General features: G+C 64.4%; 92 protein-coding genes, 1 tRNA gene and 1 riboswitch. Of the genes, 38 read left to right on the forward strand and 55 right to left on the reverse strand.

What is annotated here, in order from left to right; translation table 11 throughout:
• Positions 1 to 173: 173 nt before the first annotated feature.
• Positions 174 to 1,169, forward strand: a complete 996-nt coding sequence (locus tag BLV07_RS31095; RefSeq protein ID WP_091892429.1) for an IS110 family RNA-guided transposase — start codon at positions 174 to 176, stop codon at positions 1,167 to 1,169.
• Positions 1,170 to 1,344: 175 nt separating this feature from the next.
• Here the strand turns inward: BLV07_RS31095 and BLV07_RS31100 are convergent, their stop codons facing one another.
• The gene (locus tag BLV07_RS31100; protein ID WP_091893582.1) at positions 1,345 to 2,199 is read right to left on the reverse strand and encodes a DUF1499 domain-containing protein; all 855 of its coding nucleotides are present in this window, start codon (positions 2,197 to 2,199) and stop codon (positions 1,345 to 1,347) included.
• Between the two features lie 262 nt (positions 2,200 to 2,461).
• Positions 2,462 to 4,090 (reverse strand): fatty-acid--CoA ligase, encoded by a 1,629-nt coding sequence (locus BLV07_RS31105; RefSeq protein WP_091893584.1) that lies wholly within the window; start codon positions 4,088 to 4,090, stop codon positions 2,462 to 2,464.
• A gap of 65 nt (positions 4,091 to 4,155) precedes the next feature.
• Between BLV07_RS31105 and BLV07_RS31110 the strand changes: the two genes are divergently transcribed.
• Complete coding sequence (locus BLV07_RS31110; protein ID WP_091893586.1) at positions 4,156 to 5,241, forward strand: extensin family protein; 1,086 nt, start codon at positions 4,156 to 4,158, stop codon at positions 5,239 to 5,241.
• Positions 5,242 to 5,277: 36 nt separating this feature from the next.
• Here the strand turns inward: BLV07_RS31110 and BLV07_RS31115 are convergent, their stop codons facing one another.
• On the reverse strand, positions 5,278 to 5,964 hold the full coding sequence (locus BLV07_RS31115; RefSeq protein ID WP_091893588.1) for a L,D-transpeptidase: 687 nt from the start codon (positions 5,962 to 5,964) through the stop codon (positions 5,278 to 5,280).
• Positions 5,965 to 6,300: 336 nt separating this feature from the next.
• Here BLV07_RS31115 and BLV07_RS31120 point away from each other — a divergent pair, with 336 nt between their 5' ends.
• Positions 6,301 to 7,278 (forward strand): magnesium transporter CorA family protein, encoded by a 978-nt coding sequence (locus tag BLV07_RS31120; RefSeq protein WP_091893590.1) that lies wholly within the window; start codon positions 6,301 to 6,303, stop codon positions 7,276 to 7,278.
• Between the two features lie 206 nt (positions 7,279 to 7,484).
• The gene (locus BLV07_RS31125; RefSeq protein WP_091893592.1) at positions 7,485 to 7,703 is read left to right on the forward strand and encodes a hypothetical protein; all 219 of its coding nucleotides are present in this window, start codon (positions 7,485 to 7,487) and stop codon (positions 7,701 to 7,703) included.
• 342 nt (positions 7,704 to 8,045) lie between these two features.
• On the opposite strand, the gene BLV07_RS31130 is transcribed toward BLV07_RS31125, so the two are convergent.
• From BLV07_RS31130 to pdxH, 3 genes are all read right to left on the reverse strand, one after another.
• Positions 8,046 to 8,429 (reverse strand): hypothetical protein, encoded by a 384-nt coding sequence (locus tag BLV07_RS31130; RefSeq protein WP_143035535.1) that lies wholly within the window; start codon positions 8,427 to 8,429, stop codon positions 8,046 to 8,048.
• A gap of 1,193 nt (positions 8,430 to 9,622) precedes the next feature.
• Entirely contained in the window at positions 9,623 to 10,375 is a 753-nt protein-coding gene (locus BLV07_RS31140; RefSeq protein WP_091893736.1) for an SDR family NAD(P)-dependent oxidoreductase, read from the reverse strand.
• A 38-nt stretch (positions 10,376 to 10,413) separates the two neighbouring features.
• Positions 10,414 to 11,055 (reverse strand): pyridoxamine 5'-phosphate oxidase, encoded by a 642-nt coding sequence (pdxH, locus tag BLV07_RS31145; protein WP_091893596.1) that lies wholly within the window; start codon positions 11,053 to 11,055, stop codon positions 10,414 to 10,416.
• A gap of 113 nt (positions 11,056 to 11,168) precedes the next feature.
• Between pdxH and BLV07_RS31150 the strand changes: the two genes are divergently transcribed.
• The gene (locus BLV07_RS31150; protein WP_164934631.1) at positions 11,169 to 11,576 is read left to right on the forward strand and encodes an RT0821/Lpp0805 family surface protein; all 408 of its coding nucleotides are present in this window, start codon (positions 11,169 to 11,171) and stop codon (positions 11,574 to 11,576) included.
• 108 nt (positions 11,577 to 11,684) lie between these two features.
• Positions 11,685 to 12,650, forward strand: coding sequence for a DnaJ C-terminal domain-containing protein (locus BLV07_RS31155; protein WP_091893598.1), 966 nt, complete (start codon positions 11,685 to 11,687; stop codon positions 12,648 to 12,650).
• A gap of 322 nt (positions 12,651 to 12,972) precedes the next feature.
• Here BLV07_RS31155 and BLV07_RS31160 read toward each other — a convergent pair whose 3' ends face one another.
• Together BLV07_RS31160 and BLV07_RS31165 are read right to left on the reverse strand one after the other, a co-directional pair.
• On the reverse strand, positions 12,973 to 13,743 hold the full coding sequence (locus tag BLV07_RS31160; RefSeq protein WP_091893601.1) for an anti-sigma factor family protein: 771 nt from the start codon (positions 13,741 to 13,743) through the stop codon (positions 12,973 to 12,975).
• A gap of 103 nt (positions 13,744 to 13,846) precedes the next feature.
• Complete coding sequence (locus BLV07_RS31165; RefSeq protein WP_091893603.1) at positions 13,847 to 14,335, reverse strand: sigma-70 family RNA polymerase sigma factor; 489 nt, start codon at positions 14,333 to 14,335, stop codon at positions 13,847 to 13,849.
• Positions 14,336 to 14,506: 171 nt separating this feature from the next.
• Between BLV07_RS31165 and fabI the strand changes: the two genes are divergently transcribed.
• The 4 genes from fabI (at position 14,507) to BLV07_RS31185 (ending at position 18,500) form a co-directional block, all read left to right on the forward strand.
• Positions 14,507 to 15,316 (forward strand): enoyl-ACP reductase FabI, encoded by an 810-nt coding sequence (gene fabI, locus BLV07_RS31170; protein ID WP_091893605.1) that lies wholly within the window; start codon positions 14,507 to 14,509, stop codon positions 15,314 to 15,316.
• 75 nt (positions 15,317 to 15,391) lie between these two features.
• Positions 15,392 to 15,991, forward strand: a complete 600-nt coding sequence (locus BLV07_RS31175) for a histidine phosphatase family protein (RefSeq protein ID WP_091893609.1) — start codon at positions 15,392 to 15,394, stop codon at positions 15,989 to 15,991.
• A gap of 115 nt (positions 15,992 to 16,106) precedes the next feature.
• Positions 16,107 to 17,195, forward strand: a complete 1,089-nt coding sequence (gene aroC, locus BLV07_RS31180) for a chorismate synthase (RefSeq protein ID WP_091893610.1) — start codon at positions 16,107 to 16,109, stop codon at positions 17,193 to 17,195.
• A 114-nt stretch (positions 17,196 to 17,309) separates the two neighbouring features.
• The gene (locus BLV07_RS31185) at positions 17,310 to 18,500 is read left to right on the forward strand and encodes an adenylate/guanylate cyclase domain-containing protein (protein ID WP_091893612.1); all 1,191 of its coding nucleotides are present in this window, start codon (positions 17,310 to 17,312) and stop codon (positions 18,498 to 18,500) included.
• A 3-nt stretch (positions 18,501 to 18,503) separates the two neighbouring features.
• Here BLV07_RS31185 and clpS read toward each other — a convergent pair whose 3' ends face one another.
• The 5 genes from clpS to BLV07_RS31210 are packed head-to-tail and all read right to left on the reverse strand — an operon-like array spanning position 18,504 to position 21,248.
• Positions 18,504 to 18,809, reverse strand: coding sequence for an ATP-dependent Clp protease adapter ClpS (gene clpS, locus BLV07_RS31190; protein ID WP_091893614.1), 306 nt, complete (start codon positions 18,807 to 18,809; stop codon positions 18,504 to 18,506).
• Between the two features lie 42 nt (positions 18,810 to 18,851).
• A complete protein-coding gene (locus BLV07_RS31195; protein ID WP_091893616.1) occupies positions 18,852 to 19,193 on the reverse strand; it encodes a DUF190 domain-containing protein in 342 nt (113 codons plus the stop codon).
• A gap of 2 nt (positions 19,194 to 19,195) precedes the next feature.
• On the reverse strand, positions 19,196 to 19,624 hold the full coding sequence (crcB, locus tag BLV07_RS31200) for a fluoride efflux transporter CrcB (protein ID WP_091893618.1): 429 nt from the start codon (positions 19,622 to 19,624) through the stop codon (positions 19,196 to 19,198).
• A gap of 6 nt (positions 19,625 to 19,630) precedes the next feature.
• Entirely contained in the window at positions 19,631 to 20,020 is a 390-nt protein-coding gene (gene crcB, locus BLV07_RS31205) for a fluoride efflux transporter CrcB (RefSeq protein ID WP_091893740.1), read from the reverse strand.
• A gap of 19 nt (positions 20,021 to 20,039) precedes the next feature.
• Complete coding sequence (locus BLV07_RS31210) at positions 20,040 to 21,248, reverse strand: MFS transporter (RefSeq protein WP_091893620.1); 1,209 nt, start codon at positions 21,246 to 21,248, stop codon at positions 20,040 to 20,042.
• Positions 21,249 to 21,376: 128 nt separating this feature from the next.
• A riboswitch (Fluoride riboswitch) is annotated at positions 21,377 to 21,454 on the reverse strand.
• Between the two features lie 248 nt (positions 21,455 to 21,702).
• On the opposite strand from BLV07_RS31210, the gene BLV07_RS31215 reads away from it, so the two are divergent.
• Positions 21,703 to 22,566 (forward strand): DUF1194 domain-containing protein, encoded by an 864-nt coding sequence (locus BLV07_RS31215; protein WP_091893622.1) that lies wholly within the window; start codon positions 21,703 to 21,705, stop codon positions 22,564 to 22,566.
• 177 nt (positions 22,567 to 22,743) lie between these two features.
• Positions 22,744 to 23,379 carry a hypothetical protein gene (locus BLV07_RS31220; protein ID WP_091893624.1) on the forward strand — a complete coding sequence of 212 codons (636 nt, stop codon included), beginning with the start codon at positions 22,744 to 22,746 and terminating at the stop codon, positions 23,377 to 23,379.
• Positions 23,380 to 23,391: 12 nt separating this feature from the next.
• On the opposite strand, the gene BLV07_RS31225 is transcribed toward BLV07_RS31220, so the two are convergent.
• Together BLV07_RS31225 and BLV07_RS31230 are read right to left on the reverse strand one after the other, a co-directional pair.
• Positions 23,392 to 24,165: an enoyl-CoA hydratase/isomerase family protein gene (locus BLV07_RS31225; protein WP_091893742.1), complete on the reverse strand. Its 774-nt coding sequence runs from the start codon at positions 24,163 to 24,165 to the stop codon at positions 23,392 to 23,394.
• Positions 24,166 to 24,181: 16 nt separating this feature from the next.
• Positions 24,182 to 24,442 carry a nucleotidyltransferase domain-containing protein gene (locus tag BLV07_RS31230; RefSeq protein ID WP_143035536.1) on the reverse strand — a complete coding sequence of 87 codons (261 nt, stop codon included), beginning with the start codon at positions 24,440 to 24,442 and terminating at the stop codon, positions 24,182 to 24,184.
• A gap of 109 nt (positions 24,443 to 24,551) precedes the next feature.
• On the opposite strand from BLV07_RS31230, the gene BLV07_RS31235 reads away from it, so the two are divergent.
• Complete coding sequence (locus BLV07_RS31235) at positions 24,552 to 25,151, forward strand: hypothetical protein (protein ID WP_091893628.1); 600 nt, start codon at positions 24,552 to 24,554, stop codon at positions 25,149 to 25,151.
• Here BLV07_RS31235 and BLV07_RS31240 read toward each other — a convergent pair.
• Together BLV07_RS31240 and BLV07_RS31245 are read right to left on the reverse strand one after the other, a co-directional pair.
• The gene (locus tag BLV07_RS31240; protein WP_244551253.1) at positions 25,148 to 26,143 is read right to left on the reverse strand and encodes an Acg family FMN-binding oxidoreductase; all 996 of its coding nucleotides are present in this window, start codon (positions 26,141 to 26,143) and stop codon (positions 25,148 to 25,150) included. The two genes, BLV07_RS31235 and BLV07_RS31240, sit on opposite strands and share 4 nt — an antisense overlap.
• Before the next feature lie 185 nt (positions 26,144 to 26,328).
• Positions 26,329 to 27,237 carry a GntR family transcriptional regulator gene (locus tag BLV07_RS31245; protein WP_244551254.1) on the reverse strand — a complete coding sequence of 303 codons (909 nt, stop codon included), beginning with the start codon at positions 27,235 to 27,237 and terminating at the stop codon, positions 26,329 to 26,331.
• An 88-nt stretch (positions 27,238 to 27,325) separates the two neighbouring features.
• On the opposite strand from BLV07_RS31245, the gene BLV07_RS31250 reads away from it, so the two are divergent.
• From BLV07_RS31250 to BLV07_RS31270, 5 genes are read left to right on the forward strand one after another with little or no spacing between them, the layout of a single operon-like run.
• Positions 27,326 to 28,261, forward strand: a complete 936-nt coding sequence (locus tag BLV07_RS31250; RefSeq protein ID WP_176945877.1) for a hydroxymethylglutaryl-CoA lyase — start codon at positions 27,326 to 27,328, stop codon at positions 28,259 to 28,261.
• Positions 28,258 to 29,472: a CaiB/BaiF CoA transferase family protein gene (locus tag BLV07_RS31255; protein WP_091893636.1), complete on the forward strand. Its 1,215-nt coding sequence runs from the start codon at positions 28,258 to 28,260 to the stop codon at positions 29,470 to 29,472. Before BLV07_RS31250 ends, BLV07_RS31255 begins: the two co-directional genes overlap by 4 nt.
• A 44-nt stretch (positions 29,473 to 29,516) precedes the next feature.
• A complete protein-coding gene (locus tag BLV07_RS31260) occupies positions 29,517 to 30,563 on the forward strand; it encodes an ABC transporter substrate-binding protein (RefSeq protein WP_091893637.1) in 1,047 nt (348 codons plus the stop codon).
• Complete coding sequence (locus tag BLV07_RS31265; protein WP_091893639.1) at positions 30,560 to 31,408, forward strand: ABC transporter ATP-binding protein; 849 nt, start codon at positions 30,560 to 30,562, stop codon at positions 31,406 to 31,408. The genes BLV07_RS31260 and BLV07_RS31265 overlap by 4 nt, the downstream gene beginning before the upstream one ends.
• Positions 31,409 to 31,410: 2 nt before the next feature.
• Positions 31,411 to 32,262 carry an ABC transporter permease gene (locus BLV07_RS31270; RefSeq protein WP_091893641.1) on the forward strand — a complete coding sequence of 284 codons (852 nt, stop codon included), beginning with the start codon at positions 31,411 to 31,413 and terminating at the stop codon, positions 32,260 to 32,262.
• A gap of 10 nt (positions 32,263 to 32,272) precedes the next feature.
• Here the strand turns inward: BLV07_RS31270 and BLV07_RS31275 are convergent, their stop codons facing one another.
• The 8 genes from BLV07_RS31275 to BLV07_RS31310 all read right to left on the reverse strand — a co-directional run bounded on the left by BLV07_RS31275 (position 32,273) and on the right by BLV07_RS31310 (position 41,618).
• Complete coding sequence (locus tag BLV07_RS31275) at positions 32,273 to 33,520, reverse strand: class I SAM-dependent RNA methyltransferase (RefSeq protein ID WP_091893643.1); 1,248 nt, start codon at positions 33,518 to 33,520, stop codon at positions 32,273 to 32,275.
• Positions 33,513 to 34,247, reverse strand: coding sequence for a TlyA family RNA methyltransferase (locus BLV07_RS31280; RefSeq protein ID WP_176945878.1), 735 nt, complete (start codon positions 34,245 to 34,247; stop codon positions 33,513 to 33,515). Before BLV07_RS31280 ends, BLV07_RS31275 begins: the two co-directional genes overlap by 8 nt.
• A 28-nt stretch (positions 34,248 to 34,275) precedes the next feature.
• Positions 34,276 to 34,830: a nucleoside 2-deoxyribosyltransferase gene (locus BLV07_RS31285; RefSeq protein ID WP_091893647.1), complete on the reverse strand. Its 555-nt coding sequence runs from the start codon at positions 34,828 to 34,830 to the stop codon at positions 34,276 to 34,278.
• 183 nt (positions 34,831 to 35,013) lie between these two features.
• Positions 35,014 to 36,942, reverse strand: a complete 1,929-nt coding sequence (gene dxs / locus BLV07_RS31290; RefSeq protein WP_176945879.1) for a 1-deoxy-D-xylulose-5-phosphate synthase — start codon at positions 36,940 to 36,942, stop codon at positions 35,014 to 35,016.
• Between the two features lie 602 nt (positions 36,943 to 37,544).
• Positions 37,545 to 37,796 (reverse strand): exodeoxyribonuclease VII small subunit, encoded by a 252-nt coding sequence (locus tag BLV07_RS31295; protein WP_008551229.1) that lies wholly within the window; start codon positions 37,794 to 37,796, stop codon positions 37,545 to 37,547.
• 73 nt (positions 37,797 to 37,869) lie between these two features.
• Positions 37,870 to 38,799, reverse strand: a complete 930-nt coding sequence (locus BLV07_RS31300) for a histone deacetylase family protein (protein WP_091893744.1) — start codon at positions 38,797 to 38,799, stop codon at positions 37,870 to 37,872.
• A 133-nt stretch (positions 38,800 to 38,932) separates the two neighbouring features.
• Positions 38,933 to 40,594: a bifunctional metallophosphatase/5'-nucleotidase gene (locus tag BLV07_RS31305; protein ID WP_091893651.1), complete on the reverse strand. Its 1,662-nt coding sequence runs from the start codon at positions 40,592 to 40,594 to the stop codon at positions 38,933 to 38,935.
• Positions 40,595 to 40,859: 265 nt separating this feature from the next.
• Positions 40,860 to 41,618 (reverse strand): enoyl-CoA hydratase-related protein, encoded by a 759-nt coding sequence (locus BLV07_RS31310; RefSeq protein WP_091893653.1) that lies wholly within the window; start codon positions 41,616 to 41,618, stop codon positions 40,860 to 40,862.
• 82 nt (positions 41,619 to 41,700) lie between these two features.
• Here BLV07_RS31310 and BLV07_RS47860 point away from each other — a divergent pair, with 82 nt between their 5' ends.
• Both BLV07_RS47860 and BLV07_RS31315 read left to right on the forward strand, forming a co-directional pair.
• Positions 41,701 to 41,865, forward strand: coding sequence for a hypothetical protein (locus BLV07_RS47860; protein ID WP_164934634.1), 165 nt, complete (start codon positions 41,701 to 41,703; stop codon positions 41,863 to 41,865).
• Positions 41,866 to 41,880: 15 nt separating this feature from the next.
• Positions 41,881 to 43,119, forward strand: a complete 1,239-nt coding sequence (locus BLV07_RS31315) for an MFS transporter (protein WP_091893655.1) — start codon at positions 41,881 to 41,883, stop codon at positions 43,117 to 43,119.
• Positions 43,120 to 43,332: 213 nt separating this feature from the next.
• Here the strand turns inward: BLV07_RS31315 and BLV07_RS31320 are convergent, their stop codons facing one another.
• Positions 43,333 to 45,111, reverse strand: a complete 1,779-nt coding sequence (locus BLV07_RS31320; protein ID WP_091893657.1) for an acyl-CoA dehydrogenase family protein — start codon at positions 45,109 to 45,111, stop codon at positions 43,333 to 43,335.
• A gap of 288 nt (positions 45,112 to 45,399) precedes the next feature.
• Here BLV07_RS31320 and BLV07_RS31325 point away from each other — a divergent pair.
• Positions 45,400 to 45,474 (forward strand) — tRNA-Gln (locus BLV07_RS31325).
• 93 nt (positions 45,475 to 45,567) lie between these two features.
• Here the strand turns inward: BLV07_RS31325 and BLV07_RS31330 are convergent.
• The 10 genes from BLV07_RS31330 to BLV07_RS31375 all read right to left on the reverse strand — a co-directional run bounded on the left by BLV07_RS31330 (position 45,568) and on the right by BLV07_RS31375 (position 53,064).
• Positions 45,568 to 46,116 carry a peroxiredoxin-like family protein gene (locus BLV07_RS31330; protein WP_091893746.1) on the reverse strand — a complete coding sequence of 183 codons (549 nt, stop codon included), beginning with the start codon at positions 46,114 to 46,116 and terminating at the stop codon, positions 45,568 to 45,570.
• A 132-nt stretch (positions 46,117 to 46,248) separates the two neighbouring features.
• Complete coding sequence (locus BLV07_RS31335; RefSeq protein WP_091893659.1) at positions 46,249 to 46,920, reverse strand: NrsF family protein; 672 nt, start codon at positions 46,918 to 46,920, stop codon at positions 46,249 to 46,251.
• Positions 46,917 to 47,549 (reverse strand): sigma-70 family RNA polymerase sigma factor, encoded by a 633-nt coding sequence (locus BLV07_RS31340; protein ID WP_091893661.1) that lies wholly within the window; start codon positions 47,547 to 47,549, stop codon positions 46,917 to 46,919. Before BLV07_RS31340 ends, BLV07_RS31335 begins: the two co-directional genes overlap by 4 nt.
• Complete coding sequence (locus tag BLV07_RS31345; protein WP_091893664.1) at positions 47,546 to 48,076, reverse strand: DoxX family protein; 531 nt, start codon at positions 48,074 to 48,076, stop codon at positions 47,546 to 47,548. Before BLV07_RS31345 ends, BLV07_RS31340 begins: the two co-directional genes overlap by 4 nt.
• Entirely contained in the window at positions 48,073 to 48,861 is a 789-nt protein-coding gene (locus BLV07_RS31350) for an HvfC/BufC N-terminal domain-containing protein (protein WP_091893666.1), read from the reverse strand. The genes BLV07_RS31345 and BLV07_RS31350 overlap by 4 nt, the downstream gene beginning before the upstream one ends.
• Positions 48,845 to 49,732: an MNIO family bufferin maturase gene (gene bufB / locus BLV07_RS31355; protein ID WP_091893748.1), complete on the reverse strand. Its 888-nt coding sequence runs from the start codon at positions 49,730 to 49,732 to the stop codon at positions 48,845 to 48,847. The genes BLV07_RS31350 and bufB overlap by 17 nt, the downstream gene beginning before the upstream one ends.
• Before the next feature lie 58 nt (positions 49,733 to 49,790).
• Positions 49,791 to 50,159: a BufA1 family periplasmic bufferin-type metallophore gene (locus BLV07_RS31360; protein ID WP_091893668.1), complete on the reverse strand. Its 369-nt coding sequence runs from the start codon at positions 50,157 to 50,159 to the stop codon at positions 49,791 to 49,793.
• A 713-nt stretch (positions 50,160 to 50,872) separates the two neighbouring features.
• On the reverse strand, positions 50,873 to 52,333 hold the full coding sequence (gene merA / locus BLV07_RS31365; RefSeq protein WP_479714200.1) for a mercury(II) reductase: 1,461 nt from the start codon (positions 52,331 to 52,333) through the stop codon (positions 50,873 to 50,875).
• Position 52,334: 1 nt separating this feature from the next.
• A complete protein-coding gene (locus BLV07_RS31370; protein ID WP_091893671.1) occupies positions 52,335 to 52,628 on the reverse strand; it encodes a cation transporter in 294 nt (97 codons plus the stop codon).
• A 22-nt stretch (positions 52,629 to 52,650) separates the two neighbouring features.
• A complete protein-coding gene (locus BLV07_RS31375; RefSeq protein WP_502690262.1) occupies positions 52,651 to 53,064 on the reverse strand; it encodes a mercuric transporter MerT family protein in 414 nt (137 codons plus the stop codon).
• 90 nt (positions 53,065 to 53,154) lie between these two features.
• On the opposite strand from BLV07_RS31375, the gene BLV07_RS31380 reads away from it, so the two are divergent.
• Both BLV07_RS31380 and BLV07_RS31385 read left to right on the forward strand, forming a co-directional pair.
• Positions 53,155 to 53,583 (forward strand): MerR family transcriptional regulator, encoded by a 429-nt coding sequence (locus BLV07_RS31380; protein WP_091893673.1) that lies wholly within the window; start codon positions 53,155 to 53,157, stop codon positions 53,581 to 53,583.
• A 338-nt stretch (positions 53,584 to 53,921) separates the two neighbouring features.
• Positions 53,922 to 54,299 (forward strand): PRC-barrel domain-containing protein, encoded by a 378-nt coding sequence (locus BLV07_RS31385; RefSeq protein WP_091893675.1) that lies wholly within the window; start codon positions 53,922 to 53,924, stop codon positions 54,297 to 54,299.
• A 188-nt stretch (positions 54,300 to 54,487) separates the two neighbouring features.
• Here the strand turns inward: BLV07_RS31385 and BLV07_RS31390 are convergent, their stop codons facing one another.
• Positions 54,488 to 55,375 carry a VOC family protein gene (locus tag BLV07_RS31390; protein ID WP_091893677.1) on the reverse strand — a complete coding sequence of 296 codons (888 nt, stop codon included), beginning with the start codon at positions 55,373 to 55,375 and terminating at the stop codon, positions 54,488 to 54,490.
• A gap of 167 nt (positions 55,376 to 55,542) precedes the next feature.
• Between BLV07_RS31390 and BLV07_RS31395 the strand changes: the two genes are divergently transcribed.
• Complete coding sequence (locus BLV07_RS31395) at positions 55,543 to 56,730, forward strand: CaiB/BaiF CoA transferase family protein (protein ID WP_091893679.1); 1,188 nt, start codon at positions 55,543 to 55,545, stop codon at positions 56,728 to 56,730.
• A gap of 34 nt (positions 56,731 to 56,764) precedes the next feature.
• Here BLV07_RS31395 and BLV07_RS31400 read toward each other — a convergent pair whose 3' ends face one another.
• The 4 genes from BLV07_RS31400 to BLV07_RS31415 all read right to left on the reverse strand — a co-directional run bounded on the left by BLV07_RS31400 (position 56,765) and on the right by BLV07_RS31415 (position 61,037).
• Positions 56,765 to 57,445 (reverse strand): SDR family NAD(P)-dependent oxidoreductase, encoded by a 681-nt coding sequence (locus BLV07_RS31400; RefSeq protein WP_091893681.1) that lies wholly within the window; start codon positions 57,443 to 57,445, stop codon positions 56,765 to 56,767.
• 4 nt (positions 57,446 to 57,449) lie between these two features.
• Positions 57,450 to 58,643, reverse strand: coding sequence for a sialidase family protein (locus tag BLV07_RS31405; RefSeq protein WP_091893683.1), 1,194 nt, complete (start codon positions 58,641 to 58,643; stop codon positions 57,450 to 57,452).
• Positions 58,640 to 60,076 (reverse strand): sodium:solute symporter family protein, encoded by a 1,437-nt coding sequence (locus tag BLV07_RS31410; protein ID WP_091893685.1) that lies wholly within the window; start codon positions 60,074 to 60,076, stop codon positions 58,640 to 58,642. The genes BLV07_RS31405 and BLV07_RS31410 overlap by 4 nt, the downstream gene beginning before the upstream one ends.
• Before the next feature lie 238 nt (positions 60,077 to 60,314).
• Positions 60,315 to 61,037, reverse strand: coding sequence for a DUF72 domain-containing protein (locus BLV07_RS31415; protein ID WP_091893751.1), 723 nt, complete (start codon positions 61,035 to 61,037; stop codon positions 60,315 to 60,317).
• A gap of 115 nt (positions 61,038 to 61,152) precedes the next feature.
• On the opposite strand from BLV07_RS31415, the gene BLV07_RS31420 reads away from it, so the two are divergent.
• Positions 61,153 to 61,368 (forward strand): hypothetical protein, encoded by a 216-nt coding sequence (locus BLV07_RS31420; protein ID WP_091893687.1) that lies wholly within the window; start codon positions 61,153 to 61,155, stop codon positions 61,366 to 61,368.
• A gap of 6 nt (positions 61,369 to 61,374) precedes the next feature.
• Here the strand turns inward: BLV07_RS31420 and BLV07_RS31425 are convergent, their stop codons facing one another.
• From BLV07_RS31425 to BLV07_RS31445, 4 genes are all read right to left on the reverse strand, one after another.
• Positions 61,375 to 62,523 carry an amidohydrolase gene (locus BLV07_RS31425; protein ID WP_091893689.1) on the reverse strand — a complete coding sequence of 383 codons (1,149 nt, stop codon included), beginning with the start codon at positions 62,521 to 62,523 and terminating at the stop codon, positions 61,375 to 61,377.
• A 292-nt stretch (positions 62,524 to 62,815) separates the two neighbouring features.
• Positions 62,816 to 63,904, reverse strand: coding sequence for a mandelate racemase/muconate lactonizing enzyme family protein (locus BLV07_RS31435; protein ID WP_091893691.1), 1,089 nt, complete (start codon positions 63,902 to 63,904; stop codon positions 62,816 to 62,818).
• A gap of 143 nt (positions 63,905 to 64,047) precedes the next feature.
• Positions 64,048 to 65,241, reverse strand: a complete 1,194-nt coding sequence (locus tag BLV07_RS31440; RefSeq protein ID WP_091893693.1) for a M20/M25/M40 family metallo-hydrolase — start codon at positions 65,239 to 65,241, stop codon at positions 64,048 to 64,050.
• Between the two features lie 135 nt (positions 65,242 to 65,376).
• The gene (locus BLV07_RS31445; protein ID WP_091893695.1) at positions 65,377 to 66,624 is read right to left on the reverse strand and encodes an MFS transporter; all 1,248 of its coding nucleotides are present in this window, start codon (positions 66,622 to 66,624) and stop codon (positions 65,377 to 65,379) included.
• 301 nt (positions 66,625 to 66,925) lie between these two features.
• On the opposite strand from BLV07_RS31445, the gene BLV07_RS31450 reads away from it, so the two are divergent.
• The 4 genes from BLV07_RS31450 (at position 66,926) to BLV07_RS31465 (ending at position 71,326) form a co-directional block, all read left to right on the forward strand.
• The gene (locus tag BLV07_RS31450) at positions 66,926 to 68,356 is read left to right on the forward strand and encodes a TAXI family TRAP transporter solute-binding subunit (protein WP_091893697.1); all 1,431 of its coding nucleotides are present in this window, start codon (positions 66,926 to 66,928) and stop codon (positions 68,354 to 68,356) included.
• 156 nt (positions 68,357 to 68,512) lie between these two features.
• Complete coding sequence (locus tag BLV07_RS31455) at positions 68,513 to 68,737, forward strand: hypothetical protein (RefSeq protein ID WP_091893699.1); 225 nt, start codon at positions 68,513 to 68,515, stop codon at positions 68,735 to 68,737.
• Positions 68,738 to 68,914: 177 nt separating this feature from the next.
• Complete coding sequence (locus BLV07_RS31460; RefSeq protein ID WP_091893701.1) at positions 68,915 to 69,094, forward strand: hypothetical protein; 180 nt, start codon at positions 68,915 to 68,917, stop codon at positions 69,092 to 69,094.
• 324 nt (positions 69,095 to 69,418) lie between these two features.
• The gene (locus BLV07_RS31465) at positions 69,419 to 71,326 is read left to right on the forward strand and encodes an outer membrane protein assembly factor BamB family protein (RefSeq protein ID WP_091893703.1); all 1,908 of its coding nucleotides are present in this window, start codon (positions 69,419 to 69,421) and stop codon (positions 71,324 to 71,326) included.
• 80 nt (positions 71,327 to 71,406) lie between these two features.
• Here BLV07_RS31465 and BLV07_RS31470 read toward each other — a convergent pair whose 3' ends face one another.
• The 4 genes from BLV07_RS31470 to BLV07_RS31485 all read right to left on the reverse strand — a co-directional run bounded on the left by BLV07_RS31470 (position 71,407) and on the right by BLV07_RS31485 (position 74,305).
• Complete coding sequence (locus BLV07_RS31470; protein ID WP_244551255.1) at positions 71,407 to 71,796, reverse strand: avidin/streptavidin family protein; 390 nt, start codon at positions 71,794 to 71,796, stop codon at positions 71,407 to 71,409.
• 10 nt (positions 71,797 to 71,806) lie between these two features.
• Positions 71,807 to 73,327 (reverse strand): CYTH and CHAD domain-containing protein, encoded by a 1,521-nt coding sequence (locus BLV07_RS31475; RefSeq protein ID WP_091893753.1) that lies wholly within the window; start codon positions 73,325 to 73,327, stop codon positions 71,807 to 71,809.
• A gap of 79 nt (positions 73,328 to 73,406) precedes the next feature.
• Positions 73,407 to 73,682 (reverse strand): HGGxSTG domain-containing protein, encoded by a 276-nt coding sequence (locus BLV07_RS31480; RefSeq protein ID WP_091893707.1) that lies wholly within the window; start codon positions 73,680 to 73,682, stop codon positions 73,407 to 73,409.
• Positions 73,679 to 74,305 carry a hypothetical protein gene (locus BLV07_RS31485; protein ID WP_091893709.1) on the reverse strand — a complete coding sequence of 209 codons (627 nt, stop codon included), beginning with the start codon at positions 74,303 to 74,305 and terminating at the stop codon, positions 73,679 to 73,681. Before BLV07_RS31485 ends, BLV07_RS31480 begins: the two co-directional genes overlap by 4 nt.
• A gap of 447 nt (positions 74,306 to 74,752) precedes the next feature.
• Here BLV07_RS31485 and BLV07_RS31490 point away from each other — a divergent pair, with 447 nt between their 5' ends.
• Positions 74,753 to 75,727 carry a Bug family tripartite tricarboxylate transporter substrate binding protein gene (locus BLV07_RS31490; protein WP_091893711.1) on the forward strand — a complete coding sequence of 325 codons (975 nt, stop codon included), beginning with the start codon at positions 74,753 to 74,755 and terminating at the stop codon, positions 75,725 to 75,727.
• A 41-nt stretch (positions 75,728 to 75,768) separates the two neighbouring features.
• Here BLV07_RS31490 and BLV07_RS31495 read toward each other — a convergent pair whose 3' ends face one another.
• Together BLV07_RS31495 and BLV07_RS31500 are read right to left on the reverse strand one after the other, a co-directional pair.
• Complete coding sequence (locus BLV07_RS31495; protein WP_091893713.1) at positions 75,769 to 76,236, reverse strand: NUDIX hydrolase; 468 nt, start codon at positions 76,234 to 76,236, stop codon at positions 75,769 to 75,771.
• Between the two features lie 83 nt (positions 76,237 to 76,319).
• Positions 76,320 to 77,282, reverse strand: a complete 963-nt coding sequence (locus BLV07_RS31500) for a lytic transglycosylase domain-containing protein (RefSeq protein ID WP_091893715.1) — start codon at positions 77,280 to 77,282, stop codon at positions 76,320 to 76,322.
• Positions 77,283 to 77,464: 182 nt separating this feature from the next.
• Between BLV07_RS31500 and BLV07_RS31505 the strand changes: the two genes are divergently transcribed.
• On the forward strand, positions 77,465 to 78,499 hold the full coding sequence (locus tag BLV07_RS31505) for a L,D-transpeptidase family protein (protein ID WP_091893717.1): 1,035 nt from the start codon (positions 77,465 to 77,467) through the stop codon (positions 78,497 to 78,499).
• Positions 78,500 to 78,561: 62 nt separating this feature from the next.
• Here the strand turns inward: BLV07_RS31505 and BLV07_RS31510 are convergent, their stop codons facing one another.
• Together BLV07_RS31510 and BLV07_RS31515 are read right to left on the reverse strand one after the other, a co-directional pair.
• A complete protein-coding gene (locus tag BLV07_RS31510; RefSeq protein WP_091893719.1) occupies positions 78,562 to 79,419 on the reverse strand; it encodes a VOC family protein in 858 nt (285 codons plus the stop codon).
• Between the two features lie 147 nt (positions 79,420 to 79,566).
• Complete coding sequence (locus BLV07_RS31515; RefSeq protein ID WP_091893721.1) at positions 79,567 to 80,769, reverse strand: urate hydroxylase PuuD; 1,203 nt, start codon at positions 80,767 to 80,769, stop codon at positions 79,567 to 79,569.
• Between the two features lie 228 nt (positions 80,770 to 80,997).
• Between BLV07_RS31515 and BLV07_RS31520 the strand changes: the two genes are divergently transcribed.
• Positions 80,998 to 82,335: a PQQ-dependent sugar dehydrogenase gene (locus tag BLV07_RS31520; RefSeq protein WP_091893723.1), complete on the forward strand. Its 1,338-nt coding sequence runs from the start codon at positions 80,998 to 81,000 to the stop codon at positions 82,333 to 82,335.
• 188 nt (positions 82,336 to 82,523) lie between these two features.
• Here the strand turns inward: BLV07_RS31520 and BLV07_RS31525 are convergent, their stop codons facing one another.
• A complete protein-coding gene (locus tag BLV07_RS31525; RefSeq protein ID WP_091893725.1) occupies positions 82,524 to 83,324 on the reverse strand; it encodes an SDR family NAD(P)-dependent oxidoreductase in 801 nt (266 codons plus the stop codon).
• Positions 83,325 to 83,576: 252 nt separating this feature from the next.
• Between BLV07_RS31525 and BLV07_RS31530 the strand changes: the two genes are divergently transcribed.
• The 4 genes from BLV07_RS31530 to cyoD are packed head-to-tail and all read left to right on the forward strand — an operon-like array spanning position 83,577 to position 87,427.
• Positions 83,577 to 84,410, forward strand: a complete 834-nt coding sequence (locus BLV07_RS31530; protein ID WP_091893727.1) for a cytochrome ubiquinol oxidase subunit II family protein — start codon at positions 83,577 to 83,579, stop codon at positions 84,408 to 84,410.
• Positions 84,400 to 86,400, forward strand: coding sequence for a cytochrome o ubiquinol oxidase subunit I (gene cyoB / locus BLV07_RS31535; protein ID WP_091893755.1), 2,001 nt, complete (start codon positions 84,400 to 84,402; stop codon positions 86,398 to 86,400). The genes BLV07_RS31530 and cyoB overlap by 11 nt, the downstream gene beginning before the upstream one ends.
• A complete protein-coding gene (locus tag BLV07_RS31540; protein ID WP_091893729.1) occupies positions 86,400 to 87,041 on the forward strand; it encodes a cytochrome (ubi)quinol oxidase subunit III in 642 nt (213 codons plus the stop codon). The genes cyoB and BLV07_RS31540 overlap by 1 nt, the downstream gene beginning before the upstream one ends.
• Positions 87,038 to 87,427: a cytochrome o ubiquinol oxidase subunit IV gene (gene cyoD / locus BLV07_RS31545; protein WP_091893731.1), complete on the forward strand. Its 390-nt coding sequence runs from the start codon at positions 87,038 to 87,040 to the stop codon at positions 87,425 to 87,427. Before BLV07_RS31540 ends, cyoD begins: the two co-directional genes overlap by 4 nt.
• A gap of 440 nt (positions 87,428 to 87,867) precedes the next feature.
• On the opposite strand, the gene BLV07_RS31550 is transcribed toward cyoD, so the two are convergent.
• A complete protein-coding gene (locus BLV07_RS31550; protein WP_091893733.1) occupies positions 87,868 to 88,656 on the reverse strand; it encodes a thermonuclease family protein in 789 nt (262 codons plus the stop codon).
• Positions 88,657 to 88,854: 198 nt separating this feature from the next.
• Between BLV07_RS31550 and BLV07_RS31555 the strand changes: the two genes are divergently transcribed.
• Together BLV07_RS31555 and BLV07_RS50145 are read left to right on the forward strand one after the other, a co-directional pair.
• Positions 88,855 to 90,453 carry a GMC family oxidoreductase gene (locus BLV07_RS31555; RefSeq protein WP_091893757.1) on the forward strand — a complete coding sequence of 533 codons (1,599 nt, stop codon included), beginning with the start codon at positions 88,855 to 88,857 and terminating at the stop codon, positions 90,451 to 90,453.
• Between the two features lie 111 nt (positions 90,454 to 90,564).
• Positions 90,565 to 90,820: transposase (locus BLV07_RS50145; protein ID WP_143035537.1), on the forward strand; the 256-nt coding region annotated here is incomplete at its 3' end.

Here is a 90,820-nt window from a genome sequence, read left to right on the forward strand (position 1 = left end):
TGCCAGGATGTGCGAACGGGCGGTTCTGACCAACCGCCCGTCGCTGGATCTGAGCCCGTCCGACCTCAAAGGCCTCGAGCCTGTCGGGGAGCGAGGGACAGATCCGGTGTCTTCCTCAACCCGAACAGTTGCAAGGGCTTGGAGCCCGAACCGAGCAAGGAAGGGAGTGGACGATGGCACAGAATGAGCTGATTGTCGTCGGTCTCGATGTGGCCAAGGACAAGGTGGATGCGTGCATTCGCTCGTTGTCGCTACGGCAGACGTTCCCAAGCACGCCAGAGGGACGGCGATCACTGATCCGCTGGCTTCGCAAGCACAAAGTCGGCAAGGCAGCCATGGAGGCTTCCGGCGGCTATGAGCGGGAGTGGGCCAAGGCGCTGCGCGAGGCTGGTATCGAAGCCCTGGTCGTGGACCCAAAGCGGGTGCGGAACTTCGCCAAATCGGCTGGACGACTCGCCAAGAACGATCCGATCGATGCGGCGATGATCGCCTGGTTCACCGAGACCTTCATCGAGGCAAGAGGCCAAACCTACGATGCGGCACGTGAGAAGCTGGCGCAGATCGTGACTGCGCGCCAGGCTCTGATCGACGCGCAGACCAGCTTGCAAAACAGGAGGGAGCATTCCACACCTGACGTCGTGCGGAAGATGCAGGATCGCCTGCGAAAGCAGATCGCCGCCGAAATTGCCAAGCTCGAAGCCGCGATCGCAGCATTGATCAAGGCCACGCCGCGATTTGCCGAGCTCGCCGAGATCATCGAGAGCGTGCCGGGTCTTGCCGGGAGCACGTCCGCCGGGCTCATCGGGTCGATGCCGGAACTCGGCCAGATGAGCAACAAAGTTGCTGCGGCGTTGCTGGGGGCTGCGCCCTACGATCACGACAGCGGCAAGCGTCGAGGCATCCGCCATATCCAGGGCGGGCGCCGCAAAGTCCGCAATCTCTTCTACATGGCGTGTATGGGAGCTGCGACACGGCACAACCCCGTGCTCAAGGCCTTCTACGATCGCCTGATCACCAAAGGCAAAGAGCCGAAGGTTGCGCTTACTGCCTGTATGCGCAAGCTGATCGTGATCCTCAACGTTATGATCGCGCGCGGTGAGAAATGGGACGCCAGTCGGTACGAAGTGAGCGACTCCGCTCGGCTTCCGCCGAGCGCATGCACGGCCTGAAGACCGGTGAGCGGACGGGGTCAAGGCCGTCAGCCGCCGGAGGCGGTGGCGCGCAAGCGCCAGCCTTGAGGCCGGCCGATCGCCGGGCTACTTCAACACAGTTGCTCCCCGCTGGGGAGAGGTGATCCGGAGCAAGCTGGCCGAGCTTAATCTCATCGTGCGCTAGACTAGCGCGTCACTTCTTCACCGTCTTTGCCGGCGCCTTTGGCGGCGCGACCGGCGTCTTCTTCACCGGCTTGAGCGCATCGGCATCGGCGGCGGTGTTGAGATCATCAATGAATTTCTTGACGCGGGCAGCGTTGCTGCCGAGGTCGCTCTCGAAATAGCGCGAGGCGGAGCGGATATCGACGCGGGAATCATCGCCATCAGGCACGACCCGGATCGAGATGTCCTCGCGGAACCCCATGATCGGCGTGCGCGCGACCGCCTCGATGCGGCCGATACGGCGCGGCGGCTGCGGCGCACGCTCGTCGATGACGAGCCATTTGCGCTTGTTGACGAGCTGGCGCGTGATCGCATAGGCGCGGTCAGCCGGGATCTCCAGCTCGATCGGCTCGATGTCGGGATAAAACTGGCGCTGCTGCTCGGCCGAATAGAGGCCGGCATAGACCGCGGTGTTGGTGCCATCGCCGGTGCGTATGGGCGCCAACGCGTCGAAGCGCGGCGGGTCGATCGGGTTGGTGGTGATGTCGTGGATCGCCGGCAGCTTGCGATATTGCAGGCCGAGATAGGCGGGATAGGCGAGGATCAGCGCATCGATCAGGAAAGCGAGCAGGATGCGCGCCATGCCGCGCGAGCCGTTCTGCCAGATCGCGGCAAAGCCGGCGAGCCCGAACAGGATCGACAGACCGGCGATCGCGAGCCCGCCGAAGAAGGCCATCAGCGCCGGTTTCATCTCCAGGAAGTCGAAGCGGACGATGATGATCGAGACCACCACCGCCACCACCGCGAACACGGCCAGATTACGCGCCCAGCTCGCGAGGCTGGACACGGGCTCCGACTGATAGGGAGCGGAAAACCTGCGGGCCATCGGGTGAGCTCTGCCGGGTGTTGCGGGCGGCGCCGGCCGATCTGGCGCGGCTATGAGGCGTTGAGACCACGGCCGGAGGGCAAATTCAAGGGTCGTTCACCCTCCCCGCGGGGAGGGTCGATCGCGCGAAGCGCGAGCGGGGTGGGGTGACGGCCTCTCAACTGAGGCGGTGCCCGTGTGGAGAAATCACCCCACCCCGTCTCACATTGCTCTTCGCTCCATGTGAGCCGACCCTCCCCCTCCAGGGGAGGGTGGCACCGCCTTACGCCGCCGCGTTTGGGAAGCGGTAATCCTTGAACTGGTCGCGCAACTCCGTCTTCAGGATCTTGCCCGTCGCGGTGTGCGGAATGCCCTCGACGAAGACGACGTCGTCGGGCATCCACCACTTGGCGATCTTGCCGTCCATGAACTTCAGGATGTCCTCGCGCGTGGCCTGCTGGCCCTGCTTGAGGTGCACGATCAGGAGCGGCCGCTCATCCCATTTCGGGTGGAACACGCCGATCACGGCGGCTTCGGCCACGGCCGGATGGCCGACCGCGAGGTTTTCGAGATCGATCGAGGAGATCCACTCGCCGCCGGACTTGATCACGTCCTTGGAGCGGTCGGTGATCCGCATGTAGCCGTCCTCGTCGATGGTCGAGACGTCGCCCGTGTCGAAGAAACCTTCCTCGTCGAGGATGTTGGCGTCGAGCCGGTAATAGGCCTTGGCGACGGCTGGGCCGGCGACCTTGAGGCGGCCGAAGGTCTTGCCGTCCCAGGGCAGCTCCTTGCCGGCATCGTCGGTGATCTTCATCTGCACCGCGAACGGCGCATAGCCCTGCATCTGGAGCACGTCGAGCCTGGCATCGCCGGTCGCGTTCTGGAACGGCGGCTTCAGCGCCGCGACGGTGCCGATCGGGCTCATCTCGGTCATCCCCCAGGCGTGGCGGACGTTCGAGCCCATGTCGAGGAAGGCCTTGATCATCGAGCGCGGCATCGCCGAGCCGCCGCAGATCACCATCTTCAGGTCGGGCAGCTTCAGATTGTTGGCGGCCATGTGCTGGAGCAGCATCAGCCACACCGTCGGCACGCCCGCAGTGTGCGTCACCTTCTCGGTCGAGAGCAGCTCGTAGACCGAGACGCCGTCGAGCTTGGCGCCGGGCATCACCAGCTTGGTGCCCTGCGAGGGCGCGGAGAAGGCGATGCCCCAGCTGTTGGCGTGGAACAGCGGCACCACCGGCAGCATGGTCTCGGAGGCGCTGGTGCCGAGCGCGTCGACATTGTTGGCCATCAGCGCGTGCAGCACGTTGGAGCGATGCGAATACAGCACACCCTTCGGGTCGCCCGTCGTGCCCGACGTGTAGCACATCGCGGCTGCCGTGTTCTCGTCAAAGTCCTTCCATTTGAATTTGCCGTCGGCCTGCGCAATCCAGTCCTCGTAGGCGACCACATTCTTCAGCGTGGTTTCCGGCAAATGCGCCTTGTCGGTGAGCACGACATAGCGCTCCACGCTCGGAAGTTTGTCGGCGATCTTCTCCAGGATCGGAACGAAGGTGATGTCGGTCATCACGATGCGGTCCTGCGCATGGTTGATGATCCAGGCGATCTGCTCGGGGAAAAGGCGGGGATTGACGGTATGGCAGATGGCGCCGATCCCCATGATGCCGTACCACACCTCGAGATGGCGCCAGGTGTTCCAGGCGATCGTTGCGACACGGTCGCCGAGCTTGATGCCGTCGCGCTCCAGCATCTGCGAGACCTTGAGCGCGCGCTGGTGGATCTCGGCGTAGTTGGTGCGATGGATCGGCCCCTCGACAGAGCGCGTGACCACCTCCTGCTTGCCATGAATCCTGGCGGCGTGTTCGATGATCCGGTGGCAGAGCAGGGGCCAATCTTGCATCAAACCGAGCATTCTGACGTTCCTTCGAGAAGTCGCTGGGCGCGTTATCGCTCTCAGCCTTGGACCAAACAATTGTGATGAGTTTTAGCCTGCCGGACTTTCGCCGCAAATGGTCTTGTCGCGGCTATATGTCCACCGGCGCGGCAATGGTTACCGCCGCGCTCGCGCTGTCGCTTGTGCTCGCCGAGAGGGCTGAGGCGCGGAAATATCCTGCGGCATGGGATATCTTCGGCCTTGGTACACCACGACCGCGCGCAGCCGTTCGTCACGCCAAGATTCCACTGCCAAAACCGCGCCCCGAAGAGGCCCCGAAGGCCTCGGACGAGGCCGCGCCGGAAGCTGAAGGCAAGCCATCCGAGGACAAGCCAAGTGCCGACAAGCCCGCCGAGGCCGCGCCGCCGCCCGAGAAGCAGGCCTCGGCCTGCCGGCTGGCGCTGACCGAGGAGATCGCGATCGCGCCGTCGATTCCGGATATCCGCGGCCCCGGCGCCTGCGGCGGTGAGGATCTGGTGCGGCTAGAGGCCATCGTGCTGCCGGACAAGCGCAAGGTGGCGGTCAAGCCGGCGGCGATCCTCCGCTGCACCATGGCGTCCGCGGTCGCCGATTGGGTGCGCAAGGACATGGTGCCGCTGGCTGCGAGCCTCGGCTCGACCATCAGCGACCTCGACAATTTCGACAGTTTCGAGTGCCGTGGCCGCAACCGCGTCGTCGGCGCGATGCTGTCCGAGCACGGCAAGGCCAACGCCCTCGACGTCCGCGCCATCAAGCTCGCCAACGGGCAGTCGATCGGCCTCACCGACCGCGCCATGTCGCGCGACGTGCGCGAGCGCGTGCTGCATTCGGTGTGCGCGCGCTTTTCCACCGTGCTCGGTCCGGGCTCGGACTGGTACCACGAGGACCACATCCACCTCGATTTGGCGCAGCGGCGCAATGACTACCGGATCTGCCAGTGGAACGTGTGGGATCCGCTGCCGCAGGTCGCCCCGCTGCTGCCGGCGGAGCGCCCCGAGGAGGCGCCGCCGCGCGAGATCGCGGCCAAGCCCGACGGCAAGGAGGACGCCGACGAAGGGGCGGCGGAGAACCCTCCTGCACCTGCGGACAAGCCGTCTGCTGATGGCAACAAAGCCCGGTCGCACAAGCCGGCAACAAAAAAGCGCCGGTAAGACCGGCGCTTTTGGATGTCAGAGATCGGAATGCGATCAGTAGCTGCCGGCTTGGCCGGTTTGGCTGCTGCCGAGCGCCAGCCGCGAATTATACGGCGAGTCGCCATGCTTCGGCTCGAGCACCACGACGATGGTGCCGACCTTGACGCGGTTGTAGAGGTCGATCGCGTCCTCGTTGGTCAGGCGGATGCAGCCCGACGAGATCGAGGCGCCGATATATTCCGGCTGGTTGGTGCCGTGGATGCGGAACAGCGTGTCCTTGCCGCCCGAGTAGAGGTACATGGCGCGGGAACCCATCGGATTGTCCGGACCCGGCGCGACATAGGTCGGCACGCCCAGGCGCGAAATCTCGCCCGGCGTCGGATGCCAGGCCGGCCACTCGGTCATGCTGCCAACCTTGGCAATGCCGGACCAGGCCATGGCCTCTTCGCCAACGGTGATGCCGTAGCGGATCGCCTTGCCGCCCTCCAGCACGTAATAGAGGTAGTGGTTGTCGGAATCGACCACGATCGAGCCCGGCGATTCCTTGCGGTGATACTCGACGATGGCGCGGCGGAACGGCTCTGCGACCGGGGTATTTTCATACCGGACCTTAGCGAGGAGTTCCTTATCCTTCGGCTTGAAGGCTTTGGTGTCGGTCGCCTCGAAATGCGTGGCCTGCATGCAGCCCGACAGCATCAGGCCAGCGGCCAAGATCCCCAATTTAACTTTCAGCGACGACATGGTTTGGTTCCAATCAAAACAATACCGTGCGGAAGGCCTGAGCTTAGCGCCCAAGTTCCTCGACTCCGTTAATCCCATTATCGTTGAAATCTGCCACAATTCCAGCACTGAAGCCCTTATCCCGCGCTGCAAGACCCCAGCTGTGGCTTTTCTGCAGCAAGTTTTGCGGCGCTGTGCGGATTTTGCGGCAGGGGGACTCCGAACTGTCGATTTCGCGCCACAGTTGAGCCGCGCCCCCGCCGCAAATACCAACGCTTCGTTAATCCGGTTGTCATCGTGAACTTGTCAGAATCGCGCTAAGGGCTGTCATTCTGTCGCAGGTGCTCTGGAGTCGTCATGTTTTCGGTGTTTGTTCCCTCCGAGGCCTCTCTCAAGAAGGCTGTCATCGAAGATCTCACCGCGCTGCCGGAGAGCGCGGTCTGGATCGACCTCGTCAACCCGAGCGCGGCCGAGGACAAGGCGGTGGAGCGGCTGGCGGGCATCGCCATCCCGACCCGGGAAGACATGCAGGAGATCGAGATCTCCAGCCGGCTCTATATCGAGAGCGGCGCGCGCTACATGACCGCGACGCTGATGTGCCACTCCGATACCGACATGCCCCGGACCACGGCAGTGACCTTCATCCTCGGCGACCACCGCCTGGTGACGGTGCGCTACGATTTGCCGAAGCCATTCGCCCTGGTCGAGGCCAAGCTCGGTCGCTCCTGCACGCCTTCCATCACCGGCGAGATGGTGCTGATGGAACTCCTGGACGCCGTGATCGACCGCTGCGCCGACATTCTGGAGCGCTGCGGCGCCGAGATCGATCAGGTCTCGCACGACATCTTCGAACCCGAGAGTGAGCGCCACGGCCACGCCAAGCAATATTCCCAGATCCTGATCTCGATCGGCCGCAAGGGCGATCTGACCTCGAAGGTTCGGGAGAGCCTGGTGTCGATCGGCCGCGTCGTGACCTTCTTGTCCGCAGTGGTGGAAGGCGTGAAATGGTCGAAGGACATGCGCGAGCAGCTCAAGACCATGCAGCGCGACGTGGGCTCGCTGACCGATCACGCATCCTACCTCTCCAACAAGATCACCTTCGTGCTCGACGCCATGCTCGGCGTCGTCAATCTCGAGCAGAACAACATCATCAAGCTGTTCTCGGTCATGGCTGTTGTCCTGATGCCGCCGACGCTGATCGCCTCGATCTACGGCATGAATTTCAAGGTGATGCCGGAACTCGAATGGATCCACGGCTATCCGATGGCGCTGGTGATGATGCTGGTGGCCGCAATCGTCCCGTACTGGATCTTCAAGTGGAAGAAGTGGCTCTGATCTCCCGCGCTCTCGGAAGATAGCTACCGAGACCTTACGCGGTTCGCAAAGACACGGTCGATCGTGTCGCAGAATAGAGCGGGATTGAGGCGCTGCCGTGATGTGTGCGCTGTGCCCCAATTCCTCCGGTAAAATTTGAGCGGTGGGCTGAACGTTTGCGCGAAACTTGTCTGCGATAAGCAGCGTGTTAGCCGCGAGGAACAGCCATGGTTGAAAAACACATAACGACGCCCCGCAACGTCATCGATCTGGCGAACTATCGTCAGGTCGTGACGAGCGGCAAGGCGCCGTCGTTGTCGGCACGCCTGTGCCGACACTGTGGTGCTCCGCTGCTCGACGGCGAAAACGACGACGACTGCTCGACTGCATTGAACGCCGCCGCCCCGCGGCTGCGCGAACGGTCGCGTCGGATTCGACTCGATTGAGGAACGGAAGGAAGGCGGGCGATCCAGGTCTTGCGGCGGCGTTGTCTGGATCGCCTTGCTTCCGTCTTTCGGCAAATCAGCTAGCGCTTCACGATCTGCGCCGTCGAGACAATGGTCTCGGCGATGGCGCCGTCGCGGTCGGACGAAGCGAAATGCTCTCCGACGTCGCGCAGCACACTCAAATTGGCAGGCGCCGATTGAGGGCGCTCTCACCGCAATTCGTGGACTGTCGCCGCAATTGCACCGCCTATTCTTCGCTTGGCAAAGCTTGATAAGCTGAAACCGAAACTGGGTGCCGAACTCTGCAAGCATTGCAATCGGCTTGCCATCGAATGCGTTCTGTCAAGGTTGGTCATCGCTCAGGACAATTTCTCCCTGATAGGCGGAGACCGACACCGAGATCCCGTATCTGCCCAATTCCGCAACAAGCGCGCGATCGAGACTTATCGACTTTGACAGCGGTCCGTCCATCACGATGCCGATATCCAGGTTCATCATTTCGACGTCTTCAGGATGCTGAAGCGCATATGCGAGCGCCGCTTTATTCTGGTCGATGAACTGCCGAATATGCAGCGATAGCTCTGATCTATTCGACGCGTCGGCGACGTCGTAGAACAGCAGGTCACGCCCGTCCCTCGAGACATCCTTGCGATAGAACGACGCGGCGAAATGCTGGGATATGGCATTCTCCAGATTGTGTCCTTCGACTTGCAAAACACAAAGCATTGGATGCTCCTACATGAGTGGCACGGGGAAAGGCATGATCCGTCCTCCACCGCCTCCCGGTATACTCGGCCGCGGGCCCATGGGCAGGGGAATTATGGGAGGTGGCGAGAATTTGAATCCACGATCACGTCCTCGAAGCATTTGCTTCGTTAGAGACGACTGGTCTCATCAGAACTAAGTTCGATTATGGAGGTTGTAAACAAGAAAACATGCAACGCTGAAATTTTGCGCTGAATTGAGCGTGTCTAGAAATGGTCACGTTTGTCCGTCCTGCAAAACACCGCGACGAGAACAACCGCTGTCAAGAGTCAAGAGGCTGGCGCAAATATATTCCACTTTACCGAAATTCGGATTTGTCGTATGTGTCGCCCATCCCGGCTCATCCTTGAGGGGCGATCGTGTGGTCGTCATGTTTCGCGAGCTGGGCTTGCGGTGGACGCAGCAGCGTCGGGCGCGAACAGCCAGGGCAGGGCGGATTGCTCTCCGTGAGCCCAGGGCTTCGTGCGGACGGACGGCGCTGTCAGGTTTGTCTCGCCTGTAAGTTTCCGGCTCCGTCGACAGGGCTGGGAAAACTGCGGCGAAATGGCGGGCCGTGCGTACGGCAAAACCGTGTGGTCCTGGCCGTCGTTGCTACGGTCAAGCTCTTGCGGATGCGGCATCTGCGTCAACCGGCGCGGTGCCGGCGACTTTCGCAAGCGTGAGGGAGGCCAGAAGGAACTCGGCTCCCGGGAGAGCTCGGCATACGCCGTCCGACCATCGCGCAGGGAAGGCCGAGTGATTGGCTACACCTGTATGCTGCTGTGCGGTTCTTCCTGCGTGTGCTTTTCGCGCAGCGGACCGCGGGTGCCAGGTCAGCACCCGGCCTTCCCTGCGCCCTCTTGGCTTCGAGGGTGGAGAGATCAAGCAAAGCTCGGGCGAAAGACGCCGCGAGAATGCGAAGCCGTGTCTGCAGCCACAAACTCGCTGTCATCGCGCGGCTTGACCGGGCGATCCAGTACGCCGAAGCGGCAGTGACTGAATCGAGAGGCCGCGGCGTACTGGATTCCCCGCTTTCGCGGGGAATGACAGCGTCAAGAACCAAGCTGTCACTCCATACTCCGTCATTGCGAGGAGCCCTTGCGACGAAGCAATCCAGAATCACTCCACGGAAAGACTCTGGATTGCTTCGCTGCGCTCGCAATGACGAGAAGGGACTACACGTGCTGGCCGCCGTTGATGTGGATCTCGGCGCCGTTGACGTAGGAACTGGTGTCCGTGCACAGCACATAGATGATCTTGGCAACCTCGTCGGGCGTGCCGAGGCGATGCATCGGGATCTGCTGCTCGACGATCTTCTCGGTGCCGGGCGACAGGATCGAGGTGTCGATCTCGCCCGGCGCGATCGCGTTGACGCGCACGCCGATGCGGCCGAAGTCGGAAGCCATCTCGCGCGTCAGAGACGCGAGCGCGGCCTTGGACGTCGCGTAGGCGGCGCCCGCGAAGGGATGCACGCGCGAGCCCGCGATCGAGGTGACGTTCACGACCGATCCCCTGGCCGCCTTCAGCTCTTCGATCAGTCCGCGCGCCATCATGATCGGCGCGAAGAAGTTGACGTTGAAGACGTGCGTCCAGGTGTCAAGGTCGGTGTCGACCGAGCCGAGCCGCGCGCCGCCCACGCCCTTCGGCGAGATCGCGGCGTTGTTGACCAGCGCATGCAGCGTGCCGCCCTCGAGCCGGCGGCGGATCTCGGTGATCGCGCGCGCCGTATCCTCGGGATCGCCGAGGTCGACCTGGATATGGTCCTCGGGGCCGGCGTCCCACGGGCAGTCCTCCGGGAAAGGATGCCGTGAGCAGGTGATGACGCGCCAGCCGGCCGAGGAGAAACGGATCACGGTGGCATGGCCGATGCCGCGGCTGGCCCCGGTCAGGAGCAGCGTACGACGCGGCACATTGGACGAATGCGGCATGGACATCTTTCAGGTCGGCCCAAAGCTAAAGACAAGGCTCAAGGATACATCCGCGTCTTGGACCATTTCTGGCCGGCCGCGTCACGGCGAAATTCGATGCGGTCGTGCAGGCGGAATGGGCGGTCGTGCCAGAACTCGATGCGCACCGGCGCGATGCGCCAGCCGCTCCAGCCCGGCGGCCGTGGCACCTCGCCGATGACGTATTTGGCCGCGACTTTCGCGATGGCCTGCTCGAAGGCGAAGCGGCTCTCCAGCGCCTCGGATTGCTTGCTCGCCCAGGCGCCGATCTGGGCCTGCTTGGGGCGGGTGGCGAAATAGGCATCGGCCTCGGCGTCGGTCACCGGCGTCACGTTGCCGCGGATGCGGACCTGCCGGCGCAGCGACTTCCAGTGAAAAAGTAATGCTGCCTTAGGATTTGCGGCGAGTTCGCGGCCCTTCTGGCTGGCGATGTGGCTGTAGAAGACGAAACCCTCGGTATCGAAGCCCTTCATCAGCACCATGCGCACGTCGGGAAGCCCGTCGGGGTCGACGGTCGCGAGCGCCATTGCGTTCGGATCGTTCGGCTCGCTCTTGATCGCCTCGTTGAGCCAGGACTCGAACAACGCAAATGGCTCGTCGGCGGCGGTGAAATCACCGGATGTTAAGGGTGTCTGGTGTTTCATCGAGGTCGTGTCGGTCATGTCTGGAGTCCGAGTTGCGTCCCGCGGCCCAAAACGCGCTATTGTCCGCTACCGCCCTATATAGGGCATGGGGACGCGTTGGCCTATCGGTGATCCGTCCGTCCGGCTTCGTCATGACGATGATTCTAATCGGGCTTGGTGCCGGCGGTTGCAGCTTTTCGCGCAACGACAGCAGTGCCTATGCCAAGGCCGACGACAGCGACCTGACCGGATCGATCGCGCGGCCGGCGAAGGACGCCCCGCCGACCGAGACCGATCTCGCCTTCGCCCGCAACGCCGCCTCCGACGTCCTCAGCAAGGGCGACAAGGATTCCAGCCAGCACTGGGAGAATCCGGAGACCGGGGCGCGCGGCTCGGTCACCCCGATCGCACAGTCCTATGCCGCGGAAGACGGCCGCAAGTGCCGCGACTTCCTGGCGAGCTACGTCAACGGCAATACCGAAAGCTGGCTCCAGGGCGCCGGCTGCCAAAGCAGCCGTGGCCGTTGGGAGATTCATACGCTAAAGCCGTGGCGGAGCTAGGATCCGGCGCGGGCCCTAGTTGCAAAAATGCCACTCTCTCCCCACATGATCCGCAGGTGGGGCGGGGAGCCCTTTGAACAATTCGATTCCGTGAAGGAGACGTGACGGATGCGCGACCCCTATGAGGTCTTGGGGGTGCCGCGGAGCGCCAACGCTGCCGCCATCAAGAGCGCCTATCGCAAGCTTGCCAAGAAGCATCATCCCGACAGCAACAAGGGTGACCCGAAGGCTGCCGAGCGCTTCGCCGAGATCAACTCGGCCAACGAGATTCTCGGCGACGAGGACAAGCGCAAGCAGTTCGACCGCGGCGAGATCGACGCCGAGGGCAAGCCGCGCTTCCAGGGCTTTCCGGGGGGCGGCGGGCCGCGCGGGCGCGCGGGCCCCGGCGGGTTCGAGAGCTATACGTTCCGGAGCGGCGGCGCGGGTGGCAGCCCGGGCGGCGGCGCGTTCGAGGATATCCTCAACAGCATGTTCGGCGGTGGGATGCGGGGTGCGCGGCCCGGGGCCGGGGGCGGCGCCCAGTTCGACTTCGACACCGGCGGGATCGGGCTCGATCTCGACGTGAACGTTGCCATGTCCGTCTCTCTGGAAGAGGCGGTCAAGGGCGGCGAGAAGCGCGTCCGGCTGCCCACGGGCAAGGAGCTGAACGTCAAGATTCCGGCCGGCGTCACCGAGGGCCAGCAGATCCGGCTGAGGGGCCAGGGCGAGAGCGCGCAGGGCCATCCGCCCGGCGATCTCCTGATCACCATCAACATCGCGCCCCACCCCCACTTCAAGGTCGAGGGCACGGACTTGCGGATCGACCTGCCGGTCACGCTCTATGAGGCGGTGCTCGGCGGCAAGGTCCGCGTCCCCACCCTCGGCAATGCCGTGGAGCTCTCGGTCCCGAAAAACACCTCCAGCGGCCGGACCTTCCGCCTCAAGGGCAAGGGACTGCCAAAGGCCGGTGGAACCGGAGACCTCTTCGTCGTCATCAGGATTATGCTACCGGACGGGAACGATGCCGAGCTTGAGACATTGATGGAAAAGTGGCGGGACCAACATCCCTACAATCCGCGTAGCGGGCTCGGCTAGGGCGCTATCCGAGGCCGCCTCGACGATCGGAGCATTCTCTTCCTGAAAGGATGATGCTCAACATACGCCTGAAGCGCGGTCGCGCTTCAACGCTGACGTTTGAGGCGTGTCGGCTGTCCGGCGGGGCCGCCGATAAAAAGGTGCGGCCTCGAGAGGGGGACCAGCGCGGTACCAAAAACCCCAATCGAGGCCGCCTGCGTCGATCGGCGGATCGAACGCTGCTCATTTTCGCGTGATCATCCGGTGCGATTCTGAGACGCGCCGATGTCCTGATTCCAAATTTTCGATGTCGGAATCGAGGCATCGCGATAGCGCGGGTTGTCTAGCTACCGTGCTTCTCTGCCTGGTCGTAAACGGCCTGCGCCACCTTGGTCAGCCGGTCGCGGTCGGCGCCGCCACTGACGACGTAGCCGACACCGCGCTCGGCCCAGAACAGCGCCCCGTCCTTATCCGTTTTGGCGTAGCGCATCTGCGTCGCCCCGTTCTCGGTCTTGGCGGTGTAGATCGTGTACCGCTCGCCCGAGGCGCCCTCATACATCAGGAACGACGCCGGACCTTTCGGCCCCGGCAAGAGCCGGCCGCCGACGAGCTTCAGCCCGCTCGCCTCCAGGTTCGGCGCGAACACGGTCCAGCCGCAGCGCCGGGTCAGCCAGGCCTGGAGATGGTCACGCTCGTTGCCGCCGACCTCGACGGGGTGGCGGACCTCGACGACGTAGAGGCGGTGGGCGTCGAGCGCGTCCGCCGTAAAACTCTGGAAGGTCGAGGGCGCGTTGGCGGCGCCATGCGCGATCCAACCGGCCGTGCCGCCCGCGACGAAAGCAACCAGCACAGCCGCGGCGGCGCCATAGAGCCATTGCCGGGGTCGGCGCTCCAGCCGCTCGAGCTCCAGCCGTGCCGGCACCGGCTCCTGGGCGACGGAGTCGTAGCGGGCGTGCAGCATGTCGGCCATGGCGCGCCAGGACTGCACACGCTCGGCCTCGTCAGGATGGGCGGCAAGCCAGGCCTCGACGTCGGCGCGACGTTCGGCCGGCAGCTCGCCGTCGACATAGGCGTGCAGCTCGTCTTCGGTGATCGGAATGTTGCGGTCGTTCATATCGGTCGTCTCTGGCTCTGCGGCCCAAAATGTCCTTCGTGGCTCAACGTCGTTCGCTCAATCTGCGTGTGGGCGGACAACACGCGATGCATCAGCCCTGCCATCATTTCACCCGCCTGAGCGCCGGTCGCGCGCCCTCGAGCGAGGCTTTGACGTGGGCGCGGGCGCGCGCCAGGCGCGACATCACGGTGCCGATCGGCACGCCCTGAATGTCGGCGACCTCGCGATAGCTCATGCCCTCCAGCATCACCAGCAGCAGCACCGAACGTTGCTCCTCGACCAGCGTCGCCAGCGCCTTCTCGATGTCGCGCCCTTCGGCCTCGGTCCCGCTGGCATCCGGGTTGTTCTCCGTCAGCGGCATGAATTGCGGCCGCCTGGCCAGTGAGCGCCGCCGGTTCTTGTTGAGGTTGGTCAGGATCGTGTAGAGCCAGCTCCTGACGTCGCCCCCGAGGAACAGACGCTCCGAACGCAGCGCGCGTACCAACGTATCCTGTACCAGATCGTCGGCCGCATCCGCATCGCGCGTGAGCGCGCGGGCATAGCGGCGCAACGCCGGGATCATGGTTTCCACACTCTGGCGAAACGCATTCATTGCGGTTTTCACGTCCCGGTGTTCGGCGCGAGCGCCACAACGATCATAACACCCGAATGAAACGGCTATTCCGGCGCTCGAAACAGCGTTAACGCCGCGTATTAGGACTGTACCGCGAAGGAGGGCTGGTGTACCTCCAGACCTTAACCCGCTCGATGGGACGTTGAAAAAATGGCGCAGAATTCAGGTCTGATGCAGGGCAAACGGGGCGTGATCCTCGGCGTTGCCAACAACCGATCGATCGCCTGGGGCATCGCCAAGGCATGCCGCGCGGCCGGTGCCGAGCTCGCCTTCACCTATCAGGGCGATGCGCTGAAGAAGCGCGTCGAGCCGCTTGCCGCGGAGGTCGGCGGGCTCGTGCTCGGCCATTGCGACGTCACGGACGCTGCCACCATCGACGCCGCCTTCGCGGTGCTGAGGGAGAAGTGGGGCAAGATCGACTTCCTGGTGCACGCGATCGCCTATGGCGAGCAGCTCGACGGCCGCTACGTCGACACCACGCAGGAGAATTTTTCGAAGTCGATGCTGATCTCCTGCTACTCGTTCACCGCGGTGGCGCAGCGCGCCGAGAAGCTGATGACGGACGGCGGCTCACTCATCACGCTCAGCTATTACGGCGCCGAGAAGTGGATGCCGCACTACAACGTCATGGGCGTGGCGAAAGCCGCGCTGGAAGCCAGCGTGCGCTATCTCGCCGCCGATCTCGGCGAGAAGAACATCCGCGTCAACGCGATCTCGGCAGGTCCGATCAAGACGCTCGCCGCCTCGGGCATCGGCGATTTCCGCTATATCCTGAAGTGGAACGAATACAACGCGCCGATGCGGCGCAACGTGTCGGCAGAGGATGTCGGCGGCAGCGCGCTGTATTTCCTCTCCGACTTGTCGCGCGGCGTGACCGGCGAGGTGCACCACGTCGATTCCGGCTATCACGTGCTCGGCATGAAGCGCCCGGACGCGCCGGATATCTCACTCGGCGGGTAGAGCATGATCCGGAAAAGTGGGAACCGGTTTTCCGATAAGATCATGCTCAAACAAGAGTACTAGCCTTCGAACCGCATGCCCGTGCCCACGATTTACTTCCTGCGCCACGGCGAGACCGAGTGGAACGCGCTCGGGCGGCTCCAGGGAGCCCTGGACATTCCGCTGAATGCACGCGGCCGCGGGCAGGCCGTGCATGCGGCCGGCGTTCTGGCCGATCTTTTCAGGCGCGACGGCAAGGACAAGGCGGCGCTGCCCTATGTATCGAGCCCGCTCGGGCGTGCGCGCCAGACCATGGAACTGGTGCGCCGCAAGCTTGAACTGCCGCTTGTCGATTATTCGCTCGACGACCGCCTGCGGGAGATCGGCTACGGCACCTGGGAGGGGCTGACACTGGCCGAAAGCGAGGCCTCCGATCCCGAGGTCTATGCAAGGCGCCTCGCCGACAAATGGACGGTCGCGCCAATCGGCGGCGAGACCTATGCGGCCGTGCAGCTGCGCATGCTCGATTGGTACGAGTCGCTTCTGGTCGATACCGTCGCGGTCGCCCATGGCGGCACCTGCCGGGCCCTGATGGTGGCTTTGGGCATTGAGACCCCCGCCGGTGCCGCCGAGCTCTATATCGAGCAAGGCGCCGTCTACGTGTTCCGCGGTGGCCGGCTGGAGAAGTTTAGTTAGCCTGGAACGCGGTCATTCCGGGTTCGATGCTTCGCATCGCCCGGAATGACCGAGTGTTTGACCCGGGTGTTCCCCCGCGTTACCACCACAAGTCAGAACTGACGAGTAGAGACGGATGTCCTTCAACACCTTCGGCCACATGTTCCGCGTCACCACCTTCGGCGAGAGCCACGGCGTGGCGATCGGCTGCGTGGTCGACGGCTGTCCGCCCATGATCCCGCTCACCGAGGCCGACATTCAGGGTGATCTCGACCGCCGCCGGCCCGGCCAGTCGCGCTTCACCACCCAGCGCCAGGAGCCGGACCAGGTGAAAATCCTGTCCGGCGTGATGGCGCATCCGGAGACCGGCGTGCAGGTGACGACGGGCACCCCGATCGGGCTCCTGATCGAGAACACCGACCAGCGCTCCAAGGACTATTCCGAGATCAAGGACAAGTTTCGCCCCGGTCATGCCGACTTCACCTATGAGGCGAAGTACGGCCTGCGCGACTATCGCGGCGGCGGGCGCTCCTCGGCGCGCGAGACCGCCACGCGCGTTGCCGCCGGCGCGATCGCGCGAAAAGTGCTGCCCGACGTCAAGGTGCGGGGCGCACTGGTGCAGATCGGCCCGCACAAGATCGACCGCTCCAAATGGGACTGGGACGAGATCGGGAAAAATCCATTCTTCTGTCCCGACAAGGACAAAGCTGCGTTCTTCGAGAGCTATCTCGACGGCATCCGCAAGAGCGGCTCCTCGATCGGTGCGGTGATCGAAATCGTCGCCGAGGGCGTGCCGGCGGGCCTTGGTGCGCCGATCTACGCCAAGCTCGACTCCGATCTGGCGGCCGCGATGATGACCATCAATGCCGTGAAGGGCGTCGAGATCGGCGCCGGGTTTGGCGCGGCCGAATTGACCGGCGAAGAGAACGCCGACGAGATGCGCACCGGCAATGACGGCACGCGCTTTCTCTCCAATCATGCCGGTGGCGTTCTGGGCGGCATCTCCACCGGACAGCCGGTGGTGGTGCGTTTCGCGGTGAAGCCGACTTCATCGATCCTCCAGCCGCGCCGCACTGTCGATCGCAAGGGCACTGATACCGAGATCGTCACGAAGGGCCGCCATGACCCCTGCGTCGGCATCCGTGCCGTCCCCGTCGGTGAGGCCATGATGGCCTGCGTGCTGGCCGATCACTTCCTGCGCGATCGCGGGCAGGTGGGACGCTAGTTTTTTCACCTCTCCCGTGGGGAGAGGTGAGCACACCGCGGATAACGCGCCCTGTCGCGGTACTAGCCCACCGCGCAGCTTGACGGGCCCACAACTTCGTCCGCAAATGTGGACATGAACAGCTCCGAGCTTCAGCGCATCTGCAACTGGCTGATCGGCGGTGCCTGGTCGTCGCTAGAGCCGGCCGAGATGATCGCCGATTTCTGCGAACGTCTGGTCGCGGCCGGCCTGCCGCTGTGGCGGTTCGGCATCTTCATCCGCACTCTGCATCCGGAAATCTTCGGCCGCAACTTCATCTGGCGGCAGGGTGGGGAGGTCGAAATCGGCAGCGTCGATTTCGAGATCCTGGAGACGCCCGAATTCGCCCGCAGCCCGCTCCGCATCGTGTTCGAGCAGGGGGTGGAGGTCAGGGGACGCACGAGCGATCCCGACAGCAAGCGATTTCCGTTCCTCGAGGACATGCGCGCCGAAGGCGCGACCGACTATATTGCGATGCCGGTGCCGTTTCTCGATGGCTCCATCCACGCGACGAGCTGGATCACGCAGCATCCCGGCGGCTTCAGCGACGACGACATCGCGGCGATCCGAAGCATCATAGCGCCGCTCGCGCGCGTCAGCGAGATCATCAGCCTGCGCCGCACCGCCGAGATGCTGCTCGACACCTATGTCGGCAACCGCGCCGGCGCACGCATTCTCGGCGGCCAGATCCGCCGTGGCCACACCGACACCATGCAGGCGGTGATCTGGCTCTCGGACCTCCGCGGCTTCACTGCGCTGTCGGACCGGCTGCCGGCCGAGACGGTGGTCGCAATCCTCAACCATTATTTCGACTGCCAGGTCACCGCGATCCGGGGCCATGGCGGCGAGGTGCTGAAATTCATGGGCGACGGCCTGCTCGCAGTGTTTCCGATCGACGAATATGTCGGCGATGCCGCCCATGTCTGCGCGCGCGTGCTGGAGGCGGCGCGTGAATCGCGCGCCAGCGTGGAGCAGCTCGCGTTTCCGGTCGGCGATGTCGTCGAGCGCTTCCGCTTTGGCGTCGCGCTGCACATCGGCAACATCCTCTACGGCAATATCGGTGGCGGCAACCGGCTGGACTTCACCTGCATCGGCCCCGCCGTCAATCTCGCGGCCCGGCTGGAGAAGATCACGGGGCGGCTGGGGCGGACCGTTGTGGCCTCGGAAGGTTTTGCCAATGTCTGCCACCACGATTGGCACGAGCTCGGCGAATTTCCGATCGCAGGATTTTCCAAGGCACAGCGCGTGTACGGGCTGGCCGAAGAAACGCACGCGCTGGTGGGCTGAGCTTTATTCCTCCGGCTCCGTCGTGAACAGCAGCGGGTAGCCCTTGGCGCGGCCGGCATCGGTGGCACGCGTCGCCTTGGTCTCGGCGACGTCCTTGGTGAACACGGCGACGACGCAGGTGCCCAGCTTGTGCGCGGTGATCATCACCTTGTAGGCCTGATCCTCCGTCATGCGGAATTCGGCCTTGAGCACCATGGTGACGAATTCGCGCGGCGTGTAATCATCGTTGATCAGGATGACCTTGTGCAGCCGCGGCCGCTCGACCTTGGTCTTCGTCCTGGTTTTCGGTGTGGTAACAGTATCGTTCATTCCGCCTCCCGGACACGGCGGCTCGGGTTCCTGCTGGCGCGATCAGCTCGCGGCCTTCGCACCATATTGTAGGACCTGCACCTTCTCCAAGGTGATCAGGCCGCTCGACATCATGCCATCCAGGATGGGCAGGAATGCGTTGATGTTGTCCTCGCTGTCGACGATCTCGATCAGCAGCGGCAGGTCTTCCGAAAGTCGCAGGATCTTCGAAGTGTGCAGCCGGCTCGATTTGCCGAAGCCCATCGGACCGCGCAGCACGGTGGCGCCGGCGAGGTGCCGCTCGCGCGCGGTCATCACGATCGCTTCATAGAGCGGCTTGCCGTCGAAATGGTCGCTCTCGCCGATGAAGATCCGGAGCAAAACGGCCTGAGCGGGGATTTGCATGGTCAGCTCCTTGTCAAGCGGTTGTAGCGGCTCGCCATCATATGTCCGAGCCACGCCGACACCAGCCAGCAGATGACGGACGCTGCGACATAGGCAAGTGCCGTGTACTTCATGCCGCCGTGGAGTAGGCGGAAGGTCTCCAGGCTGAAGGTCGAGAACGTGGTGTAGCCGCCGCAGAATCCGGTCATGACGAACTGCCGGTGCTCCGGACGCGCCAGCATGCGGCCGTCGGGGCCGGTCAGCGCTGCGTAGAAGCCGATGATCAGCGATCCCGTGGCGTTGATGAACAGCGTGGCGAAGGGAAAGCCCGGTCCGGTGTCGAGCGCGAGACCGACCAGATAACGGGTCAGTCCGCCGACGATGCTGCCGGCGGCAACCCAGGCGTAGAGTATCGCGCTACGCCAGCGCTCGGCGGAGGAGGGGACGGCCATGCGCTTCTATCCTCCAAGCCTGTCCGCGAGGAGGAAGCCGCAACTGACGGCTGCAAGGCACAGCCCGACCGAGAGCACGACATTGCCGAGCGCGGAGAACGGCTCGCCGCTCCGCGCCAGCGTCAGGGTTTGCAGGCTGAACGAGGACACCGTGGTGTAGCAGCCGAGAAAGCCGGTCACCGCGAACAGCCAGGGGGTGGGCGCGGCGAAGGCCGAGCCGGGATGGGTCGCGAGCGCGCCCAAAATGCCGATCAGGAAGGCGCCGGTGACATTGATGGTCATGGTGCCCCACGGAAACGTCTCGCCCAACCGCCGCGCGATCGCGCCGGACACGAAATAGCGCGCACAGCCGCCGAGCATGCTACCCATCATGATCGCAAGCACCCCACTCAGCACGACGAAAGCCTCCCCGTCATCATTCTTGCTCCGCTGCCAGACCGTTGCCGACGGCAAGCAGCCCCATGAGCGAGATCAGCGCAAAGCCGAGCCCCGCCAGGAACGTGCCTGCCGGACCATAGGCATCCCACAACGCGCCGGCGATCACGCTCGCAGCCAGCAGGGCCAGGCCTGTGAACAGGTTGAAATAGCCGAATGCGGTGCCGCGCAGGCTCGGCGGCGCGGCATCGGCGACGAGGGCCGAGAGCAGGCCTTGCGTCAGTCCCATATGCAGCCCCCACAACACCACGCCGAGCGCGAGGCCTGCAAGGCTCGGGAGCAGTGCCAGCGCGAGATCGGCGCCGGCGAGGAAGATCAGGCCGAGCGCGAGCAGGCCGGTGCGGTTGATCCGGTCCGACAGCACGCCGGCGGGATAGGCCGACAGCGCATAAGTGACGTTCATCAGCACCAGCACCGCCGGCACCCACATCGGGTTGAGCCCGATGTTCTGCGCGCGCAGGATCAGGAAGGCCTCGCTGAAGCGCGCCAGCGTGAACACGACACCGACCGCGACGACGCGCCAGTAGACCGCCCCGAGCTGCTGCATCGCGGCAAGATTGAGCGGGTTCGTTGCAGGTTTTCGGTTCGGATCCGGCTCCGGCTCGTGCACGGCGAAGGCGATCAGGCCGAAGGACAGAAAGGCCGGCAGCACTGCCACCCAGAACACGATCGTAAAATTGTCAGCCGTCCACCACATCATGCCGATGGCCGCGAGCGGCCCGACGAAGGCGCCGATGGTGTCGAGCGATTGCCGCAGGCCAAAGCTCGCGCCGCGCAGGCCGATGGGAGCGATGTCGGCGATCAGCGCATCGCGCGGCGCGCCGCGAATGCCCTTGCCGACGCGGTCGATGAAGCGTGCCGCCACCAGCCATCCGACGCTCGGGGCGAGCGGAAACAGCGGCTTGGTGAAGGCGGCCAGCCCGTAGCCGAGCGCGGCGAGCAGCTTGCGGCGACCGAGCCAGTCCGACAACGCGCCGGAGAAGATCTTTGTGATCGAGGCGGTCGCCTCGGCAATGCCCTCGATGAATCCGACCGTGAGCGTGGAGGCGCCGAGCGCGGTGACGAGATAGACCGGCAGCAGCGCATGGATCATCTCGGAGGAGATGTCCATCAGCATCGAGACGAAGCCGAGCACCCAGATTCCCCTGGGCAGCGAGGCGCGCGCAGCATTCGGTGTCGTCGTGGTCACGTCTTCACTTTCTCCTGGCCTTGGCCTGCTGGCCCAGTTTCCTGCCTTCGCCACCAGGCAACAAAAAACCCGCCATCGGCGGGTTGGTCCATGCTCCCACCAAAGGCAGAGGCTCAAAGATTGCCCCACCTCAAGCAGGAGTCATCAGCCCAGTACGATCATCGACCGCCGGGCGGTTGTCGGGGGACTCCATCCCCATCTGTGCATCCAGCCTAGCATGGAAATTGCGGCGGACAAGTGGGCCGGCCGCGCTGTCCCTAGGCGTCATTCTGCGCGCGTCGCGAGCTCTGGAACGACGGTGCCGGTCTCGCTGTGTGTTCCAGTCGCGCGAAGCGAGGCAACACGGCGGCGAGCACGTCGTTCCTAACTCGAATGTGAAGCGCAAGCGATCTTCGCACTTTGCGGCAAGGCGATTGCATGTCACCATCGCGTCATACGACGGGAGACCGCTGCGATGCGCTTGCTGTTCTCGATCGGGGCTGTGCTGGTGGCCGGCGTGCTTGCCGGAGGGGACGTCGCGGGCATCGCGGCGCAAGGACCTAAATTCGAGCCGCTTGAGAATCAGCCGCAGCGGCTGGCTGCCGACAAGGATGCACAGACGGTCGACGTCGAACTGATCCTCGCGGTCGACGTCTCCTACTCCATGGACATGGACGAACTCGCGGTCCAGCGCGAAGGCTACGCGCTGGCGATCCAGTCCAAAGAATTCCTCCAGGCGCTGAAGCTCGGTCCGAACGGCCGGATCGCGGTAACCTATTTCGAGTGGGCCGCCTCCAGCGACCAGAAGATCATCATCCCCTGGCGCCTGATCGACGGCCCCGAGACCGCGGATGCGGTTGCCGCCGAGATCATGAAGACGCCGATCCGGCGCGCCTCGCGCACCTCGATCTCCGGCGCGATCACGTTTGCGATGCCGCTGTTCGACGAGGATCCATATCGGGGCTTGCGTCGCGTGATCGACATTTCCGGTGACGGCCCCAACAACAATGGCATCCCGGTCACGGTGGCGCGCGATGCCGCGCTCGAGAAGGGCATCGTCATCAACGGTCTGCCGATCATGGTCAAGGAGCCGTCCTATTCGACCATGGATATCGACAATCTCGACTTCTACTACGAGGACTGCGTCATCGGCGGTCCCGGCTCTTTCGTCATCACGATCAAGGACCGCGACAAGTTCAAGGAAGCGATCCGCACCAAGCTGCTGATGGAGGTCGCTGGCCGCATGCCGGAGCGCCCCGTGATGCGGGTTGCGGACAAGGAGCCGCGCGTCAGTTGCATGATCGGCGAGAAGATCTGGTCGGACCGCTGGGGCCGTTAATAGCGTACCCCGTTGGGACCTTTCGCCTCATCTCGCCCGACGGTTGAATTTAACCGCTCGTTAACCGGCACACGGCCCTAATCCGGTTGTTTCAGTTCGTTTCCGATCGCAGTTTTGACGTTGCTGTCGGGCGCGCGAACGAGAGCGGGTTCGTCGAACCCGTCCACCGAGCAGACCATGGCCATCGTCACGTCGAGCACCAGCCAGATTTCTCCCGCCAACGAGCGGCTGTATCACCAGAGCGCGCTACTTGGTGACTGGAAGGGCAATTGGGTGGGCAACAACCAGCCCGTCGGCTTCAAGGTCGTGAACATCCGCGGTGCCCGGGCGCAGGTCGAGTACACCCATAACGGCCACACCGAGCGCGGCTTTGCCGAGGTCAAGGGCACGCTCATCACCTTTGGCGGGGTCACGGTCGGCACCAAGGACGGCAAGAACATGGTGCTGCTGTTCTCCTTCGGGGGCGCTGGCAAGCAGACCGCGAACCTCGAGAAGCAGGACCCGCCGGCTTCCGACAGCCGCCTCATGGGAAGCTGGGGCGGCTATTCCAGCGAGAACGGCAAGAGCGCGAGCTTCAAGGTGCTTTCCGTCAATGGCAAGGAAGCCCAGGTCAGCGTCACCACCGACGGCGTCACCCGCCAGGGCACCGGCACCGTCTACAAGAACGTCATCATGTTCGGCCAGGCGCAGATCGCAACAGATGACGGGCAGAACGGCAAGATCATCTATCAGGTCGGCACGAAATCCTTCATGGTGCCGGTGACGAAATATCCGCCGGCCGACTCCTCGTCTTCGGTCGACAAGACCGCCTGAAAGCTGCCGTCCTCACCATTTCGGCGGCCGCTTCTCCACGAACGCTCTCAAGCCCTCCTGCGCCTCATCCGACGTCGCGACATTGCAGAAATCGTCGACGGCGCTTGCAATGCTGCGCCGATAGTCGAGATCGATCTGGCGCATGAAGGCGGCGCGGCCCATCCGCAGCACTGCGGCCGATTTGCCGGCGAACTGCGCCGTGAGCCTTGCGACCTCTGCCTCGAGCTCCGCATCGGCGACGACGCGGTTGACCACGCCGAGCTCGCGCGCCTCCGCGGCGCTGAAGACACGGCCGGTGAACAGCAGCTCGAAGGCGCGGTGACGTCCGACGATCCGCGGCAGATGGGCATAGTGGATCGCCGGGATGACGCCGACGTCGATCTCGGGATAGCCGAACGTCGCGCTCTCGGCCGCCAGCACCACATCGCAGGACACTGCCATGGTCATGCCGCCGCCCCGCGCCGCCCCGCCGACGGCGGCGATCGACGGTTTGCCGAGCCGATACTGCGCGTCGTAGAGGTCGATATAGAGCGCCTGGAGGAATTCGCGGATCTCGGCGCCGGGCTTGCCGAGCAGGATATCGAGATCGAGGCCGGCCGAGAAGCGCTTAGGGATAGCGCTCGCCAGCACGACGACGCGCGCCTCCGGATCGTCCGCGGCGCGGCGGAGCGCCGCGACCACCGCGCGGATGACCTCGAGGCTCAGCGCGTTGACGGGCGCACGGCGCAGCGTGATGCGGGCGATGTTGCCTGCGCGTTCGTAAGTGACGGGGCTATCCGATGTCACCGGGTTCTCCATGCTTTCAAGATGTCAGCAGCTTCAACTGCCGGTCGATCCTGCGCAAGGCCTCGCAAGCGGGCGCAAAGGCACCGTCGCCGATCAGCCGCCAGACCTCGTTTGCCTGCTCCTCCAGTTGCGGGATCGTCAGCGGCAGTCCAGCCGCCTCCTGGAGCGCGCCCTTTTCGTTGCCCCGTGCACGCGAGCCGCCGAGAACGACAGCCTCGACGCCCGGTACTCCGGCAAAGGCGGATGTCAGGCGCGTGAGCAGCGGATCGTGGGGCATCAGGTGGAGCTCTCCGGGAGGCTCGGGGCCGTGACGTCGGCGCGGTCGCACCGCTGGCATTGGTGATGTCCGAGGAGTATAATTTGCAAAACTCTCGACGGTAACCTGGATGTTCAACTTCGCACGTTCACGCGCTCTTGCAACTCTCGCCTTGCTCTGCCTCACCGGCGCACCGGCTCATGCGCAAGTTGCGCCGCTGAGATATTGGATTCCCGGCGGGCCTTTCGGCCTCAGTGGTGGTGCCGAGCAGAGTTCCGATACTTACGGCGGCTTCTCGAGCTTCAATGCCGGCGATGCGGGTTGGCGTACCAGCTATGCGAACGGTTTCTTCGTCGGCAGCGAGCGCGGCAATTTTGGTCTGAGCGGTTTCAATCAGGCCGGCTCGGCCGGCAATTTCAGCGCGCTGTCCTATGACAGCACGCAGTTTGGCTACACCACCAAGACGGCGGGCGGCCTGCCCGTCACGTTCTTCGCCGGCTTCGACACGCTGAAATTCGGCAACGGCATCGGCAGCTCGCTGGCGCCGCTGACCTCCAGTGCCACGCCCGGTTATGGCGCGTTCGCGGGTGTCGAGTTCAAGCCGACCTCCAATCTCAGCCTGTCGTTCGGCGCCGGATTCGTCCAGCAGCAATCGGGACGCATCGACAGCGACATCAACTCCTCGATGCTGCCCGGCGAGTCGCCGGCGTTGGGCGGCTTGCGGCGTTAGAATTGCATCACCAGCTCCGGCGGACGCCGCAGCGATTTCGGCAGGTTCGGGCCGGTCCCGAAGCGCATCACGATATCGGGGCACCGTTCGCCCAGCCCGAGCCGGGTCGCAAATTGCGGCCTCAGCGCTGCCACCTCGACCGGCTGGTTGACGAAGGAATATTTCAGTCCCAGCGCGGTCGCCTGCAAGCCGAAACGCTGACAGGCGCGGCCGACCGCGATCCAATGCCACTTGTCGCTGCGATCGGCAGCGAGCACGATGACGCCCGCAGAGCTCTCGAGCTCTTCGCGGTATTTCTTGTTTTCCCCGCGCTCGGTGAAGAAGAGCTTTAGAAGCGGTCGCGCCGCCCATGAAGGCAGCGAGGGGTTTCCCGACGCGGGCGAGAACAACCCGTCCATGGTCGCGAGCGCCTCCGTCTCGTTGAAGCGGATCCAGCTGACGAGCTCGCGCATGAAGGCCTTGTCGCGCATTTGCGCCGAGTTGCCATCGAGCACATAGTCGGTGACCTCAGCGATCGCGGCGCGTTCGGTTATCAGGACCGCCGCGACGTTCGGTTCGCGACAGGCGTTCTCGAGCCGGCGCAATATTTCCGGTGTGGCCGGCCTGCCGTCGAAGGTCGCACGGGTGCATTGCCTGACGGGAATCGCGGCGGCTAGCTCCGATGCTGCCGGCGGGGCCTCTTCGAGCGTGATCACGATCCGGTCGCCATCGACGAACGGAGTGGCGTGCCAACCCAGTGTGGAAGCTGCGAGGATGAGGTTTTCCGCAGCGCAGCCGAGACTGACGAAGAGATGATGGTCATCCGGATCGACGGCCGGACAGCGGCGCGCGAAGTCGGGGGCAATTACGATTTCGTTGCCGAGCGCGGAGAAGATCCACGGCTGGGTGTTGTGGCTGTTGGCCGCCAGGGTCGCAAATCGGACGAGCTCGCGATCCCTCGGCCTGGCTTGAAGTGGGGCCCGTGATGCATCCACCGCCTCGTCGTAGGTCATCGTTGCTCCTGCGGCAGGAGAGCCGCTGACCGCAGCCGCGGACAACCCGAGCGCGGTTATGATGAACTGCCGTCGGTTGAACACGAACGTCCGCTCCCTGCCGTTGCGCAGGACGCGTTAGCACCAACGGGCGCGAGAGCGATTGACCGGAATCAAGCTGGGATGGCAGCAATTTGGTTCGCGCATCACGACAAGCCCGCCACCAGCGGGCGTTGCAGGTGCCGGGCCATCAGGTCGGCCGCCTCAGTGTAGCGCCGCGTCTCCAGGACGTCGAGCAGGCGCAGATGCTCGCGCACGTGCCGCCGCATGCCGTCGCGGTCGGCGAAGCTGCGATAGGCAAACAGGCGTCTGATCGAGTTCACGCGCTTGAGCGCTTCGAGAAAGAAAGGATTGCCGGCGCCGCGGATGATCTCTTCGTGGAATTCGCAGCCGGAGTGAAAGACCTCGCCGATCGTCATCTTTTCGAGCTCGCCTTCGAAGACGCGTTGTTGGCGCTCGCGCAAGCGTACGATCACCTCCTGCGGCAGCGCAAAGCCGGGCTGCGCGATCGCTGCCGGCTCGATCACCGCGCGAAACGCCATGGCCTTGGCTTGGGCTTCGGGATTCGAAACCGTCTCGGCGAAGCGCCAGCCGTAGCCGGGCAGGCGTGCGATCCAGCCCTCGGCGGCGATCCGGTCCAGCAGCCGCTGCAGCTCGGCCCGGCTGAGGCCATAGCGGCGCATCAGCTCTGCCTCGGTGACGTCGGCCGGCAGCCGTGTTGCGAGCACGTCGCCTGCGATGGTCGCATAAACCTGCTCGTTGCGCCTGACCGCCGCGAGCGCCGGTTGGGCCGCGCCGCTGGTGGGATTCTTTGCCAGCACAAAGCCGCGATGCGGCTCGCCGCGCGCCAGCCCCGCTGCTTCCAGAGCCTTCAGGCCGAGCCGGATCGGCGCGCGTGAAAGGTCCAGCGCATCCGCAAGCCTTTGTTCGATCAGGCGGTCTCCGGCCTTCATGCCTTCGCGCCGGGCCAGCGCCATGATCAGCCCGGCGAGGTGCTCGGCGCGCTCGGAACCGTTTTTGACGCTGCGCTGTCGGGAACTATCGGATGCGATCATTGCAGTGCACGCAAGTTTGGGGCTTGACAGACTGTCCCATGGATTGTTCTTTTATGCAACAATATACAATCAACCAGGGAGAGCCCCGATGGCGCGCGCGCCCGATGTCCACATTTGCGAGGTTGCTCCCCGCGATGGTCTCCAGAACCTGGACGTCTTCGTTCCGACCGAAGCCAAATGCGCGCTGATCAACATGATTGCGGCCGCCGGCGTGCGCGAGATCGATGCCGGATCCTTCGTCCCGCCAAAGGTCGTGCCGCAATTCGCCGACGTCGACGCAGTGATGGCGCATGCGCTCACGCACAAGTCCGCAACCATCGGCGCGCTGGTGCCGAACCCGAAGGGCGCCGAGCGCGCCATTGCCGCAGGCGTCAACGCCGTCTATTTCGTCATCTCGGCAAGCGAGACGCACAACCGCGCCAATGTGCGCCGCACGATAGAAGAGCAGCTCGACGGCTTTCGCGCGGTCCGCGCCGCGATCGACGCCCGGCCGGTGGACCAGCGGCCGCAACTGATGGGCGCGATCTCCACCTCCTTCGGTTGCTCGTTGGAGGGCGCGGTGAGCGAGGCGGCCGTGTGCCGTGTGGCACGCGCTTTTGCCGAAGCCCGCGCCGACGAGATCGGGCTTGCCGACACCGTCGGCTATGCGACGCCCAAATCGATCGGGCAGATCGTCGTGGCCGTGCGTCGCGAGGTCGGGCCGCAAATGACGCTGCGACTGCATCTGCACGACACGCTCGGTGCGGGCCTTGCCAATGCCGTCGCCGGCCTCGAAGCGGGCATCCGCCGTTTCGACGCCGCGGTGTCCGGCCTCGGTGGCTGTCCCTTTGCTCCCGGTGCGCGCGGCAACATCGTCACCGAGGATCTCGTGTTCATGCTGGAGCGCATGGGATTCTCCACCGGCATCGACCTCGACCGCCTGATGCAGACGCGCGAGATTCTCGCCCGCCATATCCCGGCAAAACATTTGACGGGGCATCTGCACGAGGCCGGCATCCCCAAGGTCCTGCGGAGTGCGGCATGACCACGGCTGTTCGTGAGGCGGCATCGGAGCTTCGTCCGCTGGCAGGCGTTCGGGTCATCGAGTTCAGCCAGATGGTGATGGGGCCGAGCTGCGGCTTGATCCTGGCCGATCTCGGCGCCGACGTGATCAAGGTCGAGCCGCCCAAGGGCGACCGCACTCGGTACTTCAAGGGGCCCGCCGCCGGCTTCTTCGCGACCTACAGCCGCAACAAGCGCAGCATCGCGCTGGATACGTCGACCGCGGAAGGCCAGAACATCGCACGCAGGCTGATCGAAAACAGCGACGTCCTGATCGAGAATTTCCGGCCGGGCCTGTTGAAGCGGATCGGCCTCGACTACGAGAGCGTCGCGGCCTTTGCACCACGCCTGATCTATTGCTCGCTCAAAGGCTATTTGCCCGGGCCTTACGAGAATCGCCTCGCGCTCGACGAGGTCGTGCAGATGATGGGCGGCCTCGCCTACATGACCGGCTTGCCCGATCGGCCCATGCGCGCGGGCGCCTCGGTCAACGATGTCATGGGCGGAATGTTCGGCGTGATCGCAATTCAGGCTGCGCTGGCCGAGCGGCAGCGGACCGGCCGGGGTCGCTACATCCAGAGTGCGCTGTACGAGAACAACGTGTTCCTGATGGCGCAGGCCATGATGTGCGAGGTGGTCAGCGGCCAGCCCTCGATCCCGTATTCGATCAAGGACAGCCCATGGCCGGTTTATGATCTCTTCGACACCCGGGACGGCTCGAAACTGTTCGTCACCATCGTCGGTGAAGAGCAATGGGCGGCGTTCTGCCGCGCCTTCGATCGCGAAGCCTGGCTCGCTGACCCGCGCTTTGCCACGAGCAACGACCGCGTCGATCATCGCGGCTGGCTGATCCCGGAGATCGCGAAGATCTTCAAGCAATGGGACAAGGCCGATCTCGCCGCGCGTCTCGAGCAGCTCGATCTGCCCTATGCGCCGGTGAACAAGCCCGGCGATCTCTTCGATGATCCGCATCTCAACCAGTCCGGCGGCCTGACCGATATTCGGCTGCCTGATGGCGGCGAGGCCAAGACGCCGCTCTTGCCGATTTCCATGGACGGAAGGCGCCTGCCCAACCGCTACGATCCACCTGAGATCGGCGAGCACAGCGGCGAGATCCTGAGCGAGATCGGCATGTCGCCGAATGAGATCGAAACGCTGCGACAGGCAGGGACGATCAAGGTCGCGCCGTCCTGACCGATCGGCGCAATCGAACAAAGAAACCAAGGGAGGAGGAGCACATGAGCATTACCAGGCGCCAGGCGCTGATCGCAGGCTCCGCATGGGCCGGCGCATCGCTGCTGGCGGGGCAGCTGCGCGCCGAGGCCAAGCAGGTCTCGCTCGCCTTCGGACCGGTGTCGCCGGTCTATGCCATCGGCATGATCGCGGAGCTGAAGGGGTACTTTAGGGACGAAGGACTCGATTCCAAGCTCGTCACCGGCAATGCCGGCACATTCGGTCGCCAGACCCTGGCGGCGGGGCAGGCGCTGTTCGCCCATGGCGACGCCAGCCACCCGCTCCAACTCAGTGCTCGCGGCAAGCCCTGCAAGATCCTGCTCGCGACCGAGATGGTGTGCTCCTACGCCAGCATCATGGTCCGGCAGGACCTCTACGACAGCGGCATCAATTCGGTCGAGAAGCTCGCGGATTACAAGCGCCCCGATGGCGCCAAGCCGATCGTCGCCGCGACCGCCATCGGGTCGGGCACCTGGGTGTTCGGCACTTATGTGTTCGAAGCGCGCGGGCTCGGCGGCAAGGTGAACTGGGTCGCGGGCGGCGGGACCAACACCATGTTCCCCTCGCTCCAGACCAAGCAGTTCGACGCCATCATGGCGCCGCCGAGCTGGATCGTCGAAGTCGAGAAGAAGGGCTTTGGCCGGACGATTTACGACACCTCAAAACCCGGCGTGTTTGAGAAGGATTTCGGAGGGACGCTGCCCGTACTCGTGATCTACACGCTCCAGGACACGATCGAGCAGGACAAGGCGATGGTGCAGGCCTATGTCAATGCGATCCATCGCGCGATGGCTTTCGTGAAGGCGACGCCGCTCGCCGAGGTGCAGGCGCTGGTCACGCCGAAATATTTCTCGGGCATCGATCCCGACGCGGTCAGCGCCGAGCTCGGCTTCGACAAGTCGACCTGGGCCTATGACGGTGTCATCGACAAGCCAGCGTTCGAACGTGGCGCCAAGCCCTGGTACCGCAAGGGAACTGATATTCCCGAGACCAGATACGAGGATGTCGTCGACATGAGCTTCCTCCAGGCAGCCAGGGCGAAATACAAATGATCGCCGCGCCAGGTCAGGGCCTCGCGCTCGCGCGAGACGAGGATCAAATAGCGGCGGCGCGCACCCGCATTGCCGTGCAGGGGCTCGCCAAGCGCTTCAACGCGTCCGGCCGCGAGTTCGTGGCGGTCGATGACGTCTCCTTCGAGGTCAAGCAAGGCGAGTTCGTCGCGTTGCTCGGTCCCTCCGGCTGCGGCAAGAGCACCATCCTCAACATGGTCGCGGGGCTGTTGCCGCGCTCTGGCGGACGCATCCTGATCGATGCGGACACGGTCGAGACCGGCAAGGTCAACCCCAGGGTCGGCTATGTCTTCCAGCGCGATACGCTGTTTCCCTGGCGAACCGTGGAGCAGAACATCGGCTATGGGCTGGAGATCGCGGGACTGCCGAAGACCGAGCGCGCAGGGCGCGTCGCTTCGGCGGTCGAGAAGGCCGGGCTCTCGGGCTTTGCGCAGAGCTTTCCGCGCATGCTGTCCGGCGGCATGCGCCAGCGCGTCGCCTTGATGCGCACGCTGATCCTGGAGCCCGAGATCCTGCTGATGGACGAGCCGTTCGGGGCGCTCGACACCCACACCAAGCTGGAGATGCACAAGACGCTGCTGGAGATCTGGGAGCGCGAGCGGCAGACCGTGCTGTTCGTGACGCACGATCTCGGCGAAGCCTTGACGCTGGCGAGCCGCATCATCCTGCTCTCGGCGCGGCCCGGCCGTCTCAAGGAAGACTTCGACGTCGCCATCCCGCGTCCACGTGACCCCGTGGCCGTGCGCGAGACCGCCGAATTCGGCCGCCTTTATTCCCACATCTGGCATTCGCTCGGCGAAGAATTCCGCCGCACCAGGGCCGACTGACCATGTCCAACAGCCGCACTGTCATCCTGTTCTGGCAACTGGCCATTCTCGCAGCCGTTCTCGTCATCTGGCAGTGGGGTTTTGAATGGAGCAAGGCGCTGCTGCCGAAGGCCTACGTACCGAAGATCCTCGATCCCTATTTCGTCGCCAAGCCGTCGCTGATCTGGCAGAGCTTCCTGCGGCTTGGCTGCTTTGCCGATACGAGCGGCTTTGCCGCCTGCATCAAGGGCAACGACAACAATCTGTGGCTTGCGACGCTCGTCACGCTGAAGAACACCTGGTGGGGATTCCTGTTCGGATCTGCGAGCGGCATCGCGGCTGGCCTGATCCTCGGCCGTTCGGATTTCCTTGCCCGCGTATTCGGGCCCTACATCGTGGCGCTCAATTCGATCCCGCGCATCGCACTGGTGCCGCTCGTCATCCTGATCTTCGGCCTCGGCGATCTCTCCAAGATCGCGACCGCCTGGCTCGTCGTGTTCTTCGTGGTGTTCTTCAACACTTTCGAGGGAACGCGTGCGGTCGACCGCGACCAGATCGCCGCCGCTCGTCTGCTCGGCGCCAGCGAGTTCACCGTGCTGCGGACGGTCGTGATCCCGTCCGCGCTCGCCTGGGTGTTCGCTTCGCTGCTGCCGGCCGTGTCTTTTGCGCTGATCGGCGTCATCGTCGGCGAATTCATCGGTGCCGAGCGCGGGCTCGGCAAGCTCATCATCGAAGCCGAGGCGCGGGCCAATGCCAGCGAGATGATGGTCGCCATCTTCGTCATGATGTTCGTCGGCATCCTGCTGGCGATCGCGGTGCGCTCGCTCCAGTCCTACCTGCTGCGATGGCAACCGCAATTCGAGCCGTCGGCATAGCGGTCCGACGTCACCGGCTGAACCGCGCCACCAGCTCCACATGCGGCGTGTGCCGGAACTGGTCGACCGGCACCACCGCCTCCAGCCGATAGCCGCCGTCGATGAGCAGTCGCGCATCGCGGGCGAAGGTCGCGGCGTTGCAGGACACGGCGACCACGACGGGCACCTTGCTTGCGGCAAGCTTCAGCGCCTGAGCTTGGGCGCCCTGGCGCGGCGGGTCGAACACCACCGCGTCGAAGTCGCGCAGCTCCTGCGGCATCAGGGGACGGCGGAACAGGTCGCGCGGCTGGGCTTTGATCGGCTTCAGGCCGGGCGTGCGCGCCGCTTTCGCCAGCGCTGCGATCGCGCCGGCGTCGCTGTCATAGGCGGTCACGCGGGCCTTCTCCGCCAGCCTCAGCGCGAACGGGCCGACGCCGCAGAAGAGGTCGACAATTTCCTTGGCCTTGCCGACGCGCTCGGCGACGAGCGCGGCCAGCGTCTCTTCGCCTGCGACGGTCGCCTGCAAGAACGAGCCCGCCGGCAGCGTCACCTCAGCACGGCCCATCCTGACCGTCGGCGGCAGCCGTTGGAGCACCAGTTCGCCATGCCGGGTCAGTCGCGCCAGGCGGTGCTGCTCGGCGACGCGGGACAGCGCCGTCACCAGTGGCGTCGGCAGCGGGCCGGAGCCGCGCACGTCGACATCGAGGCCGTTGGTGGTGGCGGTGATCTGGATGTCGAGCGGCTTCGTCACCGGCATCTTGGTCGTCAGCGGTTCGGCCAGCGCCCAGGCGGCGTCTATCGCGCCGGCGAGCGCGGGATCGAGGATGGGACAGCGATGGATTGGAATGACGTCGTGCGAACTCGTCGCGGAGAAGCCGACCTTGAGAACGTCATGCGTGCCGAAGCGGCCGTGCAGCGTGATGCGCCTGCGCCCGGCGCCGTGCGCATCGACCAGCGGCGCCACGTCGCAATCGACGCCGGCCTGCGCCAGCGTTTCGACCACGATGCCGCGCTTCCAGGCGTGATAGGGTTCAGCCGCCCAATGCTGGATGGCGCAGCCGCCGCAGACGCCGAAATGCGGGCAGAACGGTTCGATGCGCTCGGGGCTTGCGACGTCGACCGCGAGCAGCTTGCGGCGGTCGGGATGGTGGCCCGCGACGTGATCGACCTCGACGGTCTCGCCGCCAAGCGTATAGGGCACATAGATCGCTGCGCCGGCGTCCAGGCAGACGCCGTCGCCGCGATGGCCGACATGATCAATCGTTAGGCGCTCAACCACGGCGCGCGCCCAGGAAAAATTCGATGTTGCCGTCGCCGCCCGTGATCGGTGAGGGGAATATCTCGATGTCGGTGCAGCCGAGCGAAGCGGCAAAGGCCGCGATGTCGTCACAGATCTCCCGGTGCACGGCGGCGTCGCGGATGATGCCCTTCTTGTTGTGCTTTCGCTCCGCCTCGAATTGCGGCTTGATCAGCGCCAGCAGTCTCATGGGGGCCGCCGCCAGCGACAACGCCACCGGCAGCACAGCCTTGAGCGAGATGAAGCTGACGTCGATGACGACGATATCGGGCCGCGCCGGCAGACGTTTGCCTTCGTAGGACCTTATATCGGTCTCCTCCATCGACACGATCTTGGGATGATCGCGCAGCGAGGGATGCAATTGGCTGGTGCCGACGTCGATGGCGAACACCAGGCTTGCCCCGTTCGCCAGCAGCACCTCGGTGAAGCCGCCGGTGGAGGCGCCGACATCGAGGCAGACATGGTCCTCGATTTCAATCGGGTAATGCTCGAGCGCGCCGGCGAGCTTGACGCCGCCGCGGGAGACATAGGGATGCGCCGGCTCGGCCTGGATCACCGCATCCTCGGCGATCGTCTCTGACGGTTTTGAAACCAGCTTGTCGTCGGCCGTGACGAGGCCGGCCTCGATCGCCGCGCGCGCCCGCGCCCGGCTTTCGAACAGGCCGCGCTCGACCAGCAATACATCCGCGCGCTTGCGGGCAGGGGGCATCACGCTCTCATGGGCACGACTGATATGCTTATGTAGCGATCAATCGCGCGGCCGCCATCCGGACGCAAGTCTCGAATGCGGCGAGATCGTGCCAGACATCGACCGGCATCTGCGCCGGCGTCACCAGCGGGCAGCCGTGCAGTTCCAGCGCATGGATCATCATGAGGTTGTCGACGAGACCGAAATCCTCGACCGTCAGTCCCTGCGCATCGACCAGCCGTCCGTCCTCGGAGGCGACGTCCATGAAACGGCCGACGCGGTCGGCATAGACGGCGCCGTCATTGGAATAGGCGAGGCAGAACTTACGTCGCCCGGCCATGTAGCCGAGCTCGTAGACGGTACCGGGATCGGCGCCGGCGCCCCGGAACGGGGTGAGGTTCGCAATGATGGCGTCGGCCTTGTCCATCATCGCCTCGTTGCCGCAAAAGATCTGCCGCGAGGCATCGGGCGCGGTGAGGTCGATCGCTTTGTCGAGGGGATAAAGGCCGGTAAGGCCATGAGCCGTGCAGATATCGACCTTGCGGCGGCCGATCTCTACCGCGTCCGGCAGGAACACGTCGGGGCCTGCCAGATAGATCTTCATGGAGTCAGAACCGGATAATTTGGGTCGAGGTACGAGCCACAGCGTGCGGTCTGCTCCCTCCCCCGCCTGCGGGGGAGGGTTGGGGAGAGGGTATCTCGGCAATCGAGAACCCCCAAGAGGAAGCCCTCACCCGGATCGCTTTCGCGATCCGATCTCTCCCGCGAGCGGGAGAGGTGAAACCCATCAAGCCAGCTTGACCGTCTCGGCCTTGACGTCCTTGCCGAGCGCTTCGAACACCTTGGCGACGATGCCCTTGGCGTCGAGACCGGCGCGGGCGTACATCGCGGCGGGCGTGTCGTGGTCCTGGAACACGTCGGGCAGCACCATCGTGCGGAACTTGACCATGCCGCTGTCCAGCACGCCCTGATCGGTCAGGAACTGCGCGACATGCGAGCCGAACCCGCCGACCGAGCCTTCCTCGATCGTGATCAGGATCTCGTGGTCGCGGGCGAGCTTGAGCACCAGCTCGGTGTCGAGCGGCTTCATGAAGCGCGCGTCCGCAATCGAGGTCGACAGGCCGTGGGCTGCGAGCTCGTCGGCCGCCTTCTCGCATTCGGCGAGGCGCGTGCCGAAGGAGAGCAGGGCGATCTTGCTGCCCTGGCGGATCATGCGGCCCTTGCCAATTTCGAGCGGAATGCCAACCTCGGGCATGTCGATGCCGCGGCCTTCGCCGCGCGGATAGCGCAGCGAACTCGGACGGTCGTCGATCGCGACCTGGGTCGCCACCATGTGCACGAGCTCGGCTTCATCCGCCGCCGCCATGATCACCATGTTCGGCAGGCAGCCGAGATAGGCGTTGTCGAACGAGCCGGCATGGGTCGCGCCGTCGGCGCCGACCAGGCCGGCGCGGTCGATGGCGAAGCGGACGGGCAGGTTCTGGATCGCGACGTCATGCACGATCTGGTCATAGCCGCGCTGCAGGAAGGTCGAGTAGATCGCGCAGAACGGCTTGTAGCCTTCGGTCGCAAGACCGGCGGCGAACGTCACCGCGTGCTGCTCGGCGATGCCGACGTCAAAGGTGCGGTCGGGGAACGCCTTGTTGAAGATGTCGACGCCGGTGCCCGACGGCATGGCCGCGGTGATGGCGACGATCTTGTCGTCCTTCTGCGCTTCCTTGACGAGGCTCTGGCCGAACACGTTCTGGTAGGCCGGCGCGTTCGGTTTTGCTTTCGCCTGGGTGCCGGTCGCGACGTCGAACTTGACGACGGCGTGGTACTTGTCGGCGGACGCTTCCGCCGGGCCGTAGCCCTTGCCCTTCTGGGTCACGACGTGAACCAGGATCGGGCCTTCCTCCATGTCGCGCACGTTCTTCAGCACGGGCAGGAGGTGGTCGAGATTGTGGCCGTCGATCGGGCCGACATAATAGAAGCCGAGCTCCTCAAACAGCGTGCCGCCATCCATCATGAAGCCGCGGGAGTATTCCTCGACGCGGTTGGCGCGGTTGGCGAGGATCTTGGGCAGGCGCTTGTTGATCTGCTTGGCCGCATCGCGCAGCGTGCGATAGGTCTTGCCGGAGTAGAGCCGCGACAGATAGGCGCTCATGGCGCCGACCGGCGGCGCGATCGACATGTCGTTGTCGTTGAGGATGACGATCAGGCGCGAGTTCATCGCTCCCGCATTGTTCATGGCCTCGTAGGCCATGCCCGCCGACATCGCGCCGTCACCGATCACGGCGATAACGTTGTTCTTGCCGCCGGAGAGGTCGCGCGCCACGGCCATGCCGAGGCCGGCCGAGATCGAGGTCGAGGAATGCGCCGCGCCGAACGGATCGTAGTCACTCTCGCTGCGCTTGGTGAAGCCGGACAGGCCGCCGCCGGTGCGCAGGGTGCGGATGCGGTCGCGCCGGCCGGTGAGGATCTTGTGCGGATAGGCCTGATGGCCGACGTCCCAGATCAGCCGATCGCGCGGCGTGTCGAAGACATAATGGATCGCGGTGGTGAGCTCGACCACGCCGAGACCCGCGCCGAAGTGACCGCCGGTCACCGAGACAGCATCGATGGTCTCCTGCCGCAGCTCGTCGGCGACTTGGCGAACCTGCTCGATCTTGAGCTTGCGCAGGTCTTCCGGCGTCCGGATGGTGTCGAGAAGCGGCGTTTTACTGTATGCGTTCACGGCCATTTCCAATTTGTCAGCGCCGGAAGGTTCCGGTGCGCGATGGGTTTGCTCAATATCGGCGCAGCGCGAGTCCTCAAACCGTCGGAGCCACCTGCATGGGGCCAGGCCCCGTCTTCAAGCTTAGGTAAGCTTAAGTGCGCTCCGGTTCAGTCTCTGTGATCCCTGTCACTTAGATCGGCTTCGCCCGTCCCAGCCAATTTCATCAGCAGTTTGAAGCGCTTGTCGTCGGTAATCGTTGCCCACGCAAGGCTTACAAAAAGCCACACTCCGCGCAGCTTTACACCAAAGCTTGGGCCAAAGCCAACCCGCCGGGCCGATTGGGGGTATGCAGGTGCAACCCGTGGGCCGGCTTGGTTAACTGCCGCCCGTGACGAGGGGTTCCGGGCTCGTCCGGTTTCTTGGCGTACTTTTTTGCCGGAATCAGATCTTTTTCGTCCCACGGAAGGCTCCGATCCAGAACAGGCTGGACAGGCTCCCACCGATGGAACCATCACGCTTCATGGGACGGCGCCGTGCGATCATGAAAAATGCAGCCGGCAGCGCTCCCCGTGCCCTGTTAAAGGGCCAAGCGCGGTCACAAACCGAAGGGGGAACTTGGCTTACTGGACGTCGAGCGGCGCGGTGCCGGTGGCCTGGCCGCTGGCATCGGTGGTGATCTTGTCGACGCGGGCCTCGGCCTGGCGCAGCAGGTCCTCGCAGCGGCGCTTCAGGGCCTCGCCGCGCTCATAGATCGTCACGGATTCCTCGAGCGGCACCTTGCCGTCTTCGAGCCGCTTCACGATCGTTTCGAGTTCCTCGATCGCGCGCTCGAAGGTGAGCCTGGAGACGTCGATTTGGGTATTTTCGGCCATATCCGTTTCCGATTGCCCGATTCGCTTCACATGAGCAAAAGCAGAATTTTGCGGGCTTAATGTGGCGGGTTCGTCACGCGCCCATCAGGGCGCCGACATGCGCCGTAACAGATTCTTTCAGTCCTTGCAGGTCATAGCCGCCCTCGAGCACCGAAACAATGCGGCCCCCTGCGCTCTTGTCGGCGAGGTCCATCAGCTTGCGCGTCACCCAGGCGTAGTCCTCGGCGCGCAGATTCAGCGAGGCCAGCGGGTCGCGATAATGCGCGTCGAAACCGGCGGAGATGATGAGCAGCTCAGGGCTGAATTTTTCCAGCCGCGGCAGAATCAGATTCTCGAACGCGTTGCGGAATTCCGGCCCGCCGTCCTCGGAGGCGAGCGGCGCATTGACGATGGTGTCGTGGTCGCCGCGCTCGCTCTTGGCGCCGGTGCCCGGAAACAGCGGCATCTGGTGCGTCGAGCAGTACATCACGGTCGGGTCCGACCAGAAGATGTCCTGCGTGCCGTTGCCGTGATGCACGTCGAAATCGACGATGGCCGCGCGCTTGATGCCGTATTTGCGCTGCGCATGGCGCGCCGCGATTGCGACATTGTCGAAGAAGCAGAAGCCCATCGGCTTGCCGATCTCGGCGTGATGTCCGGGCGGGCGCACCGCGACGAAGGCGTTGCGATGCTCGCCGGCCATCACCGCTTCGGTGGCCGCGACCGCGCCGCCGACGCCGCGCATCACCGCTTCCCAGGTGCCCGGCGACATCGAGGTGTCGCCATCGAGATAGACCTGGCCGCTGGTCGGCGCGATGTGGCGCAGCTCGGTGACGTAGTGCTCGTTGTGGCACAGCGTGACGAGATCGAGATCGCCCTCCGGCGCCTGGTCGCGCGCCAGAAACTGGAAACGCTCGTGCGACAGCGCTTCCTCCACCGCGCGCAGACGATCCGGCCTTTCAGGATGTCCCGGCGGCGTGACGTGGTCGAGGCAGGCCTTGTGGGAGAGAAGGAGCGTGCTCATCAGGTCGGCCTCACAGAAAACGGCTCTTGACGTCGCTTGGCGCATCCGGCGCCAAAACGCAATGCAAAACCCAATCTAGGCGTTTGGACGGCAATGGCAAAGGGTCGTCCCGCGCCGGCCCGTTTGATCCGGATCAATTCACCCGCAGGATGCGGGTGGGCGGTAGCGGACCGATCGGCCCATGCGCCCGGAAGAACGCGAACAGCGCGTCGGCGTCGTAGCCGCCATATTGCGGCGCCGAGCCCTGTTTGGCGACGGTAAAGCCGTCGCCGCCGACCGCGAGGTAGTCGTTGAGGGTGACGCGGTAGCCGCTTCCAGCTTCGATCGGCCTGCCGCTGAGCGTCATCTTCTCCGGCATTACGCGCTCGCCGAATGGTTTCGCCGCGTCCCAGGCATAGCTGAATCCGTTCGACACCTGGAGGATCCGCGGCCGCTTCGGGTCGAGCCATTGCTGTTCCAGCAAGTCCTTGAGCTGGCGGCCGGTGAGCGTCATGGTGACGAGGCGGTTGCGGAACGGCTGACTGGCGAAGACGTCGCCGAATGTTATCGCGCCGTTCTCCTTCGGAACGATGTCGGTGCGGATGCCGCCGGGATTGGTGAGCGCGATGACGGCGCCGCCGTCCTTGGCATCGCGGGTTGCAAGCAATTGCGCATCCGCAATGATGTCGCCGAGCGCGCTTTCGCCGGCCTCGTTCGGAATGCGCGACAGCGTCTGCGTCACCGATCCGGCCGGCCGGTTGGCGATCGGCGCCGACACCTTGTCGTAGGCTTCGATCAATGCGGTCTGCTCGGCATCCTTAGGCAGCGAGGCATTGGCGACGATGACGTTCTCGGCCCTGGCGCTGACGATGTCGCGGCTTGCGGGATCGAGCTTGAGGTCGATCGCGGTGACCAGCGTGCCGAACTTGTCGCCGCTGGTGACGAGCCGTCCATCGATATTGCAGACATAGGCGCGATGGGTGTGACCGCTGACGACGACGTCGACGGCGCGGGCGAACTTCTTGACGATGTCGACGATCGGCCCCGAGATGCCGGGACATTCGTTGTAGTCGCCGGCAGGCTCGCCGCCTTCGTGGATCAGCACGACGATCGCTTCCACCCCGCGCGCTTTCAATTGCGGCACGAGCGCATTCACAGTCTCGGCTTCGTCGCGGAATTCGAGTCCGGCGATGCCCGCGGGCGAGACGATGCCGGCGGTGCCTTTCAACGTCAGTCCGATGAAGCCGACGGGAATGCCGTCGAACTCCCTGATCTCAAAGGGCGGCAGCACGCTTTTGCCGGTCGCGGTTTCGATTGTGGAGGCTGCGAGATAATGGAATTTGGCGCCCGTGAAGGGATGCGGCCCCTGGCAGCCGTCGATCGGATGGCAGCCGCCGTTCTGCATCCGCAAGAGCTCGGTCTTGCCCTCGTCGAATTCGTGGTTGCCGACAGAGGTGATCGCAAGACCCATCATCGAGAGCGACTCGATCGAAGGCTCGTCGTGAAACATCGCCGACAGGAACGGGCTCGCGCCGATCAGGTCGCCGGCGGCGACGAAGATTGTGTTCCTGTGTCCTTCGCGCAGCTGCTTCACCAGCGTCGCCATGTATTCGGCGCCACCGGCCGCCACCATCACCTTCTTGGCTCCATCCTCGGGATCTCCGATGCGGATGCCGCCCGGCGGCGGCCGTAGATTGCCGTGGAAATCGTTGATCGCGAGGATGCGCAGCTCGACCGGCGCGGCGGTCTGGGCCGAGGCGGGGAGGGCAAAGGTGAGGGCGAGTGCGAAGGCGGTCAGGCGGAGAAGATGTCGCATGGAACCAGATTAGACGTTCGGCGCGAAGATTTCACGAAACCTTCTGTTGCATGCGGCGACTGCCGCGCACTCCCACCCGCCCCTTGAGGGGGCGGGTCGGTTCGCATGAAATGCGAACCGGGGCGGGGTGACAGACCATCCTGGCAGAAGGTGCCAGAAATTCTCGCGCATACGAGCGGGAGTCTTTGTGCGGCCCACCCCACCCCTCTCGCGCTTCGCGCGAGCGACCCTCCCCCTCCAGGGGAGGGTGGCAGCGGAGCGCTCCCTACCGCTTCTTCCGGTTCGCGAACGCATTGAACGCCGCCACCGCTTCGTCGGACTGCAGTCGCTCGCCGAACAGATGGCCTTCCTGGTCGATGCGGCGGGTGAGCTCCTCGGGCGGGGCGCGCAGCAGTCTGCGCGAGGTTGCGACCGCCTCGGCCGGCAAACGGCAGATCTCGCGCGCCACCTTGCGCGCCTCGACCTCGGTGTGTCCCGGCGAGACCACGGTGTTGACGAAGCCTGCGGCGTGCGCCTCCGCGGCGGAAAAAGTCCGCCCCATCACCAGCATCGCGAAGGCGCGCTGGTAGCCCATCGTGTTCGGCATCAGCAGGCTGGCCGCGCCGACTGGTACGAGCCCGAGATGGATATAGGGTGCGGAGAAGGTCGCAGCGTTCGAGGCGAGCACATAGTCGCAGTGGAACAGCATCACAGTGCCCATGCCGATCGAGGCGCCGTCCACGGCCGCGATGATCGGCTTGGCATTGAGGGCGAGCGAATAGAGAAACTTGGCGCCATTCGACAGCATCTCGGGGTGCGAGGCGTCGGCCTTCAGGAAGTCTTCGATGTCGTCGCCGGCGGTGAACACACCGGAGCCACCGGTGATGATCATGCAGCGGATCTCAGGGTTGTTCTGCGCGGTGTCGATTGCGTGACTCATCTCGCGATACATGTCCTGCGTGATCGCGTTCTTCTTGCTCGGACGACGCAGGGTGATCACGCGCGTTCCGCGCTCTTCGGTGACGACGATATTGCCATTCGGCATGAGAGCCCCCTGCGGTCGCCGCGGCGCTTGCCTTTGGCGTGACTCACGAAACGTCAGCCTACATCATCTTGCAGGCGTGCCAATGCGCTGGCTCAAGCTTTTCGATGCCGATCTTGTGACGCAGGTACATGGCGCCCGCCGCATCGGTGGGGTCTCGCTATTGCGCGTTGCAACAAATGGCTACAATGTTTCAATTGAAAAACCGCTGGTTGTGGGGCACGATCGCACATTGCACCGTTTGCTTTGACCGATTGCTCGATTGATGATTGCCAAAACTGGTGTCGACGAATCCTCGCTGCACTACCGCGGCTGGCGTGTGGTGCTGGCCTGCTTCCTGATGGCTTTCTTCATGTTCGGCTTCGGCCTCTACGGCCAAGGCGTCTATCTCGCCGAGCTGCAGCGCGCCCATGGCTGGCCGGGCACGCTGGTCTCCGCGGCCAGCACCTTCTCGTTCCTCCTGACCTCCGTCCTCGTCATCTTCACCGACGATCTGCTCGCCCGCATCGGGCTGCGCGCGCTGATCCTGTGCGGCCTGTCGGCGCTCGGTGCTTCGACCGTGCTGCTGGCGCTGATGCAGACGCCCTGGCAGCTCTATCTGGCCTATGCGCTGATGTCGGTCGGCTGGACCGGGATGGGCACCGTGGTGATCGCGACCGTACTGAACTCCTGGTTCGAGCGGCGCCGCGGGCTCGCGCTCAGCCTCGCCTTCAACGGTGCGACATGCGGCGGCATCGTCCTCGTCCCGCTGCTGCTGTCGCTGACCGGCAGCATCGGCTTCCGTTCCGCGATGCTGGCGGTCACGTTCGCAATGGTACTGCTGGTGCTGCCGGTCGTCGTGACGTTCATCGGTTGGCCCGCCGGGACCTCGCTGGCACCGGCCGGACGTCCATCCAGTGGCGATGCGGCCGCACCCGGCCAGTCGCGCAAGGCGCTGCTCGCCAACGCGGCGTTCTGGACCATGGTGCTGCCGATCGCGATCGCGCTGCTGGCGCAGATGGGCTTCATCATCCATCAGGTGACGTTCCTCGAGCCGCTGATCGGGCGCGCCAGCGCGGGCCTCGCCGTCACTCTCATGGCGGCGATGGCGGTGGTCGGCCGCCTGTCGCTCGGCCTGTTCGTCGACCGGCTCGATCCGCGGCTCGCCTGCGCGGCGTCGATGACGAGCCAGGCCGCGGCTCTCTTCGTGCTGCTCCAAAGCACGAGTCCGGCCCTGCTGCTGACCTGCTGCGCCGTCTACGGCTTCTCGATCGGCAACATGATCACGTTCCCGCCGCTGATCATCCAGCGCGAGATCGGCGCTGCCGCCTTCGCGGCCGCGATGGGGCTCGGCACCTCGATCAGCGGCATCGTCAGCGCCTTCGGCCCCGGCATCGTCGGCCTGGTGCGGAGCTTCACCGGCAATTACACGACGGCGTTCGCGCTGTGTGTGGTGCTCGATCTCGTCGCGGCGGCGGTCGTGTTGTGGCGGCCGGGGGGAAGGGCGGATGTCGCAGCTTCGTAGCCTGGACGGAGCGCGACGTACTCCGGGACCGCATCGCGTGTGGCACGCGCATCCCACACATTCGGTGTCATCGCCCGACTTGATCGGGCGATCCAGTACTCCGAGACGCCTGTAGTTTATCGAGAAGCCGCGGCGTACTGGATTCCCCGCTTTCGCGGGGAATGACAGCGGAGGATGAAGGCGCAGTAGTGATGACGGGCAGGCAGGCCGGCCTTACCCCAGCAGCACCGCATCCGCCGCCGCAACCGATTCCGCGCTTTCCGTCACGGTGCGCTCGAGCGAAGGCGCCTGCACCGTGATGTTCTCGGCGAAGAAGCGGGCGAGCGAGACGTAGCGCGCGGCGTCCGTGGTGCCGTCGGCCTTGGCGGCGAGCGCCTCAGAAGCCAGCATGCAGCCGCCGAGCGTGGCGCCGAACTGCTGCAAATAGGGCGTAGCTCCCGCAAGCGCCTCGTTCGGCGCGGACGCAACGCGCTCCAGCAGCCATTTGCTGGTGCGCATCAGCGCTTCCAGCGCCTCGCGCAGCTTGGTGGCCGTGGTGCCGAAGGCGGGATCGTTGGAGGCCTCGACTTGGCTGACGGTGGCCGAGAGCTCGTCGAGCAGTGCCCACACCGCCGCGCCGCCATTGGCTGCGAGCTTGCGCGTGACGAGGTCGATCGCCTGGATGCCGTTGGTGCCTTCGTAGATCGCGGTGATGCGGGCATCGCGATAGTGCTGCGCAGCGCCGGTCTCCTCGATGAAACCCATGCCGCCATGCACCTGCACGCCGAGATAGGCGACCTCGTTGCCGATGTCAGTGGAATAACCCTTCGCGATTGGCGTCAGCAGCGCCGCGCGTGCGGCCGCATCGGCACGCACCTTCGCGTCCTTGGCGCGGGTGGAAACGTCGATCGCGACCGCGGTCGCATAGCAGATGGTGCGCGCCGCCGCGGTCTGCGCCCGCATTCGCATCAGCATGCGCTTGACGTCGGGATGGACGAAGATCGCATCCGAGCCGTCGCCCTTGTTGCCGACCGCGCGGCCCTGCTTGCGCTCTTGGGCGTAGGACAGCGCCTGCTGATAGGCGCGATCGGCGACGCCGACGCCCTCGAGGCCGACGCCGAGGCGGGCCTGGTTCATCATCGTGAACATGCAGCGCATGCCCTGGTTCTCTTCGCCGATCAGGAAACCGATGGCGCCGCCATGATCGCCCATGGTCATGGTGCAGGTCGGCGAAGCATGCATGCCGAGCTTGTGCTCGACGCCGCTCGCATAGATGTCGTTGCGCTGCCCCAGCGAGCCGTCGGCATTGACCATGAATTTCGGTACGAGGAACAGCGAGATCCCCTTGGTGCCGGCGGGCGCGTCAGGCAGGCGCGCCAGCACGAAATGCACGATGTTGTCGGTCATGTCGTGCTCGCCATAGGTGATGAAGATCTTCGTCCCCTTGATGCGATAGGTGCCGTCGGCCTGTCGCTCGGCGCGGGTGCGCAGCGCGCCGACGTCGGAGCCGGCCTGCGCCTCGGTGAGTTGCATCGTGCCGGTCCACTCGCCGGAGACGAGCTTCTCGAGATAGATCTCTTTCAACTCGTCGCTGCCATGCGCCTCCAGCGCCTCGATCGCGGAGGCGGTCAGCAGCGGGCAGAGGCCGAAGGCGAGGTTGGCGGCGCTCCAGATCTCGGTGCAGGCGGCGTTGATCGCGAGTGGCAGGCCCTGGCCGCCAAAACCTTCCGGGCCAGAGACGGCGTTCCAGCCGCCCTCGGTCCAACGCTTGTAGGCGTCCGGCCAGCCCGGCGCGGTCGTGACCTTACCCTCGCTCAGCTTGATGCCGTGCTCGTCGCCGACCTTGTTGAGCGGCGCCAGCACGTCGGATGCGAACTTGCCGGCTTCCTCCAGCACGGCTGCGGCTATATCGGCGTCGAAATCGCCGTAATGGCCGGCCGCCACGGCGGCCTTGAGGCCCGCGCCGTGGTTGAGCGACAGCAGCATGTCAGAGATCGGCGCGCGGTAGGTCATGGCTCACTCCCGTGGACAAATATTGGCGCCGTATTCCCATGAAACGGAGGCGGTCTCAATGGCCGGGAAGGGAGACGGCGCCGGCCGGGAGCGGGGCCATCGCCGCGCCTATAATATCGTGCCTATAATATCGTGCCTATAATATAGAGTGAGGAGGGGAGGGTCGCCCGCCCGTGTGGTATTTTGCCCCTCCAGACGGTTGAAATGCCGCGCCGCTCCCTATAGACCGGCAGCACCTGAGGGGAATCCGCGGTAGCCCGATCTTCCGCCGTTCCGTCAGTCACCTGTTGGGGCGTAGCCAAGCGGTAAGGCAGCGGATTTTGATTCCGCCATTCGGAGGTTCGATCCCTCCCGCCCCAGCCAGTTGATATTGCTCGTCAAATCTCGTTGCTTCATTTGGAAATGGCGCTGTCCACTGTCCGTAGGGCGCCACGACCCGGCGCGCAATCAACATCTCTACACGTCCGTTGCTTCACCGCGCGCCGGATAGTTATTCTTGAGCACATAGTCGATCGCAGCAAGAATGTCGGAGAAGTGCGGCCGCGCGAACGGCATGGTCTGGACGCTGCCGAAGTACAGCGTGCTGTCCGGTCGGATCAGATACAGCGCCGGTTCGGAGAAGCGCGCGGGCTCTTCCACGCCGGCGGACGTCATGCCGCGCCCTGATGAAATGAACAAGCCCCATCGGCGCGCGACAGCGAGATCGAGTCCATAGCCGATACGTAGCCGCGTCAGTCCCCAGGCTTCCCTGGTCTGCAGTGCCCGTTCCCTCGTATCGGATGATATTGCCACCACGGCTACGCCGCGCTTCTCGAACTCCTCGAGCTTCGATTCCAATTCCCTGAGCTGGGTCTTGCAAATCGGACAGTGAAGGCCGCGATAGAACACGAGAAGCGTGAACTGCTCCGGCTTCTCGCTTGCAGGATCGAAGGCGCCGCCCGAAGCAAGGTCGATGTGGAGTGGTGGCACGGGCTGCCGCGGAAGCAGTGGTTCCGGATTTGTCATGTAGATCATCCTCTAAAGATGCTTCATGGCTGCGAAGCTGAGGCTCCAGGACTTGTGAGCCCACCCGATCTCTTTCATGCTCTACGCGCCGAAGGGATGCAGCCGCAAACTTCGCCCGAGATGCCAACGAGCTTAGTCCTTCGCATAAAGCGTTCGCGGCGCCACCCATCGGAACATCTTCCGGCCGAAAGCGCCTGCGAGACCGATAAACAGCACCGCCGTGCCGAAGTTCCACATCAGGATCATCACGGTCGCATCGATGATGTGGAAGAGCGACAGCGCGGTTGCCGTGATCGCGGCGACGGCAACGCTTCCCATGAAGGTGACGGCGGTCGGACGCAGCGGCGCTGCGTAGCGCAGCATCACCAGCATTGCGAGCGACAATGGCAGGCTGGTGAGCACGAGCGTGGCGAAGCAACGCGCGGCCTCGCCAAGGCTCATGCCGTCAGGACCGATGGCAACCCATTGCGTGAGGCACTGATAGCCGACATTCGAAAGCCAAAGGATGAGCGCGGGCATCGGCAGCAGAAGCCACAGACGCGACCGGTCGGGGAGGCTGACCAGGAAGGCCGCGATGGCCGCGAGCATGCCTGTCAGAGCTGCGGCCGCCATGCTGACGACAAAGGCTGGCTCCTGCAGCCGCTGCATCAGGTGGGGGCGAATCCCCTGACTGACGGCCAGCAGCGTCAGGACGACCGCTGCAAGCAGGAGCCAGCACGCCGCCCGCATCACCGGCGGTCGCAACCGCCGCACCGGCGTGGCGTTTGCCGCAAGGGAGGCAATGAGATCGGATGTCTTGATCACGGTTCGCTCCGGTCGAGCAGCATTTTCCGTAAGCTCTTCAGCGCACGATGAGCGTTCACCTTCAGAGATGTAACCGACATGCCGCTCACTGCTGCCGCCTCTTTTAGTGACAATTCCTTGAGTTTGAGCAAGCGGACTGCATTCTGTTGGGCAGGAGGGAGGTTGCTGACCGTCGTCTCGAGCTCTCGTTCGTCCGGTCTCTCCCCTAGGTTCGCTGCAGGTTCGCAAAAGGTTTCATGCTCGATTGTCAAAGGAATTTCACGGTTTCTGGTGCGGCCCTGACGGCGCAGCCTATCAATGAAACGCCGGTTGGCGATTGCGACGAGCCAGGGCGCAAAGGGCCGGGCCGGATCGTAGGTCTGCCGGATCGAATGGACGGTCAGAAGGACGTCCTGAACTGAATCCTCGACATCGCCGAGGTCACGGTGCCGCCGCGCCGCCAGAGCACGCAGGTACGGCGTGATTTCCTGAAGCAGCCGGTGATAGGCGGCTCGATCCCCCTCCTGCGCACGGGCCATCAGGATGGACCAGTCGATGTCTCTGACGAGTGGCGCGGCCTGAGGCGCGCCGCTCTCGTTCTTCCCGACGAGCCTGAGCGATGGTCCGCGGTTGCGCGGGTCGTGCGTCATGCGCGCGCGCTCCGTCCGCCGGGTTGCGCGGCTTCCCGCTTCCAGGGCCACGGCAGCTGTTCAAGCCAATGATCGAGCGACAGCAGCCCGGGACCGAGTGCGATAATGGCGAGTGCCAGGCCCGCCCATGGCAGGTGAAAGTTCGCCCAACCCTCCGGCACCACGAGCTGAATGACGCCAGTCATCACGAGAAGAGCCAGAGCGCTGAAGCGGGTCGCAAGACCAACAACGAGCAGAACGGGCAGCACGATCTCGGCGACGCCGTCGAGGTACGCGACTGCGGTCGGGAAGGGGAAATTGTAAGCTTGGCCCCAAATATGCAGCTTGAACTCGTCCTCGAACAGGAACTCGGCTGCCGGCGACAGCGAGAGAAGGCCGTCCCATTTGGTCAAGCCGGATTTGAAAAAGGGCACGGCGAGCGCGATTCTTAGCACCGGCGGAGCCACCACCTGAGCGACGCGGGCGAGCCAATCCGCAAGCCGCCGAGCGGCACTATCGATCGTCGCGATGTTCAGATGCATGCTCATGTCCGCATCAATTCCGGCGCCAGGCTGTAGCCAGCAAAGGCACCCGCGCGCATAAGATCGGCAAGGCTGGCCGAAAGATCGAACCGGGAATTCGCGGTTAAGGCGTCCTCCAGCGCGGTGAGTACCGGCTTTCCGTCGCTCAGCGCCTGGATGAACTCGAAGCTGCCCCTGGGGATCATACGAACCTCAACGTCGGCGACGGGGCGGACGACCAGGGCATCCTCGCCACCGGCGGCCAGATCGACCGGAGCCGGGATGCCGTCGGCAAGGTTCATTTGCCAGATCGTCAGCGCCGGGAAGTGCGATCGGACCAGACGCAGCGACGGGTGAAGCTCGAGCTGCATCGCGGGCAGCTGGTCCGGAGCGACCGCGCTGAACGTGCCTGGATCGATCGGCGACGCCTCGGGTGCGTGATAGGCCTCTGTCCAGGCGCGCTCGATCCGTGCAACGTCTTCCAAGTAGGGCAGCCCGGCAGCCGGCTCGAAGCTCCGGATGAACTCCGGGAAGCCGGCGCCGTAATCCAGCATGATTGGCGAGCGCGGCGGCTGGACCATGACGTAAGCGCGCGCCATGGCACGAAAGAAGTCGGCGCCTACAATGCGCTGCACCGCCGGGAACGCATCGTCCAAGGCCTCAATGAGGCTGACCGCGACGTTGTTGCGATATACGGCGAACCGCCTCGGGTCTGGTTCACCGTCCGGACCGACAAGACCATGCGGCATCGGCAGCCCTGGATCCAGCAGAGCCGCCGCGAAATCGCGCTGCCTTTCAGCGAGCTGCTGCACGACGTGTGGCCTCCGATCTGGTTGCAAGCATGATGGCCTCGGCGCGCTCGGCCTCGTACTGGAGCGTGGCCCAGGCAGGCACATCGGCGTCCCATTCGATCAAGGTGGGAAGCGGTCCCGTGAGTCCGACCGTATGGGCGTAGAGATCCCAGACGATCTCGTCGACCGGACGATCATGGGTGTCGATCAGCAGTGGCCGGCCCTTGCCGTCAGCGTCTCTTGCGTGGCCGGCAAGATGAATTTCCTGAACGTGTCCGAGCGGGTAGGCCTCGATATACACGACCGGATCCCATTGCTGATTGGTCGAGGCGACGTAGACGTTGTTGACGTCGAGCAAGAGGCCGCAGCCGGTGCGCCGGACCACCTCGGCGATGAAGTCGATTTCCGAATAGGTGCTTTCGGCGAACGCGACGTAGGTCGAGGGATTCTCCAGCAACATCTGCCGTCCGAGGGTGCTCTGCACCTCATCCACATGCTCGACGACGCGGGCGAGCGTCTCGCCGATATAGGGCACGGGCAGCAGGTCATTGAGGAACCCGGTGTCGTGGGACGACCAGGCTAAATGCTCCGAAAACAGGCCCGGTCGGTAGCGAATGATCAGCTGGTTGAGGCGCTTCAGATGCTCCTTATCCAGCGGCCGGTCGGCGCCGATCGAGAGGCCAACGCCGTGGAGCGAGAGCGGGTATCGCTCGCGAACGGCTGACAAATAGCGGTGCGGCGGTCCGCCGGCGCCCATGTAGTTTTCCGCATGAACCTCGAAGAAGCCGATGTCGGGCTGCGTCTCGACAATCGTGCGGTAGTGTGCGGCCTTGAGGCCAACGCCCCCGCGCGCAGGAATGCAGTTTTGCGTGCAAGACAACGCAAGCGGCACGGCAACCTCCAATCAAAGAAGGGGTAAGCGGGCAGCGGATGCCCGCCAACCCACTTCATCAGGCCTTCTTTTCGGTCAGGCTTCCCGGTCCCTTCGGCGTCTGCATGGTCGTGCAGGTGCCCTTGGCCTCGAGCTTGAATGCATTACCCTGGTAGTCGACCGTGCTGGTCCCGGCGCAGGTCGTGCCCGGCCCCGCATAGCAGTCGTTCTGTCCCTTCAGCGCCACGCCGAAGCACTTCTCCATCTTGCCGGATTTCAGCGCCTTTGCAGTCTCGGCCTGCTTTTCCTTCATCATCTTTTCCATGTCGCCCTTCCCCATGTGTTCCATGCCGCCTTTCATCTGTGCGGCGGCCGGGGCGACGGCGAGCGATGCGACGGCTGTGACGAAGGCGCCGGCGACCAGTGCGGATAGGCTGCGATTGGACATATCCATTCCTCCGAATGCGGGTTTGCTGCGCGACAGTACGCGAATTGCTGTTGCGGCGCGCCGAACCGGCCCGCCAATAAGCAAGTTCGCCCCGGGAGGGCGAAAGGTTACATCAGAGGCTTCCCAAGTAGGCCCGGCGGTCGCAGTAGCAGGTCCTTGATCGCATCGCATTAAGACTGACCTCTGCGTCAGAAACTGACTCATTAGTCATTCGCGCGCTCCTCCGTCCATGGGAACGCGTCTTTGTGCCCGGCGTTTCGCTTCTGAGAGTTGAGGTGCAGGGCATGGCCGAAAAGGAGACGCTCTATGTGGAAGAACTTGCTCGCTATGACTGCAGCCATTGGATTTTGCGTTGCGATAGCCGGTCCTGCTGATGCGCAGCGATCTGGCATGGGTATGAGTGGCCAGGGCATGGCCGGTGCGCACACTGGCTTTAGTGCTAGCCGAATGTCTCCGACGGCCACGCACAGACCCATGATGGCGAGAGCGCAAATGCATGGTCCTGCGTTCAGGCCGCCCGGCTGGAGTCATGGAAGGAAGGTCGGTTGGCACTGCCGTGTTGGGACCCGAGGGTGCATCCCGCCCGGCCTGCGTTGATGGAGTGACCGTCCGCCGCCCGTGCACGGGTTCTCTGGCGAAGTGCCTGGAGCATCTGAGCAGGTGGCGAGAGCGTATTCTCTTTCGCCGCCGCCGCGTTCGGGCCTCGACGACGATCACCCAGCGCAGCACGACAATTTGGAAATCTCTTTGCCAAACGACAGCGCTGCGAGCCTGAGGCCTTCGACGGTGGTCAGATAGGGAAAGATCGTCTCGACGAGATCAGCGACAGTCAGGCCCTGTCGGATTGCGAGCGTAGCCGTCTGAATGCTGTCAGCACCTTCCGGTGCGAGGATGTGCGCGCCGAGCAGCCGGTCGCTCCGTGCATCCGACACCAGCTTGATCAGCCCACGGGTATCGCGAGCGGCCATCGCCCGCGGCACCTGGTCGAGACCGATCGTAGAAACGCGCACGTCGTGCCCGGCGTTGCGTGCCGCAGCTTCCGTGAGGCCGACGCTTGCCACTTGCGGGTCGGTGAACACGACGACCGGCATGGCGCGGTTGTCGTAGCGCCGGCTATCGCCATTCAAGGCATTGATCGCCGCGAGCTTGGCGCCATAGGCCGCCATGTAGACGAACTGGTCGCGACCCGTCACGTCTCCGGCGGCGTAGATGCCAGTCCGGGTGGTTCGCATATGCTCATCGACGACGATGCCGCCCTTTGGCGATACGGCAATCCCGTATTCGGCAAGCCCAAGGCCTTCGATGTTGGGTGTGCGCCCGGTGGCAATGAGCGCCTGGTCGGCTTCGATTACTAGATTCTGTTCGCCGCGCGCGACGGTGATCGCGATGCCTTCTCCTGTCTTCCGGATCTCGCGGTAAATAACACCGGCGACGACACGGATGCCCTCATCCACGAAATACTGCGTGAGCGCCGCGCTGATTTCAGGCTCGGCCTCTGGGAGCAGACGGGATCGGCACACCAGCGTCACGGTTACGCCGGCGCGGGCGAACATCTGGGCAAGCTCCGCCCCGACATAGCCGCCGCCGATCACGAGCAGCGACCGCGGCAGAGTCTCGAGATCGAGCGCCGTCGTGCTCGTCAGATAAGGCACGGTGTCGAGACCGGAGATCGTTGGAACTGACGGACGCGCGCCGGTCGCGACAATGATCTTGCTGGCAAGAATGTGCGTGCCATCTACCGCGACCCCGCCGTCCGCAAAACGCGCTGGCCCTTCGCGAAGAGTGATGTCCCGGTAAGCCGGCAGCAGGTCGACATATTTGGTCTGGCGCAGTCCCGTGACGAGCGCGTTCTTCTGGCGAACGGTCTGCCGCCAATCGGTCACCGCGGCCTCAGCCGTGATCCCGGCGAAGCGCGCGGCGACGCGCGCATTGTGGAGTTGTTCTGCGGCACGGATCAATGTCTTCGATGGGACGCAGCCGACGTTGACGCAAGTGCCGCCGATGGTACCTCTGCCGACGAGAGCCACGCGGGCGCCCTGATCGGCAGCCGTGATCGCCGCCGAAAATCCGGCCGAGCCCGCGCCGATGACGACGAGGTCATAGGGGCCGTTGCCCGATCGGGGCCGAGATGCCGCACTTTCCGAGGCGTATTGGATCGGCCCCCACTCATCCATCTCAGCCGCCTTTCGGCTTGGCATGCGCAGGATAGCCTGCGTTCAAGCTCGCGGCGGCAATCGTGTCCACATTTGTCTTTGCGTCGTCGAAGGTGACGGTTGCAGTTTTGGCCTCGAATGAGACAGCGACCTTGGCGACGCCGCGCACAGCCGCCATCGACTGCTTCACGATGTAGGGGCAAGAGGCGCAGGTCATGTTGTCGACTGCGAACGTGACTGTGCGCTCGCCGGCAACGGCCTCCGTGCCCGAGATCGCGAGAGCGATCAGGGCGACGACGCCAAAGCTCTTGTTCATGGGACAGCTCTCCTCTTGGTTCTCAGGCATCGAGCAGCAGCGGAGCGACATAGCCGAAGGCAAAGGCTGCCAGCACGAGCAGCGTCGCAAGCCAGAGCGCTACCTTAACGATACGATTGGAGATCGGACGGGCACAGATCGCGCCGTCGGCGCAGGTCTGTCCTGGCTTCCAATAAACGAGATAAAACCCATAGCCCAGCACCCCGACCGTTCCTGCCACGAACAGCGGCTGGTAGGGCGCGAGCGCCGTGAGATTGCCGATCCAGGCCCCTCCGACGCCCAGGCTGAAAGGATGAGCGGCACGATGCAGCAGGAGGAAGCCGCAAACGCGCCCAGGATGCCGGCAACGGCAACTAGGCGCTGCCGTCCGACCATGTCTCGTTCTGGCCCGCCGGCGCGGGATGTAGGCGCGATTCTTGTTGTCCCAGCTCGCCAGACGGTCACGTCTTGTCTCTCTCCTTGCTGGATTTTCAGCCGTATCGTAGCATCAGGTCTGTAGCGACTACAGGGTCAAGGAGATTCTCCAGTGCGCGGTCACACCGGGGTGAAGAGCATGCAGCGGGCCGAGCTCGCCCAGCGGACGGGCTGCAACCTGGAGACGGTGCGTTATTACGAGAAGGTAGGTCTTCTGCCCGAACTGCCGCGTACGCCGGGCGGCTATCGGAGTTACGACGCGACGCACGAACGGCGTATTCGCTTCATTTTGCGGGCGCGCGAACTCGGCTTCTCGCTTCACGAAATCCGTGAGCTATTACACCTCGTCGATGAGCGCGACCAGCCTTGCACTGATGTGCGCGCGATCGCTGCCGCACACCTCGACGACATAAGGGCGAAGATCGCAGACCTGAGGCGCATGGAGCGTGTGCTCAAGGACGTGGTCGCGCGATGCGCGGACGGCACTCAACCAGAGTGCCCGCTGATCGAAACGCTGTTCCGGGACCGAGCGATGACCTGAACGAAAACGCGCATCTGCGGTCTGCGTCTTATTTGGAAATGACGAGGTTCGATCCCTCCCGCCCCAGCCAGGTCGCCTGCCCTGCCTGAGACCACTCCGCGACGTGGAGCGTGCCTGCACCGTCCTCGTTGGGCGTCCTTTCGTAGCTTCTTTGTCGGCCTGTCGGCTCTTGTCACCAGGTGTGCGTGCCTCCTCGGAGCGACCAGGGCTGGGTTGTTACAGTCGGTGTCAGCGACGACAAGTTGGTGATCGGCGCTGCGACATGTTCTCCCAAGACAGGAACGCCCTCGGAGCGGCCGAGTTAGGCCGACAAAACCCCTTGTGAAGGAGACAAAGTCATGGCCCGCGCAACAGCACATCCGAATCATCAATGCATCTCGAGCGAAGATGTTCAGGGAACCGAGGTGTACGGTGCAGGTGGAAAGAATATCGGTGAGATTGATCACCTCATCATCGACAAGGTGTCAGGCCGCGTGGCTTATGCCGTCATGAGCTTCGGCGGATTTGTTGGCTTGGGTCATAGCCACTACCCCATTCCCTGGGGCGCTCTGACATATGATACGTCGCTTGACGGTTTTCGAACCAACATCACCGAGCAACAGCTGAAGGATGCGCCTGAGTTCAGCGATGATTCCTGGCAGGATCGAGACTGGGAAACGCGAACTCACCGCTATTATGGGATGCCCACCTATTGGGAAGGGCGAGGTGGCCTATAACGCCAGGCGGCGCGTCGGAAATTTCCAATCGTGAGTGCCAGCTGAATTGATCGGCCGGCACTCATTGGATGCTGTCGGATTTGATCCTGCCGACTGACGCTAGAGCATGATCCGGACCCGAAGGGCCGCGTTAGCGCAAAGCGTGCAGCTGCTTTCCTCGCGACAAACGCCGAACGCGTTTGCGCTCGCTATCCCTCATACTGATCCGGCCCCATTGCCCAGGCCGCCTCGTCGTGCCCGTACGCATAATTCCGGTTGGTCAGCGCCGGATTGCGATTGACCATCGGGCGCATGAACATCGGATGGGTGGCGCTGCGCACCTCGTGCTCGACGGTGAAGAGGTGCTTGCCGCTGTCGAGGTCGACGATGTCGCAGAACCGGTACTGGTATTGATTGTCCTCGCGGGAGATCAGGCCGCGCGCCAGCAGCTTGCGGTACGGGCCGGAGAAGTCGGTGATGTACATCTGCACATGGTGGCCGTCATAGTCGCCCTGCGGCCGATCGGTCTCGCGGAACAATAAATGCTGGTCGCGGCCCGTCTTCACTGCGGCAAGCTTGCAGTCGCCGTTCCGCAAGTCGGCGGGCATGCCCATGACTTCGGGATAGAACGCGCAGATGCCGGCCGCGGAGCCCACGGGCACGTCGAATTCGACATAGGGAATGCCGAGCGCGATGCGCCCGAAGCGCGCTGCGTCCGGCTCGTAGCAGCGCAAGCGGTTGCCCCACGGGCAGGTCGCCTCGACATGGTCGTTGCGCTCGGCGAAGGTGAAGGCCGTGCCCTCGAGCTTCTTTGCGACCGATGCGAGCCGCGCCAGCAGCGCCTCGCGGCCCGCGATGACCAGCCCGATATGGCCGCGCAGCACCTGCGGCCTGCCGCTCGGCAAATGAAACTGGCTTCGCCCGGCATTGATCCACATGTTGGTGTCGGACACCATCAGATAGGGATCGCGGGTCAGCCCGAGGCCCGTGACGTAGAACAAGGTCGCCAGGCGCTGGTCCGGGACCTGGACGTTGACGTGCTCGAAATGGATCGCATTCCCGAGATCTTCGGCTGATCGATCGAATGGCTGCGGCATGGATGTATGCTTCTCGCTGGGGGATCTTGGGGGCAATACTAGAGCAGAATTTCCGTCCGCCGAAACTGGTCGCCGTTCACATCTTGCGGGCTGGGCATCATGTCCATTGCCGCCTTGCTGTCGCGGGCAGTCCCTGTAATCTGACGAAAACATTGGGGAAGGGATCGATGGGAGGAGTTCTCGAAGGCGTCCGCGTTCTCGATTTCGGGCGCTATATCGCAGGTCCCTATTGCGCGACCTTGCTGGCCGAATTCGGCGCCGAGGTCATTCGCGTCGAAAAGCGCGACGGCAGCGAGGATCGCTTCGTGGCGCCGGTGGGCGAAGATGGCGAAGGCGCGCTGTTTCTCCAGGTCAACCGCAACAAGAAGTGCATTACGCTCGATCCGATGAAGGCGGAGGGGCAGGAGGTGATGCGCCGCCTGGTTGCCACCGCCGACGTGGTCGTCGCCAATCTGCCGCCGCAGACGCTGCGCGCGATGAAGCTCGATTACGAATCCTTGAAGGCGGTCAAGCCCGACATCATCCTGACCACGGCAACCGCGTTCGGCGGGCCGGGGCCCTGGTCCGACCGCGTCGGCTTCGACGGCGTCGGCCAGGTCATGTCGGGCTCGGTGTACATGACGGGCGCGGGCGATCCGCCGTATCGGGCCGCGGTGAACTGGGTCGATTTCGGCACGGCGCTGCACTGCGCGTTCGGAACGCTCGCCGCGCTGATCGAGCGCGGCAAATCCGGGCGCGGGCAGATCGTCGAGGGCGCGCTGCTCGCAACCGCCTTGTCCTTCACCAATGCCACGCTGATCGAGCAGGCGGTCATATCAGTCAACCGCGTGCCGACAGGCAATCTCGGCCAGACCGCGGCTCCAGCCGACATCTACCGCACCCAAGACGGCTGGGTGCTGTGCCAGGTCACCGGTCATCCGCTGTTCAAGCGCTGGGCGAGGCTCATGGGCGAGGAGGAGCAGTGGCTGAACGATCCGCGCTTTGCCGACGACATCAGCCGCGGCAACAACGGCCCCATCATCAGCGAACGGATGGCGCGCTGGTGCGCCGAGCGCACCACGCAGGAGGCGGTCGACACGCTGGGACGCGCGATGATTCCGACCGGACCTGTCCTCAGCCCGCAACAGGCACTGAACCATCCGCACATCCGTGCCGCCGGCTTCATGCAGGACGTCGATTATCCCGGCCTGCCGAAACCGGCGCCGGTCGCCCGCGCCGCCGTACGCCTGTCGGAGACGCCGGGCGACATCGCAACGCGCCCGCCGACCCTTGGCGAGCACACCGATCTCGTCCTGGCTGAGCTCGGTTACGACGAGGCCGCGATCGCGGCGCTCCGGCAGGGCGGCATCATCTAGCTATCATGGTGCAAGCTCCGGGATGGCGGAGCATTCAAAGCGAGCTGCCGCCGCAGATGACCAGCTGCTGTCCGGTGATGGCGGCGGCTTCCGCCGAGAGCAGGAAGGCGACTGCGCCGGCAACTTCCTCGGGGCGGATGTAACGGCCGATTGGCGGCAGTTTTGGCGCAACATCGGCGCGCGAGGGATCCTTCAACATCGGCGTCTCGGTCGCAGCCGGCGCAACGACATTGACGGTGATACCGCGAGGTGCGAGCTCGATTGCCCAGGACCGCGCGAGCGCCACCAGCGCCGCCTTCGTCGCGGCATATTGTCCGCGGCCGGACGCACCCGATGCGGTGCGGCTGCCGATGAAGACGATGCGCCCTCCTTTCGGCAGGCGCGGTGCCAGCGCGTTGGCGAGGCGCTCGGCGGCGTCGACATGCAGCCGCCACATCGCCGCGCCGTCCTCGTGGTCGAGCAACCCGAGGTGACCGACCCTCAGCATGCCGGCGGCATGAACCAGCGCAGTCGGCGCGATGCCCGCGACGGCGTCCGCGATGGCCTCGACGTCGGCTAGGTCGAGCGACACATGATCGAAGGCCGGATGCTCGAACGGTCCGGCCCGCCGGCTGATCCCGGTGACGCGCCAGCCGTCGCGCAGCAGCCGCTCGACGATCGCAGCGCCAATCCCCGAACTGGCGCCGGTGACGAGGGCGTGAGGCCGCTTGTCCACGATCTCAGTCCCGGGCGCCGCGCATCACCCATGGCTCCCTCACGCGCACATATTTGATCGCGCGGCGGTGGAAGGTGAACGCCATGTGGAGCGCGCCGTCGGCGGTCTGCTTGACGGACGGGTAGGATAGCTCGCGATTGCTTTGCTCGCGCGAATTGTTGGTCATGCAATAGCCGTCGCCGGTCTCGACGTTGCGCCTGGTCCAGCTCCGTCCACCGTCGGCCGAGACCGCCAGCGTCATCGGTGCCCGCGGCGCGCCCCAGAATGCGGTGCGTCCCTTCGCGGTGCTGCCGTCGGCGGCGAGAACCGGTGGCAGATCATCTTCGATTTCGTCATAGAGCGAGAGCCGACGCCCGGTTGCGTCATTGGCGCTCGAGTCGTTGAACACGAGTGCGAGATGGCCGTTCACGAGCCGCGTAAACTGGATAGATGAGTTGTTGTTGGCAAGCGCGGTCGCAACCGGCGCCGACCAGGTGCGGCCGTGATCCGCGGACCTGCTCTGATAGATGTTGTCGGCCCAGCGGCTGCGATACAGCGCGAGCAGCGAGCCGTCGTCGAGGCGCGCGATGCACATATGCACGCAGCCGCGGCTGCCGGGGACGTCGACGTCTCGCCAGGTCGCGCCGGCATCCGACGAGATCTTCACCGCGCTGGTGTCCTCGTCGCCGTTCCATTTCCGGCCCGGCGTGCTGTGGCAATAGAACACGGGCAGCAGCCAGTCGCCATTGTCGAGCACGACGACCGGCTGGCGGATGAAGGTGCCGCGGCCGCGTTGCTCCGGGAACAGCGTCTCGATCGGGCCCCAGCTCTTGCCGTTGTCACGCGAGAGACGGCGGCGGATCAGCGCGGTGTCCTGGTTTCCGGCGAGCTGAGCCGTCCACATCAGCCACAGCGTGCCGTCGGGAGCGGGAAACAGCACCGGGTTCTGTTCCGAACGTCCCTTGTCATCGGAGAGCTTTTCGGCCGGCGACCACTGTGTCGCGCCACGGGGGAGGCGTGAAAAGTAGATGGAGATATCCGACATGCCCTCCTGCGTGCCGCCGAACCAGACGCAAGCCAGATCGCCGCCCGCGAGCGGCATGAGATTGGCGGCGTGGTTCTGCACGCAAGGCGAGGGAATGAAGGCGTCGAACCGCTCGGGATCGCCGGCCACCGGGCGGACGACGCCATCGGCGACGATCTCCATGTCGGCGATCATGTCGAAGTCCTTTCCATCAGGGCGTTTGGTTGCGCCGCCTGCGGCGTCGCCGGGGCGGTGGGCGAGCGGCTCAGCACCAGGCGCTCGATCGCCATCACGACCAACGGCGTCACGGCGGCGACGTACATGTTGTCGATGCCGAACGGGTTGCCAAGCAGGTACCAGACCGTGGTCGACACCGCCGCGCCGATCAGCCCGGCCGTGGCGCCGCGGTTGCTGGCAAACAGCGGCAGATAGAAGCCCATCATCGCCACCATCGTGATCGACAGGCGCAGTGCGCGCGTGAAGAACGACAGCTTGAGGATTTCCGGAACGAAGAAGACGAAGACCAGCGGCACGATGCCGATCAGCACCGAGAACACGCGGGTCATCTTCAGTTCGCGCTCCGGCGTCGGCTTCCAGTAGGGAACGTAGAAGTCGCGCACCACGAGCGAGGCGATCGCGAGCGCCACCGTGCAGACGCTGACGAAGATCGAGGCGACGAGCGAGGTGGTCACGAAGGCCGAGGCCAGCGGCGGCATCTTCTCGAGGAACACCGGCAGGGCGTAGAGGCTGTTCATGTCAGGGTAGAGGAATTTCGCGGCGACACCGATCAGCGCGAGGAGGATGCCGAGCGGCAGGCAGAACGCCGCGGCATAGAAGGTCGCCTTGCGGGCGTCGTCGGCGCTCGGCGTCGAGGAGATCGCCTGGACAATGAACTGCGTCGAAAAGATCGCGCCGACCGTGCCGAAGGTCCAGGCGAAGATGGTCGCAAAGCCGATCTTGCCGTCCCAGCTGAAATAGTGCGCCGGCAGCTTGGCCTGCATCGGCGCAATCCCGCCGGTCAGCGACATCGCCACCGCAAAGATGATGAGGATGCCGACGACTTTGAAGGCGCTGTGCAGGATCGTCACCCAGGCGACACCCTTCAGCCCGCCGAACACGTAGTAGAAGGTGCTGACGACAGCAATGATGCACATCGCGATCGGCAGGCTGACATGCAGCGCCGTAGCGATTGCCGCTGCCCCGCTGACGTAATTGCCGACATTCACCAGCAGCAGGGCGTAGATCATGATCACCGATACCGTGAGCATGGTCGACTTGCCGTATTTCTGCGCGATCGCGGCCGAGATGGTGTATTCGCCGGAATTGTAGAGCTTCTTCACCATCAACAGCCCGAACAGCAAGAAGCCGATCGAGGCGCCGAGCACGGCCCAGCCTGCCGCGACGCCCGACTGGAACGCCTCCTGCGCCGTGCCGACGGTCGACTTGGCCCCTACGAATTCGGACATCATCAGCACGCCGACGACGACGGCCGGCATTGCGCGCGCGCCGGTCATGAACTGCTCGCTGGTTCGGCTGCGCAGTTTCAGTGTGAGCCAGGACGTGAAGGCGATATAGGCGACGATCATCGTGATGATGAGCGTGCTCTCGCCGTTGAGGATGGCTTGCATCGATGACGTTTCCTCTGGTGACGGACGCGGTGTTGTGAGCCCGCTCTGTCCGGCTGCAAAATGTTCGGAATGCGAACAATTGTTGTCAGTACCTATTAGACCTCTCAAGACGCCTTGCGTCAAGCGCAGGGGGCGCGCCGCGAGGCGCGGAACGCGCGGGGTCAGCGGGTGTCCGTTCCCTTCGTCAATGGCGGGAATCAAGAGGTCGAGCTATGCGCGGCGAGCCGGCGTCCGCCTGCTACAGCAACTGCTTCAACGCCCGCGCATCGGCCGGTGCCGCGCTCTTCTGGTCGTTGTCGAAATAGACATAGACGTCGCAGCCCTGTCGCTTCCACGACTTGATCCGCCGCGCCCATTGCGCGAGCGTGGCTTTGGTATAGTGCCCGTGATAACGCCCGCTCGGCCCGTGTCCGCGCACATAGACAAAATCCGCCGTGCGCTTCCATGGTGCCGGCGCATCGTGATGATCGGACAGGCACAGCGAGATGTTCTCGTCGGCCAGCATTCGCAGAATGCGCGGCTGATACCAGCTCGGATGACGGAATTCGAAGCTGTAACGCCGTTTTCCGGACAACAGCTTGAAGAAGGCGGCGAGGCGGTCGGCGTCCGCCTCGAATTGCGGCGGGAGCTGGAACAGGATCGGGCCGGCTTTGCGGCCCAGCCGTGAGATGCGATCCTCCAGCAGCTTGAGGCTGTTAACGGAGCGGCCCGACAGGCGCTTCCAGTGCGTGATGAATTTCGACGCCTTCCAGGCGAAGACGAAATCACGCCCGGTCTGCTCCCGCCACCCTTTCACCGCCTCCGGCGTCGGCGTGCGGTAGAACACGCCGTTCAGCTCGGTGGTGTCGAATTGTCCGGCGTAGTAGCGAAGCTGCTCTTTCAGCGTCACGCCCTTGGGAAAGAACGGGCCTCGCCAGGAGGCGTAGTGCCAGCCGGAGGTGCCGATCAGAACGCGCGCCATCTTTTGCGTGCCATCCGTTGCCATTTGTCGGAAGGGAACGTCCGTGCGGCCGATACGTTGCTCGTGAACTTAGAGCGTTTTCGATAATGCTCTAGCCAACGCAGGACCGGAACCGATGTACGCGCTGTTCGAAGGCAACAAGCAGATCGGCAGTCCCTTTCCGACGGAGAAAGAGGTGTGGGAAGCCGCCTTGATCGAGGGACTGGTGACCGACGTTCCGGTCGCCGACGAGGAAGGCGGCCGGATTCTGCCTGCCGGCTATCACGTCAAGCGGGTGGACGAGGTTTGCGAGCCGCTGCCGGACTGGAAGCTGCCGCGCGAGATTTCCTGAGCAGGCCTAGTTCGACGCCAGCGCCGTCTTGGCGACCTCGGCCATCCAGCTTGACGCGACCGGGAGGATCGTGTCGTTGAAATCATAGCGCGGGCCGTGCAACTCCGCGCCGTCACGCAAGTCCCCATTGCCGATCCAGACGAAGGCGCCCGGCCGCTGCTGGAGGTAGAACGCAAAATCCTCACCGGCCATGCTGGGCGCGAGGTCGCGCCGCACGGGAGCCTGCACCTTCGCCGCGGCGATGCGCGCGAGGCCCGCTTCCGCCGGCGTGTTGATCACCACGCCGACACCCATGACGATCTCGGGCGTGACCTTGACGCCAAAACTGGTCGCGATGCCAGCGCAGCTGCGCTCGATCCCGTCGAGGATGGTGTCCTTGACCGCATCGCGGTGGTACCGCAGCGTGCCGCGGATCACGACGCGTCCGGCGATCTGGTTCGGCGCGGTGCCGCCTTCGATCGTGCACAACGAGAGCACGGCGGTGTCGAGCGGATCGACGCCGCGCGCCACGATCGATTGCAGCGCCACGATCAAATGGCCGGCCGCCATCACCGGATCGCGCGTCAGATGCGGCATGCCGGCATGCCCGGCATGGCCCTCGATGGTGATGGTGATGCGCCCGCCGGAGGCCATGACGACGCCGTCATGGACCGCGATGGTGCCGGCGGCAAGGCCCGGCCAGTTGTGGAAGCCGAACACCCGTTCCATCGGAAAGCGGTCGAACAGCCCGGCCGCGACCATCGCGCGCGAGCCGCCAAAGCCTTCCTCGGCCGGCTGGAAGATGAAATCGACCGTGCCGCTCCAATCGGTGTCGGCGGCGAGCAGCGCCGCCGCGCCGAGCAGCGAGGCGGTGTGCCCGTCATGGCCGCAGGCATGCATCACGCCGGGATTTTTTGAGGCGTAGGGCAGGCCGGTGTCCTCGGTGATCGGCAGCGCATCCATGTCGGCGCGCAGGCCGACGCGCCTCTGCGCATGCCCGCGCATCAAGGTCGCGACGATGCCGTGCCCGCCGATGTCTGAGACGAAGGGGATGCCGAGCTCGGTGAGCCTGTCCTGCACGAAGGCGGCGGTGGCCTTCTCCTGCAGGGACAATTCGGGATGCGCATGCAGGTGCTGGCGCCACGCGGTCAGTTTCTGGTGCAGCTCGGGTGTCAAGGTGGAGGCTCTTGGGTGATGTCGGTTGCGGCTATCATATCGAAGTCTGCGACCTGTGCATCCAGCAGACGAGAATAGCACGCGTGCAGCAACGATCAGTCTGATGATGGCCGATGAGCCCAATCTTGCCGCGGCCCCACTTACCTCTCCCGCTTGCGGGAGAGGTCGGCGCGTAGCGCCGGGTGAGGGTTCTTTCGCCTAGGAGATTGTCCCGTTGCGGAGATACCCTCTCCCCAACCCTCTCCCGCAAGCGGGAGAGGGAGCGCACCTCGTTCGCGGCCACGATTGAACGCTACCCCGCCAGCTTCGCCAGCCCCTTCCAGTCAAAACCAATGCCGTGGCCGGGCCGGTCCGGCGCCAGCGCCATGCCGTCCTTCAGCACCAGCGGATGCTCGATATATTTGTCCAGCCCGAAACCATGCGCCTCCAGATAGGAGCGGTTCGGGCAGGCCGCGAGCAGATGCACGGTGATGTCGTGCGCACCGTGGCTGGTGACCGGCAGGTTGAAGGCCTCCGCCAGCCGCGCGATCTTCATGAATGCACTCACGCCGCCGCAATTGGTGACGTCGGGCTCGGGATAGGACACCGCCCCACTGGCGATGTAGTTCTTGAACTCCCACAGCGAACGCAGATTCTCGCCGGCCGCGATCGGCACGCCGCCGGCCTGCATGATCCGCGCGTGGCCTGCGATGTCATCGGGGATGATCGGCTCCTCGAGCCAAGTGAGGTCGTAGGGAACGAAAGCACGCGCAGCGCGGATCGCCTCCTCGACGGTCCATTTCATGTTGGCGTCCGCCATCAGCGGAAAACCGTCGCCGAGATGCTGCCGCATCGCGGAGACGCGCGCGACGTCGGATTTCAGGTCGGGCCGGCCGACCTTCATCTTGATGGCGCGAAATCCCTTGGCGAGATTGCCGTCGGTCTGCTTGAGCAGCTCATCGACGGAAAGATCGAGGTCGATGCCGCCGGCATAACACGGCACGGCCGCGTCGAAACCGCCGAGCAGGCGGAACAGCGGCAGCTTGGCGCGCCGCGCCTTCAGGTCCCACAGCGCGATATCAAGCGCGGACAGCGCCAGCATCACCGGCCCGCCGCGGCCGCCATAATGCAGCGCCCACCAGAGGTGATGCCAGATCGCTTCGGTGTCGTCGGCCTCGCGTGCCTCGATCTGCGCGGGGATCTCGCGCGTGAGGATGTCGGCGACGGCGCCGCCATTGCGCCCGACGGTGTAGGTGTAGCCGACGCCCTCGGCGCCATCGGCATCACGGATGCGGCAGGTGATCAGCTCGAACGCGGCGATCTCGCCATGGGTGGAGTCGGAGAGCGTGATGGGGAGGGGGATCCGGTAGAATCCGGTCTCGGTCGTTGCGATGCGCGCCATGTGGCCTCCCTGTTTTTTGTTTCGTAGGGTGGGTTAGCACGCGGCTGCGCGAAGCGCAGTCCGCTGGCGTAACCCACCGTTTCTGCATCCGCGGCGAGAGCGTTGGCGGGTTACGCTGCGCTAACCCACCCTACAGGCTTATCTCATCGCATCGTCGCGAGCTGAAGCGCCAGCGCGCAGGCGCGGTCATATTCGTCGAGATTGATCCATTCGTCGATCGTGTGCGCCTCGTTCTGCCCCGCGCCGAAGGTCACGGTCGGAATGCCGTGGCGGACCATCCAGTTGGCATCGAGGCCGCCATTGGCGGCGCGGACGTTCGGAGTTCCGCCGACGGCAGAGACCGCCGCGATCGCGCGTTTGACCACGGGCAGGCTCTCCTTCATGCGGAACGGATAATAATCGGTCTGCGCCTTGAACTTGACCTTGCCGGATTTGCCTTGCGCGTTGGTGACTTTCTTGGCCGCGTTCTCGAACGCGGCCTTGTAGGCCTTGGTGATCTCCTTGAAGAACTTTCCGTCGTGGCTGCGGCACTCGCCGCGCACATGCACGTAGTCGGTGACGACATTGGTGGCGTCCCCCGCGGGGCGGCCCTCGCCGCCGGTGACGGGACCGACATTGCTGGTGCCTTGCTGCTTGCCCTTCATCACCTTGCCGAACCAGCCGCCGGCCTTCACCTCGGCGAGCGCCAGCGCCATGATCATGGTCGAGGAGATGCCGCGCTCCGGCGCCACGCCAGCATGGGAGGCGCGGCCGAAGATCTCGACGGTCCAGCGGTCGGCGCCGACCGCGCCGATGACGACATTGGAGGCCGAGCCGCCGTCATAGTTGAACGCCATCACCGGCGAGCCGAGCTCGTCGAGCTTGACGTGACGCGCGCCATAGAGCCCGCTCTCCTCGCGCACGCAGAACAAGAGCGTGATCGGAGGATGATCGAGCTTCTGCTTTTCGAGCTCCGCGGCCAGCGTCACCAGCACGCCGCAGCCGCAGCGATTGTCGCCGCCAAGCGCGGTCTTGGCCGCGTTGACGATCTTGCGGCCCGATTTCTTGGGTCTCGCACCGGCGCAGAGCGGCACGGTGTCCATGTGGGTCATGAACATGATGCGCGGCTGGTTGTGCAGCGCGCCGCGGCCGGGCAGGTCGACGATGAGGTTGCCGGTCTCGGTCGGCACGGGAATGCGCGTGTTGGCATCGTCGAGCCGGATCGCCTTCGCCGGCACGCCACTCTCCTTCAGCGCAGCCGTGAGCTCTCGCCCGATCGCCGCCTCCTGTCCCGTCACGCCCTCGACAGAGAGGAAGCGCATGAGGCGGTCGGTGGCGGCTTTGGTGTCGACGGGCATGAGTGATTCCTTTGGCGGGCGGGGCGCGTCATCCTAGAGCATGATCCGGAAAAGTGTGCAGCGGTTTTCCGAAAAGATCATGCTCAAACAAATAACCTAAAGCGCGATGACGATTCATTCCGATCTCATCGCGCTTTATGGGCTTGGCGAGGTGTAAGCCAAGAAGATCAGCACGCCGAATGCCAGCATGGCAGCCATGAACAGCAGCACCGCCGGCAGACCGGCGAGCGCCGCCACCGCGCCGGTGACCGACTGCATCAAGGCCGCGCCGAGAAAGAATGCGAGGTTCACGGCCGCGAGCGCCTTGCCCGTGGTTTGCGCATCGACCAGCTGCCGGGACATGCCGAACAGCAGCGGCTGCGCGGAGGTCGCAAGGCCAATGAGCACGAACAGCACAAGGTCGTATTGTGGCGGCATCGACGGCAGGCCGAACAGCACGGAGACCGCGTAATGCGGCGCCCCCAACGCCATCAGCGCCAGGAGCAGCGCCCCGACCATATGCGAGGCCGCTACCAGCGCGCGGCGATGGCCCAGCCTCCGGTCGATCATGCCGATGCACAGGGGGCCGGCGATCATCGCCAGCGTGAACGCGCCGAGCTGGTTGCCGGCCTCGACCCGCGACAGGTCCTTGACCTGCATCAGCCACGGTCCGCCCCACAGGCCGCGCAGCACCAGCGAGCTCGCGAGCGACACCAGCGCCAGCGCGATCAGGCCGCGCAAGGGCCGCGACAGTCCGAGCCGGAGCACCTCGATCATCTGCGACAGCGGCGAGGAATCGTCCTTGTGCTCGGCCGCCTGGTGCGGCACCAGCGCGAACACGGCGAGCGCCACCGCGATGCCGCCAGCTGCGGAGATCCAGAACCCGGCGCGCCAGCCCCAATTGTCGACCACGAAGGCGAGCGGGCTCGACGACAGCAGCATGCCGATATTGCCGATCGAGAGGATCGCGCCCGACCATAGCCCGAAGCGGCCTGCCGACAATTGCTTGGCGGCAAGGGTCATCGGGCACATCAGCATGCCCGAGGTGGCAACGCCGAGCAGCACCTGCCCGACTGCAAAGCTCGTAGGCCCGGTCGCAAACCCCGACGCGATGGCACCGATCACGGTTCCCGCGAGCAGGCTGAGCGCCACCGGCCGCACGCCGAAGCGATCCATCGCCGCGCCGACCGGGATCTGCGCCGCGGCAAAGGCGAAGGGATAGACCGAGGTGAGGCTGGCGAGCGCCTGCGGCTCCATGTCGAAATCCGCCGCCATCAGGTCGAGGCTGACGGCCGGAATGGTGCGCAACAAGGTCGAGAGCATGTGGCCGCAGGCCAGCGCAAGCAGCGCAAAGATCAGCGCGCGGGTGCCATCTCCCGCGTCTTTCGTGGCAGCGGTCGTCATGGGCGTCCCGTCCCGAGAAGATTTCGGATCGGCGTACATGATCGCGGGGCGGGCGCCAATGGCAGCAGCGGGACCCCCTCATTCCGGAATGTGGCTTCTCTGGATCTCCGCGCGAATGACCAGGTGCAGGCAGCCGGCAATCAGCATGACCCTTGCCGGGTGCCGGCCGTCACGACGGCGCGCTTGGCAGGCGTTCAGGCCGCGGACGGTTGTGAACCAGGACGGCCGCCAAGACGTTATGCTCGGGAAAACGTGGTATCCTGCGCAGCGGGAGGCGCCTTGATCTGCGGTGGCAGCGGCAATGTCCTCGTCCGAGAGCCCAAGTCAGACGACCAGTGACGCGGCCCGCCGAGAGCGGAGAAGGAGCAATTCCTTACTGTTGGTCCTCGCCGTTGGATTTCTTGTTTTTGGCGCCGCAGCGGGTGCACTCTATTATGCGTTGCGGCCGGACGTTCTCCGGATCGCCGTTGGACCGCCGGGCAGCGACGACTACAAAGTCATTCAGGCGATGGCCGATGCCTTCGGCAGCGAAAGCCGAACGATCAGGCTGGCTCCGATCAAAACCGAAGGGGCGGTGGAGTCTCTCGCCCTGCTTGGGGCTGGCAAGGCGGACCTTGCCGTCGGCCGCGGCGACCTTGAAATGCCCGCCGCGGCGCAGACCGTCGCTGTCTTGCGCAAGAACTTCGTTGTGCTGTGGGCGCCGTCTGGACTTGCCGGCAAGGGCTCGAAAAGAAAGAGCCCGCCGAAAATCAAGGAGGTCGCCGATCTCGCAGGGCGCCGTGTCGGCGTGATCGGGCGGACCCCGGCGAACGCCGCGTTGCTGCGCGTCATCCTGAGCGCCGCCGGAGTGCAGGCGGACAAGGTCGCGGTGACGCACTTTGGCACTGAACAGATCCAGGAGCTGGCGCGCGATCGCACCCTCGATGCATTCATGGCGGTCGGGCCGCTCGACAGCAAAATTACATCGGAGGCCGTCGTGGCAACGGCGCGGGCACGCGGCGAACCGAAGTTTCTCGCCATCGAGACATCGGAAGCGATCGCCCTGAAGTATCCCCGCTATGAATCCGAGGAGATTCCGCCCAGCGTCTTCAATGCGGATCCAGCTTGGCCGGATGACAAAGTTGAGACGGTCAGCGTCAGCCATCTCATCGTGGCGAGAAAGACCTTGTCCGAAACGACGGTCGCCGCCTTTTTCCGGCAGCTCTTTGCCGTTCGCCAGACGATTGCGCGGCTGGCCCCCGGGGCTGCACACATCGCCAAGCCGGACCTCGAGAAGGACACCGAACTTCAGGTCCATCGGGGAGCGGCGGCCGTCATTGACGGCAATGAACGCACCTTCCTCGACCGTTATGGCGACTACTTCTGGTTCGGGCTTCTGCTTCTCTCCGGAATCGGCTCGGCCGGCGCCTGGTTGCGTCGCTATTTGAACCGCGACGAAAGGGAGGACAACACCAGCCATCGCAAGAGAATCCTGGCCATGGTGTCCAGCGCGCGGACCGCGGAATCCAATCAGGAACTTCTGGCCCTGCAGCGCGAGGCCGACGCCATCATCGCTGAAACGCTGGAGTGCTACGATGACGGCGCTATCGAGGGTGAGGAGCTGGCGGCATTCGGGCTGGTGCTCGACCTCTTGAGCAATGCCATTGCCGAGAGGCGAGCCGCGTTGCAACGCGCCACCCTCGAAACCGTTCGCGGCGCGGTAGCGGGCCATGGCGTTACGCCGCGCGGATAAGGTCGGCCATCTCAACCCTGTCGTAGCTGGCTCCGCGGTGCCCGCGACGGCTGCCACCCGCCTCGCCGTACTCATCTCCGTTCGGGGGCCTTCAGTCGGCGGACGATAGGAACAAAAAAGACATCGTCGCTCTTACCTCGGTCAGGAGATCTATTCATGCTGTCCTCAAGACCGCCACGGCCCATCCGCACAACGCTCGATCTTGCGAACGCAGTGCAGGTCAAGTCCGTACGCAGGCGGCTTCGCATCTCCAATACCGATCTGGTCAGGATCGTCGACAAGATCGGCAACTCTCTAACGGCCATAGAGAAGGAAGTGGAGATCGAGAAGCTGACCGTTCAGCAGTGTAATGCCAAGGATACGCCCACGACCCTCGAATAAAATCCAAGTCATCAAGTCGAAAAGGAGAATTGCGAAGAACGGCCTGATCTAGCTCATAGGGCTCGTCGTTGTGATCGCGGCCATTCTTTCGTTCTTCGGCTTGCGATGACCGTCTCGGTCCTGCAGGCTGACGCACCGCCGATCCGGTGAAGTCATTCGCAATTTCGCGTGCAGCAAATGGATGATCCGCACCAGGTGAATACCATCATCGCCACGACGGTTTGCGCGTTCTTCAAGGGACATCCTGACGTCCAAATCGGAACCGAAGAAGCCAAGCTGCTGGCCAAGCAGATCACCGAAGCGCTGAACGAGGCTGGGCTGCAGATTGCTGCCGTCAATGAGATCACGCCGCGCTAGCGCGGACATCAATCCGCTTAAAGTCCCGATGGATCCAATCCGCCGAAATTGGCTCTCTGTGGACCCTCACCGTTCCTGCGTCCCGTTTGCGCCCGAGAACTGCACTTTCGGGTACTTCCCGAAGCGCCGACGAGGCAGACGCCGCGCAAGCGGATAAGCCGCGGCGCGGGCGGCCCGTCACAGGACCGTATCGCGAGATGACCGCCACCGGTAATCCTGGATCCCTCAAGCTCGCTTTGGTTGTTTATTCGTGGTACGCGTTGACGACCCGCGCGCTGATCTTCTGTTGCCGAAGCACGCTTCAGTTATGCGAGGGAGGCGAGAATGACGAGTACGGCCAGGCGCCGCTCTGGATGCACGCTCTCCGCACGCCTCCTGCTTGGAGTGGGCATATTGCTCACTGGCGTGCTTCCGGATCATGCGGAGGAGGCGCTAAACTCGCGCGGCGAGGTGCTCTACCGCACGCGCTGCGCATCGTGCCACGAGGGTGGCGTGGCACGCGCGCCTGACGCCAACGCGCTGTGGCAATTCAGGCCTGAGCGCATGAGCTTTGCCTTGATGTTCGGCATGATGAGCCAGCAGGGGCGCGACCTGAGCCAACGCGAAATTCAGACCATCGTTCGCTATCTCGTCGGGACAGCGCCGGAGCAGCAGCAACCACTGCCGGATTCCACGTGCGATGTGCGGGGCCCCGCGCTGGCGGACGCTTCGTTGCCGCGCTGGAACGGCTGGGGCGTCGACATCGCTCAACACCGGTTTCAACCCGCTGCCATGGCCCAGCTTTCGCCGGACGATGTTCCGCGTCTGAAGCTCAAATGGGCGTTCGGCTTTCCCGGCGATACCAGAGCCTACGCGCAGCCGACGGTTTGGGGCGGCCGGGTCTTCGTGGGCAGTGCGGGGGGCAAGGTCTATGCGCTGGATGCCAGACTTGGCTGCCAGCGCTGGGTGTTCGACGCCGGCTTCGGCGTACGCACCGCGATCACCATCGGCGAGGATGAGCGGGGCACGACCGCCTATTTCGGCGATCAACGCGGTGAAACTTATGCGCTCGATGCCGAGAGCGGAAAGCTGCTGTGGAGGCGACGTGTCGATGCGCATGCGGGGGCCGTGATCACGGGCGCGCCGACATTGGCCAATAATGTGCTTTATGTGCCAGTTTCCTCCGTCGAAGAGGTATTGGCGATCGATCCACGCTATTCTTGCTGCACCTTCCGCGGTCTGATCGCCGCGCTCGACGCCAGGACCGGCGAGGTGCTGTGGCGCGGCTATGTCAGCCCGCCGGCCCAGCCAATCCGCCTCAACGAGATCGGTGTCCAACTCTTCGGACCCTCTGGCGGCGCGATCTGGTCGTCGCCGACCGTCGACCTCAAGACAAGTCGGATCTATGCGACGACGGGCGACAGTTATCTGGACCCGGCTTCCACGACCTCCGACGCGTTTGTGGCCTTCGATCTGGGCACCGGACGGCTCGTCTGGTCGCGGCAGCTGACCGAGGGTGATGCCTACAACGTCGCGTGCAGCAGCCAGTATCGCGCTAACTGCCCCGGGACCAAGGGTCCCGATTTCGATTTCGGCTCCTCTCCGATGCTGGTCGATCTACCTGACGGACGTCGTGCGCTCATTGCCGGCCAGAAATCCGGCATGGTGTACGCGCTCGATCCGGACCGCGATGGTGCCATCATCTGGCAGCGCCGGGTGGGACTCGGCAGCACGCTCGGCGGCGTGCAATGGGGCTCGGCTGCGGATGATGCGAACGTCTATGTCGCGGTGTCGGATGTCGGCATGAAGGCCGTGCCGCCGGCCGCCGCCGGCGCGCAGAAATCGGTCTTCGGGATACCCATGAAGCTCGATCCAAGTCAGGGCGGCGGGCTGTATGCGATGACCCAGGCGACGGGCGAGATCGTCTGGCACGCGGCACATCCGGGCTGCGGTGATCGGCCGGGATGCAGCCCCGCGCAGTCGGCTGCGGTAACCGCCATTCCTGGTGTGGTGTTCTCCGGCGGACTGGACGGCCACCTGCGGGCCTATGCCGCCAAGAGCGGCGAGATCATCTGGGACGTCGACACCATGCGGGACTATGCGACCGTAAACGGCGTGTCGGCGCATGGCGGCTCGCTCGATGGACCGGGACCGGTGATCGCCGGGGGCATCCTCTACGTCAACTCGGGCTACACCAATTATGGTACCGCGCCCGGCAACGTGCTGCTCGCCTTCACCGTGGACGGACGCTAGGCGGGGAGTTTTCGCGCAACGCGGTTGGAATTCACGAGAAAGTCCGCTGTGCGCCGTAAGCAGAGCGAAGCGGACACGATTTACGCGCCGTAGCTCCGTTCGAACGTATCGACGTTCGTGGTCACGGCGCGCCACCAGTTCACCGGTTTCAGCTTCGCCGGCTCGCCCTCCCTGGCCGCGCTCAGCGCTTGGTCTGCGATCACGAACCAGGCGGTCTCCATCTTTCCGTGACGCAGCAGTCCGGTATAGGAGACGGCCCGGTCGCCCGTCGCAGACGAGCCCACCGCGACAAAGGCGATGCAATTGCCCTTGTGAAACCCGGTGATCGGCACCGCCTGCCCGTAAAAACCGCTGTCTTCGAGCGCGGTCTCGAAATTCCCCGCGATGCGGCCGTTCGCATCATCAGTGATGCGCAAGATGGAGCCGAATTGATTTCGCCAAGTGCCGACCCAAGCCATGTCGGATCCCATGTCGGTGCTCCTACGCTCGTCCATTCGGCGCCGCGCGCAGCCGGCGCAACCGATGCAGCTCGTTTGCTGCGTCCTGCATCAGGCCGCCCGCGGCCTTGCGTTCCGCACCGACGATGATGCCCGCCGCGAAAGCCTGGGCGCGGCGGTGCGCAGGCGGCGCCGTCAATGCAGCCTCCGTCGCCAGCTCGCAATGCGCCATGAAGTTGTTCAGCGATCCCAGCGCGGATTGAATCTGCTTCAGCCGGTCGGACAGGGCTGCGAGCTCGTTCTGGTCGCCATCGCTGTAGAGGCTCTCGAAGAAATCCACGGCGTAGCGAATCTTCTTGATCTTGATCCGCAGCTTGTGACGCTGCATCGGATCGAGATCGTTCAGGCGATTGCCCTGCTTGCGCGCCTTCCGGATGCGCCGATCGAGCATCTCCGCGGCGTAGGCGGGGATCGTGCGGTCGTCATCGGTGTGAGGCCGTCCGCCTTCGATCCACTCGATCACGTCGATCAGCAGGCGGCGGTAACGCCCCGACATCACGGCCTCGCGTGCGCGCTCGAATGCCGCCTGTCGTTGCCCGGAGAACCTCTTGCGGATCGCGCGGGCGCCGCGTCGCGGCACGTCCTGCTCGGTGATCGGCCGGATGCTCTCGTTCAGGAACACGTCGATTTCACGCGCAGGCGCCAGTTCGCCCGTGAGCCATTTCAGCTCGGCCTTGATCCGCGCAGTGCTCGCGCGCGGCAAGATATCGGCGAACAACGAGATGGCCGCCCGCAGGCGCCGCAGGCCGACGCGCATCTGATGGACCCCTTCGGCGTCCGTGTCACGCACCGGATCGGCATTCGCCGTGACCTGACGCAGCGTCGAATGCGCGATGATTCGGAAGGCCTCGCGCGGCGACAGCCCAGCCTTCAGCGCGATCGGTTCGGCGCGTTGCGCGCCGCCGCCACCGCCCGCGACGAGCAGATAACCTCGCTCGGCCTTCGAGCGCAGATCGAGCTCTGCCCCAGTGCTGCGCTCGACATCGCGGGCAAGGCGGAACAGGTCTGCAACATGGCCGGACTTCAGTTCCAGCTCCAGCTCGGCAACCGGCCGCGAATGGCGCCCGGCGCTGATGCGACCGCGGTCGACCGCAAGTTCAATCTGGCTCTTCCGGACGCGTCGGGCCTGCGCCATGCGATGAATGTCGGTCCGGAAGACCGGCTTTAGCTTGCGAGGGAGCTTTCGGGTCGCAAGGTCCTGGAGCGGCGTATGTCTCGTCTTGCTCAGGTCGGGGTTTGCACCGGAAACCTCGTGCTCCCATTCGCCCCGCGTCACGCTGCCCGCGCCGCCAGCTTTCACGGTCTGCACGTAGCGGCCCTCGATCTTGCGGACGCGCAACGTCACGCCATGGCGTTTGAGCTTATGCTTGGTCGTATCGTAATAGGTCGACGCGAGCGACTGTTCGCACTGGTCGCCGCGCCGCCCGCTCAAACGGCCGTTCCGCAACACTGACGACAAGTTTCGCGGCGCAACGCGGAATTTCAGTTCCGTTTCGGAGGTCATGGCGAATTCTTCCATTTGCGGAGTTCAAAGCGATGCCAGCGCGGGAAGTTCCGACGCCGCGAGCATTTGAATCCGGACGCTAACCTGACTTCAGCTCGGCCAGCAGCTTCCTTGTCTCACCCAGCAGCACCCGGATCGCGCGCTGCTCCGCTAGTCCGTCCTGTGCGAATGCGCCATGCTGCCGCGCATTCTGATTTCCCCTCGGCGCGCCCGATCCCCACGCGCCGCCGTGCATGCGGCAGCGGGCCTTGCCATGCAGCGCCGGCGCGCGGCAGACGGTGCCGCCGCGCGTCCGTGCGCCGCAGCGCGGGCTCGACTGCATGGCATCCGTGTTACGGACGTGATCGCGGCTCATGCGCTGGCGCCGTTCTCCGCCGTGGTCGTTTCTGCATTCGCAGTGGTATCCGTCGCGCTCGCTTCCGCCACGATGACGCTCGCATGCTGCGTGACGTTGCCCACGATGGCGCTACCGCCGTCCTGCACCGACACATTCTGCACCGTGATGGCGCGCTCGCCGCTGCTGCGGTGGCGGCTGAGCGCCTCGATCTGGGCTGCAAAAGTTCGGGCGAGCCGGGTCAATGCGCGGGTGATCCCTTCCTGCTGCTGAAGATGGTCGGTGAAGGCGAGGCGGCAGGCGGAGCGCATCGCCGCGACGTGGACGGACACCATCTGCGCCACCAGCATGGCCTCGACCGAATCCCTGGGTGCGATGCTCTTCATCATCGAGATCATGAAGGCGAGGTTGGCCTCATTGGGCTTCCGCTCGATCACGCTCGCCTTGAGCAATTGCTTGAGGATGCCGTGCAGCGCGTCGCGATCGACTGCGCCGAGCGCCTCGGCCAGCAGCCGTTCGCCAGTTTGCGCGTCGGGATGTTGGATCTCCAGGCGCCGTCGGGTGAGCTTGATCCGGGGCGTGGGTCTGCTGCGATCCGTTGCCGCGATCGGTGACATGCTGGTGCGATGGGGAAATGGCGTCATGTCCTAAGGTCCTTTGCTGGCGCTGGCGCGAGCGCTTGCGGCGCGAAGCCGGTCGCGCGCGTGCCGCGCGGTGATTGCGATTTTCAGATGTCGATGAAGGGCTTACGTGCAACCAGCTCGAGCCGCGCAGGGCTGAAATGGCCCTGGCGCTCACGGCCGTTGCGATCATGCCATTATGCCGGTGTTTTGCCCGACGTGTCAATTCGAGTTCGTAATACTAGAAATGTGCCTTGTCCTGCCCAAGTCGTTGTTTCGACAACGGTCGGCTACTGTGCATGGGGTTGTTTTCGCATTTTTTGTTGCGGAGCTGCTCTCTCGTGCCGCGCGGCGGAATGCCGGCGCGCAGACGCGATTGCGAATTTCGGCGCCGCCGCTCATCATGTCCCTCGAGCGCGCCGCGCCAACAAGCATGCACAAGCGGCGCGATGAGGTCTGGGGAAGGAACGAATGCAACGAACGCTTCGCCTGATGACGATTGTCGCCGGATTGTGCGTGACGACACAGGCGCTCGCGCAGAAATATCCGGCGCGGCCCATCAAGATCGCGGTCGGCTTCAGCGCCGGCGGCCCGGTCGACGTGGTCGCGCGCATCATCGGCGATCGCTTAAGCAACAAGCTCGGCCAGCCCTTCGTGGTCGAGAACCGCGCCGGCGCCAATGGCATGATCGCCGCCGAAGGCGTCGCGCGCGCGGACGCGGATGGCTACACCATTCTCGCCTGCAACTCGTCCACGATCACGCTCAATAAGACGCTGTTCAAAGATATCCGCTACGATCCGGAGAAGGACTTCGCGCCGCTCACGACCGTGGTCTCGGCGCCGCTGGTGCTCGTGGTCAATCCGGAGAATCCCAAGACCGCCGGCATCAAGACCGTGGCCGATCTCGTCGCCGCCGCGAAGGCCGCACCCGGCGCGCTCGCTTACGGCTCGGGCGGCAACGGCAATCTCGCCCATCTCGCCATGGAGCTGCTCAGCCAGAAGGCCGGCATCAAGCTGATCCACGTGCCTTATCGCGGCGGTTCGGCGTCCGAGGTCGGCCTGCTCGCGCAGGAGGTGCTGGCGGTGTTCGATCCGCTCTCCGCCGTGCCGCTGGTCAAGGCCGGCAAGTTGCGCGCGCTGGCGGTGTCGTCAGCCGAGCGGCTGCCGGCGCTGCCCGATGTGCCGACCGTTGCGGAAGCCGGCTATCCCGGCTTCGACATCTCGTTCTGGGTCGGCTTCTTCATGCCGAAGGCGACGCCGGCACCGATCCTGGAGACGCTGCACCGGGAGATCGTCACCGCTGCCAAGGATCCTGCGGTTGAGGAGAAGCTCGGCTCGCAGGGCGTGGTCAGCGTGCTCGGCCCGACTGAGTACGCCGCCAAGATCACGAAGGAAACGAAGGAGCTTGCCGAGGTCGTGGCCGCCGCGAACATCAAGGCGGAGTAGGAAAGTCTGCTTTGCTCGGAATAGCCGTCATCGCGACGCGCCTACTCGCCGCTGGCCAATCGCTCTAGCCGATCAAGCAGCGGGCGTTGTCCTGCATTGATCCTCTCCTGCGCCTCTTCAAGCGTGAACCATTCGGCACGGTCGACCTCCGGGAAGGTCTGCCGTTTGCCGCTGCGTGGCGGCCATTCGATCTCGAACGTGTTGCTGCGAATGTTGCTCGTATCGATGTCGAGCTCGGCAGCAAACGCGGTGACGAGCTTGCCGCCGCGCTGCTTGACCTCTCCAAGCGCGATCAGCGGCACGGACAGCTCAAGCTCAAGCTCAAGCTCTTCGGCAAACTCCCGCCGCGCGGCGATTTCCGCATCTTCTTCGTCCGCATATTCGCCCTTCGGGATCGACCATGCGCCGAGATCCTTGTTGCGCCAGAACGGCCCTCCAGGATGAACGAGGAGAACCTCGAGCCTGCGGCGCTTCCGATAGGCGATGATCCCGGCACTCTTCAATGGCATCGCAGGTTCCGTGCGGACACAGGGTCCATCCCCCTGTCCGGGAAAGTGGAACGGAGCGTTTTAGCGCTCGGGCGGCTCCAAAACTAGCCGGAAGGCCGTTCGCGTGATGCGAAGCGAACGGCGCGTGCCTTCGCGCTCTTTCCGGCCGCGCGTGCTGCAATCATGCTGCGCGCCTTGCCGTGAGCCGAAGTGTTCTTCCGGAGCATGGTTGCGAACCGCTTGCGGGCGCGGCTCGCCGTCAGTCGCGCGGCAAGCTGTTCTGCCTTGCGGATGATGGTCGTGACCGATGGCGTCAGGTTGACCGGAACCCAGGCAACATCCCTGGCTTTCGAGAGGCTGCCGATGCCTTCGCACGGCGCCTCGCGTGGCAGGTCGATCCGGATTGCGAGCGCTTCCGCGCGTTCGGTCCAGTCCTCGGCCTTGGTGCCGGTGATGATGCGGACATAGTCGCGCGTCTCGCGCGGCAGCTCGCTCTCCTTGGCAAGCCACTTCTGGATGCGGCCGGGACCTGCGTTGTAGGCGGCGGCGGCGAGGCCGAGATTGCCGAAATCGTCACGGAGCTTGCGCAGGAATTTTGCCGATGCCGGCAGCGCCTTCATGGGATCGAAGGGATCATCGAGCCCGGCCTCGGCCGCGGTCTCCGGCATGAACTGCGCGACGCCCTGCGCGCCGGCGTGGCTGACCTCGTTCGACTTGAAGCGGCTCTCCTGCCAGATCAGGCGCGCGAAGAACGGCACCGGAATGCCGCTGGCCTCGGCGGCTTCGCGAAGCGCGTGGCAGAACCGGTCTGTCGGTGAAACCGGACCCTCGGCGACGGTCTCTGCTGCGCGCGGCGGTTCGCCCTTCTCCTCAAGGGCCGCGTGTGCATTGGCGAGCTCGATGGCCTGCACGCTGGCGAGGAAGAGTTCGACCACCGGAACAAGTGGCGAGGCATGATTGTTCTGAAGAATAGTGGTGTCGAGTGTTGATGTTTGCCGGGACGCCGACGGATCGAGGTTGCACGTCAAAATCATGAACGCGGCGCAAGCCGCGACGACAAATCGCATTTGCTGGGGCAACCTCGAACTGTGGGATGTACGGCCAGCGATGCGCCGGCGATAAGGAGTTCTTAACCGCGCGATTGCGGCAAAGCTGCGGTCTCATGGGTTCCGTCGGTGTTACTACGGTGTTCCCAAAGAGAAACTCTCCGCGGTTTTGCGGATCACTTTGCGAACTGGGACGAGCGATCATGATGCGATGGATGCTTGGCGCGGTGATGTCGCTCTGGTTCTTCTGCCCGGCATTCGCGGGAAATCTCGACGCAGTGGCGGTGAATGATGCTGCGCGTCCCGAAAAGCAGCCGGCAACCGACAAGCTCAACGCTTCGGTGATGAAGCTTCAGATCTTGCTCGATCGTGCGCAATTCTCGCCCGGCCAGATCGACGGCAAGTTCGGCGAGAACGCGCAGAAGGCGATGAAGGCGTTCGCCGAGCAGAACGGGATCGCCTTCGACAAGACGATTGCCCCGGAACTGTGGGACCAGCTGAGCGCGGCGAGCGAAGGTCCTGTCGTCGTCGACTACAAGATCACCGATGCAGACGTGAAGGGGCCGTTCCTCAAGAGGCTGCCGGCCAAGCTCGACGAGATGAAGTCACTGCAGGCGCTGAGCTACACCAGTCCGCTCGAAGGACTCGCGGAAAAATTCCACATGAGCGAAGAGCTATTGAAGACGCTCAATCCAAGGAAGGCTTTCGACAAAGCCGGCGAGACGATCGTCGTGGCCAACGTTCCGGCGCGACGGGAGCTTCCGCGCATTGCGCGGGTCGAGATCGACAAGACGCGAGCGACGTTGAAGGCGTTCGACGGCTCCGGTCATCTCGTCGCGTTCTACCCGGCGACGATCGGCAGTCCGGATCGTCCGACGCCGATGGGGACGCTGAAGGTAACCGGCACCCACGAGCAGCCGACCTATCACTACAATCCCGAGTACAAGTTCAAGAGTGTCAAATCGAAGAGGCCGTTCGACATCAAGCCGGGGCCGAACAATCCGGTGGGTTCGTACTGGATCGGACTGTCGGCGCAGGGCTATGGCATTCATGGAACGGCGGAGCCCGACAGGGTCAGCAAGTCCGCGTCTCACGGCTGCATCAGGCTCACCAATTGGGATGCGCGTGTGCTCGGCGAGAACGTGAAGCGCGGCACACCCGTCGTCTTCCTCGATGCGCCGACGGATACCTCCTCGAGGCAGCAGGGCAAGACGGCCGGCAGCCGCGCCTCGAACTAGTCTTTGGGAAAATCCTTGCGCATCGCGATCTCGGTCAACGCTTGTTAGAGAACTCGTTCAAATCAGCCGGCAATGAAGGCGAGCAGGGTGCCGTTGGCCTTGGCCGGCGGCACGCAGATCGCAGCCCCGCTGCGCACAGCGACTGATCCCAGCGCCTTCTCGGTGGCCGCGAGATCGCCGCTGATGAGCACCAGCGCCGCGCCGCCGCGCTCTGAGAGGCGCGCGAGCGGCACGCCGGGATAGCGTTTGCCGAGCTGGTCCAGCGTCAGATAGACGAAGTCAGCGCGATCGCCGCCGGAGGGCACGGTGACCGCGCCGTCGGCATCCGTTTTCGGCTCGCGGTCGATCAGCCGGCCGAGATGCGCGGCCTCCTTCGCGGGCTCGGGCGTTGCGATCAGCGTCTGCTTGATCCGCCTGGCCGCATTGGCGTGCTTCATCAATTCGGGAATCCACACCGTCTCGCGAGTCTTGTGCTGGCAGGCGAAGATGCGCACGCCGCCGGGCGCTTCCGCGGTCGGCCACATGAAGGTACGGAATCTCGCCGCCGAGACCCTGCCATCAGGCAGCGTCACCGGCCGTTCGAAATCGGTCGGGCCGATCGGCGTCAGGCCCCGCGCACGGATCTCCTCGGCGCCGTCGGCGGCATCGACTGCGGTGAAGGCGATGCGTTCGAGGCCTTCGCCATGCTTGTCGAGGAAGGCGCGCGCCGGGGCATTGAGCTCGGTCGCAGCGAGCACGCCGAGGAGCTCCATATAGTCGGGGTCGAACATGATGGTGTAGTTGCCGGTGCCCATATGGATGCTGTGGGTGCCGCGCGGCGATACAGTGAAGCCGAGCTGCCGGTAATTCTCGGCAGCCTGGTCGAGGTTCTTCACCATGACCACGGCGTGGTCGATACCGATGACGTTCTTGAGGGCCACTGTTCTTTCCCCGCACATGCAACTGACTTTGGCCGCGACAGCGGCCACAGCTCCTGTCTACGCCGGATAGGCGCTCAAGTCATTTTCAATTCAGTGGGAGATGCGGAAATTTCATTCCGCGAAATGCTCTGCCGACGCGCGACGGCATCAGTGCGCCTGCTCGATATAGGCGGCGACGATGGCGCGCTCCTCGCTGGTCATCTCGGTGATGTTGCCGGGAGGCATCGCGTTGGACCAGGCTGCCACACGCCCGATCAGGCGGATGTTGCGATGGATGTGCTCGGGCGCGTCGAGCAATATGCCTTTCGGCGCAGTGACGATGCCGGCCCAGACCGGCTCGGCCGCGTGGCACATGCTGCAGCGGTTCATCACGATCTCCTCGACATTGGCGAGCGTCGGCCGTGCCGGCAGCGCGCTGATCTTGGCGTCGCGCGGTCCGGCGGCGGACAGGAAGAGAATCGCGATCACGCCGAGCGCTGCGACGCCCCACACCCACCACGGCGATTTGCGCCCCGCATGCCGCGCGTTGAAGAAATGGCGGATCACGGGACCGAGCGCCAGGATGATCGCGACGATGATCCAGTTGAAGCGCGTGGCGTAGAGCAGGGGATAGTGGTTGCTGATCATCAGCACAACCACGGGCAAGGTCAGATAGTTGTTGTGGACCGAGCGTTCCTTGCTGGCCTTGCCGAGTTTCGGGTCGGGCGCCTGGCCCGCGATCAGCCTGGCCACGATCTTCTTCTGGTTCGGGATGATCAGCGCGAAGACGTTGGCGACCATGATGGTACCGATGATCGCCCCGATCTGGTTGAAGGCGCCACGACCGCTCAGCACATGGGTGAAGGCGTAGGTCAGCGCGACCAGGAACAGATAGCCGCCGATGGCGAAGGGCAGCTCGCGCTGCGCAAGCCCGGTGCGGCACGCGGCCTCATAAAGCAGCCATGCCAGAGCGAGGCTAAAGAAGCTGAACAGGCCGGCCTGGAATGGCGTCAGGTCGAGGATGGACTTGTCGACCAGGAACAAATCGGCCTCGAGATAATACACCACCACCATCAGCGCGAAGCCGGACAGCCAGGTGGTATAGGCCTCCCATTTGAACCAGGTCAGTTCGTCCGGCATCTGGCGCGGTGCGACCAGATATTTCATGATCCGGTAGAAGCCGCCGCCATGGACCTGCCAGGCCTCGCCCTGCACGCCATCAGGCAGGTCGCTCGGTAGGTCGCTTTTGGGCCTGAGGCTGAGATCGAGGGCGATGAAATAGAAGGAACTGCCGATCCAGGCGATCGCGGCAACCACGTGCAGCCAGCGCAGCAGCAGGCTCGCCCATTCCGATATGATGGATCCCCACATGATCACCCCATCAGCCGCGACACCAATGCCGCAGCTTTGAACAACCGCCGGTCGCACCCCGCCAATGTGTCGCACCGATCAGCCGCATTTTCCAGTACGATGGGCCGCGGCTGATGCCCATCGTGCGGGCATAAGCTGACGTGGGATTCGGCAGACGCATGACCTGCCGCAGAACGTTTGCGGGGCGTCGCATATTGACGTTTGAGACGCGCAGGCCGGGAGGAAGACGTGAAGAACAGGATATGGTCCGTTGCGATGTCCGCGGGATGGCTGGTCGCGGCTGCGACCGGCGCACGAGGTGAGCCGGTGCTGCAGGGCAAGGACGCCTATGGCGATTGGCGGGCCGACAAGCCTGGCACGGTCAGGTTGATCCGACCACAGGATCTGGTCAGGCCCGGGGCGACGCGGTCGGTCGCGAGCTCGTCGCGTGTGGTGCCGCGTCCGCCCGAGGCTGCGCTCCAGGTGCCGGCCGGATTCAAGATCGAGCTGTTCGCCGAAGGCTTGCGCACGCCACGCGTCGTGCGAGTCGCGCCGAATGGCGATGTCTTCGTCGCGGAGACGCGGGCCGGCAACATCCGAGTGCTGCGCGCGGGCGATGGCGGCAAGGTGACCAACGACGTGTTTGCCGGCGGACTGAGGCAGCCGTTCGGCATCGCCTTTTTTCCGAACGGCGACAACCCGCAATGGGTCTATGTCGCCAACACCGATAGCGTCGTTCGCATTCCCTATCAGGCCGGCGATCTCAAGGCACGCGGCAAGGCGGAAACGATCGTGGCAAGCCTGCCGCATGATGGCGGCCATTCCACCCGCGACATCGTGTTCACGCCGGACAACAAGCGCATGCTGGTCTCGGTCGGCTCGCTCAGCAACGTCGCAGAGGGCATGGGCACGCCGCCGGGCGGGATGGAGGCGTGGTCAAAAGCGCAGCCGCTTGGCGCGGCCTGGGCCAGCGAGACCGAGCGCGCCGCTGTGCTGGTCTTCAATCCTGACGGTAAGGAGCGGAAGATCTACGCCACGGGCCTCCGCAACTGCGTCGGCCTCGCGATCCAGCCGCAGACCGGTCTGCCCTGGTGCTCGACCAACGAGCGCGACGGCCTCGGCGACGATCTGGTGCCCGATTACGTGACCAGCGTGAAGGAGGGCGGCTTCTACGGCTGGCCCTGGTTCTACATCGGCGGCAACGAAGACCCGCGCCACGCCGGCGCGCGGCCGGACCTCAAGGACAAGGCGATGGTCCCGGATGTGCTGATCCAGCCGCACTCGGCCTCGCTCGGCATGACCTTCTACCAGGGCGCGCAGTTTCCGCCCGAGTACCAGGGCGACGCCTTCGCCGCCCAGCACGGCTCCTGGAACAGGTCGAAGCGCACCGGCTACAAGGTGATCCGCATCAAGATGAAGGACGGCAAGCCGACCGGGGAGTACGAGGATTTCGTCACGGGGTTCGTGGTGAGCGATACCGAGGTGTGGGGACGGCCGGTGGGAGTGACCGTGGCGAAGGATGGATCGCTGCTGGTGTCGGAGGACGGCAATGGCACGATCTGGCGGGTGACGCGCGTGCCGCAATGACGCTGCACCCTCCCCTGGAGGGGGAGGGTCGGTCGCGCGCAGCGCGAGCGGGGGTGGGGTGATCTCTCCACTCGGGCAGGGTTCGATGCGGAGAGACCGTCACCCCACCCCGCTACGCATTGCGCTGCGCTTCATGCGTGGCGACCCTCCCCCTCCAGGGGAGGGTAAGTGCAGCGTCCCTTTGGCACTCACCCTCGCCGCACGCTCGCCCCACCATCCACTGGCAGTGTCACGCCCGTAATGAAGTTCGCTTCATCTGATGCCAGGAACAGCGCGGCATTGGCGACATCCCATCCGGTGCCCATCTTCTTGCGCAGCGGCACCTTGCTGTCGCGTTCGGCTTCGACTTCGGCGCGGGTCTTGTGCCATTCGCGGGCGCGGGTATCGACCGCCATCGGCGTGTTCATCAGGCCGGGCAGGATGACGTTGGCGCGGATGCCGTATTCGGCGTTCTGGTAGGCGAGCTGTTCGGTGAAGGCGATCATCGCCGACTTCGTCGCCTTGTAGGCGACATAAGGATAGGTCGTGATCGCGGCCATCGAGGAGATGTTGATGATGGCGCCGCCTCTCTGCGCGCGCATGATCGGGATCACCTCTTTCGCGGCGAGAATGCAGCTCTTCAGGTTGATGGCGACGACGCGGTCGAATGCCTCTTCGGTCAGCTGCAGCAATTCGGCATCGCCGCCCGAGAGACTGACGCCGACATTGTTGTGCAGCACGTCGATCCGGCCCCAGCGCGATTGCGCGTCCGCGACCATCGCCTTGATGTCGGCGGCTTTGGTCACGTCGGCCTTGAAGGCTGCGGCCGTGCCCTGCTCCGCGGTGATCATCGCAACCGTTTCCTGTGCCGATTCCAGCTGGTGATCGACGCACAAGACCTTGGCACCCTCGCGCGCGAAGGTGAGCGCGGTGGCGCGGCCATTGCCCATGCCCTCGCCGGGGCTCTGGCCGGCGCCGACGACGATCGCAACCTTGTCCTTCAAGCGCATCTCGGTTCACTCCAGGCTCGGTCTGTTCATTCAGTATTTTCGTGCAGATTAGCAATCGCCCCAATCGGAGAGAAGGGCGCGCCTCTGCGTTCATGTCATTGAGATCACATGGAATTGCATGTTGCGCCCGGCCCATCGCGCATAGCTGACCCTTCGCGGTTCAGGAACCGTTTTCAGGCAATCGCGTTTGTTGCGGAGCCTTTCCCGCGCTAGGCTCTGTCCCGGGGCTTCCCAACCGCCAGTGGCTTGCCGATGAATCTGTTCGATCCGCAAGGGCCTGTGGCTGCGGCCAACAGCACCATCCTGGTCGATTCCGTCTTCATCATGCTCGTGATCGTGGTGCCGACCATATTCGCGATCCTCGGCTTCGCGTTCTGGTTTCGCGCGTCCAATCCGAAAGCGCGTTTCCAGCCCGACTTCGTCTATTCCGGCCGTGTCGAGATGGTGGTGTGGGCGATTCCTGCGCTCACCGTTATCCTGCTCGGCGGTGTCGCCTGGATCGGCTCGCATCAGCTCGATCCCGCAGCGTCCGTCCCGGGCACCGGCAGCCCGGTGCGGATCCAGGCCGTCTCGCTCGACTGGAAATGGCTGTTCATCTATCCGGATCAGCGCATCGCCACCATCAACACGCTGACCGTTCCGGCCGGCGCCGAGCTGAATTTCCAGCTGACGTCGTCGAGCGTGATGAACACGTTCTTCATCCCGCAGCTGGGCAGCATGATCTACACCATGAACGGCATGGTGACGAAGCTGAACCTGCGCGCCGACAACGAGGGCAAGCTGCAGGGCCTGTCGGCGCATTTCTCCGGCGACGGCTTCCCCGACATGATGTTCGACGTCAACGTGATCTCGCCGCTCGCCTTTCCGGAGTGGGTGGCGACCACGGCGAAGACGGATGCCGTGCTGAATGCGGACAGTTACACAAAGCTGATGCAGCAAGGCATCGAGACGGGGCGGCCGACCTATCGGCTCGACGATCCGCGCCTGTTCGACCTGATCGCGACCCAGCACATCCCGCCGGGTCCTGGACCGGAGCTCGCATCCGAAGCGGGCCGGTCGCACAGTGGAGGCCACGATGCTCGGTAAGCTCGACTGGTCCGCCATTCCGTTCGATCAGCCGATTCCGCTCGTTGCGGGCGCTGTGGTGCTGGTCGCAATCCTGGGCGTGCTGGCCTGGGTCGTGATCAAGGGGCATCTCCCCTATCTCTGGAGCGAATGGATCACCAGCGTCGACCACAAGCGCATCGGGGTCATGTATGTGCTGCTGGCCTCGGTGATGCTGCTGCGCGGCGGCAGCGACGCCATTATGATGCGAATTCAGCAGGCCGTCGCCTACCAGTCGCAAGGCTATCTGCCGCCCGAGCACTACAACCAGATCTTTTCGGCGCACGGCACCATCATGATCTTCTTCGTGGCGATGCCGTTCGTGATCGGGCTGATGAACCTGATCGTGCCGCTCCAGCTCGGCGTGCGCGATGTCGCCTTCCCGACGCTCAATTCCGTCGGCTTCTGGCTGACCGCGACCGGCGCGCTGCTGGTCAATATCTCGCTCGTGGTCGGCGAATTCGCGCGCACGGGCTGGCTCGCCTTTCCACCGCTCTCGGAATTGTCCTACTCGCCCGGCGTCGGCGTCGACTACTACGCCTGGTCGCTGCAGATCTCCGGTGTCGGCACGCTGGTCGCCGGCATCAATCTCGTCACCACGGTGCTGAAGCTGCGCACCAAAGGCATGAACTATCTGCGCATGCCGATGTTCTGCTGGACCACGCTGGCCTCGAATCTCCTCATTGTCGCGGCGTTCCCGATCCTCACCGCCACGCTGGCGATGCTGCTGCTCGACCGCTACCTCGGCTTCCACTTCTTCACCAACGAGGCCGGCGGCAACGTCATGATGTTCATGAATTTGATCTGGGCCTGGGGCCATCCCGAGGTCTACATCCTGGTGCTGCCGGCCTTCGGCATCTTCTCCGAGGTGGTCTCGACCTTCTCCGGCAAGGCACTGTTCGGCTATCGCTCGATGGTGCTGGCCACCATGGCGATCTGCGTCATCTCCTTCATGGTGTGGCTGCACCATTTCTTCACGATGGGAGCGGGCCCCGACGTCAACGCCATCTTCGGCATCGCCAGCATGATCATCGCGGTGCCGACGGGGGTGAAGATCTACAACTGGCTGTTCACGATGTATGGCGGCCGCATTCGCTTCGCGACGCCGATGCTGTGGGCGGTCGGCTTCATGGTGACATTCATCGTCGGCGGATTGACGGGCGTCCTGCTCGCGGTGCCGCCGGCCGATTTCATGCTTCACAACAGCATGTTCCTGGTAGCGCACTTCCACAATGTCATCATCGGCGGCGTGCTGTTCGGCGCTTTCGCCGGCTTCGAATATTGGTTTCCGAAGGCGTTCGGTTTCCGCCTCGACGAACGCTGGGGCAAGGCAGCGTTCTGGTTCACCTTCCTCGGCTTCTTCATCACCTTCATGCCGCTCTATGTCGCCGGCATGCTCGGCATGACGCGGCGCATGCAGCATTATGACGTAGCGGCCTGGCGGCCCTGGATGCTGGTGGCGGCGGTCGGCATGGCGGTGCTGACGATCGGCGTGATCTGCCAGATCATGCAACTCGTCGTCAGCATCCGCGACCGCGAGGCCCTGCGCGACCGCACCGGCGATCCCTGGGACGGCCGCTCGCTGGAATGGGCGACCTCGTCGCCGCCGCCGGTGTTCAACTTCGCGTTCAATCCCGATGTGCGCGGCGAGGACGCTTATTGGGAGATGAAGGCCCATGCCAAGCAGCAGCTGCTCGAGCACGAAGAGCCGGAATATCAGGACATCGAGATGCCCAGGAATTCGCCGACCGGCTTTGTCTGCGCGTTCTTCGCCAGCATCATGGGCTTCGCGCTGATCTGGCACATCTGGTGGATGGTGATTTTGGGCGGCTTAGGTGCCTTCGCGACCTTCGTCGTGTTCGCCTGGCGCGACCATGACGAATACGTCATCCCGGCCGATCGGGTTGCCCGTATCGACCGCGTCAATCTGGAGGAACGGCGCAGGCTCGTCAGCATGGCGGGGGCAGTCTGATGTCGATGACCGCGACCGCTGGCCACGCCCATGCCGATCCCCATCACATCGGTGTCGTCATCGAGCATACCGGACCCGCGCCGAAGCGGATCGTGACCGCCTACGGCTTCTGGATCTTCCTGCTCTCCGACATCGTGATGTTCTCCTGTTTCTTTGCGGCCTACGCCGTGCTGGCCGGCCAGACCGCCGGCGGCCCGAAGGGCTCGGAGATCTTCGACCAGAGGAACGTCGCGATCGAGACGGTCTGCCTGTTGCTGTCGAGCTTTACCTGCGGCATGGCCAGCATTGCCGCCGACGTGCGCAACCGGTTCTGGTTCTATCTCGGCATGGCCGTGACCTGCGTGCTCGGCCTCATATTCCTCACCATCGAGTTCCGCGAATTCGCCGGCCTCGTCGCCCGTGGCTATGGCCCCTCGCGCAGCGCGTTCCTGACCGCGTTCTTCTCGCTGGTCGGATGCCATGGCCTCCACGTCTCGGCCGGCGTGTTGTGGCTGCTCACCATGATGGCGCAGGTGTTCGCCAAGGGCTTTCGTGCCGACATCCAGCGGCGGATGATGTGCTTTGCGCTGTTCTGGCACGCGCTCGACATCATCTGGGTCGCCGTGTTTTCCGTGGTCTACCTGCTTGGGAGTGCGCCATGAGCGATCAGACGCATGAGTTGGTCAAACACGACCTCGCGCCGGGCGAGGAAGAGCAACACAGTGTCGGCGTCCGCATCCTCGGTTACGTTGTCGGTCTTGTCCTGGCCCTGCTGCTCACGGCGACGTCGTTCTTCATCGCCGGCACCGATCTGGTCTGGCAGCCGTCCATCCCCGTTGCGCTGATCGTGCTCGCGATCGCGCAAATGGGCGTGCATCTCGTGTTCTTCCTGCACATCACCACCGGCCCCGACAATACCAACAACGTGCTGGCGCTCGCCTTCGGGCTGCTGGTGGTCTTCTTGGTGGTCGGCGGCACCGTCTGGATCATGGCGCATCTGAACGCCAACATGCCGCCGATGGACCAGATCATGCAGATGCGCGGTTAGGGCGCTATCGCCTTACTGAATTTGGCTCGACCGGTTGCCGGGGGTCACCTCTCCCCAGCGGGGAGAGGTCGGATTGCGTAGCAATCCGGGTGAGGGGCCGCGGTACTCAGTGAGGCCTGATCCCCTCACCCGGATCGCATCTTTCGATGCGATCCGACCTCTCCCGCGGGAGAGGTGAACCCGGAGCTCGCATCGATTCAACCAAGGCTCATCCTGCTTTGGCGTCGCTCCAAAAAAGAAGAGCCGCTTGTGATGACAAGCGGCCCAAGTCTAGGGAGGAAACGCCCGAGCAAGGCAATCGGGCCGAAGCCGGATCGCTGCCAAGGAAACGCTCGCGCAAGGCGCTTGCGTACCCATACAAATGGCGCAACCCCCGATCGAGTTCAATTCCGGATCAATACGGTCTCGGACTACTACTCACGGATGTGTGAAGGAATTTTTCACTTCGGCCGACGGCAGTTGTAGGCCCTGCGGAAGCCGGCGGCCTGCGCGTCATCCTCCGAGCAGAACCAGCGGTCGGGCTTGGTGGTCGCCGGATAGCTCGGGCAGCCCCGCAAATGATAGATGCCGATATTGCCGGTGACGCGTGCGCGCACCGCGAGCTTGCCCTTGATGCTGCAACTCGGCGGCATCGTCAGCTCTTCCGGGAACAGCACGGCGCGGATTTCCTTGTCGCGGTCTGGGCGGCACGCGGCGCCGAGGAGCGCGCCGTCCTTCTTGCCGCTACGAAAATCTTGCGGTGCAACAAAGCAGCCTTTCCAGATCCCGACCGCCGCCGTCTTGGCCTCGGTGGCCGCGGGCTTGACGTTGGCCTTGATCGGCTCGCGCGCGAGGGCAAAGCCGAGCTTGATCAGTTGTTCGTTCAAGCTGGCCTTGTCGCCCTCGGCCGTGCAGATGGCGCGGTGCCGCTTGCCGAAACTTTTCTCCGGCCCGACATCGTCGCAGCGCACCGTCCGTTTGCCGATCAGCTTCGTCAGTTGGTCACGAGCCTCGATGCCGCAGGTCCAGGAATCGGCGTGATCGTCGATGCAGACCTGGTCCAGCTCGGGCGCGTCGACGCCGTCGAGCCGGTAGGTGACGTCGCCGAGCTGGATCGAGTTGCCGTCGCGCACCGTCGCGGCGGCAGTCAGCGCGGAGACCGGCCCGGATGAGGCCAGAAATCCGGACAGGGCAAAGAATGAAACGAGCGCAAAAGCGCGGGCGGGGGCAAAGAAATTTCGGAAGGACATACGATCTCGCTATCGATAGCTCGTGCGTCCTGTTCCTAGCATCCGGATGTGGCGATACCAATGGTCTGCGCCCTGCGAAGTGCGACATTCCGGCCTCGCGGCTTTACTCAGCCATTGCTCTGATCCTATCGTTCGCGGGCCTTGCGGACTGCAGAGGCCGAATCGCCCGGAAGCGGCGAGGGGGAGGACAAGGTTGCAATGAAAGACCCCGTGGACGTCCTGATCATCGGCGCCGGCGCTTCCGGCGCGGCGGCGGCGTGGTCGCTGGCCGAGACCAAGATGCACATTCTCTGCCTGGAGCAGGGCGGCTGGATGAACCCGGCGGAATATCCCAGCACGGGCCGCGACTGGGAGGCCAAGTTCTACGGCGAATGGTCATCGAGCCCCAACGTTCGCGGCCGGCCCGAGGACTACCCGATCAACGACGACAATTCGCCGATCAAGGTCGTCAACTACAACGCGGTCGGCGGCTCGACGGTGATGTACACTGCGCACTGGCCGCGGCTGCATCCGTCCGATTTCAAGGTGAAGACGCTCGACGGCGTCGCCGACGACTGGCCGATCGACTACGACGCGCTGGCCCCGTTCTTCGAGGAGAACGACCGGATGATGGGTACGTCGGGCCTGTCAGGCGATCCGCTTTCGCCGCTGACGCATCCGCCGATGCCGCAACAGCCGCTCGGATTGTCCGGCGCCATCATCGCCAAGGCCATGAACGATCGCGGCTGGCACTGGTGGCCGTCGGACACGACGGTCGCGACCATGGATTATGAGGGTCGGGCGCGCTGCATCAACCTCGGCCATTGCACGCCGGCCTGCGCGCAAGGCGCAAAGTCTTCTACCGACATCACCTATTGGCCGCATGCGATCCGCGCCGGGGTCGAGCTGCGCACCCATTGCCGGGTGCGCGAGATCACCACCGACGAGAACGGCATGGCTTCGGGCGTAGTCTACTACGACAAGGATGGTGTCGAGCAGTTTCAGCCCGCCCACGTCGTCATCATCGCCTGCAACGGCGTCGGCACGCCGCGACTGCTGCTGAACTCGGCCTCGGGGCGCTTTCCGAACGGCCTTGCCAATTCGTCCGGCCTCGTCGGCAAGAACCTGATGTTCCATCCCTATGCGCAGATCTACGGCTATGTGAAGGAGCCGACGGATTCCAACCGCGCGCCGCCGACCTGCCTGTGGAGCAAGCAGTGGTATGACACGGACCTGTCGCGCGGCTTCGTGCGCGGCTACGGCGTGCAATTCGTGCGCGGGGCAGGGCCGGTGTTCGAGGCCGTCGTCAGCGAGCAGAAGGGCATTTTGCCCTGGGGCGCCGACCATCACCGCGTGTTCCGCAAGCTCAACGGCCATCGGCTGGGTTTCTCCGCGATCTGCGAGGACCTGCCGGAACAGCACAACCGCGTCACGCTCGATCCTGTGCTGAAGGACAGCCACGGCATTCCGGCGCCGAAGATCGACTATACGATCAGCGAGAACAGCCGGAAGATGATGGAGCATGCGCTCGCCCGCGGCCGCGAGGTTCTCGAAACGGCGGGGGCGACCGACATCTGCATCAACTCGCCGATTCCGTGGGGCGGCTGGCACCTGCTCGGCACCGCGCGCATGGGCACCGATCCCGAAGGCTCCGTCGTCAACGAATGGGGTCGCTCGCACGACGTCAAGAACCTCTTCATCGTCGACGGCAGCATCTTCGTCACCTCGGGCGGGGTGAACCCGACGTCCACCATCCAGGCCCTCGCGCTCTACATCGCCGACCAGATGAAGCAGCGCCTCGCCAATTTGTTCGACTAGAGATGATGATTGCACTCAGCTCGCCGCGGACTCGCTGCACCTCTCGCGCTTGCGAGAACTTTGCATAATCGGCGAATCTGCGATTCCCTGGACCGGTTGGAGGGGACGGGAATGGCATATCGGCAGGTGGGGCAACCGAGCTTTGCGGACGCGCTGGTGTCGCGGCAGGGGAAAGCCAATCCGGTACTAAGGCGGATTGGCGAACTGGTCGATTGGGCAGCAGTGGAGCGCGTGCTGCGCGGCCTGCCGGAACCGGAGCGCGGGGCGCCGGCTTATCCGCGGCTGCTGATGTTCAAGGCGCTGCTGCTGCAGCAATGGTATGGACTGTCCGATCCGGAGCTTGAAGAGGCGCTGGATGACCGTGCTT

The organism is Bradyrhizobium sp. Rc2d (assembly GCF_900099855.1).
Taxonomy (GTDB): domain Bacteria; phylum Pseudomonadota; class Alphaproteobacteria; order Rhizobiales; family Xanthobacteraceae; genus Bradyrhizobium.

What these genes read in the sequence shown, in the direction of transcription:
- BLV07_RS31105 (WP_091893584.1), bottom strand. Translation starts at nt 4,090, where the DNA reads ATGCTCGGTTTGATGCAAGATTGGCCCCTGCTCTGCCACCGGATCATC.
- BLV07_RS31410 (WP_091893685.1), bottom strand. Translation starts at nt 60,076, where the DNA reads ATGCAAGCCATCCTCAACGGCGAGAGCACGCTCATCATCACGATGATC.
- cyoB (WP_091893755.1), top strand. Translation starts at nt 84,400, where the DNA reads ATGCTCGGTAAGCTCGACTGGTCCGCCATTCCGTTCGATCAGCCGATT.
- BLV07_RS31370 (WP_091893671.1), bottom strand. Translation starts at nt 52,628, where the DNA reads ATGAACAAGAGCTTTGGCGTCGTCGCCCTGATCGCTCTCGCGATCTCG.
- BLV07_RS31165 (WP_091893603.1), bottom strand. Translation starts at nt 14,335, where the DNA reads ATGAATGCGTTTCGCCAGAGTGTGGAAACCATGATCCCGGCGTTGCGC.
- BLV07_RS31280 (WP_176945878.1), bottom strand. Translation starts at nt 34,247, where the DNA reads ATGCCCCCTGCCCGCAAGCGCGCGGATGTATTGCTGGTCGAGCGCGGC.
- BLV07_RS31115 (WP_091893588.1), bottom strand. Translation starts at nt 5,964, where the DNA reads ATGTCGTCGCTGAAAGTTAAATTGGGGATCTTGGCCGCTGGCCTGATG.
- BLV07_RS31345 (WP_091893664.1), bottom strand. Translation starts at nt 48,076, where the DNA reads ATGAGCATGCATCTGAACATCGCGACGATCGATAGTGCCGCTCGGCGG.
- BLV07_RS31475 (WP_091893753.1), bottom strand. Translation starts at nt 73,327, where the DNA reads ATGACCTCCGAAACGGAACTGAAATTCCGCGTTGCGCCGCGAAACTTG.
- BLV07_RS31555 (WP_091893757.1), top strand. Translation starts at nt 88,855, where the DNA reads ATGAAAGACCCCGTGGACGTCCTGATCATCGGCGCCGGCGCTTCCGGC.
- BLV07_RS31415 (WP_091893751.1), bottom strand. Translation starts at nt 61,037, where the DNA reads ATGGCGCGCGTTCTGATCGGCACCTCCGGCTGGCACTACGCCTCCTGG.
- BLV07_RS31385 (WP_091893675.1), top strand. Translation starts at nt 53,922, where the DNA reads ATGGCCCGCGCAACAGCACATCCGAATCATCAATGCATCTCGAGCGAA.
- BLV07_RS31150 (WP_164934631.1), top strand. Translation starts at nt 11,169, where the DNA reads ATGACGATGATTCTAATCGGGCTTGGTGCCGGCGGTTGCAGCTTTTCG.
- fabI (WP_091893605.1), top strand. Translation starts at nt 14,507, where the DNA reads ATGGCGCAGAATTCAGGTCTGATGCAGGGCAAACGGGGCGTGATCCTC.
- BLV07_RS31175 (WP_091893609.1), top strand. Translation starts at nt 15,392, where the DNA reads ATGCCCGTGCCCACGATTTACTTCCTGCGCCACGGCGAGACCGAGTGG.
- BLV07_RS31285 (WP_091893647.1), bottom strand. Translation starts at nt 34,830, where the DNA reads ATGAAGATCTATCTGGCAGGCCCCGACGTGTTCCTGCCGGACGCGGTA.
- BLV07_RS31240 (WP_244551253.1), bottom strand. Translation starts at nt 26,143, where the DNA reads ATGACCTACGACGAGGCGGTGGATGCATCACGGGCCCCACTTCAAGCC.
- BLV07_RS31295 (WP_008551229.1), bottom strand. Translation starts at nt 37,796, where the DNA reads ATGGCCGAAAATACCCAAATCGACGTCTCCAGGCTCACCTTCGAGCGC.
- BLV07_RS31230 (WP_143035536.1), bottom strand. Translation starts at nt 24,442, where the DNA reads ATGCCCCACGATCCGCTGCTCACGCGCCTGACATCCGCCTTTGCCGGA.
- BLV07_RS31195 (WP_091893616.1), bottom strand. Translation starts at nt 19,193, where the DNA reads ATGCAAATCCCCGCTCAGGCCGTTTTGCTCCGGATCTTCATCGGCGAG.
- BLV07_RS31390 (WP_091893677.1), bottom strand. Translation starts at nt 55,375, where the DNA reads ATGCCGCAGCCATTCGATCGATCAGCCGAAGATCTCGGGAATGCGATC.
- BLV07_RS31360 (WP_091893668.1), bottom strand. Translation starts at nt 50,159, where the DNA reads ATGTCCAATCGCAGCCTATCCGCACTGGTCGCCGGCGCCTTCGTCACA.
- BLV07_RS31250 (WP_176945877.1), top strand. Translation starts at nt 27,326, where the DNA reads ATGGCGCGCGCGCCCGATGTCCACATTTGCGAGGTTGCTCCCCGCGAT.
- cyoD (WP_091893731.1), top strand. Translation starts at nt 87,038, where the DNA reads ATGAGCGATCAGACGCATGAGTTGGTCAAACACGACCTCGCGCCGGGC.
- BLV07_RS31485 (WP_091893709.1), bottom strand. Translation starts at nt 74,305, where the DNA reads ATGACGCCATTTCCCCATCGCACCAGCATGTCACCGATCGCGGCAACG.
- BLV07_RS31330 (WP_091893746.1), bottom strand. Translation starts at nt 46,116, where the DNA reads ATGACAAATCCGGAACCACTGCTTCCGCGGCAGCCCGTGCCACCACTC.
- BLV07_RS31515 (WP_091893721.1), bottom strand. Translation starts at nt 80,769, where the DNA reads ATGTGGGGATCCATCATATCGGAATGGGCGAGCCTGCTGCTGCGCTGG.
- BLV07_RS31300 (WP_091893744.1), bottom strand. Translation starts at nt 38,799, where the DNA reads ATGAGCACGCTCCTTCTCTCCCACAAGGCCTGCCTCGACCACGTCACG.
- BLV07_RS31395 (WP_091893679.1), top strand. Translation starts at nt 55,543, where the DNA reads ATGGGAGGAGTTCTCGAAGGCGTCCGCGTTCTCGATTTCGGGCGCTAT.
- BLV07_RS31155 (WP_091893598.1), top strand. Translation starts at nt 11,685, where the DNA reads ATGCGCGACCCCTATGAGGTCTTGGGGGTGCCGCGGAGCGCCAACGCT.
- BLV07_RS31550 (WP_091893733.1), bottom strand. Translation starts at nt 88,656, where the DNA reads ATGTCCTTCCGAAATTTCTTTGCCCCCGCCCGCGCTTTTGCGCTCGTT.
- BLV07_RS31465 (WP_091893703.1), top strand. Translation starts at nt 69,419, where the DNA reads ATGACGAGTACGGCCAGGCGCCGCTCTGGATGCACGCTCTCCGCACGC.
- BLV07_RS31455 (WP_091893699.1), top strand. Translation starts at nt 68,513, where the DNA reads ATGCTGTCCTCAAGACCGCCACGGCCCATCCGCACAACGCTCGATCTT.
- BLV07_RS31220 (WP_091893624.1), top strand. Translation starts at nt 22,744, where the DNA reads ATGGCCATCGTCACGTCGAGCACCAGCCAGATTTCTCCCGCCAACGAG.
- BLV07_RS31450 (WP_091893697.1), top strand. Translation starts at nt 66,926, where the DNA reads ATGTCCTCGTCCGAGAGCCCAAGTCAGACGACCAGTGACGCGGCCCGC.
- BLV07_RS31130 (WP_143035535.1), bottom strand. Translation starts at nt 8,429, where the DNA reads ATGCTTTGTGTTTTGCAAGTCGAAGGACACAATCTGGAGAATGCCATA.
- clpS (WP_091893614.1), bottom strand. Translation starts at nt 18,809, where the DNA reads ATGAACGATACTGTTACCACACCGAAAACCAGGACGAAGACCAAGGTC.
- BLV07_RS31340 (WP_091893661.1), bottom strand. Translation starts at nt 47,549, where the DNA reads ATGACGCACGACCCGCGCAACCGCGGACCATCGCTCAGGCTCGTCGGG.
- BLV07_RS31185 (WP_091893612.1), top strand. Translation starts at nt 17,310, where the DNA reads ATGAACAGCTCCGAGCTTCAGCGCATCTGCAACTGGCTGATCGGCGGT.
- BLV07_RS31235 (WP_091893628.1), top strand. Translation starts at nt 24,552, where the DNA reads ATGTTCAACTTCGCACGTTCACGCGCTCTTGCAACTCTCGCCTTGCTC.
- BLV07_RS31095 (WP_091892429.1), top strand. Translation starts at nt 174, where the DNA reads ATGGCACAGAATGAGCTGATTGTCGTCGGTCTCGATGTGGCCAAGGAC.
- BLV07_RS31420 (WP_091893687.1), top strand. Translation starts at nt 61,153, where the DNA reads ATGTACGCGCTGTTCGAAGGCAACAAGCAGATCGGCAGTCCCTTTCCG.
- BLV07_RS31480 (WP_091893707.1), bottom strand. Translation starts at nt 73,682, where the DNA reads ATGAGCCGCGATCACGTCCGTAACACGGATGCCATGCAGTCGAGCCCG.
- BLV07_RS31125 (WP_091893592.1), top strand. Translation starts at nt 7,485, where the DNA reads ATGGTTGAAAAACACATAACGACGCCCCGCAACGTCATCGATCTGGCG.
- BLV07_RS31495 (WP_091893713.1), bottom strand. Translation starts at nt 76,236, where the DNA reads ATGCCATTGAAGAGTGCCGGGATCATCGCCTATCGGAAGCGCCGCAGG.
- BLV07_RS31305 (WP_091893651.1), bottom strand. Translation starts at nt 40,594, where the DNA reads ATGCGACATCTTCTCCGCCTGACCGCCTTCGCACTCGCCCTCACCTTT.
- BLV07_RS31315 (WP_091893655.1), top strand. Translation starts at nt 41,881, where the DNA reads ATGATTGCCAAAACTGGTGTCGACGAATCCTCGCTGCACTACCGCGGC.
- BLV07_RS47860 (WP_164934634.1), top strand. Translation starts at nt 41,701, where the DNA reads ATGCGCTGGCTCAAGCTTTTCGATGCCGATCTTGTGACGCAGGTACAT.
- BLV07_RS31110 (WP_091893586.1), top strand. Translation starts at nt 4,156, where the DNA reads ATGAGTTTTAGCCTGCCGGACTTTCGCCGCAAATGGTCTTGTCGCGGC.
- BLV07_RS31540 (WP_091893729.1), top strand. Translation starts at nt 86,400, where the DNA reads ATGTCGATGACCGCGACCGCTGGCCACGCCCATGCCGATCCCCATCAC.
- BLV07_RS31140 (WP_091893736.1), bottom strand. Translation starts at nt 10,375, where the DNA reads ATGCCGCATTCGTCCAATGTGCCGCGTCGTACGCTGCTCCTGACCGGG.
- BLV07_RS31310 (WP_091893653.1), bottom strand. Translation starts at nt 41,618, where the DNA reads ATGCCGAATGGCAATATCGTCGTCACCGAAGAGCGCGGAACGCGCGTG.
- BLV07_RS31500 (WP_091893715.1), bottom strand. Translation starts at nt 77,282, where the DNA reads ATGCGATTTGTCGTCGCGGCTTGCGCCGCGTTCATGATTTTGACGTGC.
- BLV07_RS31490 (WP_091893711.1), top strand. Translation starts at nt 74,753, where the DNA reads ATGCAACGAACGCTTCGCCTGATGACGATTGTCGCCGGATTGTGCGTG.
- aroC (WP_091893610.1), top strand. Translation starts at nt 16,107, where the DNA reads ATGTCCTTCAACACCTTCGGCCACATGTTCCGCGTCACCACCTTCGGC.
- BLV07_RS31445 (WP_091893695.1), bottom strand. Translation starts at nt 66,624, where the DNA reads ATGACGACCGCTGCCACGAAAGACGCGGGAGATGGCACCCGCGCGCTG.
- merA (WP_479714200.1), bottom strand. Translation starts at nt 52,333, where the DNA reads ATGGATGAGTGGGGGCCGATCCAATACGCCTCGGAAAGTGCGGCATCT.
- BLV07_RS31120 (WP_091893590.1), top strand. Translation starts at nt 6,301, where the DNA reads ATGTTTTCGGTGTTTGTTCCCTCCGAGGCCTCTCTCAAGAAGGCTGTC.
- BLV07_RS31320 (WP_091893657.1), bottom strand. Translation starts at nt 45,111, where the DNA reads ATGACCTACCGCGCGCCGATCTCTGACATGCTGCTGTCGCTCAACCAC.
- BLV07_RS31260 (WP_091893637.1), top strand. Translation starts at nt 29,517, where the DNA reads ATGAGCATTACCAGGCGCCAGGCGCTGATCGCAGGCTCCGCATGGGCC.
- crcB (WP_091893618.1), bottom strand. Translation starts at nt 19,624, where the DNA reads ATGGCCGTCCCCTCCTCCGCCGAGCGCTGGCGTAGCGCGATACTCTAC.
- BLV07_RS31505 (WP_091893717.1), top strand. Translation starts at nt 77,465, where the DNA reads ATGATGCGATGGATGCTTGGCGCGGTGATGTCGCTCTGGTTCTTCTGC.
- BLV07_RS31245 (WP_244551254.1), bottom strand. Translation starts at nt 27,237, where the DNA reads ATGATCGCATCCGATAGTTCCCGACAGCGCAGCGTCAAAAACGGTTCC.
- BLV07_RS31525 (WP_091893725.1), bottom strand. Translation starts at nt 83,324, where the DNA reads ATGCGCTTGAAGGACAAGGTTGCGATCGTCGTCGGCGCCGGCCAGAGC.
- BLV07_RS31405 (WP_091893683.1), bottom strand. Translation starts at nt 58,643, where the DNA reads ATGATCGCCGACATGGAGATCGTCGCCGATGGCGTCGTCCGCCCGGTG.
- BLV07_RS31460 (WP_091893701.1), top strand. Translation starts at nt 68,915, where the DNA reads ATGGATGATCCGCACCAGGTGAATACCATCATCGCCACGACGGTTTGC.
- BLV07_RS31255 (WP_091893636.1), top strand. Translation starts at nt 28,258, where the DNA reads ATGACCACGGCTGTTCGTGAGGCGGCATCGGAGCTTCGTCCGCTGGCA.
- BLV07_RS31440 (WP_091893693.1), bottom strand. Translation starts at nt 65,241, where the DNA reads ATGCCCGTCGACACCAAAGCCGCCACCGACCGCCTCATGCGCTTCCTC.
- pdxH (WP_091893596.1), bottom strand. Translation starts at nt 11,055, where the DNA reads ATGACCGACACGACCTCGATGAAACACCAGACACCCTTAACATCCGGT.
- BLV07_RS31160 (WP_091893601.1), bottom strand. Translation starts at nt 13,743, where the DNA reads ATGAACGACCGCAACATTCCGATCACCGAAGACGAGCTGCACGCCTAT.
- BLV07_RS31100 (WP_091893582.1), bottom strand. Translation starts at nt 2,199, where the DNA reads ATGGCCCGCAGGTTTTCCGCTCCCTATCAGTCGGAGCCCGTGTCCAGC.
- BLV07_RS31435 (WP_091893691.1), bottom strand. Translation starts at nt 63,904, where the DNA reads ATGGCGCGCATCGCAACGACCGAGACCGGATTCTACCGGATCCCCCTC.
- BLV07_RS31215 (WP_091893622.1), top strand. Translation starts at nt 21,703, where the DNA reads ATGCGCTTGCTGTTCTCGATCGGGGCTGTGCTGGTGGCCGGCGTGCTT.
- BLV07_RS31530 (WP_091893727.1), top strand. Translation starts at nt 83,577, where the DNA reads ATGAATCTGTTCGATCCGCAAGGGCCTGTGGCTGCGGCCAACAGCACC.
- BLV07_RS31265 (WP_091893639.1), top strand. Translation starts at nt 30,560, where the DNA reads ATGATCGCCGCGCCAGGTCAGGGCCTCGCGCTCGCGCGAGACGAGGAT.
- BLV07_RS31470 (WP_244551255.1), bottom strand. Translation starts at nt 71,796, where the DNA reads ATGGGATCCGACATGGCTTGGGTCGGCACTTGGCGAAATCAATTCGGC.
- BLV07_RS31270 (WP_091893641.1), top strand. Translation starts at nt 31,411, where the DNA reads ATGTCCAACAGCCGCACTGTCATCCTGTTCTGGCAACTGGCCATTCTC.